The following is a 113,331-nucleotide window of genomic DNA, read 5'->3' as shown; positions in this document are numbered from 1 at the left end:
GGACCTGTTCCGCGAGCCCCTCGGGCGCCTCGCCGAACATCCAGGTGGCGGTGCCGGCGGTACTGATGCTGATGGGGCCGTGCCGGTACTCCATCGCCGGGTAGGCCTCGGTCCAGGACAGGGAGGCCTCGCGCATCTTGAGCCCGGCCTCGTTGGCCAGTCCGACGGTCCAGCCCCGGCCGAGGAAGGTGAACTGGGTGCGCTCGACGAGCCCTTCGGGCAGCGTGTCCGCGAGTGCGGTGCGGGCGTCCTCGACGACCGCGTCGGTGTGCAGGCCGAGGTGGGCGCGGAGCAGGGTGAGCGCGGTGGTGGCGAACCGCGTCTGCACGACCGAGCGTTCGTCGGCGAAGTCGAGGACGACCACGTCGTCGGCGGCGCCCATGACGGGTGTGCGCGGGTCGGCGGTGAGCGCGACGGTGCGCGTGCGGCCCTTCAACTCCGTGAGCAGGTTCAGTACTTCGGTGGTGGTGCCGGAACGGGTGAGGGCCACGACCCGGTCGTACGCCCGCCCGTGCGGGAACTCGGACGCGGCGAACGCGTCCGTCTCGCCGAGGCCCGCGTCCTCGCGCAGGGCCGCCGCCGACTGCGCCATGAAGTACGAGGTGCCGCATCCCACGACCGCCACCCGCTCCCCCGCCGCCGGCAGCGCCGCCGTGTGCCGTGCCGCCTCCTCGGCGGCGCGCGTCCAGCACTCGGGCTGGCTGTTGAGCTCGTCCTCGACGTACGTCATGTCGCACACTCCCGGAACACAGGCTGATTGTTCCTGCAAGATATAGCGAACTTTCGAGCACAATCAAGCAAGTCGAGGGAACAGTGCGGTGCGCTAGGGTCGGCGGGGATCGACGAACGGAGGCGCGGATGTCGCGCGACGCCCGCTGGAAGGCGCTGCTGGAGCTGCTCGTGGAGCGCGGCCGGCTGGACGTCGAGGAGGCGGCGGCCGAGCTGGAGGTCTCGGCGGCGACGATCCGCCGCGACTTCGACCGGCTCGCCGAGCAGCAGATGCTCGTGCGCACACGCGGCGGCGCGGTGGTCCACGGGGTGTCCTACGAGCTGCCGCTGCGCTACAAGACCGCCCGCCGCGCCTCGCAGAAGCAGCGCGTCGCGCAGGCGGTCGCCGCCCTGGTGGCCCCCGGCGAGGCGGTGGGGCTGACCGGCGGTACGACCACCACGGAGGTGGCGCGCGCCCTGGCCGTGCGCGCCGACCTGGCCTCGGGCACTCCCGCGCTGACCGTGGTCACCAACGCGCTCAACATCGCCAACGAGCTGGCCGTCCGGCCGCAGTTCAAGATCGTGGTGACCGGCGGGGTGGCCCGGGCCCAGTCGTACGAGCTGATCGGGCCGCTCGCGGACGGGGTGCTCGGCCAGGTGACGCTCGACGTGGCGGTGCTGGGCGTCGTCGCCTTCGACGTCGCGCACGGCGCCGCGGCCCACGACGAGGCGGAGGCGGCGATCAACCGGCTGCTGTGCGAGCGCGCCGAGCGGGTGGTCGTGGCCGCCGACTCCAGCAAGCTGGGCCGGCGGGCGTTCGCCCGGATCTGCGCCACCGAGTCGGTGGACACACTGGTCACGGACGGGGCGGCCGACCCGGAGCTGGTGCGGGCGTTCGAGGAGGCGGGGGTCCGGGTCGTCACGGCCTGAGCGGACTCGTGGGCCAAGCGGGCCGAGCGCCGAGCGGACCGGGCAGGCGGGCAGGCGGACAGGCGGGCAGGCGGGCAGGCGGGCAGGCGGGCAGGCGGGCGGTAACTCCGTCGGTCAGTGTCCGTGCCCCTCGGTGTGCTCTGCGCCCGGCGCCGATCCGGCGCGCACGGTGAACGCGGCGGTGTGGACCTCCCCGCGGTGCCGGAAGTCGAGGAAGAGGCGGTAGGTGCCGTCGCTGGGCGCGGTCGCCGTGAAGGAGATCTCCGGGCCGGGCCGGGTGGTTCCGTCGCCGGGTTCGCCGTTGGGGTGGACGTGGAGGTAGGCGAGGTCGCCGGAGCGCAGGGCGACGAGGTGGCCGTAGGCGCCCAGGTAGGGCTGGAGGTCGTTGACGGGTTCGCCCGCGCGGGAGACCTTCAGCTTCAGCTCGCTCGCCCTGCCGGTGCGCAGAGTGCCGGCGAGTTCGACCTCGTAGCCGTCGGTCCGGACGGTGCCGCCCGGAGCCGGCAGCGGGGCCGGCGCGTAGTGGCCGGAGACGGCGAGGTCGGCACCGAGGGTGAGGTTCTCCGCGCCCTTGCCCGCCGGGGTGAAGTCGGCGAAGACACGGTAGCCGCCCGCCGCCGGGAGGTCGACGGGGGTGCTCCAGGTGCCGTCGGCGCCACGGGCGGGGTGCAGGTGGCGGTAGGTGACGAGGTCGCGCGAGGCGAGGACGAGGTGGAGTTCCTTGTCGTGCTCGCGCTGGTACGCGGTGACGGCCTCGCCGTTCGAGTCCCGGACCGTGAAGCGCAGTTCGGCGCGCCGACCGGCCTGGACGCGCGGGGTGGCGAGGTCGAGGGTGTAGCCGTTCGCGGAGACCTCCAGGCCGCCGGCCGGTGAGCCGTCGTGGCCCGCGTGCCCCTCGCCCTCCTCCTGCCGCGCCGACGGCCCGCCGTGCTCGTCGTGCGGCGCGGGTCCGCTCTCCGCGACGATCGGGTCCACGCCCCTGCCCACGCCGTAGGCGGTGCCGAAGGTCGCGGCCAGTGCGGCGGCGAACGCGGTGATCCTCAGTCCCGTATGCATGGCGGTCGTCTCCTCGGGTTCTCGGGCCTCCGGCTCGTGCGGCGGCCTCTCCATGCACGTCACAATACCCCCAGGGGGTACTGAGTCAAGCGACGGAAGGGCTTGCATTGGGTACCCCCTAGGGGTATACATGGACTCATCGGGGCCGGATACCCCCGCCCCGTATCCGACACTCATCTCCCGGAGGAAGCCGTGTCCTCGAACGTCACCGCCCCCGTGTCCACCACGTACGCCGTCGCCGGCATGTCCTGCGGCCACTGCAGCGCGACGCTCACCCGGGTCGTCGGCGGGCTGGAGGGTGTCACCGCCGTCGAGGTCGCCCTCGACACCGGCCGCGTCACCGTCACCTCCGCCGGCGAGCCGGACGACGCCGCGATCGCCGAGGTGGTCGACGAGGCCGGCTACGAGCTGACCGGCCGCGTCTGACCGACCCGCCGCCCCCGTCGAACCGCAGCGCCGGGGCCCGTACCCGCCGGGCCCCGGCCGACCTCCCCGCATCAGGAGCAGCCATGACCACCAGTACGACCAGCGCACCAGCCGAGGTGGAACTCGCCATCGGCGGCATGACCTGTGCCTCGTGCGCCGCCCGGATCGAGAAGAAGCTCAACCGGATGGAAGGGGTCACCGCCACCGTCAACTACGCGACGGAGAAGGCCAGGGTCAGCTACGCGGGCGACGTCTCGGTCCCGGAGCTGATCGCCACCGTCGAGGCCACCGGGTACACGGCCCGGGAACCCGAGCCGGTGCGCACCGAGCCCGCGCCCGGCGCGCAGGGCGGTGAGCCCGCCGACGCGTTGCGGCCCCTGCGGCAGCGGCTGGTCACGGCCGTGGTGCTGGCGGTGCCCGTGATCGCGATGGCGATGGTGCCGGCGCTGCAGTTCGAGTACTGGCAGTGGCTGTCCCTCACCCTGGCGGCGCCCGTGGTCACCTACGCCGCCTGGCCGTTCCACAGGGCCGCCCTCACCAACGCCCGGCACGGTGCGGCCACGATGGACACGCTGATCTCGGTCGGCACGTCGGCGGCGTTCCTGTGGTCGCTGTGGGCGCTGTTCCTCGGCAGCGCGGGCACTCCGGGCATGACGCACCCCTTCGAGCTGACCATCGCCCGCAGCGACGGCTCCGGGAACATCTACCTGGAGGCCGCGGCGGGGGTGACCGCCTTCATCCTCGCCGGGCGCTACTTCGAGGCCCGCTCCAAGCGCAAGGCCGGTGCCGCGCTGAAGGCCCTGCTGGAGCTGGGAGCCAAGGACGTGACCGTACTGCGGGAGGGCCGTGAGGAGCGGATCCCGGTCGACGGGCTCAGGGCCGGGGACCGCTTCCTGGTCCGCCCCGGCGAGAAGATCGCCACCGACGGCACGGTCGTCGAGGGCACCTCGGCCGTCGACGCGTCGATGCTCACCGGCGAGTCCGTGCCGGTCGAGGTCGGCGTGGGCGACGCGGTCACCGGAGCGACCCTGAACGCGGGCGGCCGGCTGGTCGTCGAGGCGACGCGGGTCGGCGCGGACACCCAGTTGGCCCGGATGGCGAAGCTGGTCGAGGACGCGCAGAACGGCAAGGCCGCCGCCCAGCGGCTCGCCGACCGCATCTCCGCCGTCTTCGTCCCCGTCGTCATCGGCCTGGCCCTGGCCACCCTCGGCTTCTGGCTGGGCAACGGCTCCGGACCGGCCGCCGCGTTCACCGCCGCCGTCGCCGTGCTGATCATCGCCTGCCCCTGCGCCCTGGGCCTGGCCACTCCGACCGCGCTGCTGGTCGGCACCGGGCGGGGCGCACAGCTCGGCATCCTCATCAAGGGCCCCGAGGTCCTGGAGTCCACCCGAAAGGTCGACACCGTCGTCCTCGACAAGACCGGCACCGTCACCACCGGCCGCATGACGCTGCTCGCCGTGCACACCGCGGAGGGCACCGGGGAGGCCGAAGTGCTGCGCCTGGCCGGGGCGTTGGAGCACGCCTCGGAGCACCCGATCGCCCGGGCGGTGGCCGCGGGCGCCGTCGAACGGGTCGGTTCCCTGCCCGCCCCGGAGGACTTCGCCAACGTGCCGGGACTCGGCGTCCAGGGCGTGGTCGAGGGTCACGCGGTCCTCGTCGGCCGCGAGCAACTGCTCGCCGAGTGGGCCATGGAGCTGCCCGCTGACCTGGCCCGCGCCAAGGCCGGGGCACAGGCGGCCGGCCGCACCGCGATCACCGTCGCCTGGGACGGCGAGGCCCGGGCGGTCCTGGAGGTCGCCGACGCGGTGAAGGAGACCAGCCCCGAGGCGATCGCCCGGCTGCGCGCCCTGGGCCTCACGCCGGTCCTGCTGACCGGCGACAACGCGGCGGTGGCCGCCTCCGTCGCCCGCGAGGTCGGCATCGACGCCGAGCACGTCGTCGCGGAGGTGATGCCCGAGGACAAGGTCGACGTCGTCAAGCGGCTGCAGGGCGAGGGGCGTTCGGTGGCGATGGTCGGCGACGGGGTCAACGACGCCGCCGCGCTCACCCAGGCCGACCTGGGGCTCGCCATGGGGACCGGCACCGACGCGGCCATCGAGGCGGGCGACCTCACGCTGGTCCGCGGCGACCTGCGCGCCGCCGCCGACGCCATCCGGCTCGCCCGCAGGACGCTCGGCACCATCAGGACCAACCTGTTCTGGGCCTTCGCCTACAACGTCGCCGCCCTGCCGCTCGCCGCGGCCGGGCTCCTCAACCCGATGATCGCCGGGGCGGCCATGGCCTTCTCCTCCGTCTTCGTCGTCGGCAACAGCCTGCGGCTGCGGGGCTTCAGGGCCGCGGGCTGACCCGCCGCCAGGGCTCGTACGGCGCGCGGACCGCGGGCCGGCTCCGGAAGGGCCGGCCCGCGGTCCCCGCGTTGTTCCGCGCCGGGCCGGTCCGGGGTGGCGTCCCGTGCCGCGGTCCCCCGGACGGGTCCCGCCCACGCGCCGCGCGGTCCGCGTGCGACCAGGATGGTCAGGGTCCCCTCCTCCCGCGGAGCAGGAGCCCATGACCCGACCGACCGACGCCGACGGCCGCACCCCGGGCCCGCTCGGGCCGGCTCCCGCCCCGGGGTGCGCGTGCAGGCGGGCCGTCGCGGCCGTACTCGCCGAGCTGCGTGCCGTGGACGGCGCGCTGTACGCGGCGGTGGCCGCCACGTCCACCCCCGCGCTCGACCGGGCGCTGCGGCGCCTGTCCCACGCGGCGGACCATTCGAAGATCTCGCTCGGGATCGCCGCCGTGCTCACCCTGGGCGGACCCCGGCCGCGGCGGGCGGCCCTGGCCGGGGTCGGGGCCGTCGCCGTGGCGTCGGCCTCGGCGAACCTGCTGGGCAAACGGCTGGTGCACCGGGCGCGGCCGGACCGGGAGGCGGCCCGGGTGAGCGTGGACCGGTACGTGCCCATGCCCGAGTCGGCGTCGTTCCCGTCGGGGCACACGGCCGCGGCGGTCGCGTTCGCCACGGCCGTCGGCGTCGTCCTGCCCGAGGCCGCCCTGCCGCTCGGCGTACTGGCGGGCGCCGTCGGCTACTCCCGGGTCCACACCGGCGTGCACTACCCCGGCGACGTCGCCGCGGGTGCGGTTCTCGGCGTGGCGGGCGGGGCCGTCGCGCTGGCCGCGGTGTCCCGTCAGCCGAACACCTTCACGGCCTGGTAGTACGTCCACGCCGTGCTGTCGCAGGCGGTCCTGGTGGCGCCGCCGTAACCGGCGCAGACCCGTTTGAGGTCCTCGTAGAAGGCGCTGTCGAGACGGGACTTGTTGGCGCTGAAGGTGCCGAGGGCCTTGTAGTTGCGGTAGCCGAAGTCGTGCCGTGCGCAGGAGGTGCTGAAGGGGAAGCCGAACGGGTTGTCCGGCGAGGAGGAGCAGTAGTCGGTGGTCCAGTCGAACCCGTAGGCGGACCAGGCGGACTTGTCGGCCCGCGCGGCGTTCCAGGCGTTGTGACTGGACGCGCTGGTCTGCGTCCAGCTCGCGAGGACCTGGGCCTTGTCGGAGGGAGCGGCGTCGGCGGTCGCGGCGCCGGCGACGACGGTGGTCAGGGCCAGGGCGGCGGCCGAGAGTCCGGTGGCGAGTCTGCGGTGCATCCCACACCTCCACGAGGCTGCGACCCGCCCCTCGGGCCGCAGGTTCATGTCAAGATGATGCGCTCCGGGGCCACCGGTTCACACCTCCGGTGGCCCAACTCGCCGTGAACGCTCAGCTTTTCGCGTGCCGGGCGCGCTCCCCGGGCGCCCAGTCGGGGTGGTCGCCGTGCATGGCGACGTAGAAGGGGTCGCCGGAAGCGATCTCCCCCGCGCCCACCGGCCGTCCGGTGAAGGCCGCCTTGTACAGGGCCGCGGCGAACTCCAGCGTGGCGCGGGCCTCGACGCCGCTGCCGGGCGGCCGGACCCCGGCGTCCCAGGCGTCCAGGACGGCACCGAGCTGCGCCGCGTGGGAGCTGGGCACGTCGGCGCCGGGGGTGTGCCAGGCGGCGGCGCGTTCCGGGGCGACGTGCCGGGCCGGGGTGTAGGTCCAGTCGGCGTTGCGATGCCCGTACAGGTGCGTCAACTCCACCGTCGCGTCGGCGCAGTCGACGCGTATCCGGCTCATCTCGTCCGGGGAGAGCACGCTGTTGACGACGGTGGCGAGGGCACCGCTCTCGAAGCGCACCAGGGCGGTGGAGACGTCCTCGCTCTCGGTGTCGTGCACCAGACGGGAGGCCATGGCCCGTATCTCCGCCCAGGGACCGAGCAGATGGAGCAGCAGGTCGTACTGGTGGATGCCGTGCCCCATGGTCGGGCCGCCGCCCTCGGTGGACCAACGGCCGCGCCAGGGCACGGCGTAGTAGGCGGCATCGCGGTGCCAGGTCGTCTGGCAGTGGGCGACCAGCGGCGCGCCCAGCTCACCGCTCGCGATCAGCTCGCGGGCGTGCGCGGCACCGGAGCCGTACCGGTGCTGGAAGACCACGGACGCGTACGCCCCGGACGCCTCCTCGGCCGCCGCGATGTCGTCGTACTCGGCGAGGGACAGGCACAGCGGCTTCTCGCACAGCACCCAGGCACCCGCCTTCAGCGCGGCCACCGTCTGCTCCCGGTGCACCGACGGCGGCGTCCCGACCAGGACCAGGTCGGGCCGTACGGCGTCCAGCATGGCGCCCGTCGACGTGTACCCGGCGACCTCGCCGGGCGCCTGTGCGCGGAAGGCGTCGAGACGCGCCGGGTCCACGTCGACGGCGGCCACCAGTTCGGTGCGGTCGGCGTGGGCGGCGAGAGCGGGCAGGTGGCCGCCGGTGACGATGGCACCGGTGCCGATCACCGCGACCCGGCGACGGGCGGGGCGTGGGGACATGCGGTCCTCCTCGGACGGCGGGCGCACGCGCACACCGTGTCGTGCGGCGCCACGCCCTTTAGAAAGCGCTTTCAAACAGGGTCGACCATAGGCGGACGGCGATGGCCCGGACAACCCCCACCGCTTGCGGGCCGGGCGCACGGCTGGTCGACTGTCGCGGGGGGAACCGGGGCCGGCGGCACCGCGCCGGTCCGTCCTCCAGTCCCCTCCGGAAGGAGCCCAGGCGTGAGTTCCCCGAAGCCGAATCCCCCGTCGTCCACGGAGCAGCGGTCGGACGGCAGCCAGCCCTGGCTGCACCAGAAGGGCCGGACCATTCAGGAGTTCGGCACCGTCAAGCAGTTCCCCGTGGCCCTCACCATGGACACCCGCCTCTACTCCTGCCAGCGGCTCAACAAGGTCCTGGCGGACACCCGGATCCTGCACGACCTGTACAAGAAGTACCACTGGCTGATGCGCGGGGCGACGTTCTACCAGCTTCACCTGCTGCTGGACAAGCACGCGGGCGAACAGCTCGAACTGATCGACACCGTCGCCGAACGCGTCCAGACCCTCGGCGGTGTCGCGGTGGGCGACCCCCGGCACGTCGCCGAGATCACCACCGTGCCGCGTCCGCCGGACGGGGTGGAGGAGGTGCCGTCGATGCTCTCGCGGCTGCTGGAGGCGCACGAGCTGATCCTCACCGAGTGCCACGACGCGGCGGCCCGCACGCAGGAGTACGGCGACGACGGCACCAACGACCTTCTGGTCTCCGAGGTCGTGCGCACCAACGAACTCCAGGCGTGGTTCGTGGCGGAACACCTCGTGGACACGCCGCTGGTCCACGCCTGACGCCGTCGGACATGGCGCACACGTCCCCGGAGACCGACGTCCCGGCGCACGGGCGGTGGTCCGCGTTCCGGCAGTCGCCGTTCTGGCCGGCCACCGTCCTGGTGCTGATCCTCGCGGCCGCCGCGGGCCTCTTCGCGGGCTCGTACACCTACTCGATGGCGAACCCGACGCCGCGCCTGATCCCCACGGCCATGGTCGGATCGTACGAGTCGGCGGGTGCCCAGGCCTATCTCCGCGGTCTGGAGGAGGCGCTGGACACCTCGGTGAGGGTGCATCCGTACCGGACCCGGGCGGCGGCGCGCGAGGCGATCGAGCAGCAGGAGGTCTTCGCGGTCTTCGAGCTGCGCGACGGCGGGCGGAGCGCCCTGCTCGACGTGTCCGGTGCCTCCGGTGCCTCGGTCGCCGAACTGCTCTCCCAGACGGCGCCGGCCGTGGGGAAGAAGCTCGGCGTCCAGGTCACCGTGCGGGACGTCAATCCGCTGCAGCGGGGCGACCCGCGCGGGCTGGCGATCTTCTACATCTCGCTGGCCGCCGTGATCATCGGCTTCGTGGGGGCGATCCAGCTCAGCGTGCACGCGCGCTCGCTCACCCCGTTCGAGCGCATCCTGTTCACGGCGGCCTACGCGCTGCTCGGCGGATTCGTCATCGCCGCCACGGTGGACTGGCTGCTGGGCGCGCTGGACCTGCCGTTCGCCGAGTCGTGGCTGATCCTGGCGCTCACGATGTTCGTGTCCGGCATGGTCTTCACCATGTTCAACACCCTGTTCGGGCGCTGGGCGATGCTGCCCACGTGGGGCCTGATGGTGATCATCGGCAACCCCTCCTCCGGCGGGGCGGTGTCCTGGCCGCTGCTGCCGTCGCCGCTCGGGGTGATCGGCCGGTGGCTGCCGCCGGGAGCATCGGTCAACGCCCAGCACACCGCGGTGTACTTCCAGGGCTACCAGCACGCCTTCCCGTTCCTGGTGCTGGCCGGATGGGCGCTGCTGTCCTGCGCGGTCTTCTGGGTCTGGCGGCACCGGCACCCCGGCGGGCGGGAGAAGGAGCCGCCGGAGGCCGAGCCCGAGACCACCGAGTCCTGACGGTCCGCCGGTCTCAGGGGGAGGCCAGGGCACGGCAGGCCATCTGGAGGGCGAGCCGGTTGCTGGGGTCGTCCAGAGGGACGCCGAGCCGTTCGCGGACCTGACGCAGCCGGGCGGCGACGGTGTTGCGGTGCAGGCCGAGGGCGCGGGCGGTGGCGGCGGCGGAGCCGCCGTGCTCGAGGAAGACCCGCAAGGTCGTGAGCAGGTGGGCCTGCTCGGGGCCGCCCAGCGGGGCGAGCGCGGTCTCGGCGAAGGCGCGGGTGATGTCGGACTGCTGCCAGGCGGCCAGCAGTCTGCCCACGCCGAGTTCGTCGGTGTGTTCCACGGACGGCCGGACGTCCCTGGCGGCCGCGAGCCGGGCCGCGTTGCGGGCCTCGGTCAGGGTGTCGGCCAGGCCGCCGGGGCCCTGGCGGGGCCTGCCGATGCCGGCCACCAGCCGCCAGCCGGTGGGAAGTTCGGCGAGCGCCCGGCGCACCCGGCGCAGGAGCTGGCGGGGTTCGTCGTCGGCGGGCCGGGGACCGCTGCTGGACCACAGCGCCCAGTCGCCGTCGCCCTCCGCCACCGCCTGGGCGGTGACGCCGTGTCGGGACAGGGCGGCGAGCAGCGGTGCGGGGACGGTGTCGGGACGGTCCGCCGCGGGCGGTTTCTCGGCGCGTACGGCCAGGCCCACGTGCCAGTCCTCCAGCCGCCAGCCCAGCGCGACCGCCTGCTCGACGACCTCCCGGCTGACGGTCCCCCGGCCGGTGACGACCTCCGCCAGCAGGCGGCGGCGGACGGCGCTGTCGTGGTCGGCCCGGGTGCGGGCTCCGGCGAGCCAGGACCGGACGAAGGGTTCGAGCAGGGCGAGGCCCAGCGCGACGGTGTCGGCGCGGTCCTCGTCAGCCCGTTCGAAGGGCCACACCAGCCAGGCGGTGACCGGCGCCGTACCGCCCGGCAGGTGCCCGGCGAACGGGACGGCGTGCACGGGGTGGGCCAGCAGCCCGGGGGTGCGCTGGGGCACGGCCAGCTCCGGGCGCAGGGCGTCCGGCACCACCGGGCCGCCGACGATGGCTCCGCCGTCGGAGGTGACGAGGCTGACGTCGGCGGCGAGCACGGCACGGGCGGCGGCGATCAGCTCCGGTCCCTCCGTGCGGGTGGCGAGGCGGCGGAGCAGGTTCTCGACGGTGCGGGCCCGCGTCACCTCGGGGGCACGGACCCGCAGGGTGAGGTCGAGGGCGAGGCGGAACGGGTCGTCGGTGGCGACCCACAGCACGGGGATCCGCAGCCGGTCTGCCAGTCGTACGGCGGACAGCGGGGGTCTGGCCGCGGCGTCGGCGGTGACGCACAGCGCCGCGGCTCCGGCCTCCTGGGCGCGGCGGACGAGGGCGTCGAGCCGGTAGGCGGGGGTGGCGTCCCCCAGGGCGCAGAGCACCAGGTGGCCGTCGACCGGGGCGAGGGCACCGCGGTGGACGGTGACATCGCGCACGGCCCGCTCCAGCCCGGCGTGTCCGGCCAGCGTGCGGGCTCCCGCGAGCAGGGGGTCGGCCAGCAGGTCGGCAACACTCGCTACGGCGGTCACGACGGCCCCCACGCCGAGACGGCACCGGGGCCCGGACGGCCCGCGCCCGGACCGGCGGGCGGCCTCGGGCCGGGACCGAAAGCACACCCGTCGACCAGGGGCTCCGCCCCGGCAGGCCACCCGTGCGACGACGGAAGGCGCGGCACGATCGGGCGGCCGCCGGTACGGAGCCGGGAGGCGATGTTCAACGCCGCGGTCAAGACGGACCCCACGCCGAACCGACACCAAGACCCGCGACCGGGCCGGTGGACGGTCCCCGAGCCGAGACGGAAGGCCGCGTCACCCACCAGGGGCCCCACCCCCGCACGCCACACGGGCACGGACCCGAGCAGCAACGACACCACACGGCCGCTACCACGCCACCGGGCGACCACACCCAATGCCGGGGCCACAACCATCCCCCCGGCGAGCCGGCGACCGGACCCGCGACCGGAACGGTGGACGGCCCCCGAGCCGAGACGGAAGACAGCGTCACCCACCAGGGGCCCCACCCCCGCACGCCACACGGGCACGGACCCGAGCAGCCACGACACCACACGGCCGCTACCACGCCACCGGGCGACGACACCCACAGCCGGGATCACAACCATCCCCCCGGCGAGCCGGCGACCGGGCCGGTGGACGGCGCCAGGTCCAGACCGAAAGCGGCGGGGCCGACCAGGGGTTCCGCCTCGGCGGGCCATGCGTGCAGGGACGGGAGCCGGAGCAGGATCAGGTGGCCGCCGGTGCGGAGCTGGTCGGCGCGCAGGGGGCGGCGGCCGCTGGGGTCGACGGCGGCGATGATCTGCGGGGTGGCGGCCCGGGTGACGCCGTCGACCGTGACGGCCAGGTACTCGTCCAGGAGGTCCACCCGGACCACGGCGCCGGTACGCCCGTCGGTGAGGGTCGCCCACCCGGGGGTGAGGTCCTGGCGGGGGGCCAGCTCCTCGACACGGCCGACCGCGAGCAGTTCGGCTCCGAGGGCGTCGGCCAGGCCCTCGGGCGTGCCCCCCGTGTCCCGCGCGGTGAGGAGGCGGTCGCCGAGTCCGAGGCAGGCGGAGACGGAGCCGCGCACCCCCATCGCCGCGAGCCGGGCGGCGGGCAGGGGGTGGACGGCGAGGGCGGCGGCCCCGCCGAGGGCGAGGACGTTGGCGCGCAGCAGCCGTTCGGCCAGGCGGCGTGAGCACTGCCGGACGACGACGGAGTTCCCGCCGGGGCCGACCAGGACGAGCGGCGCCGGGTCCACCCCGGCCACGGCGGCCACGGTCTGGTCGATGCGGGGGAAGGCCCGTCCCATGAGGTCGCCGTCGACGAGCGGCAGGCCGAGCCGGGCGGCCGCCACCGCGGCGACGACGGCGTTGAGGCCGCCGATCTCGATGACCCCGACCGCACCCGCCGACCCGCCCGCCACCTCGGCGGCGGTGCGTACGGCGTCGGCGAAGTCGTCGGGGTCGGCGAGCCGTTCGGCCAGTACGTCGGGGGCGCCGACGAGCCCGGCGTGCACCACGAGGGTGTCCGGCGCCAACGCCGCGGCGGCGATCAGCGGCACCGGTGCCCCGGCCAGCTCACGGCTCAGCAGCAGCGCGCCGGTCGCCACCTCTCCCCCGCCGCCGGAGCCGAGCAGGGTCGCTCCGGCGGCCAGCGCCGGCACCCGCGCGGCGGACAGCGGCGCGGGCGACACGGGCGAGGGGGCCTCGGCGGACGTGCGGGTCACCCTTCGATCATCACACTTCCGCGCCGGGGAACGGGACGTACTCGTGCGCGTAGCCGAAGTAGCCGGGCCCGGCCAGGTCGAGCCCCTCGGGGGTGCGCCAGCGCGGGTCGCAGGGCACACCGAGGACGCTGACCCGCAGGCCGTAGCGGAGCGTCTCGGTGGTGACCGGTTCGCCGGAGTCGGTGTCGAGGACGCAGATCAGGTCGGGGACGCTGACAACGACCTCGCCGTCGCGGGTGGCGACGAGGTTCTCGTTCTGGAAGGACAGCTCCAGCGCGGACCCGGTGTCGGCGTCGAGGCCGGTGAGCCGGGCCGTGCCGCGGGCGAAGCCACCCGTCGTGGTGCGCTGCACGTCCCCGATCTTTCCGGTGAAGACCGTCCGGCCGCCGAGGACACCGGACGCCGCCGCCACCGGATCCTCGTGGCCCTCGCGGGCCTCGCGGATGGCCCGGCCGACCCGCTCGCACAGGGTCAGGGTGCCGGGCACCAGGTGGTCCTTGGCCTGGCGGCCGGTGAGGGCGTACAGGCTGACCGCCGCGCTGCAGCCCATCTCGACGGTGGCGGCGCGGGCGAGGCGTTCCGCCCACGCGTTGCCGTCGGTGCGCAGGGTGACGGAGTTGCCGCGCTCGTCGGCGAGCGCCATCGGGGACGCCTGCACACCGCCCAGGGTGGGCAGCAGCATCTGCAGCTCGGGGAAGGCACGGCCCATGCCGTCGGCGTCGATCAGCGGGACGCCCGCCTCGGCGGCGGCGACGAACGGCGACATGGAGTTCAGGCCGCCCGCCTCGATGGAGACGGTGTGGGTGGCCCTGCGGCCGAGGAGTTCCTCCAGGGCCCGCATGGCGCCGATGATCTCGTCGCCCGAGGGGAGCTTCTCCAGCATCACCGTGGGCGCCCCCATGAAGGCGGTCGGGACGATGAACGCCCCGTCGTCGATCTCGTCGAGGCCGAGGAGGGTGACGGGACCGTTCCGTTTCAGCGCCTGCTCGGCGAGGAGGCGGCCGACGAACGGGTCGCCGCCTCCCCCGGTGCCGAGCACGGCGGCCCCGCGGGCGAGGTCGGGCAGGTGGTCGGCGGTGATCTCACGCACGGGGGCCTCCCAGGCTCAGCTCTCCGACGGCCTTGACCCGGATCCGGGTGGCGTTGCCCGGCAGGTAGGCCAGCGGTACTTCCTCGATGTCGACGATCTCGACGGAGCCCGGCCGGGCTCCGGCGGCCACCGCCCAGTCGACGGCTTCCTGACGGGCCTCGTCGAGCACGGTGTCGCGCTGCTGCGGGACGACCGAGTAGACCCGGTCGACCTCGCCGCCGACCTGGGCGATCGCCGCGCCGATGGCGTTGGCCACGGCGAAGTGGTCGGGGCGCACCACGCGGGACGCGCCCGCGAGGTCCTCGGGCACCAGGATGCTGCCGCCGCCGACGGCGACGACGGGCACCGGTTCGGCGGAGGCCCGCATCCGGTCGACGACCTCGGCGAGCCGGTCGTCGACGACGCGCAGGGCGGCGTCCACCACGCTCTTGTCGAGGTGGGCGACGAGCGAGGCGTCCCCCACCTCGGCGCGCCCACCGGCCACCGCGACGTCGGTGGCGGTGAGGCGGGTGCCGCCGAAGACGAGGGCCTCCTGGGCGAGCCGGTAGCCGACGCTGGCGGGGCCGACGGCGGTGCCGGACGCCTGGTGCAGGACGTGGCTGCCGCCGCCGATGCCGATCGAGAGCACGTCGGGCATGCGGAAGTTGGTCTGCACGCCGGCCACGTTGACGTCCGTGGACGCCTCGCGCGGGAAGCCCTGCTGGAGGATGCCGACGTCGCTGGTGGTGCCGCCGATGTCGACGACGGCGCAGGACGGCAGCCGGGACAGGAACGCGGCGCCGCGCATGGAGTTGGTCGGCCCCGACGCGAAGGTCGCCACCGGGTAGCGGCGGGCGTAGTCGACGTCCATCAGGGTGCCGTCGTTCTGGCTGAGGAAGACCGGCGCGTTGATGCCGGCCTCCGCGACCGTGCGGAGCAGTCCGGTGGCGACCTGGTCGGCGAGGCCGCGCAGGGCGGCGTTGACGACGGTGGCGTTCTCCCGGCCGAGCAGGCCCATGCGGCCGATCTCGTGGGAGAGGCTCACCGGGGCGCCGGGCAGTTGCTCGGCGATGATCTCGGCGGCACGGGTCTCGAACTCCGCGTTGACCGGGGAGAAGACGGAGGACAGCGCGAAGGAGGTGGCGCCGGCGGCGACGGCCCGGTCCAGGACCGCGCGGAACTCGGCCTCGTCGAAGTCCGCGATAGGGCTGCCGTCGTACTCGTGTCCGCCGTGGCACAGATGGCTGTGGCCGCCGATCGCGGTGACCAGGCGGTCGGGCCAGTCGACCAGCGGGGGCAGGGCGCGGGTGGCGGGCAGCCCGAACCGGATGGCGGCGGTCTGCGCCAGGCGCTCGCCCTCCACCAGCGCGTTGATGAAGTGCGTGGTGCCGATCATCACCGCGTGCACGGCGGCCGGGTCGAAGCCGGTGGCTTGCCGGAGGTCGCCGAGGGCGGTGACGATGCCGCCGGTGACGTCGGCCGTGGTGGACGCCTTCACGGCGCCCAGCACCCGGTCGCCGTCGATGAGGACGGCGTCGGTGTTGGTGCCGCCCACGTCGATGCCCAGTCGGAGCATGTGGGTTGTCCTGCCTTTCTCTTTCGGTGGCCGCGTACGCCGGTGGCCTGCGCGGTCAGGCGGCGGGGACGCCGGGGGTGCCGGTCGCCGTCCCGGGGACGGCGCGGCGGGTCGGTGCGGTGCCCACCCCGCGGACCAGGCCGAGGCGGGCGGCGGCGAGGTAGAGCACGAGGGCGACGGCGATCGAGTTGATCGACGGCAGGCCCCAGTCGACGTACTTCCCCACGACGGCCGCGACGGCCCAGGTGATCAGTCCGGCGGGCACCCACATGGGCGAGGCGGCGGGGAGTTCGCCGCTGTCACGGGTCTCGTCCAGGCCGGAGCGCCAGGTGCGGGCGACGAAGTACTCGGCGACCATGATCCCGGCGATCGGCGGGAAGAGGACGCCCAGCAGGTCGAGGAAGTCGGTGAAGTTGTCGAGGACCCCGGCCGCGCCCAGCACGGAGCCGAGCACCCCGACGACGACGGTGACGGCGCCCCGGTGGAGGCGGCGGCCGAAGGCCTGGTCGACGAAGGTGACGACGCCGAGGGAGGCGGCGTACAGGTTCCAGTCGTTCACCTTGATGGTGGCGGCCACGATGATCAGTGTGCCGAGGAAGCCCGAGGTGGACGTGACGATGGCGATGACGTCGTTGGTGCGCAGGGCGAGTGCGAGGAGTACCCCGATCAGGCCGATGACGTACTCGCCGACCGTGATGCCGACGACCGTCTGCTTGACGACGTCCTTGCCGCTGCGGTTGAAGCGGCTCATGTCGGGGGTGATGACCGCGCCGACGATGAAGCCGCCCGCGACGATGGTGGTGCCCTGGAGCAGGGACAGCGAGGGTCCTGCCGGCTGGGCGGAGGTCAGCGCGCCCAGGTCGTGCCGGGACAGTTCGACGGTGATGGACCAGCCCGCCATCAGCAGGAAGGCGGGGACGGTGACGTAGGCGGCCCACGCCATGGAGCCGACGCCGTGGACCACGATCGCGGTGATGAGCAGTCCCACCACCAGGGCCCAGCCCCAGGAGGGCAGGACACCGACGAGGTTCGCCAGGCCGTCCGCGGAGACCGCGTTCTGGATGCCGAACCAGCCGACGGCGCTGAGGCCGATGGCGAGTCCGATGAGGGAGGCGCCGGCCGCGCCGAACCCGGTCCAGCGTGCCAGCAGCGACGTGGAGAGCCCCTCGCGCTGACCGGCGATGCCGGTGAAGACCGTCATGACCTCGAGGATCACCGCGCCGAGGGTGATGGCGAGCACGGCGTTCCAGAAGGTCATGCCGAAGCCGAGGGTCGCGCCGATGAGGAAGCTGGCCAGGGTGGAGAGCTGGCCGAAGCGCTGGGTCGCCACCGAGAACCAGTGGAACCGGGCGGTCTGCGGCACGCGGGCCAGCGCGTGGTCGTCGTGTCCTGTAGAGGACGCCATGGGGACTCCAGAGGGGCGGGGGCGCCGGGTGCGGTGCGCCGAGACTAGGCCGCCGCCTGCGGGCGGTCACCGTGCATCAGGCACCGGTTCACGGCATCGGCTGTGCACTCCGCACAGCCGGGCGGTGGCCACGGACCGGGACGGACGCGTCGGCGGTGCGGTCGGCACGGTCGCCGCCGCCCGGCTGTGCGCCTCGCACCTTGTGCCCCTCGGCGGGCCCGCACAGGGTGGGGCGACCGCCCCACCCGCCCCCTGGAGGTGCTGTGAAGCTCACGGTCGTGCTCCCCGTCATCACCGACGCGTTCACCGAGGAGGTCCGCCGCGAGGTGGGTGCCTGGGTGTCGCCCGGCACGGAGGTCGAGGTCCGCCGCATCGCGCGGGGCACCGCCTCCATCGAGTCCGAGTACGACGAGGCCCTCGCCGGCCCCGGCATCCTCGACGCGGTGGGTGAAGCCGCCGCGGACGGCGCGGACGCGGTGTTCGTCAGCTGCTTCGGCGACCCGGGCGTGCAGGCGGCCCGGGAGATCGTGGACATCCCGGTGGTCGGCGGCTTCGAGCCCGCCGTGCTCACCTCCCTCGCTCTCGGCGAGCGCACGGGGGTGATCACCGTCCTGCCGAACGTGCTGCCGATGCTGCACGGCCTGGTCCGGCGCTACGCGCTGACCGGACGGGTCGGACCGATCCGGGTCGTCGACATCCCCGTCCTCGACCTGGACGCCGGCGACCGGCTGGTCGACGCACTCGCCGAGCAGGCCCGGGCCGCGGTGGCGGCGCGGGAGGCGGACGTGATCGTGCTGGGCTGCACCGGGATGCTGGGCGTCGCCGCGGCCCTCCAGGAGCGCCTGGCCGCCGAGGGCCCGTTCGTCCCTGTCGTCGACCCGACGGGTGCTGCGATCATGTGGCTGGAGTCGCAGGTGCGGCTCGGGGTGCGGCCCAGCCGCACCACCTACCTGCCGCCCCGGCCGAAGGACCGCATCGCCTGACGACCATCCCCCCGTCCGCCTGGCCCCACGACCCTGGAGTTGCCCCATGGCCCTCGACGTCGCCGCGATCCGCGCGCACGTGCCCGCCCTGAAGTCCGGTACCGCGCGGTTCGACGCGCCGGGCGGTACGCAGACCCCGCAGCCGGTGATCGACGCCATCGCGGCGGCACTGACCGCACCACTCGCCAACCGTGGGCGCAACACCGAGGGCGAGCGCAACGCGGACCGGATCGTCGGCGAGGCGCGGTCCGCGCTCGCCGACCTCCTCGGGACCACGCCGGAGACGGTCGTCTTCGGGCGCAGCGCCACCCAGCTCGCCTACGACCTGTCGCGGACCCTGGCCAAGGGCTGGGGGCCGGGCGACGAGGTGGTGGTCACCCGGCTCGACCACGACTCGAACATCCGGCCCTGGGTGCAGGCGGCCGAGGCGGCCGGGGCAGACGTGCGGTGGGCGGACTTCGACCCGGCCACGGGCGAGCTGCGTCCCGAACACCTCGCGGCGGTGCTGGGGCCGCGCACCAGGCTGGTCGCGGTGACCGCCGCGTCGAACCTGATCGGGACCATGCCGGACCTGCCGGCGCTGGCGTCCCTCGTGCACTCGAACGGGGCGCACTTCCACGTCGACGCGGTGCACTACGCCTCGCACGCCGTGGTGGACCTGGCGGCGACGGGCGCGGACACGCTGGTGTGCTCGCCGTACAAGTTCCTCGGCCCGCACCTGGGCGTGCTGACCGGCCGGGCCGAGCTGCTGGAGTCGCTGCGCCCGGACAAGCTGCTGCCGTCCGCCGACACCGTGCCCGAGCGCTTCGAACTGGGCACCCTGCCCTACGAGTTGCTGGCCGGGGCGAGCGCGGCGGTGGACTTCCTGGCGGGGCTCGACCCCGAGGCCCGGGGCTCGCGCCGGGAGCGGCTGGTCGCCTCCTTCGCGGCACTGGAGGCGCACGAGGACGCGCTGCGCGAGCGGCTCGAACGAGGGCTCGCGGAGCTCGACGGGATCACCGTGTACTCACGGGCCGCGCGGCGCACTCCGACACTGCTGTTCACCGTGGCGGGCCTGCGCCCGGCCGACGTCTACCGGCAGCTCGCCGAGCGGGCGGTCGACGCGCCGGCCGGTTCCTTCTACGCGGTGGAGGCGGCGCGCCGGCTGGGCCTGGGCGACGAGGGCGGCGTACGCGTGGGCCTCGCGCCGTACTCCAGCGCGGAGGACGTGGACCGGCTGCTGACGGCGCTGGGCACCCTGGAGCGCTGAGACACTCCCACCCACCACCCCGCGGAACGCCCGGGCGGAACGCCCGGCGGAGCGAAGCGGCACGCGCCCCCGCGTGCCGCTTCGCCGTGTGGTCCGCCCCCTTCGCCGGAGTCAGCTCAGCGGTACGGTCACCTCCCCCGCGCCCTCGGCGCTCGCGCCGCCCGCGACCCGGACGGTGAAGGGGCGGTCCGTACCGCTCGCGGTGACCCGCAGGGCGTCCCCGTCGCGCCGCACGTGGAAGCTCGCGGCCGGTGTGCCCAGCAGGTCGGGCACGGTGACCTCGGCCGCGTAGTCGGCGTCGGCGCCCGGGTGGACCAGCAGGGTCGGCGCGTCCAGCCAGTCGCCGTCGGGCCGTTGGTCGTCGGAGGCCAGCGGCAGGACGGCGCCCTCGCGGACGTACAGCGGCAGGCTGTCGTAGCCGTGCCGTTCGGTGCGCCAGGCCGGGCCGGTGACGCGCTCGCCGGACAGGAGGTGGGTCCAGGTGCCCGCGGGGAGGTAGACCTCGACCTCGCCCTCCTCGGTGAAGACCGGGGCGACCAGGACGTCGGGGCCGAGCATGTACTGGCGGTCCAGCGGACGGCACGCCGGGTCGTGCGGGAACTCCAGGACCATCGGCCGCATCATCGGCACGCCGGTGCGGTGGGCCTCGGCGGCGACGCCGTACAGGTACGGCATCAGGCGGTGCTTGAGGAGGGTGAAGCTGCGGGCGACGTCGACGGCCTCCTCGCCGAACTCCCACGGCACCCGGTACGACGAGGAGCCGTGCAGCCTGCTGTGCGAGGAGAGCAGGCCGAAGGCCAGCCAGCGCTTGAAGACCGCGGGGTCGGGCGTGCCCTCGAAGCCGCCGATGTCGTGGCTCCAGAAGCCGAAGCCGCTCAGGGACAGGGACAGACCGCCCCGCAGTGACTCGGCCATCGCCTCGAAGGACGACCAGCAGTCGCCGCCCCAGTGGACCGGGTACTGCTGGCCGCCCGCGGTCGCCGAACGGGCGAAGAGGACGGCCTCGCCCTGACCGCGCTCCTTCTCCAGGAGTTCGAAGACGGTGCGGTTGAACAGGTGCGTGTAGTAGTTGTGCATGCGCTCCGGGTCGGAGCCGTCGTGCCAGACCACGTCGGTGGGAACGCGCTCGCCGAAGTCGGTCTTGAAGCAGTCCACGCCCTGGTCGAGCAGCGGCTTGAGCTTCCCGGCGTACCAGTCGCGGGCGGCCGGGCTGGTGAAGTCGACCAGCCCCATGCCGGCCTGCCACAGGTCCCACTGCCAGATGTCGCCGTCCGGCCTGCGCACCAGGTGCCCGAGGGCGGCGGCCTCGTCGAACAGCGGGGACTTCTGGGCGATGTAGGGATTGATCCAGGCGCTGACCCGCAGCCCCTTGGCCTTGAGCCGGGCGAGCATGCCGTCGGGGTCCGGGAAGACGTCCGGGTCCCACTGGAAGTCGCACCACTGGTACTCGCGCATCCAGAAGCAGTCGAAGTGGAAGACCGAGAGCGGGATGCCGCGCTCGGCCATGCCGTCCACGAAGGACGTCACGGTCCGCTCGTCGTACGACGTGGTGAAGGACGTGGTGAGCCACAGGCCGAAGGACCAGGCGGGCGGCAGGGCGGGGCGGCCGGTGAGGGCGGTGTAGCGGGTGAGGACGTCCTTGGGGGTGGGCCCGGCGACGACGTAGTACTCCAGCGTCTGGTCCTCGACGCTGAACTGCACCTGGCCGACGGACTCGGAGCCGACCTCGAAGGAGACGGCGCCGGGGTGGTTGACGAAGACGCCGTAGCCGCGCGAGGAGAGGTAGAACGGGATGTTCTTGTACGCCTGCTCGCTGCTGGTGCCGCCGTCGGCCTGCCACATGTCGACGACCTGGCCGTTCTTGACGAACGGGGTGAAGCGCTCGCCGAGGCCGTAGATCTGCTCGCCCACGCCGAGGGCGAGGCGGCCGAGCATGTGGTGGGCGCCGTCGCCGGTGGTGGCGAAGGCGGTGCCCTTGGCGTCGGCGCGGGTCAGCTCGCGTCCGTCCGCGCCGTGGAAGGTGAGGCCCCAGGGGCCCTCGCGGTCCAGGCGGAGGGTGAGCGGACCGCTGGTCAGCTCGGTGACGGTGCCGTCCTGGCGGACCTCGCCGGCCCCGTCGGCCGCGCCGGCGAGGGCGAAGTCGGGGCCGGGCCGGCGCTTGCCGGCGTGGTGGGTGACGCGGACGCCGATGACGCCCTCGGCGGGAGAGAAGCACTCGACCGTGAGGAGCGGCGCGTTGAGCGTGTCCCCCCTCCGCGTCACCTTCTTCACGGCGGCATGGGCGGTGAAGCGCTTCGATTGGGGACGTACATCGCGTACCTCGGTGGCGTACGAGAGATGCACACCCTCGCGGATGAGCCAGAAGCCGTCGGTGAACTTCATGATCTTCCTCGGGTGGGGCGGGAGCTGTCGGATGGGGAGCACGGAGGCCGTCTCACAGCGTTTTGATCGTACACAAAGCAAATCCCCGCGCCGAGGCGTTCATCACGGTGAAACGCATCTGACCAGCGGTTATCACCACGGAGAACAACTTCGTCACCCAACGGAGCCGAGAGAGGGGGGCCACTTTCCTCTAGCGCCGAAGCAGGTTCGTGACGTATTAGTCATGTCATCAAACAAATCGGTCCGGCAAGGAAGCCGGACGGTACGACAGCAAGGGCCGCACCATGTCGAAGCGCTTCACCTCGCTCGCCTTGACAGCACACCCTCCGGCTGCCACGCGCCGCGGGCGTGGACGCTCACGCCGCGTTCTCGCGCCGTTCACGGCCGTGTCCGTGCTGGTCGCCGGAGCGGCGCTGGCCGGCTGCGGACAGCAGCGCGACGCCGACACGTACACCGTGATGAACTCCTCGACCGACGAGTCGTACCACCGCTGGGACGCGGAGGCGATGGCCCGCTGCGGCAAGGAGCTGGGCGTCACCATCGAGCAGCAGAGCGTCCCCGCCGCGCAGGTGATGACGAAGGCGCTGCGCATGGCCTCCTCCAAGTCGCTGCCCGACATCGTGCAGTTCGACGCGTCCGAGATGCCGACCTTCGCCGACGCGGGCGGCCTGGTGGACCTGAGGACGCTCGGCCTGAGCACCGAGGACATCCCCGACGGGATCGTCGACTTCGGCTCCTACAAGGGCACGTACTACGGCGCGGCCCGCTCCGTGAACACCCTCGCCCTCTTCTACAACAAGGACGTCCTCGACAAGGCGGGCGTGAAGGTGCCGAGCACCTGGGCCGAGCTGCGCGAGACCGCGAAGAAGCTCACGCGGGGCAAGCAGTACGGCCTGGCGCTCAGCGCGGGCGGTGCCGAGGACGGCGTCTTCCAGTTCACGCCCTTCATGTGGTCCAACGGCGGCGACGAGACCGACCTGGACAGCCCGAAGGTCGTGGAGGCCCTGGACTACTGGAAGAGTCTGCTGAAGGACGGCTCGCTCTCGAAGTCCACGGTCAACTGGACGCAGGCGGACGTCAACGACCAGTTCATGGCCGGCAACGCGGCGATGATGGTCAACGGACCGTGGCAGGTGGAGACCCTCAACAGCGACAAGTCGCTGCACTGGGGCATCGCGCCGATCCCGGTGCCCGAGGAGGGCGAGGACTCGGTGGGTCCGCTCGGCGGCGCGGTCCTGACCGTGCCGAACACCGGTGACGAGGCCCGGGAGAAGACCGCCGGGAAGATCGTCGCCTGTCTGGCGAGCGAGAAGGAGCAGCTCACCTACGCGCTCAACAGCTGGATGGTCCCGGCCAACGCCAAGGCCGCCGCCGTCTGGCGCGAGAAGGTGCCCGAGCTGGACTCCCTCGCCGACCAGGTGGCCGTCGCCCGGTCCCGGACGGCCAAGCTCGGCGCCGGCTGGTCGAGTGTGTCGCTCGCCCTGCAGAGCGCCTTCCAGTCCGCCCTGACCGGCCAGTCCAGTGAGACCGCCCTGAAGCGCGCCCAGCAGCGGGCCACGAGCGGGAACTGAGGTACGTCCCCATGACCACGCCCACCTCCACCGTCTCCGCGCAGGCGCCCGCGAAGGCGTCCACGTCGCCCGCCGCGCCGGACCCCGGCCGGATCGCGCGCCGCCGCAGGCTCGCCCAGTGGGGGTTCGTCGCCCCCGCCGTCGTCTTCATGCTGCTGTTCTTCGGCTACCCGCTCGTGCGCAACGTCGTGATGAGCTTCCAGGACTACACGCCGAAGACCTTCTTCACCGGTGAGGCGCCCTTCAACGGCGCCGACAACTGGTCCAACGTGTTCCAGGACGCCCTGTTCGGCAAGGCCCTGTGGCACACGCTCGTCTTCACGGCCGGCTCGCTGCTCGGGCAGTTCTGCATCGGCCTGGCGCTCGCGGTCTTCTTCAGCCGCCGCTTCCCGCTCAACGGGGTGCTGCGCTCGCTGATCCTGCTGCCCTGGCTGGTGCCCATGGTGGTGTCCTGCATCGTCTGGCGGCGCATCCTCGACCAGGACACGGGCGTGCTCAACTCGTTCCTGGACACGCTGGGCATCGGCGGCCACACCCCGTGGCTGACCAGTCCGGAAATGGCCCTGCTGTCGGTCGTCCTGGTCAACATCTGGATCGGCATCCCGTTCAACATGGTCATCCTGTACGGCGGTCTCCAGGAGATCCCGAAGGAGCTGCACGAGGCGGCCGCCCTCGACGGCGCCTCGGCCTGGCGGACCTTCCGCTCGGTCACCCTGCCGATGCTCAAGCCCGTCGTCACGGTCGTCCTCGTGCTCGGCTTCATGTCGACGGTGAAGATCCTCGACCTGATCCTCGCCCTGACCGACGGCGGTCCGGCCGACGCCACCCAGACGCTCGGCACCCTGACCTACCAGAACTCGTTCGTCCAGCTCGACTTCGGCGCGGGCGCCGTCGTCGGCAACGTACTCATCCTGATCTCCGCCGTGTTCGCGGTGTTCTACCTGCGGGCCAACCGCACCGAGGGGAAGTGACGTCCATGGCCTCCCACACGCCCACCGCCTCCCGGCGCCGCTGGGGTTCCACCGTCGCCGGCGTACTCATCCTGTGCGTGATGCTGTTCCCGCTGTACTGGATGCTCAACACCGCGCTCCAGCCCGACTCGGGGCTGCTCCAGGTCGACCCGGTGCCGGGCAGCCTGGACCTGTCCGGCTTCTCCAAGGCGGTCAGCGACCAGGGCGGGCACCTGCTGACCTCGCTGGCGGTCTCGCTCGGCGCGGTCGCCATCTGCCTGGTGATCTCCGCGCCGGCCGCCTACGGTCTCGCGCGGTTCGGGCTGCGCGGTTCGCGCACCATCGTGTTCGGCACGCTGATCACCCAGATGGTGCCGGGCATCGTCATCGCCAACGCGCTCTACAACTCCTACGTCGACCTGGGCCTGGTCAACTCCTACTTCGGCCTGATGCTGGCCGACGCCTCGCTGGGCATCCCGTTCTCGATCGTGCTGATGCGCTCCTTCATGGTGTCGATCCCGGGCGAGGTGATCGAGGCCGCGCAGATCGACGGGGCGGGACCGGTGCGCACCTTCGTCCGGGTGGTGCTGCCGATGAGCCGCAACTCGCTGATCACGTCGGGGCTGTTCGCGTTCCTGTTCTCGTGGAGCGACTTCATGTTCGCGCTCACCCTGAACACGACCGACGACGTCAAGCCCATCACCCTGGGCATCTACCAGTACATCGGCGCGCACGTCGGCGACTGGGGCTCGGTGATGGCCGCCTCCGTGCTGTCGGCGGTGCCCGCCGCGATCCTCCTCGTCCTCGCCCAGAAGTACATCGCCGCCGGCATCACCGGCGGCTCCGTCAAGTGAACCCCCGCACACCCCGCACGTACGGAGATGAGCACCACAGCATGAGTGACTACCCCGGTTTCCCGCCCGGCTTCGTCTTCGGCGCCGCGACGGCCTCGTACCAGATCGAGGGCGCGGCGGCCGAGGACGGCCGCGGTCCGTCGATCTGGGACACCTACAGCCACACCCCCGGGCTGGTGGTGAAGGGCGACACCGGCGACGTGGCCTGCGACCACTACCACCGCTACCCCGAGGACGTGGCCCTGCTGCGCGACCTCGGCGTGGACTCGTACCGCTTCTCGATCGCCTGGCCGCGGATCGTGCCGGACGGCTCGGGCGCCGTGAACCCCAAGGGCCTGGACTTCTACTCCCGTCTTGTCGACGAACTGCTCGCGGCGGGCATCGAACCGGCCGCCACCCTCTACCACTGGGACCTGCCGCAGGCCCTGGAGGACCGGGGCGGCTGGCGGGTGCGGGAGACGGCGGAGCGGTTCGCCGAGTACACGGCGGTGGTCGCGGAGCACCTGGGCGACCGGGTGCCGCGCTGGATCACGCTCAACGAGCCGTGGTGCAGCTCCTTCCTCGGCTACTCCATCGGCCGGCACGCGCCGGGCGCCAAGGAGGGCCGGGGCGCGCTGGCCGCCGCCCACCACCTGCTGGTGGGCCACGGTCTGGCCGTGCGGGCGCTGCGCGCGGCCGGGGTGCGCGAGGTCGGCATCACGCTCAACCTGGACCGCAACCTGCCCGCGACCGACTCCCCCGCCGACGCCGCGGCGGTGGTCCGCGCGGACACCCAGCACAACCTGGTGTGGACGGAGCCGATCCTCGCGGGCCGCTACCCGGCCACCGAGGAGGAGACCTGGGGCGAGCTGATCACCGGGGCGGACTTCCGCCGCGACGGCGACCTGGAGCTGATCTCCCAGCCGCTCGACTTCCTCGGCGTCAACTACTACCGCCCGATCGTGGTCGCCGACGCCCCGCACCGCGAGGCCGACCCGGCGCTGCGCGTGGCGACGGACAACCGCTACGAGGAGGTGCGGCTCCCCGGGGTGCGGCACACGGCGATGGACTGGCCGGTCGTCCCGGACAGCTTCACCGACCTGCTCGTCGCCCTGAAGGAGCGGTACGGCGACGCGCTGCCGCCCGTCCACATCACCGAGAACGGCTCGGCGGAGGACGACGCGCCCGCCGCCGACGGCACGGTGCACGACACCGACCGCGTCGCCTACCTGCGCGACCACCTCACCGCCCTGCGTGCGGCGATCGACGCGGGCGTGGACGTGCGCGGCTACTACGTGTGGTCCCTGCTGGACAACTTCGAGTGGGCGTACGGCTACGACAAGCGCTTCGGCATCGTGCGGGTCGACTACGACACGCAGAAGCGCACGCCGAAGGACAGCTACCACTGGTACCGGGACATGATCGCCGCGCACCGCGGGTGACCCGGGCAGGGTACGGAGGGCGGCCGGACGGCCGCCCTCCGCGTCAGCCCGCGTCCCGTTCCGCGTACGCCGCCGGCACGGCCGGCACCTCGCGGACGATCGCACCGGCCGCGCCCCGGGCCGCGTCGCCGAGCGAGGAGGGGGCCCGAAGCCGTTGACCGCCCTCGGGCCTAGGCCGGCAGGTTCCACTTCTGGGTGCCGAGGCCGTTGCAGTCGTAGATCTGCAGCCTGGTGCCGTTGGCGGTGCCGCCGGACGGGATGTCCAGGCAGCGGCCGGACTGGGGGTTGAACAGCGAGCCGTCGGCCCGGTGGCGCCACTGCTGGCCGCCGACGCCCGGGGCGCAGTCCCACACCTGGACCTTGGTGAAGTTGGCCGTGCCGTTGCCGTCGATGTCCAGGCACTTGCCGAAGGCGCGCACCGTGCCGTCGGGGGCCACGGACCAGCGCTGTCCGGTGGCGGTGCTGCAGTCCCACAACTGGGCGGCGTTGCCGTTGCCACTGGTGTTGGTGTCGACGTCGAGGCACTTGCCCGCGACCCACGGCGTGGTGACCTGGCCGACCGGTCCGCCGAGGCCGCCGGTGCCGAAGCGGACCTGGCACTGGTTGCCGGTGCCGAGCCACGTGGCGGTCAGGTAGAGGAAGGAGGCGCCGTCGGCGCGCGGCACGATCGGTGAGCTGTAGCCGGGGCAGGAGGGCTCGCCGGGGTTGTAGCCGCCGGTGGGGTCGGTCAGGACCGGGGCCTCGATCTCGGTCCACTCCCCCGCGCCGAGGTCGGTGTTGGCGAAGACCACGGTGCCGGACTCCGACAGGACCGTCTTGTTCCCGGTGGGTCCGCTCACCACGCGCTGGCCGGACATCAGCAGGGTGCCGTCGGGGCCGCCGCCCGGTACCCAGGCGAGGTAGGGGGTGTGCAGCAGTTCCCTGCCGTCGGCGGTGCGCACGAGGGTGCCCCGGTCGTCGGCGGGCGCCCAGTTCAGACCGTCGGGGCTGGTCTTGGTGTACACCTCGCAGGCGTGGTCGGCGTCGGTGGCGTCCCGGCACATCTCGTACGCCATCATGAACCGCCCGTCGGGCAGCGGGACGACGATCGACATGCCGGGGCGGGCGAGGTTGTCGGCGGGGAAGGCGACGTCCTGGGTGAGCGTGCCGCTCCAGGTGCGGCCGCCGTCGGTGGAGGTGTAGTGGCCGATGACCTGGTTGTTGGTGGGGCTGTTGGCGGGCCGCTCGTCGGAGATGAAACAGGCCAGTGTGTTGTCGGGGGCCAGCAGGAACCACGGTTCCCAGATGCCGTGCCCGATGGTGTCGGGCAGGCCGCTGGTGCGGGTGCAGTCGGAGAGGTACTGCCAGCTCCGGCCGTGGTCGGTGCTCTTGAACACCTCGACGCGCTGGGTGGTGTAGTCACCGGCCTGCCATGCGGTGCCGGCGGCCAGGAGGTCACCCTGGTTCAGGCCGTTCGCGGTGCGCGGCACCTCGTAGAGGACGGGTGCCTCGATGTCCCAGCCCGCCGTGTGCGAGGTGATGGTGGAGAGGGGGGCGGCGCTCCAGGTGCGGCCGCCGTCGGTGCTGCGGTGGACGGGCAGCGTGTTGGTGGTGCCCTGTTCGCGCTTGGCGTAGGTGGCCAGCATGGTCTGGCCGGCCGAGCCGTCGTGGTCGAGGCGGACGGCGCGGGGGTAGCTGTTGTCGCCCTGCGGGTGGGCCGCGAGGTCGGGTGACGCCAGGACCTGCCCGGCGGGCGCCGCCGACGCGGGCTGCGACCACAGGGACAGCAGGGCCGTGAGCAGGGCGAGGACGCCGAGCAGGGCCGGTGATCTTCCGTGGGTGAGTGAGGGGTTGCGCACGGGTCGACTCCTTGGTGGTGGGGATGTCGGATGGTGCGGGGTCGGCGGGGTGGGTGGGACGGAGGTCAGGCGGTGGGGCGGGCCAGTGGGTCGTCGCCGATGTGCGGGTCGGTGCGCGTGTCCACGTCCAGCGCGGTCCGGGCGGCGACGCTGCCGTCCACGACCAGCGCCAGGTGCAGCCGGCCGCTGACCCAGCCGTCGGGCAGCGTGGCGGGCACGGTGACGGCGGCGCCGAGGACGTAGGGCTTGGCCTCCGCACGGCAGCCGGGGACGGCGTCGCCGGGCGCGTCGGGTGTCCTGGCGTACACCGGGGTCCAGGTGGTGTGCAGCGTGCCCGCGACGGGGTCGGTGCCGTGGTGGGAGACGTGCACGTCGACCGTGAAGTCGGGGCCGGCGGTGAGCAGGTCGCGGCCCGGCGCCACCGGCGTCACGTCCAGGACGAGGGTGGTCGGCGCGTTGACGTGGGCCGGGTCGACACCTGCCAGGTCCTTCGCCCCGCGCCCGAAGTCCAGCAGCCCGGCGCTCTCGTGCTCGATGTCGTACAGCTCCGTGTACACGTACCCGGCGAGCCGGTCGTGACGGCGCAGCTCCTGGGTCTGCCAGCGCAGGTGCCAGGCGCGGTCCAGGCCGGTGAAGCCGCCGCCGTACTCGCTGTTGAGGTTGGGCAGGCCGCGCAGCGGCTGGCCGGGGACGGCGAGCTTCTTGTGGACGACGAAGTCGGGGCCGAGCTTGACGGGGAAGTCGTCGCGTTCGCCGGAGAGCAGGTCGGCGACGGTGGTGGCCCAGGAGGCGGCGCTCTCGTCGTAGTAGTGCCAGTCGAGCAGGTCGGTCTTGACGTGGGTCCAGCCGGAGTTGTCGACGACCGGGCGGGTGGGGTCGAGGGCCTTGAGGCGGTCGTAGGCGTCGGCGGTGGCGCGCTGCTTGGCCGGGTCGCCGGGGATGTCCCAGTCCAGGCCCCATTCCTCGTTGTACAGGCCCCAGATGACGATGGCGGGGCTGTTGCCGTCGCGTTCGACCATCGGCTCGATCTGCTCCGTGAAGGCGGTGACGGAGGTGGGCGAGAAGCGGCCGGGCGAGGCGGGTTCGGCCCACAGGAGCATGCCGAGGGTGTCGGCGTGGTGGGTGAAGCGGGGGTCCTCCAGCTTGAGGTGCTTGCGGACGAGGTTGTAGCCGGCCCCGGCCGCGAGTTCGAGGTCACGGCGCAGGGCGTCGTCGTCGGGGGCCGTGATGCCGGTCTCGGGCCAGTAGCCCTGGTCGAGCACGCCCCGCACAAACAGCCGCCGCCCGTTGAGGTACAGGGATTCGCCGTCGACGGTGAGGGTGCGCAGTCCGGTGTAGGCGGCGACCCGGTCGGTGCCGTCGGCGGAGGTCAGTTCGGCGTCGACGTGGTAGAGGTGCGGGTCCTCAGGCGACCACAGCCTCGGCGCGGGGAGCGGGAGTTCGGTGCGCAGCCGTCCGCCCGGGTCCGGGGTCGCCGTGACGGCGGTGTCCTCGTCGCGTACCCGCAGCCGCAGTTCGGCGCGGTCCGCCGCGGGACCGTGCACGACGGCTTCGACGGTGATGCCGGTCAGGTCGTCGTTCGGGCGCAGCCGGAGCGCGGCGAGGTGGGTGGCGGGGCGGGCCTCCAGCCAGACGCTCTGCCAGATGCCGGAGGAGGGGGTGAAGCAGACGCCGTCGTAGTCGTCGCGGGGCATGCTGCGCTGCTTGCCGTGGGCGATGTCCCGCTTGTCCGCCGGGGCGTGGACCCGCACCGTGAGCAGGTGCTCTCCGTCGCCGAGCGCGTCGGTGACGTCGGCGGCGAAGGGGGTGTAGCCGCCCTCGTGGTGGGCGACCTCGGTGCCGTTGACCCAGACCGTGGCGGCGTGGTGCACGGCGCCGAAGTGCAGCACGACGCGCTGTCCGGCCCAGTCGGCGGGCACGGTGAACGTGCGCCGGTACCAGGCGGTCCGGAGCCAGTGCTCGGCGATGCCGGAGGCGGGCGTCTCCCAGGCGAAGGGCACGGTGATGGCGCGGTCGTAGCCGTCGGACGCGTCGGCGGAGTAGGCCTCGGCGGGGTCGGCACGGAAGTCCCAGGTGCCGTTGAGGGTGAGCCAGGAGTGGGACCGGTCGAAGTGCGGGCGGGGGTATTCGGGACGGGGGGTGGTCATGGGCGTGTGTGCTCCGATTCGGTGCGGCTGGGGGCGGTGGGCGGTGTACGGGGCGAGGTCAGCCCTTGACGCTGCCCGCGAGGATCCCGTTGATGAAGTGGCGTTGCAGCAGGACGAACAGGGCGAGCACGGGCAGCATGGCGATGCTTCCGGCGGCGAGCAGTTCGCCCCAGACGGTGGCGAAGTCGGCCCCGACGCGGTTGCCGGTGACGTTCTGCGCGAGGGTGGAGAGGACGACCTGGAGGGTCTGGTGGCTCTCGTCGTTGACGGCGACGACCGGCCAGACGAAGTCGTTGTAGATGTTCATGGCGGTCAGCACGCCGAGCGCGGCGATGCCCGGCCGGATGACCGGCACCACGATCCGGGCGAAGATGCCGAACTCGCTCGCCCCGTCCACCCGCCCGGCGTCGAGGAGTTCGTCGGGCACGGCGGCGATGGTCTGCCGCATCCAGAAGATGCTGAAGGCGTCGATGCTGCCGGGCAGGATCAGCGCCTGGTACGTGTTGACCCACCCCAGTTCGCTCATCTCCAGGAGCAGCGGGATGACCAGCACGAGGGTCGGCAGCATCAGGGTGAGCATCAGCACGCCGAAGAGCAGGTTCTTGCCGGGGAAGCGGTACTTGGCGAAGGCGTAGCCGGCCAGCGGGCAGAAGAACATGGTCATCGCGCCCTTGACGGCCACGACGAGCACGGTGTTGACGAAGCCGGTGCCGATCGGCACGTCGTCGAACATGGCCCGGTAGTTGTCGAGCGTGGCCGAGCCGAGCGAGAAGGACAGCGGGTCGCGGACGATGTCGGCCGGCGGCTTCAGCGAGGAGCTGACGGCCCACCAGATGGGGTAGACGAAGACGAGGGCGAGGAGGCCCAGTACGAGGTACTGGAGCGGCCCCGGCCGGGGCTGGGACAGGCTCCGGCCCGTCTTCTTGGTCTGGCTGGTCATGGTCACTCGTCCTTGGAGCGGAGCAGGCGCACGGACAGCAGGGACAGGGCGAACACCAGCAGCACGAGCAGGAAGGAGTTCGCGGCGCCGGTCCCGAGGTCGGACGCCAGGATGTGGTTGTAGAGGTAGAGCCCGCCGGTGGTGGTCGAGCCGTACGGGCCGCCCTGGGTGACGACGAACGGCTCGGCGAACATCTGGAACACCGCGAGGGTCTGCACCACGACGAGGAAGGCGATGCTGCGCCGCACCAGTGGCAGGGTCAGCGACCAGAACTGCCGCTTGCGCGAGGCGCCGTCGAGGGCGGCGGCCTCGTACACGTCGGCGGGCACGGCCTGGAGTCCGGCGAGCAGGATGATGATCGCGAACCCGGTGGTCTTCCACAGGAACAGCAGCGCGAGCGTCGGTTTGGCCCAGGCGGTCGACTGGAGCCAGTCGACGTCCGGCAGGCCGACCAGGTTGAACAGGTGGTTGACCAGCCCGTAGTCGGTGTCGAAGGCGACGATCCACACCTGGGCCATCGCCACCAGCGGGGTGACGAAGGGGGCGATGAAGGCGACCCGGAACATGCCGCGCAGCCGCAGCCGCGCGTTGGCCAGCAGCACCGCCGCGGCCAGGCCGCCGACGATCTGGAGGGGCACGATCAGCAGCCACATCACCGCGCTGTTGCCCAGCGAGGACCAGAACTCCTCGCTGGTGAGCAGGTAGGTGTAGTTCTCCAGGCCGATGAAGTTCGCCTCGCCGGCGCCCTTCCAGTCGGTGAAGCTCAACTGGAGTGCGAAGACGAGGGGGTAGACGCCGAAGGCCGCGAAGACCACGTAGAACGGCGCGACGAAGAGGTAGGGCGCGAGGAAGGGCCTGCGCCGGGAGCGGCGGGCGGGTCGCGGCGCGCCGGGCGCCGCCTTCTCCGCGCTCGACGGGGTGAGGGTGGTGGGTGTCATGCGCGGTCCACCAGGTTGCGCTGGATCTTCTTGGTGGAGTCGTCGATGACGTCGTCGGGTGCCATCTTCCCCTCGATGAGCCGCTGGAGGTTGTTGCCGAGGTAGTCGACGGACTTGGCCCACCAGGCCGGGATCGGCGCGGCGGACGGGATGGTGCCGGCGGCGTCCACGGCGACCTTCCACAGGTCCTGTCCGCCGAGCGCGGCCACCGGTTCGAACAGCGGCTTGTCGGGGCGGCGCGCGGGTCCGTAGCTCGGCACGGAGGTGGTCAGACCGCCCGGGTAGACCTCGCTCGGCCCGTACACCGCGCTGTAGCCGGGCTCCTTGAAGCACAGGAACTCGTACAGCAGCCAGGCGAGTTCGGGGTTCTTCGCCTTCGCCGGGATGATGAAGCTGCTGCCGCCCATGGCGCCGCTGCGGGCCCCGCCCGGGGTCCAGGCGGGCAGGGGTGCGGCCCGCCACTTGCCCTTGCCCTTCTTCAGCAGTTGCTGGGGTGCGAAGGACCACCACACCGCCCACGGGACCAGGGCCTGCTGCCCGTTCTCCAGGGCGGCCAGGTCGGCCTGCTTGAGGTATTCGGTGTGGGTGACCAGGTCGTCGTCGACGGCGTCCCGGACCCAGTTGAGGATGGTGCGGTACTCCTTGGAGTCCAGCCGTACCCGTCCGTCGGCGTCGGCGAGGCTGGTGCCCTGCTGACCGGCGAGCATCTCCAGCCAGAGCTGGCCGAGGAAGGGGTCCTTCTCCATGTGCAGGGGGCGGGCCTTCGGGTTCCTCTCCCGCAGCGCCCGGGCCGCCGCCAGCAGGTCGTCGTAGGTCTTCAGCCCGCCGGGGTCGACCCCGGCGTCCTCCAGCAGGTCCTCGCGGTACCAGAGCAGCCCGGGGTCCAGGTCCCAGGGCACGCCGTAGATCCGGCCGTCGACGGTGTTGACCGAGAGCTTGTACGCCGAGGTCTTGTCGCGGTAGGGCGCAATCAGGTCGGTCAGGTCGTACAGGTGCTCCGCCTGGCCGCCGATCTTGGCGTCGTCCCAGAAGCTGCCGTCCGGCAGGTCGGTGCCGCTGATCAGGGTGTTGGCGAGCTTGGCGTCGATGTCGACGGCCTGGTGGTTGACCTTGATGTCCGGGTGGGCCTTGCGGAAGGCGTCGATCGCCGCGTCGAAGACCTTGAACAGGTCGCCCGAGCGGTTCCAGATGGTGATCTCGCCCTTGGCCGACGCACCCGGCGTCCCGGTGAGCTTGCGCGGCTCGGACCCGGAGGATCCGGGGGCGCACGCCGCGAGGGGACCGGCGGCCGCGGCGAGCGCGCCGGCGCCGAGCGCACCGCGCAGGACGCTGCGCCGGGGGACGAATGATCTGGACATGCACGGCTCCTCGATCGGGATGCGGGCTGGGAGTACGTGAGACGGGGTCGCTGAGCAGGGGGTGGACGTGGACGCGCGCAGGCGTCGTCGGCGGCGTGACGGCACGGTCGTGACCCGGCCGCCGCCCGCCCTTTGCAACGATGCAGAGATGATGCTGCGCATTTTGCAACGATGCAATACCTGAGTAACATCAACCTGCGTCAGCGCTGGTCCGCACGGGCAGGAACACGAGATGCTGCCGACCGATGCCCCGCGGGGGCGGTGAGGGGTAACTGGATGGCCGGCTCCACACTCCGCGACGTCGCCCGACGCGCGGGAGTCTCGATTCGTACCGTGTCCAACGTGGTCAACGGTTCGGTGCCCGTCTCCGACGAGTTGCGGGTCCGGGTGCAGGCCGCGCTCGACGAACTCGACTACCGGCCGAACCTCGTGGCCCGCAATCTCCGCCGGGGCCGCAGCGGCATGATCGCCCTGGTCGTCCCCGAGCTGGACGTGCCGTACTTCGCCGAACTGGCCCGCGAGGTGATCACCGCGGCCCGCACCCACGGGTACGTCGTCATGCTCGACCAGACGGACGGCGACGGCGACCGCGAACGGGAGCTGCTGGGCCGCGAGTCCCGCGCCACGATGTTCGACGGGCTGCTGCTGAGCCCGCTGTCCATCTCCGCGGACGAGCTGCGCCGGCGCACCAACAGGGTGCCCGTCGTCCTGCTCGGCGAGCACATCTTCAACGGCAGCTTCCACCACGTGGCGATCGACAACGTCGTCGCGGCCCGGGAGGCGACGGAGCATCTGATCGGCCTCGGCCGCCGGCGGATCGCGGCCATCGGCGACCAGCCCTACAGCACCGGCGAGACCGCGCAGTTGCGCACGACCGGATACCGGCAGGCACTGGAACGGGCCGGTCTCACCGTCGACCGGGAGCTGATCGTCCCCACCCCGCGTTTCCACCGCCACCTCGGCGCCGAGGCCATGGAGCGCCTGCTCGCCCTGCCCGAGCCGCCCGACGCGGTCTTCTGCTACAACGACCTCCTGGCCATCGGCGCCATGCACACGCTGGCGCGGGCGGGCGTCCGGGTGCCCGAGGACATCGCCGTCGTGGGGGTCGACGGCATCCAGGAGGGCCGGTACAGCTCGCCGTCGCTGACCACCGTCGCCCCGGACAAGGCCGCGATCGCGCGCACGGCGGTGAGCACCCTGCTCGGTGTGATCGACGGTTCGGCGCCCGCGCCGACGGACGCCAAGGCCCCGCACCGGCTGCTGGTGCGGCAGAGCACGAGGGGGGCACCGGTCGACTGACGGCCGCCCGGCAGCCCTGCGCCCCGGCCCCCCGCCCACCCGGGCCCCCGCCGGACGGCCCCTTGCCGCGTCCCCGCCCGACACCTAGCCTGCGTTTGTGCCGCTAATAAACAAAGCCCGTTCGCACAGCGCCGTGCCGGGCTCCCGCGACGATCTCACCCGTCTCCGCATCGCCCTGACCGCCTTCTTCGCCCTCGACGGCTTCGTCTTCGCCGGCTGGGTGGTCCGCATCCCCGCCATCAAGGAGCAGACCGGCGCCTCCGCCAGCGCCCTGGGCCTCGCCCTGCTCGGCGTCTCGGCCGGCGCCGTCGTCACCATGACGCTCACCGGACGGCTGGTCCGGCGCTACGGCAGCCATCCCGTCACCGTGGCCTGCGCGGTCCTGCTCTGCCTCAGCATCGCCCTGCCCCCGCTCACCCACTCGGCGCTCGCCCTCGGCGCCGTCCTGCTGGTCTTCGGCAGCGCCTACGGCGGGATCAACGTCGCCTTCAACAGCGCCGCCGTCGATCTCGTCGCCGTGCTGCGGCGCCCGATCATGCCCGGTTTCCACGCGGCGTTCAGCCTCGGCGGCATGGTCGGCGCTGGGCTCGGCGGACTGGTCGCCGGGGTGTTGTCGCCGACGCGTCACCTGCTGGGCCTCGCCGTGACCGGTCTCCTGGTCACGCTGTTCGCCGGCCGCGCCCTGCTGCGCTGCGAGCCCGCCGCGCCGCCGGAGCGCGCGACCGAGCAGGACGGCACCCCGGCCCGGCGGGACCGTCGTACCCGTCGCCTCGTCGTCACCTTCGGGCTGATCGCCCTGTGCACGGCGTACGGCGAGGGCGCGATGGCCGACTGGGGCGCCCTGCACCTGGAACAGGACCTCGACGCCTCCCCGGGTCTGGCGGCGGCCGGCTACTCGTGCTTCGCGCTCGCCATGACCGTCGGCCGGCTGACCGGGACGACGCTGCTGGAACGCCTGGGCCGCACGGCCACGGTGGTGGCCGGCGGCACCACCGCGGTGGCCGGGACGCTGCTCGGCTCCCTCGCCCCGTCCGTGTGGGCGGCGCTGTTCGGCTTCGCGATCACCGGTCTGGGGCTCGCCAACATCTTCCCGGTGGCGATCGAGCGGGCCGGCGCGCTCGGCGGTCCGAGCGGTGTCGCGACCGCGTCCACCCTGGGCTACGGCGGGTTGCTGCTCGGCCCGCCCGCGATCGGATTCATGGCCGACTGGTTCTCCCTGCCGGCCGCCCTCACCAGCGTGGCGGTGCTCGCGGCGGTGGCGGTACTGGTCGCGGCCGTGACGCGGCGCGCGGCGGTTGCGGGCCGAGGCGGCCGGGAGCGCGCCGGGGGCTGCCGCGGAGCCCGCCCCGTACGGCACACTCCCTGCCATGAAGACCGCCGCGTACGTCGAGATCCTGGACCGTGAAGGCGCGTTGCTGGCCGGGGCGGCCGAGGCCGCGGGGAGCGGTGCCAAGGTGCCGGCCTGCCCCGGCTGGCGGGTGCGGGACCTGCTGCGTCACACAGGGACGGTGCACCGCTGGGCTACGGCGTTCGTCGCCGAGGGGCACACCGGTCCCCGGCCTGCCGAGGACCCGCCCGCCCTCGACGGCGCCCCGCTGCTGGCCTGGTTCCGCGAGGGGCACGCACGGCTCGTCGACATCCTCGCGGGCGCCGCACCCGACGTACGGTGCTGGGCCTTCCTGCCCGCACCCTCGCCGCTCGACTTCTGGGCCAGGCGCCAGGCCCACGAGACGGCCGTGCACCGCGTCGACGCCGAGTCGGCCCGCGGAGGTGAACCCACCGCCGTCGGCGCGGAGTTCGCGGTGGACGGCATCGACAAACTGCTGTGCGCCTTCCACGCCCGTCCCAGGAGCGCCGTACGCACCGCAGAACCCCGCACGCTGCGGGTACGGGCGACGGACGTGCCGGACGCGGTGTGGACCGTACGGCTGTCCGCGGGGCCGCCGGTGACCGTGCGGGACGGCGCCGGAGACGCCGACTGCGAGCTGTCCGGCCCCGCCGCGCGGCTCTACCCGGCGCTGTGGAACCGCCTGCCGTTCCCGGAGGTGTCCGGCGACGGCTCACTCGCCTCGTTGTGGCGCGAGCGCTCGGGCATCACCTGGAAGTGACGCGCGCCTCCGGTGGCGTCGGCGGGCCGGCCAGCATCCGGTGCAGCACCGCCCGCTGCACCGGCAGCGCCTCGCCGTGCCTGGCGCGGCCCTCGGGGGTGAGCACCACGCGCACGCCGCGCCGGTCCTCGGGGCACATCGAGCGCTCGACGAGGCCGTCCTTCTCCAGCCGGGCCACCAGCCGCGACAACGCGCTCTGGGTGAGGTGGACCCGTTCGGAGATCTCCTGGACGCGGTATCCGCAGGAGCCGGGACCGTCCTCGTCCCGGGCCCCGGCCAGGACGTCCAGCACCTCGAAGTCGCTTCCGCACAGGCCGTGTCCGTGCAGCGCGCGGTCGAGTTCGCACTGGACGCGGGCGTGGAGGACCAGGATCGAGCGCCACCGGGTCACGAGCGCCTGTTCGGCCTGCTTCGCCGCCATCCGCGCACCGTAGCAGAGCGCGCCGCCGCGGTCACCGCGCTGCCGAACCCCGTCCCGTTCTGGGAGACTTGACGCCATGGAGACCTACGGGGGACGACGCACGCAGGGCGAGCGGGACGCCATCACGGTGGAGATCGGCTACGCCCTGTGCAGCGCGGCGTTCGCGGCCGCCGTGGTGTTCGGCGCGGTGGCGGGGCCGGCGTACGTCTTCGGCCTGACGGGCGTGGTGCGCTCCGCGCTCGTCGGGGCCGGTGCGGTCCTCGCCGTGGCGGTGTTCGCCGTACGGGTGGTGAGCGTACTGGTCCGGTTCACGCGCGCGGGTCAGCCCAGCCAGCCGGGCCGTACCAACCCCGACTCGTAGGCGAGGACGACCAGTTGGGCGCGGTCGCGGGCGCCCAGCTTCACCATGGTGCGGCTGACGTGGGTCTTGGCGGTCAGCGGGCTGACGACCAGCCGGCGGGCGATCTCCTCGTTGGACAGTCCGATGCCGACCAACGCCATCACCTCGCGCTCCCGCTCGGTCAGCCGGGCCAGCTCACCGGCCGCCGCCGGCTCCTTGGAACGCGCCGCGAACTCGGCGATGAGCCGGCGCGTCACCCCGGGTGACAGGAGCGCGTCGCCGTTCACCACCGCCCGTACGGCGCGCAGGAGTTCCTCGGGTTCGGTGTCCTTGACCAGGAAGCCGGAGGCGCCGGAGCGGATCGCCTCGAAGACGTACTCGTCGAGCTCGAAGGTGGTGAGCATGACCACCTTGACGTCGGCCAGCCCCCGGTCGGCGGTGATCCGGCGGGTCGCGGCGAGGCCGTCGAGGTGGGGCATGCGGATGTCCATGAGGACGACGTCGGGGCGCAGGGCGCGGATCGAGCCCACCGCCTCCTCGCCGTCGGCGGCCTCCGCGACCACCTCGATGTCCGGCTGCGCGTCCAGCAGCGCCCGGAACCCGGCCCGGACCAGCGACTGGTCGTCGGCGAGCAGTACCCGGATCACCGGTCGTCCTCCTTCGCGTGCGCCGTCGGCCCGGCACCGATCGGCAGGGCCGCCAGCACCCGGAAGCCGCCGTCGGGGCGCGGGCCCGCCTCGATGGTGCCACCGAGGGCCGCGGCGCGCTCCCGCATGCCGGCCAGCCCGTTGCCGCTGCCGCCCGCCTCGGCGCCGGTCGCCGGTCCGTCGTCGTCGACGCACAGCCGCAGCGTGTTCCGGTCCGCGTCGATGCGGACCCGGGCGTGCCGGGACCCCGAGTGCCGTACGACGTTGGTGAGCGCCTCCTGCACGATGCGGAACGCGGCCAGACCGGTGCCGGGCGGCAGGCGCGGCGGGTCGCCCGCCACCGCGACGGTCAGACCCGCGCTCGCCGCCTGCTCGACCAGTTCGGGGAGCCGGTCGAGGCCGGGGGCGGGAGCGCGCGGCGCGTCCCCGGGGGTGCGCAGGGTGCCGAGCACCTGCCGGACCTCGCCGAGCGCCTCCTTGCTCTGGTCCTTGATGGTGGTGAGCGCGGTGCGGGCCTGTTCCGGGTCGGTGTCCAGGAGCGCCAGTCCGACACCGGCCTGGACGTTGATGACGGAGATGCTGTGCGCGAGGACGTCGTGCAGTTCGCGGGCGATCCGCAGCCGCTCCTCGTCCGCGCGCCGGCGTGCCGCCTGGGCCCGCTCGGCCCGCTCCCGCGCCCACTGCTCGCGGCGGGCCCGGGCCAGCTCCGACAGGGCGGCGATCGCCACGACCCAGGCGGCGATCGCGAGTTCCTGCCCCCAGGACGCGGCCGAGTCCCCGGACGGCGGCAGCCACCGGTAGAGCCAGTGCGCCACCAGCGCGTGCCCGGCCCACAGGCACCCCATCGCCGTCCACGCGGCGCTGCGGTGCCCCGAGACGACGGCGCCGAAGCAGGCCACCGCCACGGCCGCGAACACGGGGCCGTACGGGTAGCCGGCGGCCAGGTAGACCAGGGTGGCACCCGCGGTGCCGAACACGACCGGCACCGGGTACCGCTGCCTCCACAGCAGGGCGGCACCCGTCACCAGCAGCAGCGCGTGCCCGAAGGGCCCGAGGCCGGCCCGCTCGCCCGCCTGGGCGTGGGCGGCGAAGTTCGAACCGACCAGCATGACCGCCGTGACGAGCACGGTGGAGCGCCAGGGCCACCCGGGGCGGCGTTCTCCGTCGCCCGGCCGGTCCCACCACGCGGGCCCGTGCCGCCGCCACCGCGGTGCCCGGCCCCCGGGCTCGTGCTGTCCGTCCATGCCCGCCACGCTAGACGCCGGGCACGTCGGGCGGCGTCACCCGCGCGTCGTGGTCACACGTACTCCCGGCGAAGTACGCCCTGCGCGGACCGGCGCCGCGGGTGCGGGCGGGGGCGGGGAAGCGCCGCCGAGGCGCGGGCCCGACGGTCAGGTGCCGGTCGCGTCCCCGCCGGACGGCTCGGACGACTCGGACGCCTTCGCCGGTGCGGACGAGTCCGGCGCGTCGGACGGCGCGGCCGGCTCGGGCCGCCGGTCCATCGCCGACAGCGCCCGCTGGGCCAGCGGATGGTTGCGCACCAGCTCGCCCAGCGAGGTCGAGCCCTGGGTGATGTCCTTGAACGCCTTCCACGCCGGGCGGAAACCGGTCAGGGCCGCGTGGAAGAGGCCGGGGCGGCGCTCGAACACCGCCAGCATGCGCTTGCCGACGCTCATCTCCACGCCGAGACCGGCCTTGACCGCGAACGCGTAGTTCAGGGCCTGCTTGCGGGCGTCCACGGCGTCGTGCGCCTCGGAGATGCGCACCGCCCACTCCCCCGCGAGCCGGCCCGAGCGCAGGGCGAAGGAGATGCCCTCACGGGTCCACGGCTCCAGGAGTCCGGCCGCGTCCCCGCACACCAGGACCCGGCCGCGGGAGAGCGGCGAGTCGTCCGCGCGGCAGCGCGTCAGGTGGCCGGAGGAGACGCTCGGTTCGAATCCGGCCAGCCCGAGCCGGGCAATGAAGTCCTCCAGGTACCGCTTGGTCGCGGCGCCCTCGCCGCGCGCCGAGATCACGCCGACCGTCAGCGTCTCCCCCTTGGGGAAGACCCAGCCGTAACTGCCGGGGATCGGGCCCCAGTCGATGAGCACCCGGCCCTTCCAGTCCTCGGCGACCGTCTCGGGCACCGGGATCTCCGCCTCCAGACCGAGGTCGACCTGGTCCAGCTTCACGCCGACGTGCGCGCCTATCCGGCTGGCGCTGCCGTCCGCGCCGACGACGGCCCGGGCCAGAACCGTCTCCCCGCCCTGGAGGACGACGGCGACCGTGCGCCGGTCCGGCACCGCCGACCCGTGCTGCTCCACCCGGGTCACCGTCGCCCCGGTGCGCAGCTCGGCGCCCGCCTTCTGGGCGTGCTCGACGAGCTGGAGGTCGAACTCGGGCCGGTTGATCAGCCCGAACAGCATCTGCCGCGAGCGCCGGGTCCGGGTGAAGCGGCCGTTGTTCGAGAAGGTCACCGCGTGCACACGGTCCTGGAAGGGCAGCTCGAAGCCGGGCGGGAGGCTGTCGCGCGAGGGGCCGATGATGCCGCCGCCGCACGTTTTGTAGCGGGGCAGCTCGGCCTTCTCCAGCAACAGGACGCGCCGCCCCGCGACCGCCGCCGCGTAGGCGGCCGAGGCCCCCGCCGGTCCCGCGCCCACCACGACCACGTCCCAGACCTGACGCGCGTCGTCCGCCGAAGAGTTCTCGCTGCTCACGATGGTCTACTGCTCCGATCAAACCGCATGCCGCACCTGACCCCCGCATCCTACGGCGGGCATCGCCGCAGGCCACTGTGGGAGGATCGGCCCGTCATTCCAAGTACTCCTTGGTACAACGTCGCACCCACAAGGAGCGTGCCCATGTCGTCGAATCCGGTCGCCGAGACCGTCGCGTCGCTGATGCCCCGCGCGAAGGAGGAACTCGCCGCGCTGGTGGCCTTCAAGTCGGTGGCCGACTTCGACCAGTTCCCGCGCAGCGAGAGCGAGGGCGCCGCCGAGTGGATAGCGACGGCCCTGCGCACCGAGGGCTTCCAGGACGTCGCCCTGCTCGACACCCCGGACGGCACCCAGTCGGTGTACGGGTACCTGCCCGGCCCCGAGGGCGCGAAGACGGTGCTGCTCTACGCCCACTACGACGTGCAGCCGCCGCTGGACGAGGCCGGCTGGGTCACTCCCCCGTTCGAGCTGACCGAGCGCGACGGCCGCTGGTACGGACGCGGCGCCGCGGACTGCAAGGGCGGCGTGCTGATGCACCTGCTGGCCCTGCGCGCGCTCAAGGCGAACGGCGGCGTGCCGGTGCACGTCAAGGTGATCGCCGAGGGTTCGGAGGAGCAGGGCACGGGCGGTCTGGAGCGGTACGCCGAGGCGCACCCGGAGCTGCTGGCCGCCGACACGATCGTCATCGGCGACGCGGGCAACTTCCGCGTCGGCCTGCCGACGGTCACCTCCACGCTGCGCGGCATGACGCTGCTGCGCGTGAAGGTCGACACGCTCGAAGGCAACCTGCACTCCGGCCAGTTCGGCGGTGCGGCGCCCGACGCGCTCGCCGCCCTGATCCGCGTCCTGGACTCGCTGCGCGCCGAGGACGGCTCGACGACCGTCGACGGCCTGGCGGCGGACAGCACGTGGGAGGGCCTCGCCTACGACGAGGAGCAGTTCCGCCGGGACGCGCGCGTGCTGGACGGCGTGGAGCTGATCGGCTCCGGTTCGGTCGCCGACCGCATCTGGGCGCGGCCGGCCGTCACCGTGCTCGGCATCGACTGCCCGCCGGTCGTCGGCGCCACCCCGTCGGTGCAGGCGGGGGCACGGGCGCTGGTGAGCCTGCGGGTGCCGCCGGGCGTGGACGCGGCCGAGGCCGCCAAGCTGCTCCGGGCCCACCTGGAGACGCGGACGCCCTGGGGCGCCCGGGTCGCCGTGGAGCAGATCGGCCAGGGCCAGCCGTTCCGCGCCGACACCACCAGTCCGGCCTACCAGGCCATGGCGGACGCGATGGCGGTGGCGTACCCCGGCGAGGAGATGCAGTACGCCGGGCAGGGCGGCTCCATCCCGCTGTGCAACACCCTGGCGGCCCTGTACCCGGAGGCGGAGATCCTGCTGATCGGCCTGAGCGAGCCCGAGGCGCACATCCACGCCGTGAACGAGAGTGTCTCCCCCGAGGAGCTGGAGCGGCTGTCGGTGGCCGAGGCGCACTTCCTGCTCAACTACGCGGCGAGCTGAGCCGGTCCTCTCCACCCCTTGCCGTCACCGGCGGGGCCCTGTCACGGACGGGGTCCCGCCACGGGCGGAGATCCCGTCACGGGGGTCCCGCCACCGGGCGGAGCCGCTCAGCCGACCGGTGTGCCCGCCTCCAGGTAGTGGGCGGCGCCGCGCTCGCGGGCCCGCAGCGCCCAGCGCAGCCGTTCGTAGCGGACCGGGGGCAGCAGGGCGGCGGCCTCGTCCTCGGTGGCGAAGCGCCAGGCGCGCAGTTCGGCGTCGGGCAGCAGGACCCGGCCGGCGTCCGCGGAGTCGAGCCGGCCGCCGTCGAAGAGCAGCCGCAGCCCGCCGTGGGCGGGGGGCACAGGTGGTTCCCAGTCGACGACCAGCAGGGCCGGCACGTCCCGCAGGCGAAGGCCCGTCTCTTCGGCGACCTCGCGCATGCCGGCGCGGGCGGGGGCCTCGCCGGGTTCGACGACGCCGCCGGGGAACTCCCAGCCGGGTTTGTAGGTGGGGTCGACGAGCAGGACGCGGTCCCGGTCGTCGAAGAGCAGGACGCCGGCGGCGACGGTCTCGCCGGCGGGCTCCGGTGTCTGCACGATCTCGCAGGCAGGCACGGCACCCGTGCCGACGGCCTCGGCGATCCGGACGGCGGCCTCGTACGGGGTGAGGGCGCCGGTGTCGACGGGGTGGGCGTCGGCGGTGAGCCAGGAGGCGAGGGCCGCTCGGTAGGGCTCGATGTGGTCGTAGGGCCACTGCCGCACCCGTATCGCGCCGTCGGGCGGGTCCTCGGGTGTCCCACGGTTCGCGGCCCGCTCCCGCAGGATCGTTTCGGCCGGGGCCAGCAGGACGTGGTGGACCTCGATCCGGCGGGCGGCGAGGCCGCCGAAGATCTCGTCCCGGTACTCCTGGCGCAGCAGGGTCATCGGGATCACGAGCGTCCCGCCGAGGTCGGCGAGGAGTGCGGCGGCCGTGTCGACGACCAGCCGCCGCCAGATCGGCAGGTCCTGGAAGTCGCCCACCTCGGCCAGGCGTTTGGGCGGCAGCAGGTGTGCGAGCGTCCCCCCGACGACGTCGGGGTCGAAGAGCGTGCTGTTCGGGATCAGTTCGATCAGCTCCCGTGCGGTGGTGGTCTTCCCCGCACCGAACGCGCCGTTGATCCAGACGACGGTCACAGGTCCCCCTCTTCCGTTGGCCCCCTGTGGCTTGCCCGCTTCACCCTGCCACGGAAACCAGACCACGTTGAGGGAGCGTGAAAGGGCATATGACAGCGGCGCCGACGCCCCCGTGGGGCACCGGCGCCGTGCGGTGCGGCCCGGGCGCTCCGGCCCGGCCCGGCCGAGGGTCAGCCCAGCGGCCCCAGGGTGTCGCCGTCGAGGGCCAGGCTGTCGGTGGCGACGGTGTCCTGCACGGTGCTGACGGTGTCGTCCACGTCGAGATGGAGCGGGAGGTCGGCCGGGGCGGCGTGGGACGGGCTGACGGCCGCGACGACGAAGCCGGTGGCCAGGGACGCGAGGGCGAGCATGCTGCGCTTCTTCATGCCCCGTTCAACTGCGTCCGGCGCGCCGGGGTCACGGGCCGGACACCGGAAGCCTCCACATGCGCCGGCCGGCCGACGCTCACCTGCCGGCGGCTGTCCGGCATCGCCGTTGCGCCGGGGCTGGTGATGTCCCTCGCGGACGTGCACGGCTGCCGCACCGCCCGTACTCCTCCCACGCAGCGACTCCGGCCGCCGCACCCGGACTGCCCGGCAACCCCTCCCACCACACCCGGCCCCACGCAGCATCCCCCGCCCCCGCCGCACTCGCCGGGGCGGGGGATGCTGCTGCCGCGCTGCGGCCGGTCGAGGGCGGCGCGCTCACCGCCCGGTACCCACACGGCACCTCCCTCCACGCCACCCTCCAGGCGACGGTGACGTGCCGGATCCCTGTGCGTCGCCCGGTCCTGCACCGGGCGACGATGCCGGGTCCCGGGCGACGCCACCGTCCGACGCGTCCCGCGGCACCGCCGCCCACCCGGCCCGCTACGGGTCCGGTTCACCCGGCCCGGCTCGCGCCCGGTCGGCGAGACCTGCCCGCCAAGCCACGCTCCCAGCAGCCTGCCCAGCCCCGGACAGCACGCCTCCCACCGCATCCGCACCCGCACCCGCACCCGCACCCGCACCCGCACAGCAACCCCTCACCGCACTCCAACCCGAACAGCAACCCAGCCCCGCCGCACCCAAGCACCCGCAGCACCGCCACCCGGCCCCACGCAGACCCACCCGGCAAGTCCCACCCGACCCACTCGGGCCCGGGCAGCACCCTCCCCTCGCGCCCAAACACGGACCGCATCCCTCCCCCACCGCGCCCAAACCCGCGCGGCGGTCCTCCCGCGCCCCGGGCCGCGTTCAGACCCGCGCCGCCGCCGCGCCCGCCGTTCGGGACAGGGCCGCCGCGGCCGCGCCGACCAGTCCGGCGTCCGTTCCCATCTGTGCGGGGACGACCACCAGCCGCTGGACGAAGGACAGCGTCGCGTAGTCGGTGAGCGCCTTGCGCAGCGGTGCGAAGAGGACGTCCCCCGCCTTGCCCACGCCTCCGCCGACCACGGCGATGTCGATCTCGACCAGGGTCGCGGTGGCGGCGATCCCGGCGGCCAGCGCCTGCGCGGCCCGTTCGAAGGAGGCGACGGCGACCGGGTCGCCCCGACGGGCGGCTGCGGCGACCGCGGCGGCCGAGACGTCGCCGTCCGGGCCGGGCAGCCAGCCGGCGTCGAGGGCACGGCGGGCGATGTTGGGGCCGCTCGCTATGCGCTCCACGCAGCCGCGCGCGCCGCACGGGCAGGGGTCGCCGTCCAGGTCGACGCTGATGTGCCCGATGTGGCCGGCGTTGCCGGTCGGGCCGGGATGCAGCCGGCCGCCCAGGACCAGACCGCCTCCGACGCCGGTCGACACCACCATGCACAGCGCGTTGTCGTGCCCGCGGGCGGCGCCCTGCCAGTGTTCGGCGGCCGTGATGGCCACCCCGTCCCCGATCAGTTCCACGGGCAGGCCGCCGACGGCGTCCCGGACCCTGCGGACCAGCGGATAGTCGCGCCAGCCGGGCACGTTCACCGGGCTGACCGTGCCGGCGGAGGCGTCCACCGGGCCCGCGCTGCCGATGCCGACGGCCGTGACACCGCCCCACAGGGGCGACGCCGTCAGTTCGGCGAGGACGGCCCCGACGGCCCCCATCACGGTGTCACCGTCCTCGCGGGCGGGTGTCGCACGCTGTGCGCGGGCCTGGATGCGGCCGTGGCCGTCCACCAGTGCCCCGGCGATCTTGGTGCCGCCGATGTCCAGCGCTGCCACGAGGTCGGTGTGCATCAGAGTCGGATCTCCCCGTCGGACCGAAAGCGAAAAACCTGCGCATGGCCAGCCATAGCCATACATGCCGTACATGCCGTACACGCGAGCACACGGCGACCGGCCCCTTGGTGGGGACGGGGGCCGGAGAGTGCGGTGGACAGTGTCTCCCGCATCTGACAACGTTGTCCAGGCTCTATGCTCGACGCCACATCCTCATACAAGCCCATCACCGACACATCCCCCTGGACAGCAGGAGCCGACGCTTTCCCGTGGACGACAGGACAGGACACCGCACCGTGCCCGACACGACCCGCCGCGCAGACCGCCTCCCCGGGAACCGTTACGGCAACCGCCCGACCATGAAGGACGTCGCCGCCCGGGCCGGTGTCGGACTCAAGACCGTCTCCCGGGTGGTCAACGGGGAGCCCGGCGTCACCCCGGAGACCGAGCGCCGCGTCCAGGAGGCCATCGACGCGCTGGGCTTCCGCCGCAACGACAGCGCGCGGGTGCTGCGCAAGGGCCGCACCGCGAGCATCGGCCTGGTCCTGGAGGATCTGGCCGACCCGTTCTACGGGCCGCTCAGCCGTGCCGTGGAGGAGGTGGCCCGCGCCCACGGCGCCCTGCTGATCAACGGGTCCAGCGCGGAGGACCCCGAGCGCGAGCAGGAGCTGGTCCTCGCCCTGTGCGCGCGGCGCGTGGACGGGCTGGTGGTGATCCCCGCAGGGGACGACCACCGTTATCTGGAACCGGAGCTGAAGGCGGGCGTGGCCACGGTCTTCGTGGACCGTCCGGCGGGGCAGATCGACGCGGACGTGGTGGTCTGCGACAACTTCGGCGGCGCCCGCGACGGGGTCGCCCACCTGATCGCGCACGGGCACCGCAGGATCGGCTTCATCGGCGACATGCCCCGCATCCACACCGCCGCCGAGCGGCTGCGCGGCTACCGGGCCGCCATGGAGGACGCGGGCATACCGGTCGAGGACTCCTGGATGTCCCTGGGCGTCACCGACCCCGAGCGGGTGCGCCGGGCGGCCGAGGAGATGCTCGCCGACCCGCACCCGGTCACCGCGATCTTCACGGGCAACAACCGGGTGACGGTCACCGTGATCCGGGTCCTGGCCGAGCACACCCGGGGGGTGGCCCTGGTCGGCTTCGACGACATCGAGCTGGCCGACCTGCTCCAGCCGGGTGTCACCGTGGTCGCGCAGGACGCCGCCGCCCTCGGCCGCACCGCTGCCGAACGGCTCTTCCGGCAGCTAGACGGCACCCTCCTCGCCCCCGACCGCATCGAACTGCCGACCAGGCTGATCACCCGGGGTTCGGGCGAGCTGCCGCCCGCCGACTGACCACCCGCGCGACCCCGCCGGAGGGAACCAAACCGTGCCACGACCACCGAGCGAGCGGGCCGCCCCCGCGGAACAGCCCGGCGAGGACCGGACGCTGCGCGCCCTCGGGCTGGACGGGGTGCCGCGCGAGGAGCCGCTGCTGTATCCGGGCGCATGGCCCCGCGAGTCCGGGCTGCTGGTCGGGGACCGGCTGCTGCCGCTGGACCGGCCGGCGCGCGAGGCGTGGGAGCAGGAGGACGGCCGGGTCCCGGTGCTGGCGATCGGCTCCAACGCGAGCCCGGCCCAACTGCGGCACAAGATGGCCGAGTTCGGGATCGACTCGCCGGTCCCGATGGTCAGGTCGCGGGTCACGGGACTGGACGTCGGCGTCTCCGCGCACGTGAGCCGCATGGGCTACGTGTCCGCCTCGCCGGTGGGCGCCCCCGGCACCGTGCGGGAGCTGTTCGTGCTGTGGCTCGACCCCGGGCAGCTCGCGGTGGTCGACGCGAGCGAGGGCGTGCCGATGGCGGGCGGCAACTTCGACCGCGCCTGGCTGCCCGCGCCCGACGTGCGCGTCGAGCCCGGGGACGGTTCGGTGCTGTGCGGCACGTACGCGTACGTCAACCGCCACGGCGTCCTGCACGACGGCACCGGTGCGCCCCGGCGGCACCCGGGCGAGCAGCGGCCCCTCATCACCGGGCTGCTGCACGGTTCGCCCCGGCTGCGGGCGCTGTTCGGGGCGACGCCGGAGGAGTTCTGCGCGCGGGCGCGGGCGGACCGGCGGCTGTGCGACCGGGGGACGCGGCTGTTCGCCGAGGAGGGGCGGGTGACGGCGTCCGGCCTGGAGCGGTACGTGGGCGCGGAGCCCGAGGAGCCCTGTGTCCGGGGCCGGACGCCGTCTTCGGGGCCTACTGCGCCGACGCAGTGAGGTCGCCGCGCCGCGGGCCCGAGAAGCCCTCCAGGTCGGCGCGGGTCAGGCCGGTCAGCCGGGCGACCTCGCCGATGTCGAGGGCACCGCAGTCCAGGCCGCGCAGCAGGTAGCCGCTGAGGGCCTTGGCGGTGGCGGGCTCGTCCATGACGTCGCCGCCGGCGCGGTTGGCGTAGCGGGCGAGACGGGCGGCGGCCTGCTCGAACCCCTCGCGGTAGAAGGCGAAGACGGCCGCGTACCGGGTGGGGATGTGGCCGGGGTGCATGTCCCAGCCCTGGTAGTAGGCGCGGGCCAGGGCGCGGCGGGTGAGGCCGTAGTGCAGGCGCCAGGCGTCGTGGACCTGGGCGGTGGGACCGACCGGCAGGACGTTGGTGGAGCCGTCCGAGACGCGTACGCCGGTGCCGGCGGCGGCGACCTGCATGACCGCCTTGGCGTGGTCGGCGGCCGGGTGGTCGCTGGCCTGGTGGGCGGCGGAGACGCCGAGGCAGGCGCTGTAGTCGAAGGTCCCGTAGTGCAGGCCGGTGGCGCGGCCCTCGGCGGCCTGGATCATCCGGGCGACGGTGGCGGTGCCGTCGGCGGCGAGGATGGACTGGCTGGTCTCGATCTGGATCTCGAAGCCGATCCGGCCGGGCGTGAGGCCGCGTGCCTTCTCGAAGGCCTCCAGGAGCCGCACCATGGCGGTGACCTGCTCGGGGTAGGTCACCTTGGGCAGCGTGAGCACCAGCCCGTCGGGCAGTCCGCCGGCCTCCATGAGACCGCTGAGGAAGACGTCGAGGGTCCGGATGCCCCGGGCCCGCACCGGAGCCTCCATGCACTTCATGCGGATGCCCATGTACGGGGCCGCGGTGCCCTGTTCGTACGCCTCGGCGACCAGCCGGGCCGCGCGGGCCGCCGCCTCGTCCTCCTCGGCGTCCGTGCGGTTGCCGTAACCGTCCTCGAAGTCGATGCGCAGGTCCTCGACCGGCTCGCGCTCCAGCTTGGCGCGGACGCGGCTGTACACGGGCTCGGCGAGGTCGTCGGCGAGGCCGAGGACGGCGGCGAAGGAGGCGGCGTCCGGGGCGTGTTCGTCGAGGGCGGCCAGCGCCCGGTCGCCCCAGGAGCGGATCGTGTCGGCCGCGAAGACGTCGCCGGGCACGTAGACGGTGTGGACGGGCTGGCGGGTGCCCGGGTCCCCGGGGTAGCGGCGCTCCAGCTCCGCGTCCACCGGTGCGAGGGAGGCACTGATCTCCTCGCCGACGGCGCCCGCGAGGCTCGTTGCCACCTTCTCCTGCTGACCCATTCGACACCCTCCTGATGTTCATTTTTCCGCTGAACGGAATCACTTATCCGTAGAGTGAAGTTATCTGTCGGCCTCCCGCCGGTCAACACCATCCTGCGCAGACACCGAGGCCCCCGCGACCACGTGCGGTCGCGGGGGCCTCGGCACGACGTTGCCGCCGGGAGGGTCAGCCCTTGCGGGACTTCACTTCCTCGGTGAGCTGGGGGACGACGTCGAAGAGGTCGCCGACGACGCCGTAGTCGACCAGCTCGAAGATCGGGGCCTCGGCGTCCTTGTTGATCGCCACGATCGTCTTCGAGGTCTGCATGCCCGCGCGGTGCTGGATCGCGCCGGAGATGCCGGAGGCGATGTAGAGCTGCGGCGAGACGGACTTGCCGGTCTGGCCGACCTGGTTGGTGTGCGGGTACCAGCCCGCGTCCACCGCGGCGCGCGAGGCGCCGACGGCCGCGCCGAGGGAGTCGGCGAGCGCCTCGATGATCGCGAAGTTCTCCGCGCCGTTGACCCCGCGGCCGCCGGAGACGACGATCGCGGCCTCGGTCAGCTCCGGGCGCCCGGTCGACTCGCGCGGCGTGCGCGAGGTGACCTTGGTCCCGGTGGCGGCGGCGGAGAAGGTGACCGACAGGGGCTCGACGGCACCGGCGGCCGGGGCGGGCTCCACGGCCGCCGAGTTCGGCTTGACCGTGATGACCGGGGTGCCCTTGGAGACGCGGGACTTGGTGGTGAAGGCGGCGGCGAACACCGACTGGGTGGCCACCGGGCCCTCGTCGCCGGCCTCCAGGTCGACGGCGTCGGTGATGACGCCCGATCCCAGGCGCAGCGCCAGGCGGGCGGCGATCTCCTTGCCCTCGGCGGAGGAGGGGACCAGCACGGCGGCCGGGGAGACGGCGGCGACGGCGGCCTGGAGGGCGTCGACCTTCGGTACGACGAGGTAGTCGGCGTACTCGGCGGCCTCGTGGGTGAGGACCTTCACCGCGCCGTGCTCGGCGAGGGCGGCGGCGGTGTCACCGGCGCCGCCTCCCAGCGCGACGGCGACGGGCTCGCCGATGCGGCGGGCCAGCGTCAGCAGCTCCAGGGTCGGCTTGCGGACGGCACCGTCCACGTGGTCGACGTAGACGAGAACTTCAGCCATGGGACTTCTTCTCTCCTGCTTGCGAAAGATGAGGGGCGGTCAGCGGGGCGGGGCTCAGATGAACTTCTGGCCCGCCAGGAACTCGGCGAGCTGCTTGCCGCCCTCGCCCTCGTCCTTGACGATCGTGCCCGCGGTGCGCGCCGGGCGCTCGGCGGCCGACTCCACGACCGTGTAGGCGTTCTCCAGGCCGACCTCGTCCTCGTCGATGTCGAGGTCGGACAGGTCCCAGGACTCCACCGGCTTCTTCTTGGCCGCCATGATGCCCTTGAAGGACGGGTACCGCGCCTCGCCCGACTGGTCGGTGACCGACACGACCGCCGGCAGCGACGCCTCGAGCTGCTCCGTGGCCGAGTCGCCGTCGCGGCGGCCCTTGACGACGCCGCCCTCGACCGAGACCTCGGACAGCAGCGTCACCTGCGGCACGCCCAGGCGCTCCGCGAGCAGCGCGGGGACGACGCCCATGGTGCCGTCGGTGGAGGCCATGCCGGAGACGACCAGGTCGTAGCCGGCCTTCTCGACGGCCTTGGCCAGCACCAGGGACGTGCCGATGGCGTCGGTGCCGTGCAGGTCGTCGTCCTCGACGTGGATCGCCTTGTCGGCACCCATGGACAGCGCCTTGCGCAGGGCGTCCTTGGCGTCCTCGGGGCCCACCGTCAGGACGGTCACCTCGACGTCGTCGTCGGAGTTCTCGGAGATCTGCAGCGCCTGCTCGACCGCGTACTCGTCCAGCTCGGAGAGCAGACCGTCCACGTCGTCCCGGTCGACGGTCAGGTCATCGGCGAAGTGCCGGTCGCCAGTGGCGTCGGGCACGTACTTCACAGTGACAACGATCCTCAAGCTCACGCCGGCTCTCCTACTGCGTCGACATTTCCAGTGCTGCCTCTTGCAGGCAGCATAGGCGCCCCAAGCGGCCGATCCCGGTCGGGGCGACCTGCGCTCCGCCCGGAATATTACTCGTCAGTACACCCAGTTCCTGCCCGCTAAGCAAGCGCTTTGAACTGTGACCTTCGCAACGCAGCGTAACCGGAACCCGACGCCTTCGCAGAAGGTGTCCCGCCGACCGGTCAGTCGCGCAGACCCCGGTATCGCCCCTGGTGGTACAGGAGTGGCCGGCCGGCCCCCGCGGCGTCCCCGAGCAGGACCTCCGCCAGCACGATCCGGTGGTCCCCCGCGGGCACCCGGCCCACCACGCGGCACACGAGCCAGGCCGGCACCCCGTCCAGCACGGGCACGCCCTCGGGCCCCTCGCGCCAGGCGGTGGGAGCGGCGAAGCGGTCGGCGCCGCTGCGGGCGAAGGTGGCCGCCAGTTCCTCCTGGTGCTCGCCGAGCAGGTGGACGCCGACGTGCTCGGCCTCGGACACCGCGGGCCAGCACGAGGAACCGGTGCCGATACCGAAGGAGAGCAGCGGAGGCCGGGCGGAGACGGAGGTGAGGGACGTGGCCGTGAAGCCGGCCGGGCCGCCGGGTCCCCGCGCGGTGATCACGGCGACGCCCGCAGCGTGCCGCCGGAAGACCGACCGCAGCAGGTCGTCGGCGGCGGGCCGCGGTGCGGCGAGGTCCGGGGTGGCCGTCATGCGGGAGGGTCCTTCTGCGTTGCGCCTCGGCCCCGGAACCCCGGAGCGGGGCACGGGGGCGGGCTGACGACGGGTGGCACACACAGTCAATTACGTCCCGGGATCTCGAAGCTGTGGAGAAGACCTCAGCACCGGCGTGGCGCTTGTCACACCGCCTCCCCCAGTGCGGCGATCACGTCCGCCGTGCGCGGCTGCCCGACGGCGCGCCGTACGACACGGCCGTCGGCGTCCAGCACCAGGACGGTGGGGGTCTTGAGCACGTCGAGGGCGCGGACCAGTTCCAGGTGGCCCTCGGCGTCGATCTCGACGTGGGCGACACCGGGGACCATGCCGGCCACCTCGCCGAGCACGCGCCGGGTGGCCCGGCAGGGCGCGCAGAAGGCGCTGGAGAACTGCACGAGCGTGGCGCGGGCGCCGAGTTCGGCTCCCAGGTCGGCCGCGTCGAGCCGTGGGGACCCGGCCGGGGGCCGCCTGCCGTCGTCGTCCTGCTCGCGCACCGACGCGCTCCCGTTCCGCCGCCGCAGCGGCTGTTTCCCGGCACGCGTCCCCGCGTGCCGCCGATCGGTCCTCGGCAGGTGCAGCGTTCCCGACGCGGCCGGGATTCCCGCCCACCGTCGCATTTCGGCCACGAAACGGCCGGGTGAGTGATGAGGATCTCGCCGCACACGGGCACCAAGGCTGGTACACGGGCCGTTCTTGGGGCACGATCGGCGACAAGCCGCAAACCTACGGCTGCGTAACTTTCGACTGGGAGTCCCCTTCCCAGGCTGACAAGGAAGGGTCCGACCCGCCCATGGCAGAACTCGTCTACCGTCCGGTCATCGGTCTCGCCCGCACCATGTTCAAGGTGTGGGACCTCAAGATCGACTGCCGTGGATCGGAGAACATCCCGCGCTCGGGCGGCGCCGTACTGGTGAGCAATCACATCAGCTACCTGGACTTCATCTTCGACGGTCTGGCCGCGCTGCCGCAGAAGCGGCTGGTGCGCTTCATGGCGAAGGAGTCGGTCTTCCGGCACCGGATCTCCGGACCGCTGATGCGCGGGATGAAGCACATCCCGGTGGACCGCAAGCAGGGCGAGGCGGCCTACGCGCACGCCCTCGACTCGCTGAAGTCCGGGGAGATCGTCGGCGTCTTCCCGGAGGCGACGATCTCCGAGTCGTTCACGCTGAAGAGCTTCAAGTCCGGCGCCGCGCGGCTCGCGCAGGAGGCGGGCGTCCCGCTGGTGCCCATGGCCCTGTGGGGCACCCAGCGCCTGTGGACCAAGGGCCACCCGCGCAACTTCAAGCGCAGTCACACCCCCATCACCATCCGGGTCGGCGAGGCGATGGAGGCCTCGCGCGAGCAGTACGCGGGCGCCATCACCCGGCGGCTGCGCGAGCGGGTGCAGGAGTTGCTGGAGGCCGCCCAGCGCGCCTACCCGGTGCGCCCCAAGGGTCCCGACGACACCTGGTGGATGCCGGCCCACCTCGGCGGCACGGCTCCGACGCCCGAGCAACTGCGCACGGCCCAGGCGCACTGAGCCGGGATCTCACAGGTCGGCGGGGAGGGTCTCCCACAGGTGCGGGCGGTCCGTGGCCGCCTTCAGGACGTCCAGCACCGCCGGATGCGGCGCCGCGTACAGCTCCGGGTAGTCCCTCTCCCCCGCCGCACGGTCCGGCGTGAAGGCCAGCCGCTCCCTCCCCAGGGAGAACTGCGCGTTCACGCCGGGCTTGTTCCCGCGCGGGTCCTGCCGGTGCCAGGCACCGTCCAGGCGTACGGCGACCAGCCCGTGCACCACGTCGAGCCGCTGGTAGCACAGCGCGGTGGGGATGTCCTCGGCCCGCAGCAGCGCGGCCAGCGCGTGGGCCTTGGCGTAGCAGATGCCGGTGCGCCGCTCCAGAACGTCGGAGGCCCGCCAGGTGACGCGCGGGTCCCCGGAGTCCTGCGAGTGGGGGATGGTGTCGCGCACGAACTCGAACGCCAGCCGCGCATAGCCATACGAGTCCTCGGCCTGCCTGGCGAGGCGTCCGGCCGCCTCCCGCACGGTGGGATGTTCGTGGTCGACGGCCTCGTCGGCGGCGAGGTAGGCGGACAGATCAGGCGTCTTCTGGATCAGCTCCATGCCCGCAGAGCATAGGAAAGCGATCACCCGTCAGTCAATGACTTTTCAGGTGACCGCATACCTATGCATAACGCGAAGAGCCTCGCGTCAGCGTGCCGTCTCCTCCTTGAGGGCGGCCACGAACGCGTCGACGTCGTCCTCGGTGGTGTCGAAGGCGCACATCCAGCGCACGTCCCCGGCGGCCTCGTCCCAGAAGTAGAAGCGGAACCGCTTCTGCAGGCGCTCGCTCACCTCGTGCGGCAGGCGGGCGAAGACCGCGTTGGCCTGCACCGGATAGAGGATCTCCACGCCGTGCACGGAGCGCACACCCTCGGCCAGGCGCCGGGCCATCTCGTTGGAGTGCCGGGCGTTGCGCAGCCACAGGTCCTTGGCCAGCAGCGCCTCCAACTGGACGGACACGAAGCGCATCTTGGAGGCGAGCTGCATGGACAGCTTGCGCAGGTGCTTCATGTGCCGCACCGCGTCCTGGTTCAGCACCACGACCGCCTCGCCGAACAGGGCGCCGTTCTTGGTGCCGCCGAGGGAGAGGAGGTCGACGCCGACCGCGTTGGTGAACGTGCGCATGGGCACGTCCAGGGAGGCGGCGGCATTGGCTATCCGGGAGCCGTCCAGGTGCACCTTCATGCCGTGCGCGTGGGCGTGCTCGCAGACGGCGCGGATCTCGTCGGGCGTGTAGAGGGTGCCCAGTTCGGTGCTCTGGGTGATCGAGACGACCTGCGGCATCGCCCGGTGCTCGTCGTCCCAGCCGTACGCCTGCCGGTCGATCAGGTCGGGCGTGAGCTTGCCGTCCGGAGTGGGGACCGTGAGCAGCTTGAGGCCGCCCATGCGCTCGGGGGCGCCGCCCTCGTCGACGTTGATGTGCGCGCTCTCGGCGCAGATCACCGCGCCCCAGCGGTCGGTGACCGCCTGGAGGGCCACGACGTTGGCGCCGGTGCCGTTGAAGACCGGGAACGCCTCGGCGGAGGAGCCGAAGTGGCTGCGGATCACGCGCTGGAGGTTCTCGGTGTACTCGTCCTCGCCGTACGCGACCTGGTGCCCGCCGTTGGCCAGGGCCAGGGCGGCGAGCACCTCCGGGTGGGCCCCGGCGTAGTTGTCACTGGCGAAACCGCGGACCTCGGGGTCGTGATGGCGACGCGCGTCGGTCTTCGGGGGGTTCACGGCTTCTCGGTCAGCCACAGACGGTTTCCGTTCACTTCCGCGGCGGGCTTGTCCCAGACACCGGCGACCGCCTCGGCCAGGTCGCGCACGTCCGTGAAGCCCGCGAACTTCGCGTTGGGGCGCTCGGCGCGCATCGCGTCGTGCACCAACGCCTTGACCACCAGGATCGCAGCCGCCGACGTCGGCCCCTGCTCGCCCCCCGCCTTGCGGAAGTAGTCCGCCATGGCCAGCGTCCACGCCTCGGCGGCGGCCTTGGCCGCCGAGTAGGCGGCGTTGCCCGCGGTGGGGCTGGACGCGCCGGCGGCGCTGATCAGGACGTAGCGGCCGCGGTCGCTGCGCTGGAGCGCCTCGTGGAAGGCGAGGGAGGTGTGCTGCACGGTGCGGATCAGCAGCTTCTCCAGCAGGTCCCAGTCGCCGAGTTCGGTCTTGGTGAAGGTCTTGCTGCCGCGCCAGCCGCCGACGAGGTGGACCATGCCGTCGACGTGGCCGAACTCCTGCTCGGTGCGGTCGGCCCAGGCCCGGGTGGAGTCCAGGTCCAGCAGGTCGACGGTCTCGCCGGTGACGGTGGCGCCGCCGTGCGCGTAGCGGGCCGCGTCCACCGCCTCGGCCAGCCGCTCGGGGTCGTTGTCCGCGCCGACGACGGTCGCACCCGCCTCGGCGAGCCGCAGCAGCGCGGCCCGTCCGGCGGGTCCGCCCGCCCCGGCCACCGCGATCACCGCGCCGTCGAGCGCCCCGTTCCCCATGGTCCTCGCCTCCCGAGCCTGCCGAGCCTGTGTCTGCCGTACGTGTCCGTGCGTGCCGCCGCCCTCGCTCACGCGGCGGCCCGCTCGGCGCCGTCCGCGGCCCCGGTGATGCCCCGGGTCGAGGCGATCACCTTCTTGAGCTTCTTGGACAGGGCCTCGTAGAACATGCTCAGCGGAAACTCGTCGGGAAGCACGTCGTCGACGAGTTTGCGCGGCGGCAGGGTCAGGTCCAGGGCGTCGGGGCCCTTGGCCCACTTGGAGCCCGGGTGCGGGGCGAGGTAGGCGGAGACCAGCTCGTAGCCGGCGAACCAGTGGACGATCTTCGGGCGGTCGATGCCGTCGCGGTAGAGCTTCTCGATCTCGCCGCACAGTTGGTTGGTGACCTGCGGGGCGCGCTGCCAGTCGATGAAGAGCTTGTTGTCGGTCCAGCGCACGACGTCGTGCTGGTGCAGGTAGGCGAAGAGGAGCTGGCCGCCGAGGCCGTCGTAGTTGCGCACCCGCTCGCCGGTGACCGGGAAGCGGAACATGCGGTCGAAGAGCACCGCGTACTGCACGTCGCGGGCCTGCGGGACGCCCTCGTCGGCCAGCTTCACGGCCTCCTTGAAGGCGGTGAGGTCGCAGCGCAGCTCCTCCAGGCCGTACATCCAGAACGGCTGGCGCTGCTTGATCATGAACGGGTCGAAGGGCAGGTCGCCGTGGCTGTGGGTGCGGTCGTGGACCATGTCCCACAGCACGAACGCCTCTTCGCAGCGCTTCTGGTCGTGGACCATCGCGGCCACGTCCTCGGGCAGCTCCAGGCCCAGCAGGTCCACGGCGGCCTCGGTGACGCGGCGGAAGCGGGCGGCCTCGCGGTCGCAGAAGATGCCGCCCCAGGAGAAGCGCTCGGGCGCCTCGCGCACGGCGATGGTCTCCGGGAAGAGGACGGCCGAGTTGGTGTCGTAGCCGGCCGTGAAGTCCTCGAAGGTGATGCCGCAGAACAGCGGGTTGTCGTAGCGAGTGCGCTCCAGCTCCGCCAGCCAGTCGGGCCAGACCATGCGCAGCACGACGGCCTCGAGGTTGCGGTCCGGGTTGCCGTTCTGCGTGTACATCGGGAAGACGACCAGGTGCTGGAGACCGTCCGCACGGTTCGCGGCGGGCTGGAAGGCCAGCAGCGAGTCGAGGAAGTCGGGGACCTCGAAGCCGCCGTCGGCCCAGCGGCCCAGGTCGCTCACCAGGGCCTCGTGGTAGGCGCGGTCGTGCGGCAGCAGCGGGGACAGCTCGCGCACGGCCCCGGCGACACGGCGTACGGCGTCCTCGGCGGCGGCCCGCTCCGGGGCGCCCTCGGCGTCGAAGTCGATCGACCCGTCCTTGGACTGCCATGGCCGGATCTGCTCCACGGCATCCTTGAGCACGGGCCAGGCCGGGTGCTCAACCACCCCGCTCGCCGGAGGAACGTTTCCCTCCGCACCCACCTGCACAAGAATTTCCGTCATGTCCCATCCTCCACGGGAGAAGCTAGCGTGACGCCACCGTAGACATACGACGTTTCTCCAATCAAGGGGAGACTCCGTAAATTATCCTGCCCCACCCGGGGCTGTGCCGCATTTTTTCCTGTCGGACGTCGGATTCGTATACCCGGCGGGGCACAGGGGAAACGGTCCGGCAGGGCCGTTAGGCTGCGGCCCTGCCCGCCGACGTCGACGGAAGCGAGTCGAGCCTTGAACTTCCTCACCATCGGTCACCGCGGGGCGATGGGTGTCGAGCCCGAGAACACCCTGCGCTCCTTCGTCGCCGCCGAGCAGGCCGGCCTCGACGTCGTCGAACTGGACCTGCACCTGAGCAAGGACGGCGCGCTCGTCGTCATGCACGACGCCGACGTGGACCGCACCACCGACGGCACCGGCGCGATCGCCGACAAGACCATCGAGGAGCTGCGCACCCTGGACGCCGGCCGCGGGGAACGGATCCCGGTGTTCGAGGAGGCGCTGGACGCGGTGTCGGTGCCCCTGCAGGCCGAGATCAAGGACGCGGCGGCCGCGCGCGTCCTCGCCGAGGTGATGCTCCGCCGGGACCTGGTGGACCGGGTGGAGGTGATCTCGTTCCACGACGAGGCCCTCGTCGAGATCGCCCGGCTGGTGCCCGGGGTGCGGACCGCCCTGGTCGCGCAGTACTACGGCCCCGAGGTCGTGGACCGCGCCGTGGCGGCGGGCGCCCGGACGCTGTGCCTGGACATCAACAGGATCACGCTGGAGACCGTGCAGAAGGCCCGAAAGGCGGGCCTGCGGGTGTTCTGCTGGACCGTGAACACCCAGGACCACCTGCGGCTGGTGCGCGCCCTGGGCCTGGACGGCGCGACGACCGACTACCCGGAGATCAAGCGAACCGGCCGCTTCACCGCCTGAGCGGCCCCGGCAGCCCCAGCGGCCCAGCAGCCCCAGCGGCCCCCGGGGGCGTCACGCCAGCGGCTTGACCAGCAGCTCGAACCGGAGGTCGTCGCGCTGCGGGATGCCGAAGCGCTCGTCGCCGTACGGGAAGGGGGTCGTCTCTCCCGTACGGCGGTAGCCGCGGCGCTCGTACCAGGCGATGAGGTCCTCGCGCACGGAGATCACGGTCATGTGCATCTCGGTGACGCCCCACGTCTCGCGGGCCTGCCGCTCGGCCTCCGCGATGATCGCCTTGCCCAGTCCGCCGCCCTGGAGCGCCGGGCTGACCGCGAACATCCCGAAGTAGGCGTGCGTGCCGCGGTGCTCGAGCTGGCAGCAGGCCACGATCCCGCCGTCCCGCTCCACCGTCAGCAGACGGCTGTCCGGCGCCTCGACGACCTCCAGCACGCCCCGCGGGTCGGTGCGCTGCCCCTCGAGGATGTCCGCCTCGGTGGTCCACCCGGCCCGGCTGGAATCGCCGCGGTACGCGGACTCTATGAGCGCCACGAGCGCGTCCACGTCGGCCTCGGTGGCGTCGCGGTAGATCAGCGGGCCGGTTGCGGTGTCCATGGGGGCGTCTCCGGTTCGTTCTCGGGAGCGTCGCGGGCACCGATGAGCGTAACGCCGCCGCCGGCCGCCACTACGCTCGGGACGCATGGTGCACGTACTCAGCAGCCGGACCCTGCTCCGCCCCACCGATCCCGACCGCACGCGCGCCTTCTACGGCGAGCAGCTCGGGCTCGCCGTCCACCGGGAGTTCGGCACGGGCCCGGAGCGGGGCACCGTCTACTTCCTCGGCGGTGGCTTCCTGGAGGTCTCGGGACGCTCCGAGCATCCCGTCGCCCCCGCGCTCGCCCTGTGGCTCCAGGTCGAGGACGCGGCGGCGGCCCACGACGAACTGCGCGCCAAGGGGGTCGGGATCGTGCGGCCGCCGGTCAAGGAGCCGTGGGGGCTGGTGGAGATGTGGATCGAGGATCCGGACGGCACCCGGATCGTGCTGGTGGAGGTGCCCGCGGAGCATCCGCTGCGCCACCGCCCGGGGATCTGACCCGCCCGCCAGGCACCGAGGCCCGGGACGCACGTGCCGGATGGCCCCGTCCCCGGCCCGGCCTTAGCGTGCTGGAGGGGGGCGGACGCGGCCCCGGCGGAAGGACGCCAGCACGATGAAGCTCCACGAACCGGTGACCGGCGGGCCCTGCTGGGCGGAGCTGGGGACCACCGACCTGACGGCGGCCCGGAGGTTCTACACCAAGCTGTTCGGCTGGTACCCCGAGACGGTCTCCCACCAGCAGGCGGGCGGCTACACGATCGCCCGGATCGACGACGCGGCGGTCGCCGCCCTGACGCCGCTCTACCAGCCGGGACAGCCCGTCGCCTGGAACGTGTCCTTCGCCGTGCGCGACGCGGACGCGGCCGCACGGCAGGTGACGGCGGCCGGGGGCGCGGTCCTGGAGGGGCCCACGGACGTCTTCGACTCGGGCCGCTTCGCGGTGGCCGCCGATCCGACCGGGGCGGTCTTCCAGCTCTGGCAGGGCGGCTCCTTCCCCGGGGCCGGGCTGTTCAACGCGCCCGGCTCGCTGGGCTGGGTGGAGCTGCTGACCCGGGAGCCGGACCGGGCCGCGGACTTCTACACCACGGTCTTCGGCTGGAGCATCACCGGCCCGAGGCGCTACCAGCAGTGGGGGATCGAGGGGGCGGACTTCGGCGGCATGGTGGCGATGGACGACAAGTTCCCGCACGAGGTGCCGGCGCACTGGCTGCCCTACTTCGCCGTGGTGGACGTGAACACGGCCGCGGTCGACACGACGGACGGCGGCGGCACCGTGCTGATGGAGCCGACCTCCGTGCCCGACGGCCCCCGCCTGGCCGTGCTGCGGGACCCGCAGGGCGCGATGTTCGGGGTGTACGGGGCGGGTGGCGCCCGCTGATCCGGGGCGGCGGGTACCGGCGGGCCGCGCACGCGGAGCCGGGCGGCGTGTACCGGCCCGGCGGCGCACGCTGATCCCGGCGGCACAGGAGGCCGCCGGGATCAGCGGGGCGTTGGGAGCAGGCGCGCCTCAGGCCCGCAGCGCGTCCAGGCGGCCCTCAAGCTGCCCCAGCAGCCCGCCCAGCAACGCCGCCAGTTCGCCCTGCCGCGCTCCGTCGACGCCGGACAGGACGGCGGACTCGTAGGCGAGCTGTTCCGGCAGGATGCCGTCGACGAGGTCGCGTCCGGCGTCCGTGAGGCGCAGGTGGGCGACCCTGCGGTCCCGGGTGTCGCCGCGCCGCTCGACGAGACCGCGCTCGCTGAGCTGCTTGAGGCGCTTGGTGACGGCGGCGCCGGAGGAGAAGGTCTCCCGGGCCAGTTCGCCGGGGGTCAGCTCGTGCCCGGTGCGGCGCAGGGCGCCCAGCAGGTCGAACTCGGCCCGGCTGAGGCCCGCCCGGCGCAGCGGCGCGTCCTCGGCCTGCTGGAGGAGGGCGGCGCAGCGGTTGATGCGGCCGATGATCTCCATCGGCCCGGTGTCGAGGTCCGGGCGGACGGTCCGCCACTGGCGTACGACGGCGGCCACGGTGTCCCCGCCCGGCCCCGTCCCGCCGTTCCCGGCTCCGCCCCGGGCTCCCCCGTCGGTTGCGGTCATGGACGTACGTCCTCCGTTCTCGTGCCCGTCTCCCGGTCCGTACGCGCTGCCTGGCGTCGCACCGCCTCGGCGAGCGTACGGTGTCCGGACTGCTCGGCGAGAACGACCCTCTCCTGGGGCAGTGCCCGTCCCCACCATTCACCGGCGGCCGCGTCGGCGGTGGCCCGCAGGTCGGTGAGGGCGGCGGCCAGGCCCCGGCGGGCGGCCTCCAGGGCGCCGGGGGCGGGGACGGACTCCGCGAGGAGGCGCGCGGTGCGTTCGCGGGCGCGGTCGGCCGCGGTCACCGCCTGCTCGACGCGGTTTCCGGCGCGCCGGTTGGTGACGACGACGGCTGCGAGGAAGCCGACCAGCGCCCCGACCAGGGTGTCCACGGCCCGCTCGGTCATCAGGTCGCCGGGGGCCTGGTAGCCGGCGAACTCGGTGACGAGCAGGGCCATCGGGGTCACGCAGACGCTGCCGAGCCAGTAGTTGCGGGTGATCAGGGCCTCGGCGCCGAAGTTGAGGGCGAGGCAGCACAGGACGAGCAGCACCTGCCCGAGGTGGGCCAGCGGGGCGATGGCGGCGAAGAGCAGCACGCCCGCGAGGTTGCCGACGACGCGCTGCACGGCCCGGCTCCAGGTCAGGGTGATGTTGGCCTGGTAGAGCGCGGCGGCGGTGACCAGGGCCCAGTAGGGGCGGCCGATGCCGAGGGCCAGGGAGGCGTAGCCGGCCAGCGCGCAGCCCAGGGCGGTGCGGACGGCGATCGGGGTGAGCGGGCCGAGCCGCTGCCACAGGGGCGCGGGCCGGGCGGCGAGTTCGGCGTCCGCGCCGAGGAGTTCGTCGGTGTCGGCCGGGGTCTCGCCGGTGCGGGGGATCCGGCCGCCGCCCCGCAGTGCGTGGGCCCAGGCTTGCAGCCGCTCGGGGTCGCTGTCGGCCGGTGCGGCCAGTGCGACCTCGGCACGGACGACGAGGCGTTCCAGCGCGTGCCGGGTGGCGGCGCGGGCGCCCGTGGCGGGCAGGGACAGCAGCGTCTGCCAGGCGGCCTGCACGGCGGCGTACCCGGCGGCGCGCAGGGAGGCGTGGCCGTCGCCGGCGCCCCGGGTGGCGGCGTACGCGGCGGCGGCGTTCAGGGCCTGGGCGGTGGCCCGGCGTTCCGGGCCGTGCGGGCGGACCAGGGCGGGTGCCATGCCGACGAGCCAGGCCCAGACGCCCGCGGCGGCGGCCAGGCCCAGGTGGCCGGGGACCTGGGCGAGGGTCTGCGGGACGAAGAGGGCGGCGGAGCTGATGAAGGTGAGGATCACGTTGCCCGGCGGGCCGATGCGGGTGGCGTCGCACAGGGCCTTCTGCACGGCGGCCAGCAGGGCGCCCACGGCGACGAGGACGACGGCGTCGCGGGTGAGCGAGGCGGTGACCAGGGCGACGGCGACACCGCCGAGCATGCCGAGCACCACCCAGGCCAGGGTGCGGGCGCGGGCGGCGTAGGGGCGGTTGTGGGCGTACAGCGCGCACAGCGACCCGGCCATCGTGTACATCGCCAGGTCGAGCCGGCCGAACGCCAGCAGGAGCAGGTTGGGAGGGGCTACGGCGGCGACCGAGCTCAGGGCGGGTTTGAACCAGATCTCGGAGGGACGGCGCAGCCGCAGCACGCCCGCCAGGGACAGACGTCGGACCGGTGAGGTGGCGGGGGTGGGGGTCGCACTGCTCATGTGTATGAGATTAACAAGTGTTTTACTCGTAAATCAAATGCGGGTGCGGTCCGGCCCGCGTCACCGACCAGCGGCTTTCCGCCGGAGGAAGGGCGCGCGCTCCCCCGTCTGCCCCCGTGTACTCCCTTGCGCTCGCGTGCGCGCCGCACGGCTGGGGCAGTTCTCCACGGACCGTGACCGCGGAACGGGGAGGTGCGTGTGCACGGACCGGCGTCGTACGGATGGCTGCTGGTCGCGCTGAGTGCAGCGACCGGCGCCTACTGCCTGCTGCGGATGCGCAGCGGGGTCGAGGAGCAGCGCAGCGCGGCGGGCGGCGAGGCGCTGATGGGGTTCGGCATGGCGGCCATGGCCGTGCCCGCGGCGGTGTTCACCCCGCCGACCTGGGTCTGGTCCGGCTACGCGGTGGTGTTCGGTGCCGCGGGACTGCGGGCGCTGTGGGCAGCCCGGTCGGGGCGCCACCACCTGCACCACCTGGTGGGCGCGGCGGCGATGGTCTACATGGCGGTGGTGATGGCGGGCTCGCCCGCCCACGCGCACGCCCACGGCACCTCCGGCACTCCGGTACTGACCGGGGCGCTGCTGCTGTACTTCACGGGATACGTCCTGCTGACCGGCGTACGCCTGATACCCGTGGCGGTGGTGGCCGCAGGGGGGACGGGGACACCGCCCGTGCCCGCGGGCGGAGTCGGCCGGGGTGCCGGCGGTCCCGCTCCGGGCGGGTGGGGCGACCGGCCGGAGCTGGCGCGGGCCTGCCGGCTCTCCATGGCGATGGGAATGCTGGCCATGCTGCTGCCACTGTGACGTCGGGAGCCGGTTCCGGCACCGGGTGTCCGGACCCAGGGACCCGGGTTGCCCGCGGAACGCCGCCCGCAATCGTTGTCTGCGTCACTTTGCGCCTCGGGCCGTACTGCCGAGGGCGCCGCCCTCATAGGCTGCCCCCATGATTCTCCCCGCGGCACTGCTGCTGCTCGGCGCGCTGACCGCCGTGCTCGCCCCCAGGCTGCTCGCCCGGGCCGACTGGCCGGACCGCGAACCGGTGGTCGCGCTGTGGGTCTGGCAGTGCGTGGTGGCGGCGGTGATCGTGTGCTGCGCGCTGTCGATGACGTTCAGCGCGGCGGCGGCCTGGCACGCGGTGGGCGGCCCGGTCTTCTCGACGGCGCCCGGTCCGGTGGTCGAGGCCTACGCGCTGGGCACCTCCGGGCTCTGGGCGGACACGACGGCGGTCACGCTGGCCTGCGGTGGGCTGTGGAGCGTCGCGATGCTGGCCCGGGAGGTCGTGCGGGCGCGCTCCCGGCGCAAGCTGCGCCGGGCGGAACTGAGGCACCGCGCTCCGCTGCTGCCCGGCGAGGAGCCCGGCCCGGGCCGGCTCGTCGTCCTGGAGGGCGAGCGGCCGGACGCCTGGTGGCTGCCCGGCACTCCCCCGCAACTGGTGGTCACCACCGCCGCACTGCGCCGCCTCAAGGGCCGGCAGCTCGACGCGGTGCTCGCCCACGAGAACGGACACGCCCGGGCGCGGCACGACTGGCTGCTGAACTGCGCCACCGCGCTGGCGGACGGCTTCCCGCAGGTTCCGGTCTTCGCGGCGTTCCGCGACGAGATGCACCGCCTGGTCGAACTCGCCGCCGACGACGTGGCCTCGCGCCGCTTCGGCCGGCTCACGACCGCCCTGGCACTGGTCGAACTCAACGAGGACCGCGGCGTCTTCGGCCCGTGTCCGACCGCGCAGGCCCACGTCCCGCAGCGGGTCCACCGCCTGCTCACCCCGCCGGACCGGCTGACCGCGGGCCGCAGACTGCGGCTGACGGCCGCCGCCGCGCTGGTGCCGGTGATCCCGGTCCTGGTGGCCTTCGCCCCCGGGCTGCGGGCACTGGGTTAGCGGGGAACTGGCCCCGGAACCACCGGTTCGGCGAGTATCGCAGCATGCAGACGCCGTCGGTCGACTCCCCCTCCGCCCCGCCGCAGCCGCGCACCGCGCTCCGCGTGACGTGGGTGCTGGCCCTGTGCTCGGGTCTCCTGACCGCCCTGGTGGCCGTCGGATGGCGGCCGTTGGTGCGGCTGGACGAGCGAATCGCCGACACCGCCCACCGCTGGGCCGTCGAGCAAGGCGGCGTCACCCACGCCATGCGGATCCTCACCGACTGGGTGTGGGACCCCTGGACGATGCGTCTGCTGTGCGCGGTGGTGGTGGTGTGGCTGTGGTGGCGCCGGGCGGACCGGTGGACGGCCGTGTGGCTGGCGGCGACCTGCCTGCTGGGCAGCGTCCTGCAACAGGTCCTCAAGGCGGCGGTGGACCGCCCCCGCCCGGTCTGGCCCGACCCCGTGGACTCGGCGCACTACTCGGCCTTCCCCTCCGGGCACGCCATGACCGCGACCTTCGTGTGCGGCCTGCTGGTGTGGCTGCTCCACCACTACGGCGCCGGCCGCGACCCGCGGCGCGCCGGTCTCGCCGTGGCCGTGGTCTCCGTGGCCGGGGTCGGCGTGACCCGGGTGTGGCTCGGGGTCCACTGGCCCACGGACGTCCTCGGCGGCTGGCTCCTGGGCGCCCTGGTCGTGGCCCTGGCGGTGCTGGTGCACCGTCGACGGCATCCGTGACCGGGGCGGCCGGTCCGCCGGGCCGGACACCCGCCCGCGTCTCCGCCCCGCCCCCGCCCGCGCGTCCGGGCCCCTAGGATCCGGTCCATGACCGCCGTTCTGTTCGACTTCTCGGGCACGCTGTTCCGTGTCGAATCCACCGAGTCCTGGCTGCGCGCTGCACTCGACGCCACCGGACTGCGGCTCCCCGCGCCGGAGTTGGCCGAGACGGCCGAGGCGCTCCAGCGGGCGGGGGCGCTGCCCGGCGGCGCACCGCCGCAACGGGTGCCGGAGGAACTCGCCGAGGTGTGGGAGACACGCGACGACAGCGCGGAGCTGCACCGGGCCGCGTACACCGGACTGTCCCGGCGGGTGCCGCTGCCGGACCCCGGCCTGCACGACGCGCTGTACGAGCGGCACATGACGCCGGAGGCGTGGCGCCCCTATCCCGACGCCGCCGAGGTGCTGGACGCGCTGCGCGGGCGCGGGATCGCCGTGGGGGTGGTCAGCAACATCGGCTGGGACCTGCGGCCGGTCTTCCGCGCCCACGGACTCGACCGCTACGTGGACACGTACGTGCTGTCCTACGAGCACGGCATCCGCAAACCCGACCCCCGGCTGTTCGGCGTCGCCTGCGCGGCGCTGGACGTCGAGCCGGGGCGCACGCTGATGGTCGGTGACGACCGCAGGGCGGACGGTGGTGCGGCGGCGCTCGGGTGCGGGGTGCACTTCGTGGACCACCTGCCGGTGGCCGAACGCCCGGCGGGACTGCGGCCTGTGCTGGACCTGGTCGCCTGAGGCCGGACGGGCACTGAACCGGCCGCGTCGGACGCTCCCCCGTGTCGCCCGACGCGGCCGGTGGCCGGAGCGGCCCCGAAGGCCCCTCCGCCTGCGCCGAGTATAGTTGGCTGGCAGCCAGTCAACGCAGGAGTACAGGATGTCCCCGCGCAGCGCCTCGGTCAATGAAGAATTGCGGCGGCGCTCGAAGGAGCGTCTGCTGCAGGCCGCCGTGGAGCTGGTGGACGAGCGCGGGTACGACGCGACCACACTGGGCGCCATCGCAGACCGGGCGGGCTCGGCACGCGGTCTGATCTCGTACTACTTCCCGGGCAAGCGCCAGTTGGTGCAGTCCGCCGTGCACCGGCTGATGAACCGCACCCTGGAGGAGGCCCTGGAGCGTGATCCGCGCACCGGCGAGGGACGCGAGCGGCTGGCGCGGGCCATCGACGCGATCCTGGGGCTCGCCCGGGACCGGCCGGTGCTCATGCGCCAGCACATGGCGGGGCTGCTCCAGGCCGAGGTGGGTTTCGTCCCCTGTCCCGAGCAGCGGCGGCTGGCCGAGCTGCTGCGGGACACCGTGGCCCGGCACGGCTCGCGCGACGTCGACCGCGACTACCCGATGCTGCGCGCGCAACTCATGGGCGCCGTCTTCGCCGCCCTCGTGCCCGGCGTGCCGATGCCGGTGCCGGAGCTGCGCGCCGAGTTGTTCGAGCGCTACCGGCTGGACTGGGGACTGGGTGTCCCGCCGGACGCCGAGGCGCCCGGCGGGACGACGTGCGACCCGGACCTGTCGCGCTTCTTCGCGACCGGCGTACCGGATCGGCGGGCCCGGACGGACCGGGCCGGACGGTCCCCTCAGCCGAAGTAGTCCGGCTGCGTCTGCGTGTTGAGCTCGGGCAGGCGGACCCGCGCGGCCGGGTCGGTGCGCCGGTCGCTGAGCTTGAGCACGTCGAAGCCCTTGGCGATGTCGTTCGAGTAGATGTAGCCGTTGTAGTAGTACGCCGACCAGGAACCGCCGGTGGTCATCGTGTCGGTGGTCAGCGGACCCCGCTCGAAGTAGGCGATCTCCTTGGGCCGCGACGAGTCGGTGAACTCCCAGACGGAGACACCGCCCTGGTACCAGGCCTGGACCATGATGTCCTTGCCCTTGACCGGGATCAGCGAGCCGTTGTGGGCCACGCAGTTCTCGGTGTCCGCCTGGTGGCGCGGAATCTTGAAGTAGCTGCGGAAGACCAGCTTGCGGTGGTCGCCCCGGCCGACGATGTCGTAGATGCCGTCGGCGCCGCGGTTCGGGCCGATCTCCGCGTTGCAGGTGGCCGCGCCGCCACCGCCCAGCTCGTCGGTGAACACCACCTTGTCCGCACGCTGGTTGAAGGTCGCCGAGTGCCAGAACGCGAAGTTCACGTTGTCCTGGACGCGGTCGATGACCTTGGGGTGCTCGGGGTCCTTGATGGAGAACAGGATGCCGTCGCCCATGCAGGCACCGGCGGCCAGGTCCTCGGAGGGCAGCACGGTGATGTCGTGGCAGCCGGTGGTCTTGGAGACGCCCGGGTTGGTGGGCGCACCCGGGTTGCCGCCGCCGTCGGGCCCCTCACCGGGGAAGAGCACCGGGAAGTTCACGACGGCCGCCCGCTCCGGCGCCTTGCGCGGCACCTTGATGACGGAGATCCCGTCGTGCGGCGGCTGGCAGTCCGGGTACGCGGCGTTCGGCGAGTACGAGGAGACGTAGATGTAGACGTCCTTGCGCTCGGGCACCAGCGTGTGGGTGTGCGACCCGCAGGCCGTCTCGACGGCGGCGACGTACTTGGGGTTGCGAATGTCGCTGATGTCGAAGACCTTCATGCCCTCCCAGGAGGACTTCTCGGTCGCGGGCTGCGTGGTGCTGTTGCAACTGCTGTCGCTGCGCGAGGAGTCGGTCGACAGGAACAGCAGGTCCCCGGAGACCGAGATGTCGTTCTGCGAGCCGGGACACAGCACCTGGGCGACGGTCTTCGGCTTCTTCGGGTTCTTGATGTCGAAGATGCGGAAGCCGTCGTAGTTGCCGGCGAAGGCGTACCGGCCCTGGAAGGCCAGGTCCGAGTTGGTGCCGGGCAGCGCGTCCTTGGGGATGTTGGTCAGGTGCTCGATGTTGGCGGAGTGGACCACCTCGTCCTGACCGGGTATGTCGCCGCTCTCGATGGCGTCGCGCACCTCGGCGCGCGCGCTCTTGGACACCTCCTTCGAGGTGGCGGGAGAGTCCCCGGGGTCGGGGGTCGCCATGGCCGGGCCGGCGGTCAGCAGCGCGGACAGGAGCCCCGCGGCGGCGGCCGCGACTCCCAGACGTCTGCGCCGCGTTCGCGGGTCGTTCAACAGGGTCACTGTTTCCTCCCAACGTCCGTTCCCGTCGGAACGGTTCACGCTTCCGGCAGTATCGTCTTCGCCATGCCCATATCAACAGGGGGCAACAAACATGCAATGAAGTTTTTTGATCACTGGCACGCGGAAGCGTGCTAGGACGGTCATCACACGCTCAAGGTGCTCCGCGCTCCTCCCGAAAGGGGCGCGCCCCCAGTCACAGGAGGTCGTCGTGTCCCTTCGCCGCGGGTCGTCCAGCGCTACGCTCGTCACGGCCTCGCTGATCACGTCGGCCGTGCTCGTGCTCGCGGCCTGCGACGCCGACCCGGGCGCCGGCTCGGCGAAGGCCGCCGGACCCTCGGTGATCGCGCCGGGCAGGCCGGGCGAGGACAACCGGACCCTGTCCGCCGAGGAGGCCGAGAAGCAGCGCGCCGACGACGACTCCCCCAACTCCGCGGACGTCTCCTACGCGCGGATGATGATCCAGCACCACGCCCAGGCCCTGGAGATGACCGAACTGGCGCCGAAGCAGGCCGAATCCGGCCAGGTGAAGAAGCTGGCCGGGCGCATCTCGGCCGCACAGGGCCCGGAGATCCGGGCGATGGAGGGCTGGCTCGAGACCAACGGCGAGAAGACGGCGGACGGCGGACACGATCACGCCGCCATGCCGGGCATGGCGACCGAGGCGCAGATGAAGCAACTGCGCGCGGCCCGGGGCAAGGCGTTCGACCAGCTCTTCCTCACCCTGATGATCACTCACCACGAGGGCGCGATCAGCATGGCCACGGACGTGAAGTCCGAGGGCAACAACGTGCTGATCGAGGAGATGGCCGACGACGTGGTCGCCCAGCAGACGAGCGAGATCTCACGGATGCGCGCGATGCTGTGACGACGCGCCGGTCCGGTGACGGACAGGTACCGGTCCGGTGTCGGACAGGTACCGGACCGGCCCGTGGGGTGCGCTTCAGCGGCGCGCGCGACGCGGCGTCAGGAATCCGTCGTCGCGCGCCTGACCGATCAGCCTGAGCGACCTGCGCCTGCCGTGCCCGGTCGCCCGCATCACCGCGAGGACCGGGTCGCCGCCCTCCTCCCGGGCTGCCCGGTACTCCTCGGCGACGAGCCTGCGCTCCTCCCGCCCGCGCGGCCACGCGGGCCGGGCCCGCCGCGACGCGGCCGGCACACCGCCGGCGGGGGCGGGCACGCACGCCTCGAACAGCGGGTCCTCCAGCCACTCGGCGAGCACGGCCAGGTCGTCGAGGGAGAGCGGCGGCTGGGCCCGCACGTCCTCGACCCGCAGGTCCTGGCCGGACAGCACGGCGAGCGCGTCCACCCGGGCGCCGTCGGCGAAGGCCAGCCGGACGTCGAACCACGAGGTCGTGGCGCCCCCCTCGTTCACCACCCAGGAGTGGCGCACGGACATCTCACTGTCACCCGGACAACGATCGGAAAGGTGAAGAGAACGATCAACGAAGGATGCTTCGAGCACATACGCAACGTAACCGAATGATCACATTCCATACGAACGGAACACGCCTCGCTCACCCGGGGACGGCACCCTGTCGGCCGAGCAGCCCCGCGGTCCCGCCGGAGTCAGTCGCCCGCCACGGCGGCGGCCTGCCGGGCCGCCGCGGCCAGCAGGGCGTCGAGCAGCCCGGGGAAGAGGGCGTCCAGGTCGTCCCTGCGCAGGCCGTTCATCTTGGCCGTGCCCCGGTACTCCTGCCGGACCACCCCGCTCTCGCGCAGCACCCGGAAGTGGTGCGTGGTCGTGGACTTGGTGACCGGCAGGTCGAAGTGCGAGCACGAGAAGAGGGCGTCGCTGTCGGCGGCGAGGTCCCGCACGATCCGCAGCCGCACCGGATCGGACAGCGCGTGCAGCACCCCTTCGAGCCGGATCTCCGCACGCGTCGGGTGAGGCAGCTCGCGGATGCCGGCGGCAGTGGCGGCGGGGGTCACGGCGACTCCAGTTCGTCGGGGGTTCCACCGGATGGGCCTCCCATTGTACGAAGACTGCCGTAGTTTGACACTCGACGTATTACGAGGGTTATCGTACGAGCGTCCCGTCGTCCGCATCCCAGGAGCAGCCCGCCATGAGCGCCCTCTTCGAACCCCTCCGGCTCCGCGACACCACGATCCCCAACCGGGTCTGGATGCCTCCGATGTGCCAGTACTCGGCCGCACCGGAAGGCCCGTCGGCCGGCGTGCCCGGCGACTGGCACTTCGCGCACTACGGCGCCCGCGCGGTGGGCGGCACCGGTCTCATCGTCGTGGAGGCCACCGGCGTGTCGCCCGAGGGCCGCATCTCCCCGCAGGACCTCGGACTCTGGAACGACACGCAGACCAAGGCGTTCCGCCGGATCACGGACTTCCTCCGCTCCCAGGGGACCGTGCCCGCGGTGCAACTGGCCCACGCCGGCCGCAAGGCCTCGACCGCGCAGCCCTGGAAGGGCGGGGCACCGGTGGGACCGGAGGCGCACGGCTGGCAGCCCCTGGCCCCCAGCCCGCTGGCGTTCGACGAGCGGCACCCGGAACCGGCCGAACTGACCGTCCCGCGGATCCAGGAGCTGGTCGGCCGGTTCGCCGACGCCGCGCGCCGGGCGCTGGCCGCCGGTTTCGAGATCGTGGAGATCCACGGAGCCCACGGCTACCTGATCCACGAGTTCCTGTCCCCGCACTCCAACCGCCGCACCGACGCCTACGGCGGCTCGTACGAGAACCGCACCCGGTTCGCACTGGAGGTGGTCGACGCGGTGCGGGAGGTCTGGCCCGACGGCAAGCCGCTGTTCTTCCGCGTCTCGGCGACCGACTGGCTGGAGGAGGACGGCTGGACGCCGGACGACACCGTCCGCTTCGCCCGCGACCTCCAGGCCCACGGCGTCGACCTGCTCGACGTGTCCACCGGGGGCAACGTCCCGCGCGTGCGGATCCCGACCGGGCCCGGCTACCAGGTCCCCTTCGCCGCACGGGTCAGGGCGGAGACCACCCTGCCGGTCGCCGCGGTGGGCCTGATCACCGACGCCGGGCAGGCCGAGAAGATCCTGGCCAACGGCGAGGCCGACGCGGTGCTGCTGGGGCGCGAGCTGCTGCGCAACCCGTCCTGGGCCCAGCACGCGGCGCGGGAGCTCGGAGCGGACGTCCGGATGCCGGAGCAGTACGGCTGGGGCATGTAGGGCCGGGGCGGACGGGGCCGGGTCTCCACGGCAGGACGCGAGGAACGGGATTCGCGCGAGGCGTTGACCAGAAAGCGCTTACCCTCTACGGTCCCGTTCATCAGCATGACCGTCGCGAGCGCCGCGGCTCCGCTCTTGCCGCAAAGTGCGGGCAGGCGTTCGCGTTTCGGGACATGGTGACGAACAGCGTTCATGCACATGTTCGGATTCCACCCCCACTCCCTTCGGAAGGGACCGGAACATGACCCCTGCGACACACCCGCGCACACGGCGCGCGGCGACCGGCGCACTGGGCGCCTTCGCCCTCTCGGTTGGCATGCTCATGACCTCCGGGGCCTCCTCGGCGCAGGCCGCCACCTGGCCGACCCCCAACGGCAGCGAGGGCGTCTCCTCCACCATCTCGGTCTCCGGCACCAAGGACTACGGGATGAAGCGCCTGTACGGCACCGGCGACCTGGGTTCCGGCGGCCAGGACGAGGACCAGGGCCCGATCCTGGAACTCGCCCCCGGCGCCGTCCTCAAGAACGTGATCATCGGCGCCCCCGCCGCGGACGGCGTCCACTGCAAGGGCAGTTGCACGCTCCAGAACGTCTGGTGGGAGGACGTCGGCGAGGACGCGGCGACCTTCCGGGGCTCCTCGTCGTCGAACGTCTACACGGTCTCCGGCGGCGGCGCCAAGGAGGCCAGCGACAAGGTGTTCCAGTTCAACGGCGCCGGCACGCTGAACGTCTCCGGCTTCACCGTCAAGAACTTCGGCACCTTCGTCCGCTCCTGCGGCAACTGCTCGACGCAGTACAAGCGGACCGTCAACCTCAGCGGCATCGAGGTGAACTGGAAGGGCGGCCGGATCGCCGGCATCAACACCAACTACGGCGACAGCGCGACCCTGCGCGACATCACGATCGTCGGGGACAGCAGCAAGAAGATCGTCCCGTGCCAGAAGTACATCGGCAACGACGACGGCGACGAGCCCGACTCGAACGGCTCGGGCGCCGACGGCACCTACTGCAAGTACTCCTCGTCCGACATCACCTACAAGTGACGCCTCAGGTCCGGGTGCCGGGCACCCGGACCTGTCCGGACTGCTCCCGCTGGTAGCGCGCGTAGGCATCCCGCAGGGCCGCCCCCGGCCAGTGCGGCGGGAGCAGCTCCGCGGGCAGCACCGGGTCGGCGAGCAGGTGCCGTACGACGGCCGCGAAGGCGGCGAGGCGGTCGGCCGGCCGACGGGCCGGGCCGACGTGGGCGAGCAGGGCACGCGCCGCTTCGGCCCACTCCTCCAGCGGCCACAGGCGGGCTGCCAGTTCGGCGGCCGGGGTCGCCGGGCGCGAGACGAGCCGCTCGGCCACCTCGTCGAGAGCCCCGGGCAGCGGGCGGTCGAGGTTGGCGGGGCGCAGCCAGACGCCCTCGCGCAGCTCGGCCAGGCGCAACGCGGTCAGCCGGGTGCGCAGCTCGGCACGGGCGGCCGGTCCCCGTCCCGTCGCGGTGACCACCACCGTCTCCCAGTCGCCGCTCCACGGGCGCGTGTGCGGGCGCAGCGCCTCGTCCTGGCGCCGCTGGCGCTCCAGCAGCCGCCCGCTGAGCCGGTAGCCGGCCTCCGTGCGCCGCAGGTCTCCGGCGGCGGCCATCCGGCTGAGCGCCGCGCGCGCGGTGGACGCCCCGACGCCGAACCCCTCCACCAGCCGCACCAGTTCCCGGGCGGGCAGCTCCGGCGGGTGGGTGCCGAGCAGCAGGCTCAGGATCACCGACCGCGCGGACAGCGGACGCGGCGCCGGTCCGCCGAAGACCCCCGGACCGTTCATCCGCGCGGGCACATGTCGTTCGTCCGCCCGTCGGTGCGCATGTCGTTGGTCCGCATGAGCACGTACTGTACGTGCGCCCACCGTGTTGCACTATTGCTGCGTCCGCAGCAATAGTGCAACACTCGAATCATGACGACACTCGCGCACGAGCCGCCGTACGAGTCCCACGAGCCCGCCGAGGAGCTTCCGGACGGGCCGGAGGGGTACGCGACGCACGACGTCACCAACCAGCCCCCGCCCCTCGCCCCCTACGACGCCTCGGACGACGCCGCTCTGCTGGAGGGCGTGCGGCGGGAGGGCGCCGGGTGGGCCGAGGACGGGCTGCGGCGGCTGGGCCGCCGGGCGGGCAGCACGGAGGCCCAGGAGTGGGGCGACCTCGCCAACCGCCACGAGCCCGTGCTGCGCACGCACGACCGGTACGGCAACCGGGTCGACGAGGTCGAGTACCACCCGAGCTGGCACCACCTGATGCGGGTCGCGGTCGGCGAGGGCCTGGCGGGGGCGCCGTGGGCCGACCACCGGCCGGGCGCCCACGTCGCGCGGACCGCGGGCGGGCTGGTGTGGGGGCACACCGAGGCGGGGCACGGGTGCCCGACGTCGATGACCTACGCGGCCGTCCCGGCCCTGCGCGCCCAGCCCGAGCTGGCGAAGGTCTACGAGCCGTTGCTGACCTCCCGCGCCTACGAGCCGGGCCTGCGGACACCCGCGGACAAGCGGGGGCTGCTGGCCGGCATGGGGATGACCGAGAAGCAGGGCGGCTCCGACGTCCGGACGAACACCACGACGGCCACGGCGTCCGCCGAGCCCCTCGTCTACACGCTGCGCGGGCACAAGTGGTTCACGTCGGCGCCGATGTGCGACGTGTTCCTGGTGCTGGCCCAGGCTCCCGGCGGGCTGTCCTGCTTCCTGGTGCCGCGCGTGCTGCCCGACGGCACCCGCAACACCTTCCGCATCCAGCGCCTCAAGGACAAGCTCGGCAACCGTTCCAACGCCTCGTCCGAGCCCGAGTTCGACGGGACCGTGGCCTGGCTGGTCGGGCCCGAGGGCCAGGGCGTCAAGACGATCATCGAGATGGTCAACTGCACCCGGCTGGACTGCGTGATGTCCTCGGCGACGCTCATGCGCAAGACCCTGGTCGAGGCCGGTCATCACGCCCGGCACCGCAGCGCGTTCGGCGCACGGCTGGTGGACCAGCCGCTGATGCGCAACGTCCTGGCCGACCTGGCGCTGGAGTCCGAGGCCGCGACGTCGCTCACCCTGCGGCTGGCCGGCGCCGCCGACCGCGCCGTGCGCGGGGACGCCGGGGAGGCGGCGTTCCGGCGGATCGCCACCGCCGTCGGCAAGTACTGGGTGACCAAGCGGGGACCGGCGTTCACCGCGGAGGCCCTGGAGTGCCTGGGCGGCAACGGCTACGTGGAGGAGTCGGGCATGCCCCGCCACTACCGCGAGGCTCCGCTGCTGTCGATCTGGGAGGGCTCGGGGAACGTCAACGCCCTCGACGTGCTGCGGGCACTGCGCCGCTCCCCCGCCACCGCGCACGCCCTCTTCGGCGAACTCGCCCTGGCGCGCGGGGCGGACGCCCGGCTGGACGCGGCGGTGGCCCGGCTGGAGACGGGGCTCGGCGAGGCGTCGGAGACCGGCGCCCGCCGCCTGGTGGAGCTGATGGCCCTCACCCTCCAGGGCTCCCTGCTGGTCCGGCACGCCCCGTCCGCCGTCGCCGACGCCTTCTGCGCGACCCGGCTCGGCGGCGACTGGGGGCACGCGTTCGGCACCCTGCCGGACTCGGCCGACCTCGGCGGGATCCTGGCGCGGGCCCTGCCGGGCGAGGGCTGAGCGAGCGGCCCGGCCGAACACCTCAGCGGCCCCGACGTCACCGGCCTGACCTGCGGCGACACCCTCTCCAGGGGTGACTGTCAGTGGGTGGGTGCAGACTGGCCCGTGTCCGAGACGAAGGCGTCGACGAGGACGCCGCGGAGGTGATCGGCATGACCGAGGTACTGCTCGCCGTGGGCACCCGCAAGGGCCTGTTCATCGGGCGCCGGCGGGGTGGCACCTGGGAGTTCGACGAGAGTCCCTACTTCAACGCACAGGCGGTCTACTCGGTCGCCCTCGACACCCGCGGCGACACCCCGCGGCTGCTGGCCGGCGGCGACAGCGCCCACTGGGGGCCGTCGGTCTTCCACTCCGACGACCTGGGCCGGACCTGGACCGAACCGGCCGCCCCCGCCGTCAAGTTCCCCAAGGACACCGGAGCCTCGCTGGAGCGGGTGTGGCAACTGCACCCGGCGGCCGCCGAGCCGGACGTGGTGTACGCGGGGACCGAACCGGCGGCGCTGTACCGCTCGGAGGACCGCGGGGAGAGCTTCGAGCTGGTCCGCCCGCTGTGGGAACACCCGACGCGCTCGAAGTGGGTGCCCGGCGGTGGCGGCGAGGGGCTGCACACGGTCCTGACCGACGCGCGTGACCCCAGGTCGGTGACGGTCGCCGTGTCGACCGCGGGCGTGTTCCGCACGTCGGACGGCGGCGCGAGCTGGGCACCGTCGAACTCCGGTGTCTCCGCCGTCTTCCTGCCGGATCCCGACCCGGAGTTCGGCCAGTGCGTGCACAAGGTCGCGCGGGACGCGGCCAACCCGGACCGCCTGTACCTGCAGAACCACTGGGGGGTGTACCGCAGCGACGACGCCGGGGCGCACTGGACCGACATCGGCGAGGGCCTGCCCTCCACCTTCGGGTTCGCGGTGGCCGCCCACCCGCACCGCGGCGACACGGCCTACGTCTTTCCGATCAACGCCGACGCCGACCGGGTGCCCGCGGACCACCGGTGCCGGGTCTTCCGCACCTCGGACGCGGGCAGGAGCTGGGAGCCGCTCTCGGCGGGCCTGCCCCAGGAGGACCACTACGGCACGGTGCTGCGCGACGCGCTGTCCACGGACGACGCGGAACGGGCGGGCGTGTACTTCGGCAACCGCAACGGCGAGGTGTTCGCGTCGGCCGACGACGGCGACTCCTGGCGGCAGTTGGCCTCCCACCTGCCGGACGTGCTGTGCGTGCGGGCCGCGGTCGTGGCGTGAACCGGACCAGGGGGACCGGCCCGGGCCACCGGTTGATCGGCGTCACCCGTACGGCAGTAGGGTGACGCCCGTGGCACCACGACCCTTGAATGAAATCGTCGAAGCGGGCTGGGCGAAGGCGCTGGAGCCCGTCGCCGGACGGATCACCTCGATGGGTGAGTTCCTGCGCGCGGAGATCGCCGCCGGACGCACCTACCTCCCGGCCGGGGCGAACGTCCTGCGGGCCTTCCAGCAGCCCTTCGACGACGTCCGGGTCCTGATCGTCGGACAGGACCCCTACCCCACCCCGGGACACGCGGTGGGACTGTCGTTCTCCGTCGCACCCGAGGTGCGCCCGCTGCCCGCCAGCCTGGTCAACATCTTCCGGGAGCTGAACACCGACCTGAATCTCCCGCAGCCCTCCAACGGCGATCTCACGCCCTGGACCCAGCAGGGTGTGCTGCTGCTCAACAGGGCGCTCACGACGGCCCCGCGCAAACCCGCGGCCCACCGCGGCAAGGGCTGGGAGGAGGTCACCGAGCAGGCGATAAGGGCGCTGGTGGCGCGCGGCAAGCCGATGGTGTCCATCCTCTGGGGCCGTGACGCGCGCAATCTGCGCCCGCTGCTCGGTGACCTGCCGGCCGTGGAGTCGGCGCACCCCTCCCCGATGTCGGCGGACCGGGGCTTCTTCGGTTCCCGTCCGTTCAGCCGGGCCAACGACCTGCTGGTGCGGCTGGGAGGTCAGCCGGTCGACTGGCGTCTGCCGTGAGCGGCACCGGCTTCCTGGCCGTCGACTCCGGGGGTTCGGGACTGCGCGTCGTCGTCGGCACCGTCGGCGGCGACCGGGCCGGCCCCCGCGGTCGGCGGGACTCGGCAGAACCCGTGCGCACCGGTCCGCGCGGCATCGACCCCGGCCACCTCATGGATCAACTGCTGCCCATGGTCCGGTCGTTGACCGAGGAGAGCGCGGTGACCCGGTTCGACACCGTCGTCGTCGGGGCCGCCGGGCTGGCCACGCTGGGCGACGCGCTGCGCGCCGAACTGCCGGGCGCACTGGCCCGGGAGCTGGGCGCGCGGAGGGTCGCGCTGGCCGCCGACGCCGTGACCGCCTACGTGGGCGCCCTCGGTCCGCGGACCGGTGCGGTGGTGGCCGCCGGGACCGGCCTGATCGCCGTCGGCACCGACCTGTCGCGCTGGCGGCGGGCGGACGGCTGGGGCCATCTGCTGGGCGACTGCGGCGGCGGTGCCTGGATCGGGCGGGCCGGTCTGGAGGCGGCGCTGCGCGCCCACGACGGGCGGGAGGACGGCTCGGCGCCCCTGCTGGCCCGGGCCGAGGAACGCTTCGGTCCGGCGGCCGGGCTGCCCGGACAGGTGTACCCGCGTGCGGACCGGCCCGCCGTCCTCGCCTCCTTCGCGCCCGAGGTGGCCGCCTGCGCGGCGGCCGACCCGGTCGCCGCGGGGATCCTGCGGGCCGCCGCCCGGCACATGGCCGACTCGGCCGCCGCGGTCTGCCCGTCCGTCGGCGAGCCCCGGGTGGCGGTGACCGGCGGACTGCTGAGGATGGGCGATCCGCTCCTCGTGCCGCTGGAGGAGGAGTTGGCGAAACGGCTGCCTCAGGCGCGGCGGACGGACGCGCAGGGCGATCCGCTGGACGGCTCGGTCCGGATCGCGACCGACCTGGCGAACGGCTCCCTCGCGCTTCCGGGGGACGACAGGATGCTGTGGGTGGCGAACGTCCCGGCCGGCTGAGAAGTGGTCGGCCGACGAGGTGAATCGTGCCGATGTCGGCCCATCCGTACATCACTCATCAGACAAAACCGGACGGATACCGCTCACCTGCACCCTCCCCGAAGAGGGAAGCCCCGGAAACCAGTAACATGCGGCGCCATGAGCTCCCCCACTGGGCCCGCGTCCGGCCTGCCAGTACGAATGCCGCGCCCCCGCCAGCCCGGACGGCACCGCCGTCCCGAACCATTGGTGGCTCCCGAGGGCGCGCCGGCGCTCGTCCTCGCGGTGCCGGGGGCGCCCAGCAGTGCCACCCGCGGCCTCGCCGACGAGGTCATCAGCATCGCCCGCTCCGAGCTGCCCGGGCTCGACGCCCGCATCGGCCACCTCGACGGGGACGACGACGCCGAGTTCCCCTCCCTGTCCGCCGTGCTCGTCCAGACCGCCGAGGAGCGCACCGCCCGCTTCGAGCAGGCCCGCGCCGCCGGCCTGGACGTCAAGGAGCCCGAGGGCCCCGTCGCGGTCGTCGTGCCGCTGCTCGCCGGGCCGGACAACGCGCTGCTGCGCCGGATCCGGCAGGCCGTGATGGACAGCAGCATCGCGGCCGAGCTGACCGACGTGCTCGGACCGCACCCCCTGCTCGCCGAGGCGCTGCACGTGCGGCTCTCCGAGGCCGGTCTCGCCCGCGCCGACCGTGCCCGCCTGTTCACCGTGGCCACCGCCGCGGACGGCATCATCCTGGCGTCCGTCGGCGGTGACGAGGCCGTCCAGGCGGCCGGCATCACCGGCATGCTGCTCGCCGCGCGCCTCGCCGTGCCGGTGATCGCGGCGGCGCTGGACGAGGAGGGCTCCATCGCGTCCGTGGCCGAGCAGCTCCGCTCCTCGGGTTCCCGGCAACTGGCGCTCGCGCCGTACCTGATCGGCCCGGAGATCGAGGCGTCCGTGCTGGAGGAGGCGGCCAAGGAAGCGGGCTGCTCCACCGCCGAGCCGCTCGGCCCGTATCCGGCGATCGGCAAGCTGGCGCTGGCCAAGTACACGACGGCGCTCGGGATCTCGCCGCAGCAGGCACAGGGGGCGCCGGTTCGGTGAGGCGCGCGTGCGTGCGCGTGTTCGTTCAGGCCCGTACGAAGGGGCCCGCTGATCCGGAGACGGGCGGCGGGCCCCTTCGCGCGGGCCTGCCGGCGAACACACCATGACCGCCGGCCCCTTGTGTCCGGCCCCGCTCGGTGGCCGGGCCCACGGGCCGGTGCCCGACCGGCGTGGGGCGGCGCGAGCACCCGCGGCTACGGAGCGAAGATCACGCAGGAGGCCGCCGGGACCGCCAGGGAGCCCGTGCGGCGCGGAACGCCGGTGGCCGGGTCCAGGGCGAACCAGGTGACGTCTCCGGAGCGTTCGTTGGCCGCGTACAGGAAGCCCCGCGACACGGTGATGTCGCGGGGCCAGTGCCCGCCGCAGGGCACGGTGGCGGCCAGCCGCAGTCCGTCCGGCTCCACGGCAAGGACGGACAGGACGTCCTCGCCCCGGGTCGCGGTCCACACGAAACGGCCGTCGGCCGAGACGGCGATGCCGGAGGGATAGGCGTCGCCCGTCGGGGCGCCGGGCAGCACCGGTACCTCGGTGAGGGGTTTGAGGGTGCCGTCGGCGGCGTCCCAGTGGCAGACGGTCACGGTGGGCGCCAGTTCGTTGACGACGTAGGCGTGGGAGCCGTCCGGGTGGAAGGCCAGGTGCCGCGGCCCCGAACCCGGCCGCAGCGCGACCTCGCGGTGCACGGCGGGGACACCGTCCGCGAGAGTGCAGACCCGCACCGAGTCGGTGCCCAGGTCCACGCTGACGGCCCACCGTCCGCTGGGGTCGGGCCGCACCTGGTGGGCGTGCGGCCCCTGCTGCCGCTGGGCGTGCGGGCCGGAGCCGGTGTGGCGCAGGACGCCGGAGGCGGACCGGGCGAGGGTGCCGTCGGCGCGGACCGGTACGGCGCTGACGGTGCCGGAGCCGTAGTTGGCGGTCAGCACGTGCCCGGCGAACAGGCTCAGGTGGGTCGGTCCGTCCCCCTCGACGGGCACCGGACGCCCGGCGGGCTCGGGCCTGCCCCCGCGCACGCGGTAGGCGGCCACCGCGCCCTCGGCGGTCTCGCTGACGGCGTAGAGCGTCTCCCCGTCGGGAGCGAGGGCCAGGTAGGAGGGGTCGGCCAGACCGTCCGTGCCGCTGACGACCGTGAGGGCCCCGCCGTCCGGGGCGACGGTCGCCGTCAGGATCCCGGGGCCGCCGGCCGCCGTGAACGACCCGATGTATGCCCGCCGCTGCCGCCTGCCGCCGTCCGCCACCGCTGCCCCTTCCGTCCCGCTTCATCCGGCTCCGGGTCGAGTGCCGACCCGGCCGGCCGCCTGATGCCCCGGCCTGCCTGATCGTCCGTCCGGAAGCGACGGTAGCAGTCGGGCGCCTGCGGTCTAGACCAAGCGGGTGCCGTGGGCCGCACAGTACGCGGATCAGGCTCCGGCCAGCCGCGACCCGGAAGGTCCGCGCAGGGGGGCGGCGAGTTCGGCGAGGGCGTGCTCCAGGTCGTGGAGGTGGGCCAGCGCGGGCTCCGTGGCGCGCGGCACGCCCGCGCGGACGTGGGAGGTGCCGCCCTGGTCCACACCGGGGGACGGGGTGGTGCCCCGGCCGGTGAGTGCCTCGACCGCGGCCTCGACACGCCAGCAGGCGGCGGCCAGCCGGGCGTCGTGCGAGGCCTCGGGGTCCGCGGCCACGGCGACGAGGCCGCGGATCTCCCGGGCACAGTCGTCGAGCAGGTCCAGGACCCGCCGGGCCCGCCGCCGGCGGCCGTGCAGGGGGCTCAGCGGGTGGACGAGCGGCGCGACCGCCATCCTGACCCGGCCGAGCAACTGCTCCAGTTCCGCCACCCGCGGCGCCGGGTCGGCGCCCTCGGTCCCGGCGAGTCGGGCGGCGGCCTCCGCGGTGCAGGCGTGGACGCAGCGCAGGGCGCGCTGGATCCAGGCGTCGGTGACGGCGTGCGTGGTGACCGGCAGGACGAACAGGACGGCGAGCGCGGCGCCGAGCGCGCCCACCCCCGTCTCGGCGGCCCGCAGGGCGAGCAGGCCCGGACCGAGGAAGCCGAGGAGGCCGTAGAGCAACTCGGCGAGCAGGGTCACGCAGAGCATCATCCAGGTGTAGGAGACCGCGGCCGTGTAGAAGATGCCGAAGACGCAGGCGGCGGCGAGCACCGCGGTGGGCACCGGGGCACCGGCCACCGGCACGGCGACCAGGAAGCCGAGGCCGATACCGGCGACCGTGCCGAGGACCCGGCGGAAGCCGCGCACCAGCGTCTCGCCGCGCGAGGTGGTGTTGACGAACACCCACCAGGTGGCACCCACGGCCCAGTACCAGCGGTCGCCGGACACCATCTGGCCCACGACCAGGGCGAAACCGGCACCCGCGGTGGCCTGCACGGCCTGTCGGGTGGTGATGCGGGAGAGTCCGGTCCCGGCGGGCGGCGCGGGGACGGCGGGCGCGGGCCGGCGGCGCTCGTAGCACCACAGGCCGAAGCGCACCGCCGCGGCGGTGGCCACGGACAGCAGGACGGCGGCGTACATCTCGGGCAGCCGGTCGGTGGTCGCGTGCAGGAACTGGGCGATGAAGAAGGTCATGAACGCGAACACGCCGAGGCTGTGCCCGCGCGGCCCCCAGCGGCGCGCGTACACGCCCGCGCCGACGACCGCGAGGAAGGTGAGGTCCCGGACCACGGGGAGGTCGTGCAGCGCCGCGGCGGCGGTGAGCACGGGCACCCCGGCCACCGGCAGCAGCGCGGTGGTGACGGCCTGGCCGCGCACGGTGGCGTCGGTGACGGTGAACAGCGCGAGCAGGGCGGCGAGCCCGCCCACGATCGCGCCGACCAGGGAGGTGCCGGCCAGCCCGCACAGTACGACGGCCGACCCGATGCCGAGGACGGCCCGGGCGGCGAACCGCAGCCGGGTCCGTCCCGGGTCCGGGCTCACGAACACCTTCTTCAGCACTGATTACCGCCCCCTCGTTCACTCGTGCCCACCGGCCCGGACGTCACCGCATGCAAAAGGCGCCGCGGAGGTCCGCAGCGCCATCGACACCTCTATAGGAGCATCTCTCCCGCCAGTGGCTCAACAGGCCGTCGGCCGAGTGGGCCATTGGTACAGTGATCACGGCTTTCCGGTAGCCATGGAAGAGCCATTGGCCGACGAGAGGGGGCCGGACGCGCGATGGCCGTCGACGAGCTCGACACCCGCATCCTGCGGCTGCTGCTGGAGCAGCCGCGCACCAGCGTGCGCGAGTACGCCCGTCTCCTCGGGGTCGCCCGCGGCACCCTCCAGGCCCGGCTGGACCGGCTGGAGCGCGACGGCGTGATCACCGGCACCGCTCCGTCCCTCTCCCCCGCCGCTCTGGGCCACCCGGTGCTCGCGTTCGTGCACATCGAGGTCACCCAGGGACACCTGGACGAGGTGGGCGAGGCCCTGGCGGCGGTGCCGGAGATCGTCGAGGCCTTCTCCATCACGGGCGGCGGTGACCTCCTGACCCGCGTCGTGGCCCGCGACAACGCGCACCTGGAGGACGTGGTGCAGAAGCTGATCAGCCTGCCCGGCGTGGTCCGCACCCGCAGCGAGGTGGCGCTGCGCGAGCGGGTGCCGCACCGGCTGCTGCCGCTCGTGGAGTCGATCGGACGCTCGGCCCGCAGGTGATCCTTGGCATGCTGGACGCCATGGGCACCATGAGCACACTCGACGGCATCTCGGTCATCTTCGATCTCGACGGAACGCTCGTGGACAGCGAACCGAATTACTACGAAGCGGGCCGGCGCACCCTCGCCGAGTACGGCGTCCCGGACTTCACCTGGGCCGACCACGCGGCGTACGTGGGCATCAGCACCCAGGAGACGGTCGCCGACTGGAGGCGGCGCTACGGGCTGGGTGCTCCGGTCGAGGAACTGCTCGCCGTCAAGAACCGCCACTATCTGGAGCTCGCGCGCGTCTCGGCCCGCGCGTATCCCGAGATGCGCAAGTTCGTCGAGCTGCTGGCGGGCGAGGGCGTGCCGATGGCGGTGGCGTCGGGTTCGTCGCCCGAGGCGATCGGGACGGTCCTGGCCCGTACCGGCCTGGACGCCCGTCTGCGCACGGTCGTCTCGGCCGACGAGGTGGAGCGGGGCAAGCCGGCCCCCGACGTGTTCCTGGAGGCGGCCCGGCGGCTCGGTGCGGAACCGGCCCGCTGCGTGGTCCTGGAGGACGCCGCTCCCGGCGCCGCCGCCGCGCACGCGGCCGGGATGCGCTGCATCGCGATCCCGTACGTCGCGCACCAGGCCGACGCCCCGGAGTTCGCCACGGCGGACCTGCTGCTGCGCGGGGGCCAGGAGGAGTTCACGGCGCGGGCGGCCTACGACTGGCTGGCGCGCCGGGACACGAAGTGAGCACGTTCCCCGGAGGGTGATCAGAACACCGCCCGCATCCGTACCTCCTGGTGTCCGAGCCCTGTCTTCGTCCCGGGAGGCACGATGCGTGTCACGCGCGCCACGGCAGGGACCGCCTTCGTGGCCGGTGCCCTGGTCCTCACACTCACCGCACTCGCCTACCCGGCCGTGCTCGGGGTGCGCAACGCGGGCAGCGACCAGACCCGGGTCGTCACCGAGACGCGGTACGGGCCGCTCACCGAGCAGGACCGGGACTTCGTGGTGAAGGTGCGGGCCGCGGGACTGTGGGAGCACCCGCTGGGACTGCTGGCCATGGAGCGGGGGACGACACCGGAGATGCGGGAGGCCGGTGAGCACCTGGTCGTCGGCCACTCCCGGCTGGACGCGACCTGCCGCAGGATCGCGCCGGAGCTGGGCATCACCCTGCCCAACCTGGCCTCCCCGCAACAGCAGCAGTTCGTGTCGACCGTGGACGGGACCACGGGCAAGCAGTTCGACACCACCGCGGTCAACATCATGCGGATCACGCACGGCCAGATCTTCCCGGCCATCGCCAGGATCCGCGCCAACACCAAGAACTCCCTGGTGCGGCAGCTCGCCGACCAGGCCAACGACACCGTGCTCGACCACATCACCGTGCTGGAGAAGACCGGGCTGGTCAACTTCGACCAGGTCAACTTCCAGCAGACCGCCCCGCCGAACCTGCCCAAGGTGCAACTCACGCCCCCGGCTCCGCAGCCGGGTGAGCCGGTGCTCTCGCTCACCGCGCCGCCCGGGCTGGAGGTCAACACCTCCGCGCCGACACCGGCGCCGAGCCCGACGGTCCGCTGACCGGGGGCCGCCTGCCGTCGCGGTCAGCGGTGGCGCGGCCTGCTGCCGCGTCCCCCGGGCCTGCCCCTGCCCTTGCCCGCACCTCCGCCCCGGCCGTTGCCGCCGGTGCGGGTGCCGGTCCGGCCGTTGCCGCCACTGCCGCCGGTGCCGCGCCGGGGTGCGTCGCCGCTCTGCCGTCCGGCGGCCTTCCCGCCCTTGGCCCGCGCCGGTTCGGGCTGCCGGCCGCGGGTGCTGTTGACGGTCCGGCCCCGGACGATTCCGATGAAGTCCTCGACGCGGTCGGTGTGCGCGTCCTCCGGCCAGGACAGGGCCACGCTCGATTCGGGCGCGTCCGTGACCGTGCGGTACGTGAGGTCCTTGCGGTGGTGCAGCCGGGCCAGCGACAGGGGGACGAGCAGCACGCCGATCCCGGCAGCCACCAGCTCGACGGCGTCCGCGGTGGTGGCCGGACGCTCCAGGGCGGGCCTGCCCGGCGGCCGCTCCCAGCCGAGGACGTCGTCCAGGGGGTGCAGCACGATCTCGTCGGCGAGGTCCTCGACGGTCACCTCGTCGGCAGCGGTGACGAGGTGGTCCCGGGGGATCAGCACGACCGTGGTCTCGGTGTAGAGGGGGATGGCGCTGAGCAGGGTCCGGTCGACGGGCAGCCGCACCAGCCCGGCGTCGGCGTCGCGACCCAGCAGCACGCCGCCCGCTTCCGCGGCCGGGACCTGGGTCAGGGAAAGGGGCACGTCGGGCAGCCGCTCGTTCCAGATGCGCCCCCATTTGTCGGGCGTCACCCCCGGGACGTACGCGAGCCGGAACGAGGGGGGAGCTTCCGAGCCTGTCACCCCGCCAGGTTACCGGGCGTGGTCGGGAGCCACTCACACGATCGATACCCTTGACGGCATGACGTCGCACCAGAACACCCAGACCATGAAGCCCGCGACCGCGGCGAAGAAGCTGGGTGTGTACCTCGAGGCCACTCCCGCCGAGTTCCGGGAGGGCGTCGTCACGCGCGCCGAACTGAACGCGCTCCAGGCCGACCCGCCCGCCTGGCTGCGCGAGCTGCGGCGCGACGGTCCGCACCCGCGGCCGGTGGTGGCGGCCAAGCTGGGCGTCTCCATCGCGGGCCTGCACCGCGGCGGCGTCGCCGAACCGCTCACCACGGAGCAGATCGACGTGTTGAAGCAGGAGCGTCCGGAGTGGCTGGAGCGGGAGCAGGCCGTCCAGGCCGACGTGCGCAAGGAGGCGGCGCGCGTGAAGAAGCTGCACGCCGAGCGTGCCGAACGTGCCGAGCGCGACTGACCGGTCCACCCGCCCCGCCGTATGAACCGTGAACCGCCCGACCCGCCCGGCCGGGCGGGTCGGGCGGTTCACTCCTCGGCCTTCTGTGCCGTCAGGCTCCACGCGTACTGCAGCACGTCGGAGACCACGACCGCGCTCAGGCCCGCGCACACCAGCCGCCCCGCCCGGGGTGCGACGGCGTAGGTGCCGACGAGTGCGCCGGCCACCCAGGCCGAGGTGCAGAACGGGCAGGAGACCAGGTCGCCGACGGCACGGCGCAGACCGGTGCCGCGCCCGGCGTCCATCACCTCGTTGGCGTTGCCGTGGCCCTCCCGGCTGGTGAAGGGAGCCCGCAGGAAGCTGGTGACCTTGTCCTTGGTCAGCAGCCGGGACGCCTTGAACGTCGCCGTTCCCAGCAGGGCCACGTCCCACGGGGGAACGGTGTCCGGCAGCCGGACCCCGCGGCGCCACACCGTGGCCGCGAACACGCCCACGCTCGTCGCGAAGGTCGCCGCGAGCGTCGCGTAGCCGGCGAGGGGGGTCTCCTCCCCGTCGGCGTAGCGCTGCTCAACGTCCGTCATGGGTGTCTCCGTTCTCGGTGGGGTACCGGGCCGCCGAAGAGGTCGGCGCAGTCCGCCGGCAGGTGGGCCAGGAGCTGGTCGACCCGTGCGCGGGGCACCGCCTCGGCGAGGGTGGCCAGCACGGCGCCGGCGTCCCACTCGGCGGTGCGCGGACGGGCGCCGGTCTGCTGGGCCACCCGGCGCAGGAACTCGTCGCGGCCGAAGGTCTCGGGGCGCCCGCGCTCCAGGCGGAGCGCGTCGTCCAGCGGCGCGGGCAGGTCGGCGGCCAGAGCGGCGGCAGCCTCGGGCGGAACGCGGGACGCGATCACCCACAGGACGGCCGTGGTGACCTGTTCGGCCTCGTCGTCGCTGTGGAACTCGCCGCGGTCGCGGACCCGGGTCAGGAAATCGTCGAGCCGCACGGCGTCGCCTCCTAGTGCCGGTTCGCGCTCCGGGGCGGGTGCCCCCGGGCCGGGCGGGGAAACGGGCGCGTGCTCAGTGCCGTACCCGCGCACGGGCGGCGTCGGCGACGTCGGTCACCCGGGCCAGGGCGTCCGCGTTCCCGGCGAACAGCGCGTGGCCGGCGGCGATCCGCCGCTCGCGGGCCGGGCCCGGTGCGGTGAGCCGCCGCAGCGCCTCCAGCAGCGCGGTCTCGTCCTCGGCGACCTCGGACACGCCCAGCGCGGCCATCCGCCGGACGCCGTCGGCACCGTGGCCGGGTATCGGCCGGTGGCCCACGACCGGCAGCCCGGCCGCGAGCGCCTGTACGGCGGTCTGCCCCGCCGCGTTGTCGATCAGCGCGCGGGCGGCGTGGAGGAGGCCGGGCATGTCCGTCACCCAGCCCAGGGCGAGGACGCCCGGTGTGCCGGACAGCGCGCGGCGCAGCCGCCGGTTGCCGCCGCACAGGACGACCGGCAGGAAGCCGTGGTCCGTCAGGAGCCGGACCGTGGCGTCCAGGTGCGAACCGACGCCCCAGGCACCGGCGGACAGCACCACGGGTGGCCGCCCGGGGCCCAGCCGCTCGAACAGGTCCCGCCACTCGGCCGTCCCCCGCACCCCGGCGGGCCCGGCGGAGAACTCCGGCGCCACCACGGGAACGCACGTTCCGGCCGGGCCGCCGGTGCTCCCCCGCACCTCGCGCGCCGCGTCCTCGGTGAGGCACAGGCAGTGGTCGTTGCCGGGGTGGAGCCACTGCCGGTGCACCTCGAAGTCGATCACGAGAACGACGGCGGGCGCGGTCAGCAGCCCGCGCTCCCTGAGGTGGCCGGTGAGCTGGGCCCCCAGGTGGAAGACGGGCACGACGACGTCCGCGCCCGTGCGCTCGGCCAGCTCGCGCAGTCTGCCCCCGGCGAGCCGGGCCAGCGGTGTCCCACTGGGACGGCGTCCGCCCCCGGGCCGCAGGAAGAGGCGGTACAGGGCCGCGTACGCCCAGGGGAAGTGCCGTACCGACCCGCGGTAGAAGCACCTCAGGAGCGTGCCCAGGCCGTACGGCAGGAGCGCGAGGACGTCGACGACCTCGGCGGCGTCGCCGCGCTCGCGCGCCCGGCGGGCCAGTTCGGCCGCGACCGTGTCGTGGCCGGCGCCCATGCTCGCGCTGATCACCAGCAGGCGTCTGCCGTCCCGGGAACCGTGCCGGGTGCCGCGGTGGCGGGGCTCCGAGGAGCTGCGTGGGTGCACAGCGGACCAGGTTGCCGGGGCGGCGGGTTCCAAACCACTGCGCGCGCAGTAACGAACCGCCGTATACAGGGGTGTTTCGGATGTCCTGCCGGGGATACTCCGTGACCGCCCGTCCGGCCGGACGGCGAAGCCCGACCCCCTGGTCGGCCGCTTCGCGGTGCCGCCCCGAGCCAAGGTGGTCCTCATGGTCCATGTGTTCTCCCGTCCCCGTCCCGTCTCCGCTCCTCAGGTCGTCGCACCCGACGCGGACGACGCGAGGCCCAGGCGGCGGCCCGTCGGGATGCGGGACCCGCGGACCCGTACGGCGCTCGTGACCGGGGCGTCCTCCGGGATCGGCGCGGCGGTGGCCCGCAGGCTGGGCGACGAGGAGGGCTGGCGGCTGGTGCTCACCGGACGTGACCCGGTACGGCTGCGTCAGGTGGCGGACGACACCTCGGCCACCGCCTTCGCGGCGGACCTCACCCTTCCCGGGGCCGACCGGCAGCTCACCGACTTCGCGACGGCCACCTCGGGCCCGGTGGACCTGCTGGTGGCCGGGGCCGGGGTGGGCTGGGCCGGAGAGTTCCTGGACATGCCCCCGCACACGATCGACGAGGTGTTCGACATCAACGTGCTGGCCACGCTGCGCCTGGTGCGGCTGCTGCTGCCGGGGATGGTGGCGGCGGGCTCGGGGCGGGTGGTGCTCATCGGGTCGCTGGCGGGCAGTGTCGCGGTGCGCGACGAGGCCGTGTACTCGGCCGCCAAGGCCGCGATCGGCGCCTTCGCCGACTCGCTGCGCTACGAGCTGCGGGGCACCGGCGTGGGCGTCACCCACGTGGTGCCGGGTGTCGTCGACACCCCGTTCTTCGAGCGCCGCGGCGCCCCCTACCAGCGGTCCAGGCCGCGTCCGGTGCCTCCCGAGCGCGTGGCGGAGGCGGTGCGCAGCGCGGTGGTACGGGGCCGCGACGAGGTGTACGTGCCTTCGTGGCTTCGGCTGCCGTGCCGGGTGCGGGGCACGGCGCCGGGACTGTACCGGCGGCTGGCCGCTCGGTTCGGATGACCGGGAGCCGGCCGCGGTGAGCGTCCTCACCGTCGTCCTCGCCCTGTTCGCGGCGCTGTCCAACGCGGCGGCGTCCGTGCTGCAGCGCCGGGCGGCGGCGCAGGACGAGGACCGGGCGGGGGCCCGGCACACGGCGCTGCGCTCGCTGCTGCGGATGGTGCGCGACCGGTACTGGGTCGGCGGCGCGGCGCTGCTCGCGCTGACGACGGTGCTGCAGGCGTCCGCTCTGGCGGTGGGCAGTCTGGCCGTCGTCCAGCCGTTGATGGCCACCGAACTGCTCTTCACGCTGGTGGTGGGCAGCGCGGTCTTCCACCGGCGGCCGGACTCGCGGACCTGGCTGGCGTTCGTGGCGCTGGCCGTGGGGCTCGCCCTCTTCCTGGGCGCCGCCGCTCCGTCGCCCGGGCACGACACCGCCACCGCCGGCCGCTGGATCTGGACGGGACTGGCGCTGTTCGTCCTGATCACGGTCCTCGCGTCGGTCGGCAGCATGGTGCGGGGCTCGCCCCGCGCGGCGCTGTTCGGATCGGCGTCCGCGGTGGGGTTCGGCGGGACGGCGGCACTGCTCAAGGAACTGACCGGACGGCTCCCGCAGGGAGTGGGCGCGGTGCTGACCCAGTGGCCGCCGTACGCGACGGCGGTGGTGGGCGGGGCCAGCTTCCTGCTGCTGCAGAGCGCCCTGCGGGCGGGCACCCTGGCGGCCTCGCAACCGGCGCTGACCCTCGGCGACGCGCTGACCAGCGTCGCCCTGGGCTGGGGCCTGTTCGGCGAGGAGATCCTGCTCGGCGTGCGGGTGCTGCCCGAGCTGATCGGTGTGGCCCTGATCGGCCTCGGCAGCATCGGACTGGCCCGGGCCCCGTCCGTCCACGGCGCCTGGGACACGGCACCGGCGGCACGGGACGGACCAGGGCCCGGGCCCTGACCCGGACGTAAGGTGCGGCACTGAACAGCCCGGCACCCGGACACACGGCACGGCACCGCACGGCCCGGCAGGAGCGGACCGGGAGCAGCGGACCGACGAGCACACCACGATCAGCGACCTCGAGGGGCCGGAGGCACCACGGATGCGTCAGAGGTTTCCCACCGGACGGGTGGTGTACGCCGCCGCACCGGTCGCCGCCGCACTCGCCCACATCGGACCGGCCGCAACCTGGCTCCCCGGACTGCGCCGGCGACGGTTCCCCGGACTGGCCGGGCAGGGAGCCCCGGGGCACGTCGCCCTCACCTTCGACGACGGCCCGGACCCGGTGTCCACACCGCTCTTCCTCGACGCGCTGGACGTGCTCGGAGTACGGGCGACCTTCTTCGTCCTGGGCGAGAGCGTCCTGCGGCATTCCGCTCCCGCCCGCGAGCTGGTCCGGCGCGGCCACGAACTCGCCGTCCACGGCTGGACCCACGACCGCCCCTGGTGGCCGTCGCCGGCGCGGGACGCGCGCGGTCTGCTGCGTGCCGTCCAGGTGATCGGCGAGGCCGGCGGGCGGGCCCCCCGCTGGTACCGGCCGCCCTACGGCATCCTCACCTCCGGACGCTGGGCCGCCGCCCGCCGGGCCGGGCTGCGGCCGGTGCTGTGGACGGCCTGGGGCAAGGACTGGCGGCACGACGCCACGCCCGCCTCGGTGCGCGCGACCGTCGCGGCGGACCTGCGCGGCGGCGGCACCGTCCTCCTTCACGACACCGACCACGCCTCCGCGCCCGGGAGCTGGCGGGCCACGCTCGGTGCGCTGCCGGACATCGTGCGCGACTGCCGCGAGGCGGGCCTGTCGGTGGGTCCGCTGGGTGAGCACGGGACGGGAGACTCCCCCTCGACAGCGGGGACTGGGCGGAGTGGGTGGACCGGGCGGACCGCGCCGTTTCGGTCACCGGCGCCGGGATAGCCGTAGCGTCATGAAGGTCAGCGACGATCAGCGCCCGGCCGCCCCGGACACCTCGTGTCCGCCCTGGGCGCTGCGCGAGTACGCCGTGCTCGCCGACGGAGAGCGGGGGGCCGTCCTGGACCCCCGGGGCCGGATCGTGTGGATGTGCGCCCCGCGGTGGCACGACGACGCGGTGTTCGCCGCGCTGATCGGTGGAGCCGGTCACTTCACCGTAGAGCCCGCGGACCCCTGGCACGTCTGGGGCGGCTCCTACGAGGAGGGCACGCTGATCCGGGTGAGCCGGTGGGTGACCGCCGACTGCGTGATCGAGTGCCGCGAGGCCCTGGCCCTGCCGTCCCGTACGGACCGGCTCCTACTGCTGCGCCGCATGCGGGTGGAACGGGGCGAGGCCCGGCTGAACCTCGACCTGGACCCGCGGCCCGGCTTCGGCGAGGGCCGGATGCGGGAGCCCCGGCGGGAAGGGGGCCTGTGGACGGCGGAGGCGGAGGGCCTGCGGATGCGGCTCGCCGGGGCGGCGGACGCGCAGTGGCGGGACGGGGCCGGGCTGTGCGGCGCGTTCCGGCTGCGCGAGGGCGAGGCACACGACCTCGTCCTGGAACTGTCCACGGGACGGGAGACCGAGCCGCTCGACGCCGACGCGCTGTGGCGGGCCACGGAGCGGGAGTGGCGGCAGGCCCTCCCGGACTGCTCACGGCTGGTCGCGCCCCGCGACGCCCGGCACGCGTACGCCGTGCTGCGCGGGCTGACCAGCGTCTCCGGGGGGATGGTGGCGGCGGCCACCACGTCCCTGCCGGAGCGGGCCAACAGCGGGCGCAACTACGACTACCGCTACGCGTGGCTGCGCGACCAGTGCTACGCCGGTCTCGCGGTCGCCGCGCACGGCCCGCACCCGCTGGTCGACGACGCCGTGCGCTTCGTCGCCGAGCGCATCCTCGAGGACGGCGACGAGGTGCGACCCGCGTACACGGTCGACGGGCGGCCGGTGGGGCGCGAGCGCTCCCTGCGGCTGCCCGGCTACCCCGGCGGCAACGACCACGTCGGCAACGACGCGGGCACCCAGTTCCAGTTGGACACCTTCGGTGAGGCACTGCAGTTGTTCGCCGCGGCGGCCGCGCACGACCGGCTGACCGAGGAGGCGGAGCGGGCCGCGGTCCTCGCCGTGGACGTGGTCGAACGGCAGTGGCTGAAGCCGGAGGCCGGCCTGTGGGAGCTGGAGGACCGGTGGTGGACCCACTCCCGGCTGAGCGTGGTGTGCGGCCTGCGGCGGATGGCCGAGGTGCTGCCCGGGAACGCGGGGCGCCGGTGCGCCGGCCTCGCCGAGACGGTGCTGCGGGAGACCCGGCGCCGGTGCCTGCTCCCCGACGGCCGCTGGCGGCGGGCCGAGGACGACGACGGTCCCGAGGCGGCGCTGCTGGTGCCGATGGCCCGCGGCTGCACGTTCGGTGACGCCGACGCCGCCACCCGCGCCTACGTCGAGTCCCGCCTGACCGAGGACGGGTACCTGTTCCGCTTCGAGCACCCCGGCGAGTCGCTCGGGGAGGCCGAGGGGGCCTTCCTGCTCTGCGGCTTCACGATGGCCCTCGCCACGCACCGGGTCGACGACCGGGTCGGCGCCTTCCGCTGGTTCGAGCGCACCCGGGCGGCCTGCGGACCGCCCGGGCTGTTCGCCGAGGAGTACGACGTGCGCCAGCGCCAGCTCCGCGGCAACCTCCCGCAGGCCTTCGTGCACGCCATGATGCTGGAGTGCGCGGTACGCCTGGCCGGCGAGTCGACACTGCCGTGATGCTTCGGGGCTCCCCCTTACCACCCGCCGGGCGGCAGCCTCCGTCTCAGGCGGCGGCCCCCGTCACTTCCCGGTGGATCGGCGCCGCCCCGCCCGTCAGCGGGGCTCCCGTGCCACCGCGGCGGAGGGCGACGATCTCCGCCGCTATGGACAGGGCCGTCTCCTCGGGAGTGCGGGCGCCGAGGTCGAGGCCGATGGGTGAGCGGAGCCGGGAGAGCTCGGCCTCGGTCAGGCCCGCCTCGCGCAGCCGCCGGTCGCGGTCCTCGTGGGTGCGGCGCGAGCCCATGGCGCCGACGAACGCGACCGGCATCCGCAGCGCCTCCGTCAGCAGCGGCACGTCGAACTTCGCGTCGTGGGTGAGCACGCACAGCACCGTGCGCCCGTCGGTCGGGGTGCGGCGCAGATAGCGGTGCGGCCAGTCGACGACGATCTCGTCGGCCTCCGGGAAGCGGGCCCGCGTGGCGAAGACCGGCCGGGCGTCGCACACGGTGACGTGGTGGCCGAGGAATTTCCCCGCCCGTACGAGTGCCGCGGCGAAGTCGACCGCACCGAAGACGATCATGCGGGGCGGCGGCACGCTGGACTCGACGAGCAGGGTGAGCCCGCCGGGGCAGTGCGACCCGTCCTCCGAGATCCCGACCGTGCCGGTGCGTCCGGCGTCCAGCAGGGCACCGGCCTCGGCGGCAGCCGTGCGGTCGAGGCCGGGGTGGCCCCCGAGACCGCCCTCGTGGGTGCCGTCGGGACGGACCATCAGGGCCCGGCCGAGCAGGTCGGAGGGGCCCCGGACGACCCGGGCGAGGGCCGCGGTCCCGCCCCGGGCGGCGGTGGCCAGTGCCGCCCGGAACACCTCCCTCGACGGCGTGTCCGCACCGACCGGCGTGATCAGGACGTCGACGGTCCCGCCGCAGGTCAGCCCGACCGCGAAGGCGTCCTCGTCGCTGTACCCGAAGCGTTCGCGCACCGTCTCGCCGCTGTGCAGGGCGTCGGTGCACAGCTCGTACACCGCGCCCTCCACACAGCCGCCGGAGACCGAACCGACCACCGTTCCGTCGCTGTCGACGGCGAGGGCGGCACCGGGCCCGCGCGGCGCGCTGCCGCCGACGGAGACGACGGTGGCGACGGCGAACTCCCGGCCTTCGGCGAGCCAGCGGTTCAGCTCGTCCGCGATGTCAAGCATCCGCGTCGCCTCCGGCCGGGCGCACCCCCGCCGCCAGCACGCGGTCGGGCCGGATCGGCAGGTCGCGGTGGCGGACGCCGGTCGCGTGGCGCACCGCGTTGGCGACGGCCGCCGCGGCGCCGACAACGCCGATCTCGCCGACGCCCTTGATGCCCACAGGGTCGTCCGGGTCGGGGTCGTCGACCCAGTCCGCCTCGATGTCGCCCACGTCGGCATGGGTGGCGACGTGGTAGCCGGCGAGGTCGGGGGCGTAGAGGGCGCCGCTGCTCCGGTCCCGCACCGCCTCTTCGTGCAGGGCCATGGAGATGCCCCAGATCATGCCGCCGACGAGCTGGTTGCGGGCGGTGAGCGGGTTGACGATGCGGCCGGCCGCGAAGATGCCGAGCATGCGGCGCACCCGTACCTCGCCGGTGGCGGTGTCCACGGCGACCTCGGCGAACTGCGCGCCGAAGGAGTGCCGTTCCTTCTGGGCGAGACGGCCGAGTGCCTCGGTGGTGTCGGACCGTACGGTGATGCCGTCGGCCGGGATGTCGGCGCCGAGGGCGAGGCGCTCGCGCAGTTCGGCCGCGGCGGCCGTGATCGCCCACGCCCAGGAGCGGGTGCCCATCGAACCGCCCGCGATCGTGGCCGGGCCGAAGTCGCTGTCGCCGATGCGGACCCGGACCCGCTCGGGCGTGACCTCCAGCGCGTCGGACGCGACCAGGGTGAGCGCGGTACGGGCGCCGGTGCCGAGGTCCGCGGCGGCGATCCGCACGGTGAAGGTGCCGTCCGCCTCGGCGGTCACCAGGGCCGTGGACGGACCGGCGCCCGCGTGGAAGGAGGCGGCGGCGGTGCCGGTGCCCAGCAGCCAGCGTCTGTCGCGGCGCACCCCGGGGCGCGGGTCGCGCTCGGCCCAGCCGAACCGCCGGGCACCCTCACGGAAGCAGGCGTCCAGATGGCGGCTGCTGAACGGCAGGCCGGACACGGGACCGGTCTCAGGCTCGTTGCGCAGGCGCAGTTCGATCGGGTCGACGCCGCAGCGCTCGGCGAGTTCGTCGATGGCCGACTCGACGGCGAAGGAGCCCGGTGCCTCGCCCGGCGCGCGCATGAACGTCGGCGACGGCACGTCGAGCGGCACGACCTCGTTGACCGTGCGGTGGGCGGGGGCGTCGTACATCACGCGGGCCACGCCCGCGCTGGGCTCGACGAACTCGTGGACGGTGGACGTCTGGCTCAGCGAGCGGTGCTCCAGGGCGCGCAGCCGGCCGTCGGCGTCGGCGCCGAGCCGCACACGCTGGAGGGTGGGGCTGCGGTAGCCGGCCAGCGAGAACATCTGGCGTCGCGTCATCACCACGCGGACCGGACGCTGCAACTGGGTCGCGGCCATCACGGCTGCCACCTGGTGGGCGCGCAGGCCCTTGCTGCCGAAGCCGCCGCCGATGTGCTCGGAGCGCACCCGGACCGCGGAGGCGTCCAGCGAGAACATGCTCGCCAGTTCGGTCTGGACCCAGGTGGTGCCCTGGTTGGAGTCGACGACCTCCAGCCGGCCGCCGTCCCACCGGGCCGTGGCGGCGTGCGGCTCCATCATGCTGTGGTGCTCTTCGGGTGTGGTGTACTCCTCGTCCACCACGACGGCGGACGCGGCGAGGCCCGCCGCCAGGTCGCCCTTGGCGGTCTCGCCGGGCATGATGCCGCCGGCCTGGTGGGCACCGGGGTGTCCGGTGGTCAGTTCGGTGTCGTGCGGTTCCTGTTCGTAGCCGACGACGAGGGCCTCGGCGGCCTCCCGGGCCTGCTCGGACGTCTCGGCCACGACGAGGGCGACCGGCCAGCCCGCGTGCGGCACCCGGTCGTTCTGGAAGAGGGCCGCGGTCGGGTCCGGCGGCATGCCCAGCAGACCGATGTAGTCGGTCTCGACGCGCGGGGCGTTGCCGTGGTGCAGGACGGCGAGGACGCCGGGCATCGCGAGGACGGGCTCGGTGTCGATGGTGCGGATGCGGCCCCGGGCCACGGTGGACAGCACCAGCCAGCCGTGCGCGAGGTCGGCGAACGGGATCTCACCGGCGTAGCGGGCGGCTCCGGTGACCTTGTCGCGGCCCTCGACGCGGGTGTGGGCGGTGCCGACGGCGCCCCGGACCCCGGCGGAGCCGGTCGTGGCGGTGGTCATCGGGCGGCCTCCCCGGCGAGTTCGGTCAGGACGGCGACGGCGAGGTTGCGCATGAGGGTCACCTTGTATCCGTTGTCGGGCAGCGGCCTGGCGGCCGCGAGTTCGGCGTCCGCGGCGGCGGCGAAGGTGTCGCCCTCGGCCGGTGCCCCGGTGAGCACGGCCTCGGCCGCGCGGGCCCGCCAGGGACGTGAGGCGACCGCGCCGAACGCCAGCCTGGCCTCGCGCACGACGCCGTCCTCGATGTCGAGTGCGGCGGCGACGGAGCCGATCGCGAAGGCGTAGGAGGCGCGTTCGCGCACCTTGCGGTAGCGGGACCGGCGGGCGACCGGCGCGGACGGCAGGGTGACGCCGGTGATGAGCGCGCCGGGCGGCAGGGCCGTCTCACGGTGCGGGGTGTCCCCGACGGGGAGATAGAAGTCGGCCAGCGGCAACTCGCCCGGTCCGTCGGGGGTTTCGAAGCCGACGACGGCGTCGAAGGCGGCGAGGGCCACACCCATGTCGGAAGGGTGGACCGCCACGCAGTGGTCCGAGGCGCCCAGGACGGCGTGGTTGTGGTGCTCTCCGGTGAGCGCTGGGCAACCGCTGCCGGGGGCCCGCTTGTTGCAGGGCTTGCCGAGGTCGGTGAAGTAGCCGCAGCGGGTGCGCTGGAGCAGGTTGCCGCCGACCGTGGCCATGTTGCGCAGTTGCCCGGAGGCGCCGGCCAGCACCGCCTGGGCCAGCGCCGGGTAGCGGCGGCGTACGTCCGGGTGGGCGGCGAGGTCGCTGTTGGTGACGGTGGCACCGATGCGCAGGCCGCCGTCCGCGGTCTCCTCGATGCCGTCCAGCGGGAGTCCGCGGACGTCGACGAGCCGGGCGGGACGCTCGACGCCGGTCTTCATCAGGTCGACCAGGTTGGTGCCGCCGCCGAGGAAGCGCGCGTCCGGGTCGGCGGCGAGCAGGGCCACGGCACCGGAGACGTCGTCGGCGCGCTGGTATCCGAACTCCCTCATGCCGCCGTCTCCTTCGCCGTCCCGGCCGGGGCCTCGTCGTCGTGGGCGGCTGCCCGGTGGGCCTCGGCCGCTCGGGTGACCGCCTGGAGGATGGAGACGTAGGCGCCGCAGCGGCACAGGTTGCCGCTCATCCGTTCACGGATCTCGTCCGGCGTCAGGGGTGGCGGTCCGGCCTCGGGACGCAGGTCCTCGGTGGCGGCGCTGGGCCAGCCGGCGGCGTGCTCCTCTATGACGGCGATCGCCGAGCAGATCTGCCCGGGGGTGCAGTAGCCGCACTGGTAGCCGTCGAGGTCGAGGAAGGCCTGTTGGACGGGGTGCAGTTGGTCGCCGTCGGCCATGCCCTCGATGGTGGTGATCTCCCGCCCCTCGGCGGCTACGGCGAGGGTCAGGCAGGAGACGGTGCGGCGCCCGTCGACCAGGAGGGTGCAGGCGCCGCACTGGCCCTGGTCACAACCCTTCTTCGTGCCGGTGAGATCCAGGCGCTCGCGCAGGGCGTCGAGCAGGGTGGTGCGGTGGTCGACGGTCAGGTGGTGCTTCTCGCCGTTGATGTCGAGGGTGAGGGCACTGGACGTCGACGAGGGTGCTGGGGCCATGATCAGCCTTCTTTGGTGTCCGTTGACAGGGGGTGTCTGTTGACAGGGAGAAACGGGCTGTAGGCGGTGGGGGTTCATTCGCGTCCGGGCGAGCACCGGACGGTTCACGCGGCCGTGTCCGCCGCTAGACTGGGCGGACAACCGGACATCTGTCCGCTCACCGAAAAAGTAACGGACAGTTGTCCGCTTAGCAAGGTCGCGATTCGGCCACTACCCGAAAGGGGGACGGGTGCCGCAGCCGAAGAAGGACAAGCCGGGCACTCCCCTGCGCTCGGACGCCCAGCGCAACCGCGAGCGCATCCTGGCAGTGGCCACGGAGGAGCTGACGCACTGCGCGAACGCGCCGTTGAGCGTCATCGCCAAGAAGGCGGGAGTCGGGCAGGGCACGTTCTACCGCAACTTCCCGAACCGTGAGGCACTCGTCCTGGAGATCTACCGCCACGGGATGCAGCAGGTGGCCCGGGCCGCGCCCGAGATGCTGGCCACCCGCGAACCCGACGCGGCCCTGCGCGAGTGGATGGACCGCCTCGCCGAGTTCGCCATGACCAAGGCGGGTCTGGCGGACGCGATCCGGCTGGTCACCAGCGCACCCGGGGCACCGGAGAAGCCGCGCCCCACCCCGCTGGAGGAGGCGGCCGAGCTGCTGCTCCGTGCCAACGACGAGGCCGGCACGATCCGGCCCGGAGTGACCGGGGACGACTTCTTCCTCGTCCTCGGCGGTCTGTGGCTGATCAGCCCCGGCGAGGACTGGCAGCCGAGGGTGACCCGGTTCCTGGACTTCGTCATGGACGGCCTGCGGGCGGGAGCGCCAGGCCGGTGACCGCGCCCCGGAAGCGGTAGCGGCGCTCCGGGCGGCCCGCCACGCCGTAGCGCAGGGAGACCTCCGCGCTGCCCACGGTGTGGAAGTACTCCAGGTACCGGCGGGCGCTGACCCGGGAGACGCCGGTCAGCGCCGCGCACTCGCTGGCCGACAGGGTGCCGTCCGCCTCCCGCAGGGTGCGCTCGACGAGGTCGGCGGTCTCCACGCTCATGCCCTTGGGCAGCGCGGCGGCCGGGGCCGTCGGCTGCGCCGCGGCCCCGGCCAGGACCCGGTCGACGTCGGCCTGGCTGCGCACGACCGTGCCGAGCATCCGGCCCCGCTGGGCGGCGTAGCGCTCGAGCCGGAGCCGCAGGTCCTCGAACTCGAAGGGCTTGAGCAGGTAGTCGACCACGCCGTGCCGCACGGCGCCGCGCACCGCGTCCGCCTCGCGGGCCGCGCTGATGACCATGACGTCGCATTCGTGGCCCGCGGCGCGCAGCCGCGGGATGACGTCGAGACCGAAGACGTCCGGCAGGTACAGGTCGAGCAGGACCAGGTCGGGGCGCAGCTCCCCGGCGGCCGTGAGCGCCTGCTCCCCGCTGCCGGCGACCCCGACGACCCGGAAGGGCTCGACCCGGTCGACGAACGCGCGGTGGACGCGGGCCACCATGAAGTCGTCGTCGACCACGAGCACGCCGATCGGGGCGGTGGCACGGGGCGCCTCCGGGGCAGCGGCGCCCGGAGCGGTCGTACCGGACGTGCCGCTCGTTGCCGTCATGGTGCTGCTCCTTCCGCCACCGCGTCGGTGAGGTGGCTGACGGTCATGCGTGCGGTGAACATGGCCCCCTCGGGGGTGTTGGTCACCGAGATCTCACCGCCGTGGCGTTCGCAGACCAGCCGGGTCAGGGCCAGGCCGATGCCGCGCTCGCCCTGCCGGGCGGCCTTGGTGGTGAAGCCGTGGGAGAAGACCTCCCGGGCAAGTTCGGGCGCCACGCCGGGACCGGAGTCGCGGACCACGATCTCGACGCTGGCGGCGTCCTGCCGCAGCTCGACCTCGACCCAGGCCTCGTGGCCGTCACCTGGCGCCGCGGCGGCGTCCACGGCGTTGTCGACCAGGTTGCCGAGCACGGTCGCCACGTCGGCTGCGTCCGCCGGCTCCAGCCGGTCCAGTGCCGTGCGGTCGGAGACGCGCAGCGCGACCCGGCGCTCGGCGGCGAGGGAGGACTTCGCGGTGATCAGCGCGGCCACGGCGGTGTCCCGGACCCGGCGGCTGAGGGTGACGTCGAGGGACTGGCGGCGCTGGTTGAGCCCGCGGACGTAGCGCACGACCTCCTCCTGCTCGCCGATCTGGATGAGTCCGGAGATGGTGTGGAGCTGGTTGGCGAACTCGTGCGCCTGGGCGCGCAGCAGCTCGGAGGTACTGCGGAAGGAGCCGATCTCCCGCTCCAGGCGGGCCAGTTCGGTGCGGTCGCGCAGGGTGGTGACCGAGCCGAGTGGGCGGCCGTCCTTGGTGACGGTCATGCGGTTCATGACCAGGACCCGGCCGTGGCGGACGACGACCTCGTCGCGCGGCTCGGCCGTTTCGGGCGTGGCACCGGCGAGGACGTCGCGCAGCCGGCCGTCGATGCCGAGGCCGTCCAGGCTCTGGCCCACGCAGTCGGCGGGCAGGTCGAGCAGGCGCCGTCCCATCTCGTTGACGAGGGTGAGCCGGTGCTGCGGGTCCAGGGCGACGACGCCCTCGGCGATGCCGTACAGCATCGCCTCCCGGTGTTCGGCGAGGCCCGCGATCTCGCGCGGTTCCAGGCCTAGGGTCTGCCGTTTGACACGCCGGGCCAGCAGCCAGGAGCCGGCCACGCCGAGGCCGCTGGCGACGCCGAGGTAGGCGAGGAGGTAGGAGGAGGCGCCGCTCAGGCGCTGCCAGACCGTGGGGTCGGCCTCGCCGACCATCACCGTGCCCAGGTGCCGGCCGAGGGTCTGCCGGGTGGCGCCGAGCACCGGGACCTGGGCGACCAGTTCCCGGCTGCCCTGCACGGACAGCGACCCCGACCAGCCGCTCCTGGCGTCGGCGCCCTCCCCGCGCGGCAGCCGGCCGCCGATCAGCGTCGGGTCGGTCGAGCTGACCACCCGGCCGTCGGCGTCGGCCACCGTGACGGAGGTGACCCCGGACTGGGTCTGCGTGGAGTTGACCAGCGGGGCCAGGGCCTCCTGCGGCACGGGGCGCAGCAGTTGGCTGCGGACCAGCGGCGTGGCGGCGAGCTGTTCGGCGAGCGCCGTGACCCGGCGGCCCTCCACGCGGTTGAAGGTGGCCTTGGACTGGGCGAGCGAGACGGCGGCGACCGCGAGCAGCACGACCACGACGATGGCGAGCTGGAGGACCAGCATCTCGCCCGCGAGGGTCTGACGGCGGAAGGTGGGTGCCACGGCGGACTCGTTCTCGGCTCATGGAGGGGCGGGGGTGCGGGGCGGGGGTGCCGGGTCGCCATCATGGCGCCCACCTGCGGCGAAGGAAAGGGCAGCGGCTTCGATGTGCCCGCTTCGCAACGCACCGGCGATCCGACGGCGATGTCGGGGGCCGGTGGCGGCGACCGCAATGAACACAACCTCCCTTGGTTCCGCAAGGAAGACAGGGGGCGGACGCGCGGGCACCATGTGGCCCACGTCACCCTCCCCCACAGGGCCCCCTTGCCGCTCTACCCAATTGACAGGTGGTGTCATACGTGCGCCTGCGCACCCCCCTTGCCCTGCTCTGGGCCGCCGTGCTCGTGCTGGCCGGACCGCCGTTGCTCTCCTCGGGCGACGACTCCGACTCCGGCACCCAGATCCCGGGCCTGCGCTTCATGGTCCCCAACACGCCCGGCGGCGGCTACGACATCACCGCCCGCACGGCCGCGAAGAACGCCGAGGACGCCGGGCTCACGCACAACATCGAGGTGTTCAACCTGCCGGGCGCGGGCGGCACCGTCGGCCTGAGCCGGCTCGTGAGCGAGCACGGCAACGGCAAGCTCGCCATGTCCATGGGCCTCGGCGTCGTGGGCGCCGCCCGCTCCAACCACGCCCCCAAGACCCTCGCCGACGCCACGCCGATCGCACGGCTCACCGAGGAGCAGGACGTCGTCGTGGTCGCCAAGGACTCTCCGTACAAGACGATCGACGAACTGATCGGCGCCTGGAAGAAGAACCCCGGCAAGATTCCCGTGGGCGGCGGTTCGTCACCGGGCGGGCCCGACCACCTCGCGCCGATGCTGATGGCCAAGGCCGCCGGGATCCAGCCGAAGTCGGTCAACTACATCCCCTTCGACGGCGGCGGCGAGCTGCTCGCCTCGATCCTCGGGAACAAGGTCGGCTTCGGGGTCTCCGGCGTCGGCGAGTACCTGGACCAGATCAAGGCCGGTGAACTGCGGGTACTCGCGGTGACCGGTCCCGAGCGGGTGGACGATCTCCAGGACGCGCCCACGCTCAAGGAGTCCGGCTACGACGTGAACTTCACCAACTGGCGCGGCATCGTGGCCCCGCCGGGCCTCTCCGAGGCCCAGCGCACCAAGCTGACCCGCCTCTTCGAGGAACTCCACGACTCCCCCGAGTGGAAGAAGTCCATGGACCAGAACGGCTGGGACGACGCCTTCCTGACCGGCGAGGAGTTCGGCGACTTCCTGAAGGCGCAGGACGAGCGCGTGGTGTCGGTGCTGAAGGAGCTGGGGCTGTGACGACGCGGACCGAACTGCCCGAGGACCGCGAGCGAACGGCCGGCGGTCGCCGCTCGTGGCTGCGCGAGCACTCCGAACTGGGCGTGTGCGCCCTGCTGCTGGCGCTCGGCGTGCTCGTCCTGACCGACGCGCTCACCATGAACGTCGACATCACCCAGCGCGGGCCGGTCGGCCCGAAGACCGTCCCGATCGTGGTCGGCGCCGGTCTGCTGGTGATCGCCGCGCTGCTCGCCGTCGACGTGCTGCGCGGAGGCCGGGGCGAGGCCGAGGGCGGCGAGGACGTCGACCTGTCCGAACCGGCCGACTGGCGCACGGTGCTGCTGCTGTCCGGGATCTTCCTGGGCGCCGCGGCCCTGATCGAGCCGGCCGGCTTCCCCGTGGCGGGCGCGCTGCTCTTCTGGGGTGCCGCCTTCGCCCTCGGCAGCCGCCGCGTGGACCGCGATCCGCTGATCGCCGCGGTGCTGTCCCTGCTCACCTACGTCGTCTTCGACAAGCTGCTCGGCGTGCCGCTGCCCGGCGGCCCGCTGATGGGAGTGCTCTGACATGAACGCCCTCAACTCCCTCATGGACGGGTTCGGTACGGCGCTCACTCCGGTCAACCTGCTGTGGGCCGCCCTCGGCGTGCTGCTCGGCACGGCGATCGGCGTGCTGCCCGGCATCGGCCCGGCGATGGCGGTGGCGCTGCTGCTGCCAGTGACGTACGGGCTGGACCCGGTCGCCGCGTTCATCATGTTCGCGGGCATCTACTACGGCGCGATGTTCGGCGGTTCCACCACCTCCATCCTGCTCAACACCCCCGGTGAGAGTGCCGCGGTGGTCGCGGCCATGGAGGGCAACCCCATGGCCAAGGCGGGTCGGGGCGCGCAGGCACTCGCCGCTGCCGCCATCGGCCACTTCGCCGGCGGCATGATCGGCACGATCCTGCTGGTGGCCCTCGCCCCGACGGTCGCCGACCTGGCGGTGGACATCGGCGCCCCGGACTACTTCGCCATCATGGTGCTGGCGTTCATCGCCGTGACGTCGGTGCTGGGGTCCTCGCGGATCAGGGGCCTGGCCTCGCTGTTGATCGGTCTGACGATCGGCCTGGTGGGTCTGGACCAGATGACGGGCCAGCAGCGGCTGACCTTCGGTTCGCTGCAACTCGCCGACGGTGTGGACGTGGTGATCGTGGCGGTCGGTCTCTTCGCGATCGGCGAGGCGCTGTGGGTGGCCGCCCACCTGCGGCGCGGCGGGGGCGAGCCGATCCCGGTGGGCCGTCCCTGGCTCGGCCGCGGTGACGTGAAGCGCACCTGGAAGTCCTGGCTGCGCGGCCCGTTCATCGGCTTCCCGTTCGGCGCGATCCCGGCGGGCGGCGCCGAGATACCGACGTTCCTGTCGTACGTCACGGAGAAACGGCTGTCCAAGCACAAGGACGAATGGGGCAAGGGCGCCATCGAGGGCGTGGCCGGTCCCGAGTCGGCGGCGTCGGCCTCGGCGGCGGGCACGCTGGTGTCCATGCTGACCCTGGGCCTGCCGACCACCGCGGTCGCCGCGGTCATGCTGGCCGCCTTCCAGCAGTACGGCATCCAGCCGGGCCCGCTGCTCTTCGAACGCGAGCCCGAACTGGTGTGGGGCCTGATCGCCTCGCTCTTCGTCGGCATGGTGCTGCTGCTCGCCCTGAACCTGCCGCTGGCTCCGGTGTGGGCCAAGCTGCTGCGGATCCCGCGGCCGTACCTGTACGCGGGGATCATGTTCTTCGCGGCGGTCGGCGCGTACGCGGTCGGCGGTGAGGTGATCGACCTGGTGATCCTGCTGGTCATCGGTCTGATCGGGTTCGGCATGCGGCGCTACGGGCTGCCCGTCCTGCCCGCGGTCATCGGCGTCATCCTCGGCCCGAACGCCGAGCAGCAACTGCGCCGCGCCCTGCAGATCAGCGACGGCAGCGTGTCGGGCCTGGTCAACACGCCGTTCTCGGTGACGGTGTACGCGGTGATCGTGCTGCTGCTGGCGTGGCCGCTGGTGAAGCGGCTGGTGGGGCGGGGGCGGACGCGGGCGAACGCCTGACCACCGACCGGGCCGGCTGCCCCGCCTGGCCGAGCCGGATGGTGCCGGCGGCCCGGAGCCGGGTACGGATGCGAACGGCGACACGCTCGCTCCGTGCCCGGCCCGCACCCACTCACAGAAGGCGAACCCATGATCTTCATCACGGCGAAGTTCCAGGTCCTCCCCGAACATGCGGACCAGTGGCCGCAGATCGCCGGCGAGTTCACCCGGGCCACCCGGGCGGAACCCGGCTGCCTGTGGTTCGACTGGTCGCGCAGCCTCGACGACCCCACGGAGTACGTGCTGGTCGAGGCCTTCCGCGACGACGAGGCGGGCGCCGCCCACGTCCAGTCCGCACACTTCCGCGCCGCGCAGGAGACACTGCCGCGCCACCTCGTCCGCACGCCGCGCATCGTGAGCACGACGGTCGACCAGGAGGACTGGTCGGAGCTGGGCGAGATGGCGGTGGATTAGCACACCGGCCATCCGGATCCCCTGCCTCCCGAGGTGGCCGTCCCACCGCCGCGGGAAGGAACCGGCGAACCCACCGCGACGGCTGCTCGCCCACTCACCGCACCGAGCGCTCCAGCGCATCCCGGTAATCGGAAACCCACTGGTGGGCCTCTCGAACGTGCCGCACCACCCCTGCGTCACGGAAGCCGGGCCATGGCGGCGTCACCGGCATCGGCCCGGGGCTCGATGCGCCGCCGGCATCGATCCTGTCACCACGAGATCATGCCCCAGTCGATGAACGCCGCCGGCCGAAGCTCGCCCCCGCGCAGCCGATGGACCGTGTTCTCGGGTGACAGGCCGTCGTGGCACACGACCTCCTGACCACCGGCCGGCGGGCTGTCGGCAGTCGGGGCGTGGAACGCGCGCACGAGCCGGGCGGCCGTCGCCAGACTGCCGTCGGACGAGGCAGCAGACGAACCTCCAGGCAAGGGCGGCTCAGGCATACGGCCACCTGCCCGATCGTCACCTCGTGCGCAGGAGGCTGCGCGGCGTCGGGCTCCTCATCGCCTGTCCACAGGACGGACAGAGCCGTTGTCCGACCACGCCGACTCTTTGCCCAGCAAGCGGAAATCACCTTAATGAAAGCTAAAAGAAAAGCCGTGTGAGGAGCCTTGACCGCGACCGGCGAGGCGGGCAAGGTGCCGGAGAGCGCTCTCCCATTCCTTCCTGCCAAGGAGTCTCTCCATGCCCGCTGTCGGCATATCCCCGGCGGCACCGGTGTCGCGCAGACCCGGTCGCCGCGGGCTCGTCGGCGTCCTGGTCACCGCCCTGGCCGCCGCGCTGCTCGCCGTAGTCCCCGCCGCACGGGCCCAGGCGGCGCCCGTGCTGCTGTCCCAGGGCAAACCGGTCACCGCCTCCAGCCAGGAGCACTACGGCACCCCCGCGACCGCTGCCGTCGACGGCGACAACGGCACCCGCTGGTCCAGTGCCGCGGCCGATCCGCAGTGGATCCGCGTCGACCTCGGTGTGTCCGCCTCCCTCAGCCAGGTCGAGCTGCGCTGGGAGGCCGCCCATGCCAAGTCCTACCGCATCGAGACCTCCCAGAACGGCACGGACTGGTCGCCGGTCTACTCCACCACCACCGGTGCCGGGGGCACGGAGACGGTGAACGTCTCCGGAACCGCCCGGTACGTCCGCATGCTCGGCACCGCCCGCGCCACCGCATACGGATACTCCCTGTGGGAGTTCAAGGTGTACGGCACCACCGGCGACGACCCCGGCCCGGTCATCCCGGGCGGCGGCGACCTCGGCCCCAACGTGCACGTCTTCGACCCCTCCACGCCCGGCATCCAGGCCAAGCTGGACCAGGTCTTCAAGGAGCAGGAATCGGCGCAGTTCGGCTCCGGCCGGCACGCCTTCCTCTTCAAGCCCGGCACCTACAACAACCTCAACGCCCAGATCGGCTTCTACACCCAGATCGCCGGCCTCGGCCTGCGCCCCGACGACACGACGATCAACGGTGACATCACCGTCGACGCCGGATGGTTCAACGGCAACGCCACCCAGAACTTCTGGCGCGGCGCCGAGAACCTCGCCGTGAACCCGGTCAGCGGCACCAATCGGTGGGCGGTCTCGCAGGCCGCCTCGTTCCGCCGGATGCACGTCAAGGGCGGCCTCAACCTCGCCCCCAACGGCTACGGCTGGGCCAGCGGCGGCTACATCGCGGACAGCAGGATCGACGGGCAGGTCGGCAACTACTCGCAGCAGCAGTGGTACACCCGCGACAGCTCGGTCGGCGGCTGGTCCAACAGCGTCTGGAACCAGGTCTTCTCAGGTGTCGAGGGCGCTCCCGCCACCGCCTTCCCCGAGCCCCGCTACACCACGCTCGACACGACGCCGATCTCCCGCGAGAAGCCCTTCCTCTACCTGGACGGCGACGAGTACAAGGTCTTCGCCCCCGCCAGGCGGACCAACGCCCGCGGCACCACCTGGTCGAACGGCACCCCGCAGGGCGAGTCGATTCCGCTGAGCAAGTTCTACGTCGTCAAGCCCGGCGCCGGCGCCGCCACCATCAACGCCGCCCTCGCCCAGGGCCTGCACCTCCTGTTCACCCCCGGCGTCTACCACGTCGACCAGACGATCAACGTCAGCCGGCCCGGCACCGTCGTCCTGGGACTCGGCCTCGCCACGATCGTCCCGGACAACGGGGTGACCGCCATGAAGGTCGCCGACGTCGACGGCGTGCGGCTCGCCGGTTTCCTGATCGACGCCGGACCGGTCAACTCCCCCACCCTGCTGGAGATCGGCCCCCAGGGCGCGTCCACCGACCACGCCGCCAACCCCACCACCGTGCAGGACGTGTACATCCGCATCGGCGGCGCGGGCGCGGGCAAGGCCACCACCAGCATGGTCGTCAACAGCCACGACACGATCATCGACCACACCTGGGTGTGGCGAGCCGACCACGGCGACGGCGTCGGCTGGGAGACCAACCGGGCCGACTACGGCGTCCGCGTCAACGGCGACGACGTTCTGGCCACCGGACTGTTCGTCGAGCACTTCAACAAGTACGACGTCGAGTGGTACGGCGAACGCGGCCGGACGATCTTCTACCAGAACGAGAAGGCGTACGACGCACCGAACCAGGCCGCCGTCCAGAACGGCTCGACCAAGGGGTACGCCGCCTACCGCGTCGACGACTCGGTGGACACCCACGAGGCGTGGGGCCTGGGCAGTTACTGCAACTACAACGTCGACCCGAGCATTCGCCAGGACCACGGCTTCAGGACCCCCGTCAAACCGGGAGTGAAGTTCCACAGCCTCCTCGTGGTTTCCCTGGGCGGCATGGGCCACTACAACCACGTCGTCAACGACACCGGCGCCTCGACCGAGCCCGGCGGTACCTCGACCGTGCCGTCCACCGTCGTGTCCTTCCCCTGACCGGCCGGCCCGTCGGTCACGACTCCCCTCCGGTCCGACGACGTCCACGCCCTCGGCCCGGAGGGGTGTGCCCCCACCGGTGCTCCCCCGTTCCCCCGACCCGCCAGGAGAAGATGTGTCCACAGCCCCCGTGCACCACAGACCGGTCGGCCGCCGCGCAGGCGTCCCGCTGCTCGCCCTCGGCGCCCTGGTGGCGTCGTCGCTCGCCCTCACCGCTCCGCCCGCCCACGCCGCGGAAACGCTGCTCTCCCAGGGCAGGCCCGCCACCGCCTCGTCCCAGGAAGGCGACGGATACGCCGCCTCGGCGGCCGTCGACGGCAACCTGACCGGCACCCGCTGGGCCAGCCTGTGGAGCGACCCGCAGTGGCTCCAGGTCGACCTCGGACAGCGGTCCGACCTCAGCCGTGTCGTGCTGACCTGGGAGGGCGCGTACGGCAGGAGCTACCGGATCGAGGCGTCCGACAACGGAACGGACTGGCGGACCCTGAAGACCGTGACCGGCGGTGACGGCGGCACGGACGAGGTCGCCGTCTCCGGCTCCGGCCGCTACGTCCGGATGCTGGGCACCGAGCGTTCCGGCGGCTACGGCTACTCCTTGTGGGAGTTCCAGGTGTACGGGACCACGGACGGCACACCGCCGGCCACAGGAGGAGCGGTCGCGGTCACCGGCTCCCAGGGGAACTGGCAACTGACCGTCGGCGGCGAGCCCTACACGGTCAAGGGCCTGACCTGGGGCCCCGCCGTCGCGGACGCCCCGAAGTACATGCCCGAGGTCAAGTCCATGGGCGTCAACACGATCCGCACCTGGGGCACCGACGCGGGCACCAAGCCGCTTCTCGACACCGCCGCCGCGAACGGCATCCGAGTCGTCAACGGTTTCTGGCTGCAGCCAGGCGGCGGGCCCGGCTCCGGCGGCTGCGTCGACTACGTCACCGACACCACGTACAAGGACAACATGCTCACCGAGTTCGCCAAGTGGGTGGAGGCGTACAAGAGCCACCCGGCGACCCTCATGTGGAACGTCGGCAACGAGTCGGTCCTCGGCCTGCAGAACTGCTACAGCGGGACGGAGCTGGAGGCGCAGCGCAACGCCTACACCGGTTTCGTCAACGACGTTGCCGAGAAGATCCACGCCATCGACCCGGACCACCCCGTCACCTCGACCGACGCGTGGACGGGCGCCTGGCCGTACTACAAGCGCAACGCGCCCGACCTCGACCTGTACTCGGTGAACTCCTACGGCGACATCTGCGGCGTCCGGAAGGACTGGGAGGACGGCGGCTACACCAAGCCGTACATCATCACCGAGGGCGGCCCGGCCGGTGAGTGGGAGGTGCCCGACGACGCCAACGGCGTCCCCGACGAGCCGACCGACGTGCAGAAGGCCGAGGGATACACCAAGGCCTGGGACTGCGTCACCGGCCACCAGGGCGTCGCGCTGGGCGCCACCCTCTTCCACTACGGCGTCGAACACGACTTCGGCGGCGTCTGGTTCAACCTCGTGCCGGACGGGCTGAAGCGGCTGTCCTACTACGCCGTCAAGAAGGCGTACGGCGGATCGGCCACCGGCGACAACACCCCGCCGGTCATCACGAACATGACCGTCGGTCCCGCTTCGTCCGCCCCGGCGGGCGGCGAGTTCACCGTCCGCGCCGACGTGCGCGACCCCGACGGCGACCCCGTCACCCACAAGGTCTTCCTCAGCGGCAACTACGCGAGCGGCGACAAGCGCCTGGTGGAGGCCGAGTGGCGGTCCACCGGCGACGGCACCTTCGCCGTGAAGGCCCCGGAGAAGCTGGGCGTGTGGAAGGTGTACGTCCAGGCCGAGGACGGTCACGGCAACGCCGGCATCGAGACGAAGTCGGTCAAGGTCGTCGCCCCGCCGGTCACCGGCACGAACGTGGCGCTGAACAAGCCCACCACCGCGTCCTCCTTCCAGCCGTCCTACGGCGACTGCCCGTGCGAGCCCGCCAAGGCGACGGACGGTAGGACCGACACGCGCTGGGCCAGCGACTGGAGCGATCCGCAGTGGATCCAGGTCGACCTCGGCGCTCCCACCCCCGTCCGCAAGCTCCAGCTCGTCTGGGACCCCGCCTACGCCAAGTCCTACGAGGTACAGGTGTCGGACGACGGCACCACCTGGCGCACGGTCCACACCACGAGTGCCGGCGACGGTGACGTCGACACCGTCGACGTCACGGAGACCGCACGGCACGTGCGACTGCATCTGACGGCGCGTGGCACGGCTTGGGGCTACTCGCTGCACGAGTTCGGCATCTACGGCTGACGACGGCGCAGGGCGTCCGGCGGCGCCCTGCGCACCACCCCACTCTCACCCGGCATCTCAGCAGGCAAGGAGGCCTCATGAGACCACGTTCGAAACTCCCCGCGCTGTTACTCGGCACCGCACTCGTCGCAAGTGTGCTGGGCATCGGCACCGTCGCCACGGCGGCCGGTCCCGGTGACGCCCCGGCCGCCGGTCACACCGGGCACACCATGGCGGTGTCGACCCAGGCGTCCGCCGACGACCCCGACGGCGACGGGTACATCCCGACCGTTCCCCCGGTCACCGGTGTGACCCCCTCGGACGCCACCCCGCCGCCGCGCTACCACAAGGAGTTCCAGGCCAACTGCGCCGTCACGCACACCGCGCCCGACGATCCGATCGTGTACCCGGGACAGCCGGGCAAGTCCCACGACCACACCTTCATGGGCAACACCTCGACGAACGCGGGCAGCACGACGGCAAGCCTGTACGGCGGCGACACCACCTGTCTCGCACCGGCCGACGCCTCCGCGTACTGGATGCCGTCCCTGTACAAGGGCGACAAGAAGGTCCTCCCCGTCGGACCGCAGGTCATCTACTACAAGTCAGGCGTCACCGACTACACCAGCGTGCGGCCCTTCCCCAAGGGACTGCGGTACGTCGTCGGCAATCCCCTGCAGAGCGCCCAGGAGTTCCGCGGCCACAAGGGCTTCGTCGAGGGCTGGGAATGCGGTGACAGCTTCTTCAACACCGACATTCCGGCGAGCTGCCCGAGCCGGCCCGACGTCCAGCTCAACCTCCGCATGCAGGCGCCCAGTTGCTGGGACGGCAAGTACCTCGACACTCCCGACCACAAGAGCCACATGGCCTACCCGGTCGTCAAACCCGGCACCAACGACAACATGTGCCCGGCCTCCCACCCGGTCGCCCTGCCGATGATCGAGTTCAAGATGGCCTGGCCGGTCAACGGCGACATGAGCGACGTCCGCCTGGCCAGCGGGCGCGGTTACTCCTTCCACTACGACTTCTTCAACGCCTGGGAGGAGCGGACCCTGAACGCCCTGGTCGACCACTGCATCGTGGGCGGGCTCCAGTGCGACACGCGCGGCTACGACCAGAACCACCCGGAACGCGGCGCCGTGCTGAACGCCGACCACCGACTGCCCTGACCCGGCCGGCGGTCCGAGGCCCGACGGCGCCCGCTCGGCGCGGGTGCCGTCGGGCACCTTTCGCTGCCCGCGCGCCGGATGCCCACTGCCGGCCGCTCGGCCGCCGGCCGGCAGGACTTGACGGAATGGAGCGTCTCGCCGAATGGTTGGGAGAGCGCTCTCCCACCGCAGCGGAGGGCCGGAAGGCGGGGTGGGACGTGGACGACGAATCCCTCGATCGGCTCATCGGCAGGCTGAGTCTCGAGCAGAAGGTGCGCCTGCTGACCGGCGCGACGACCTGGCGCACCGCCGGTGAGCCCGGGATCGGGCTGCGGGAGATGGTCACCTCGGACGGACCCGCCGGGGTACGCGGCGAGGCATGGGACGAGCGGCGCACCTCGGCCCTGCTGCCCTCCGCTTCGGCCCTGGGGGCGATGTGGGACGAGGAGCTGGTGGAGCGGCTCGGGGGCCTGCTGGCGGCCGAGGCCGCCCGCAAGGGCGTCGACGTGGTACTGGCGCCCACACTCAACCTCCACCGGAGTCCGCTGGGCGGCCGGCACTTCGAGTGCTTCTCCGAGGACCCGGAACTGACCGGCCGTACCGGAGCCGCGCTCGTCCGGGGCATCCAGGCCCTCGGGGTGGCGGCCACCGCCAAGCACTACGTCGCCAACGACTCCGAGACCGACCGGCTGACCGTGGACGTCCGGGCCGGCGAACGCGTTCTGCGCGAGGTGTACCTCGCGCCCTTCGAGGCGGCTGTCGAGGCCGGGGTGTGGCTCGTCATGGCGGGCTACAACGCCGTGGGCGGCACGACCATGACGGCCAGCCCGCTGCTGGCGGAGCCCCTCAAGGGTGAATGGGGGTTCGACGGAGTCGCCGTCTCCGACTGGGCGGCCGTGCGGACCACCGAGGAGACCGGACGCGCCGCCCTCGACCTGGCGATGCCGGGCCCGGACAGTCCCTGGGGCGCGTCACTGGTGCGGGCGGTGAAGGACGGCCGGGTCGCCGAGGAATCGGTCGACGCGAAGGTGCACCGGCTCCTCCGGCTCGCCGACCGGGTGGGCGCGCTGGAGCCGTACCGCCCGCGCCGGGTGCCGACGGCGGCGTTCGGCGGGACGCGGGCGCTGCTGCGGCGCGCCGTCAGTGCCGGTTCGGTCCTGCTGCGCAACGACAACGTCCTGCCGCTCGACCCCGAAGGGCTGTCCACCGTCGCGGTCGTCGGCGTGCACGCCGCGTCCCCGCGCGTCCAGGGTGGCGGCAGCGCGGGTGTCTTCTGCTCCGGCGTGGTCACCCCGCTGGCGGGCGTCCGTGCCCGGCTGCGAGGGCGCGCACGCGTGACGTACGAGCCCGGTCCGACTCCGCCGGCGCCGCCCGCACCCCTCGGCGCGGACCTGTGCACCGACCCCGGGTCGGGTGCGCCCGGCGTGCTCCTGCGGGTGCTGGACGCGAGGGGGCGGGAGCTGTACGCGGAGCACCGGCTCTCGGGACGGCAACTGGAGCCGGACCTGCCGCCAGGCGCGCATACGGTGGAGATCGGCGCGGTACTGCGCCCCCGCCGGTCGGGCGAGTGGACGTTCGGTGTCGGAGGCTTCGGACGCATGACGCTCACCGTCGACGACCGCACGCTCCTGGACGGGGAGTTCCCCGGTGACACGGACGACCCGGCCGTCGTCCACGTCAACCCGCCCGTGCACACGGCGCGGACGGCACTGACCGCCGGACGGCCCGTGCACGTGGTGGCCCGGCGTGAACTGGTGCCCGGCCGCGGACGCGCCACCGTCGTCGTCGCCGCGCCGCCCGAACCGGACCCGGCGGCCGCGCTGCGGAACGCGGTGCGGGCGGCCCGGGACGCCGACGCCGCGATCGTGGTCGTCGGCACCACCGAGCACGACGAGACCGAGGGGTACGACCGCGCCGGGCTGTCCCTCGGAGGGCACCAGGACGAGTTGGTCCGTGCCGTGACCGCCGCGAATCCGCGCACGGTCGTCGTCGTCAACAGCGGCGGTCCGGTCGAGCTGCCCTGGCACCGGGAAGCCGGCGCCGTGCTGCTCACGTGGTTTCCGGGACAGGAGGCCGGCACGGGGCTGGCCGACGTCCTGTTCGGCCTCGCCGAACCGGGCGGGCGGCTCCCCACCACCTGGGCCGC

General features: G+C 73.3%; 104 protein-coding genes (2 of these 104 only partly in view). 53 read left to right on the top strand and 51 right to left on the bottom strand.

The genetic code is table 11. The annotated features are described in order from the left end of the window. A protein-coding gene (locus IG88_RS0101840; protein ID WP_031034117.1) for an SIS domain-containing protein crosses the window boundary here: on the bottom strand, positions 1-730 show its 5' portion. Its footprint begins 152 nt before the window's first position; only the first 730 of its 882 coding nucleotides appear in the window; its start codon is at positions 728-730; its stop codon lies beyond the left edge, outside the window. 128 nt (positions 731-858) lie between these two features. On the opposite strand from IG88_RS0101840, the gene IG88_RS0101835 reads away from it, so the two are divergent. Next, positions 859-1,638 carry a DeoR/GlpR family DNA-binding transcription regulator gene (locus IG88_RS0101835; RefSeq protein WP_031034114.1) on the top strand — a complete coding sequence of 260 codons (780 nt, stop codon included), beginning with the start codon at positions 859-861 and terminating at the stop codon, positions 1,636-1,638. Positions 1,639-1,752: 114 nt separating this feature from the next. On the opposite strand, the gene IG88_RS0101830 is transcribed toward IG88_RS0101835, so the two are convergent. Then, on the bottom strand, positions 1,753-2,694 hold the full coding sequence (locus tag IG88_RS0101830) for a hypothetical protein (protein ID WP_031034112.1): 942 nt from the start codon (positions 2,692-2,694) through the stop codon (positions 1,753-1,755). Positions 2,695-2,886: 192 nt separating this feature from the next. On the opposite strand from IG88_RS0101830, the gene IG88_RS0101825 reads away from it, so the two are divergent. The 3 genes from IG88_RS0101825 to IG88_RS0101815 all read left to right on the top strand — a co-directional run bounded on the left by IG88_RS0101825 (position 2,887) and on the right by IG88_RS0101815 (position 6,312). Further along, positions 2,887-3,120 carry a heavy-metal-associated domain-containing protein gene (locus tag IG88_RS0101825; protein ID WP_031034110.1) on the top strand — a complete coding sequence of 78 codons (234 nt, stop codon included), beginning with the start codon at positions 2,887-2,889 and terminating at the stop codon, positions 3,118-3,120. Positions 3,121-3,203: 83 nt separating this feature from the next. Beyond that, entirely contained in the window at positions 3,204-5,465 is a 2,262-nt protein-coding gene (locus IG88_RS0101820) for a heavy metal translocating P-type ATPase (protein ID WP_031034108.1), read from the top strand. Between the two features lie 202 nt (positions 5,466-5,667). Then, entirely contained in the window at positions 5,668-6,312 is a 645-nt protein-coding gene (locus IG88_RS0101815) for a phosphatase PAP2 family protein (protein ID WP_051851722.1), read from the top strand. Here the strand turns inward: IG88_RS0101815 and IG88_RS0101810 are convergent. Further along, a complete protein-coding gene (locus IG88_RS0101810; RefSeq protein WP_031034104.1) occupies positions 6,285-6,737 on the bottom strand; it encodes a phospholipase in 453 nt (150 codons plus the stop codon). The two genes, IG88_RS0101815 and IG88_RS0101810, sit on opposite strands and share 28 nt — an antisense overlap. Positions 6,738-6,849: 112 nt before the next feature. Further along, entirely contained in the window at positions 6,850-7,980 is a 1,131-nt protein-coding gene (locus IG88_RS0101805; protein ID WP_031034101.1) for a Gfo/Idh/MocA family protein, read from the bottom strand. Between the two features lie 225 nt (positions 7,981-8,205). Here IG88_RS0101805 and IG88_RS0101800 point away from each other — a divergent pair, with 225 nt between their 5' ends. After that, positions 8,206-8,808 carry a Dps family protein gene (locus tag IG88_RS0101800; RefSeq protein WP_031034099.1) on the top strand — a complete coding sequence of 201 codons (603 nt, stop codon included), beginning with the start codon at positions 8,206-8,208 and terminating at the stop codon, positions 8,806-8,808. Positions 8,809-8,819: 11 nt separating this feature from the next. After that, positions 8,820-9,887, top strand: coding sequence for a membrane protein (locus tag IG88_RS0101795; protein WP_031034098.1), 1,068 nt, complete (start codon positions 8,820-8,822; stop codon positions 9,885-9,887). 13 nt (positions 9,888-9,900) lie between these two features. Here IG88_RS0101795 and IG88_RS43690 read toward each other — a convergent pair whose 3' ends face one another. The 5 genes from IG88_RS43690 to IG88_RS0101770 all read right to left on the bottom strand — a co-directional run bounded on the left by IG88_RS43690 (position 9,901) and on the right by IG88_RS0101770 (position 17,188). Beyond that, positions 9,901-11,445, bottom strand: coding sequence for a helix-turn-helix domain-containing protein (locus IG88_RS43690; RefSeq protein WP_199807405.1), 1,545 nt, complete (start codon positions 11,443-11,445; stop codon positions 9,901-9,903). A gap of 580 nt (positions 11,446-12,025) precedes the next feature. After that, on the bottom strand, positions 12,026-13,138 hold the full coding sequence (locus tag IG88_RS0101785; protein ID WP_051851721.1) for a DUF917 domain-containing protein: 1,113 nt from the start codon (positions 13,136-13,138) through the stop codon (positions 12,026-12,028). Positions 13,139-13,148: 10 nt separating this feature from the next. Further along, on the bottom strand, positions 13,149-14,228 hold the full coding sequence (locus IG88_RS0101780) for a DUF917 domain-containing protein (RefSeq protein ID WP_031034091.1): 1,080 nt from the start codon (positions 14,226-14,228) through the stop codon (positions 13,149-13,151). Continuing rightward, positions 14,221-15,783 (bottom strand): hydantoinase/oxoprolinase N-terminal domain-containing protein, encoded by a 1,563-nt coding sequence (locus tag IG88_RS0101775; protein WP_031034089.1) that lies wholly within the window; start codon positions 15,781-15,783, stop codon positions 14,221-14,223. Before IG88_RS0101775 ends, IG88_RS0101780 begins: the two co-directional genes overlap by 8 nt. A gap of 55 nt (positions 15,784-15,838) precedes the next feature. Further along, a complete protein-coding gene (locus tag IG88_RS0101770) occupies positions 15,839-17,188 on the bottom strand; it encodes a purine-cytosine permease family protein (RefSeq protein WP_037835164.1) in 1,350 nt (449 codons plus the stop codon). Positions 17,189-17,451: 263 nt separating this feature from the next. On the opposite strand from IG88_RS0101770, the gene IG88_RS0101765 reads away from it, so the two are divergent. Both IG88_RS0101765 and IG88_RS0101760 read left to right on the top strand, forming a co-directional pair. Next, positions 17,452-18,171 (top strand): aspartate/glutamate racemase family protein, encoded by a 720-nt coding sequence (locus IG88_RS0101765; RefSeq protein WP_031034086.1) that lies wholly within the window; start codon positions 17,452-17,454, stop codon positions 18,169-18,171. Between the two features lie 46 nt (positions 18,172-18,217). Next, entirely contained in the window at positions 18,218-19,420 is a 1,203-nt protein-coding gene (locus IG88_RS0101760) for a cysteine desulfurase-like protein (protein ID WP_031034085.1), read from the top strand. A 111-nt stretch (positions 19,421-19,531) separates the two neighbouring features. Here the strand turns inward: IG88_RS0101760 and yicI are convergent, their stop codons facing one another. Continuing rightward, positions 19,532-21,802, bottom strand: a complete 2,271-nt coding sequence (gene yicI, locus IG88_RS0101755) for an alpha-xylosidase (protein ID WP_031034084.1) — start codon at positions 21,800-21,802, stop codon at positions 19,532-19,534. A 284-nt stretch (positions 21,803-22,086) separates the two neighbouring features. Here yicI and IG88_RS0101750 point away from each other — a divergent pair, with 284 nt between their 5' ends. Genes IG88_RS0101750 through IG88_RS0101735 form a run of 4 tightly spaced genes read left to right on the top strand, consistent with a single transcriptional unit; the run spans position 22,087 to position 26,598 of the window. After that, complete coding sequence (locus IG88_RS0101750) at positions 22,087-23,373, top strand: ABC transporter substrate-binding protein (RefSeq protein ID WP_031034083.1); 1,287 nt, start codon at positions 22,087-22,089, stop codon at positions 23,371-23,373. Positions 23,374-23,384: 11 nt separating this feature from the next. Then, on the top strand, positions 23,385-24,344 hold the full coding sequence (locus IG88_RS0101745; RefSeq protein WP_031034080.1) for a carbohydrate ABC transporter permease: 960 nt from the start codon (positions 23,385-23,387) through the stop codon (positions 24,342-24,344). A 5-nt stretch (positions 24,345-24,349) separates the two neighbouring features. Further along, positions 24,350-25,177, top strand: a complete 828-nt coding sequence (locus IG88_RS0101740) for a carbohydrate ABC transporter permease (RefSeq protein WP_031034078.1) — start codon at positions 24,350-24,352, stop codon at positions 25,175-25,177. A gap of 41 nt (positions 25,178-25,218) precedes the next feature. After that, positions 25,219-26,598, top strand: coding sequence for a GH1 family beta-glucosidase (locus IG88_RS0101735; protein ID WP_031034077.1), 1,380 nt, complete (start codon positions 25,219-25,221; stop codon positions 26,596-26,598). 170 nt (positions 26,599-26,768) lie between these two features. On the opposite strand, the gene IG88_RS0101730 is transcribed toward IG88_RS0101735, so the two are convergent. The 5 genes from IG88_RS0101730 to IG88_RS0101710 form a co-directional block, all read right to left on the bottom strand. Further along, positions 26,769-28,436 (bottom strand): sialidase family protein, encoded by a 1,668-nt coding sequence (locus IG88_RS0101730; protein ID WP_031034074.1) that lies wholly within the window; start codon positions 28,434-28,436, stop codon positions 26,769-26,771. Between the two features lie 65 nt (positions 28,437-28,501). Further along, positions 28,502-30,583: a glycoside hydrolase family 2 protein gene (locus IG88_RS0101725; protein WP_031034072.1), complete on the bottom strand. Its 2,082-nt coding sequence runs from the start codon at positions 30,581-30,583 to the stop codon at positions 28,502-28,504. Between the two features lie 58 nt (positions 30,584-30,641). Continuing rightward, entirely contained in the window at positions 30,642-31,523 is an 882-nt protein-coding gene (locus IG88_RS0101720; RefSeq protein WP_030398820.1) for a carbohydrate ABC transporter permease, read from the bottom strand. Positions 31,524-31,525: 2 nt separating this feature from the next. Next, complete coding sequence (locus tag IG88_RS0101715; RefSeq protein ID WP_031034070.1) at positions 31,526-32,461, bottom strand: carbohydrate ABC transporter permease; 936 nt, start codon at positions 32,459-32,461, stop codon at positions 31,526-31,528. Continuing rightward, entirely contained in the window at positions 32,458-33,819 is a 1,362-nt protein-coding gene (locus IG88_RS0101710) for an ABC transporter substrate-binding protein (RefSeq protein WP_031034068.1), read from the bottom strand. Before IG88_RS0101710 ends, IG88_RS0101715 begins: the two co-directional genes overlap by 4 nt. Positions 33,820-34,095: 276 nt before the next feature. On the opposite strand from IG88_RS0101710, the gene IG88_RS0101705 reads away from it, so the two are divergent. The 3 genes from IG88_RS0101705 (at position 34,096) to IG88_RS0101695 (ending at position 37,226) form a co-directional block, all read left to right on the top strand. After that, the gene (locus IG88_RS0101705) at positions 34,096-35,118 is read left to right on the top strand and encodes a LacI family DNA-binding transcriptional regulator (protein ID WP_031034066.1); all 1,023 of its coding nucleotides are present in this window, start codon (positions 34,096-34,098) and stop codon (positions 35,116-35,118) included. Between the two features lie 133 nt (positions 35,119-35,251). Further along, a complete protein-coding gene (locus tag IG88_RS0101700) occupies positions 35,252-36,523 on the top strand; it encodes an MFS transporter (protein ID WP_234331967.1) in 1,272 nt (423 codons plus the stop codon). Beyond that, a complete protein-coding gene (locus IG88_RS0101695) occupies positions 36,486-37,226 on the top strand; it encodes a maleylpyruvate isomerase family mycothiol-dependent enzyme (RefSeq protein ID WP_031034061.1) in 741 nt (246 codons plus the stop codon). The genes IG88_RS0101700 and IG88_RS0101695 overlap by 38 nt, the downstream gene beginning before the upstream one ends. Here IG88_RS0101695 and IG88_RS0101690 read toward each other — a convergent pair. Continuing rightward, the gene (locus tag IG88_RS0101690) at positions 37,213-37,647 is read right to left on the bottom strand and encodes a MarR family winged helix-turn-helix transcriptional regulator (protein WP_037835162.1); all 435 of its coding nucleotides are present in this window, start codon (positions 37,645-37,647) and stop codon (positions 37,213-37,215) included. The genes IG88_RS0101695 and IG88_RS0101690 overlap by 14 nt on opposite strands. A 76-nt stretch (positions 37,648-37,723) precedes the next feature. On the opposite strand from IG88_RS0101690, the gene IG88_RS0101685 reads away from it, so the two are divergent. Further along, a complete protein-coding gene (locus tag IG88_RS0101685; RefSeq protein WP_031034059.1) occupies positions 37,724-38,008 on the top strand; it encodes a DUF6332 family protein in 285 nt (94 codons plus the stop codon). Here IG88_RS0101685 and IG88_RS0101680 read toward each other — a convergent pair. The 3 genes from IG88_RS0101680 to IG88_RS0101670 form a co-directional block, all read right to left on the bottom strand. Continuing rightward, a complete protein-coding gene (locus tag IG88_RS0101680; protein WP_031034056.1) occupies positions 37,969-38,634 on the bottom strand; it encodes a response regulator transcription factor in 666 nt (221 codons plus the stop codon). The two genes, IG88_RS0101685 and IG88_RS0101680, sit on opposite strands and share 40 nt — an antisense overlap. Next, complete coding sequence (locus tag IG88_RS0101675; protein ID WP_107451998.1) at positions 38,631-39,878, bottom strand: sensor histidine kinase; 1,248 nt, start codon at positions 39,876-39,878, stop codon at positions 38,631-38,633. Before IG88_RS0101675 ends, IG88_RS0101680 begins: the two co-directional genes overlap by 4 nt. Before the next feature lie 147 nt (positions 39,879-40,025). Continuing rightward, the gene (locus IG88_RS0101670; protein ID WP_031034053.1) at positions 40,026-41,330 is read right to left on the bottom strand and encodes a geranylgeranyl reductase family protein; all 1,305 of its coding nucleotides are present in this window, start codon (positions 41,328-41,330) and stop codon (positions 40,026-40,028) included. Between the two features lie 144 nt (positions 41,331-41,474). Between IG88_RS0101670 and IG88_RS0101665 the strand changes: the two genes are divergently transcribed. Then, entirely contained in the window at positions 41,475-42,830 is a 1,356-nt protein-coding gene (locus IG88_RS0101665; protein WP_031034050.1) for a dipeptidase, read from the top strand. Between the two features lie 107 nt (positions 42,831-42,937). Here the strand turns inward: IG88_RS0101665 and IG88_RS0101660 are convergent, their stop codons facing one another. The 3 genes from IG88_RS0101660 to IG88_RS0101650 all read right to left on the bottom strand — a co-directional run bounded on the left by IG88_RS0101660 (position 42,938) and on the right by IG88_RS0101650 (position 46,149). Beyond that, positions 42,938-43,981 carry an NUDIX hydrolase gene (locus tag IG88_RS0101660; RefSeq protein WP_031034048.1) on the bottom strand — a complete coding sequence of 348 codons (1,044 nt, stop codon included), beginning with the start codon at positions 43,979-43,981 and terminating at the stop codon, positions 42,938-42,940. 170 nt (positions 43,982-44,151) lie between these two features. Next, the gene (locus tag IG88_RS0101655) at positions 44,152-44,346 is read right to left on the bottom strand and encodes a hypothetical protein (protein WP_030398807.1); all 195 of its coding nucleotides are present in this window, start codon (positions 44,344-44,346) and stop codon (positions 44,152-44,154) included. An 849-nt stretch (positions 44,347-45,195) separates the two neighbouring features. Next, positions 45,196-46,149, bottom strand: a complete 954-nt coding sequence (locus IG88_RS0101650) for an ROK family protein (protein ID WP_031034046.1) — start codon at positions 46,147-46,149, stop codon at positions 45,196-45,198. 251 nt (positions 46,150-46,400) lie between these two features. On the opposite strand from IG88_RS0101650, the gene IG88_RS0101645 reads away from it, so the two are divergent. Continuing rightward, positions 46,401-47,477 (top strand): LacI family DNA-binding transcriptional regulator, encoded by a 1,077-nt coding sequence (locus tag IG88_RS0101645; RefSeq protein ID WP_063760570.1) that lies wholly within the window; start codon positions 46,401-46,403, stop codon positions 47,475-47,477. Positions 47,478-47,511: 34 nt separating this feature from the next. After that, positions 47,512-48,384: a hypothetical protein gene (locus IG88_RS0101640; RefSeq protein ID WP_051851720.1), complete on the top strand. Its 873-nt coding sequence runs from the start codon at positions 47,512-47,514 to the stop codon at positions 48,382-48,384. Here the strand turns inward: IG88_RS0101640 and IG88_RS0101635 are convergent. The 5 genes from IG88_RS0101635 to IG88_RS0101615 all read right to left on the bottom strand — a co-directional run bounded on the left by IG88_RS0101635 (position 48,365) and on the right by IG88_RS0101615 (position 52,890). Then, positions 48,365-49,663, bottom strand: coding sequence for a DUF6986 family protein (locus IG88_RS0101635; protein WP_031034039.1), 1,299 nt, complete (start codon positions 49,661-49,663; stop codon positions 48,365-48,367). The genes IG88_RS0101640 and IG88_RS0101635 overlap by 20 nt on opposite strands. A gap of 166 nt (positions 49,664-49,829) precedes the next feature. After that, the gene (locus IG88_RS0101630; RefSeq protein ID WP_031034037.1) at positions 49,830-50,792 is read right to left on the bottom strand and encodes an electron transfer flavoprotein subunit alpha/FixB family protein; all 963 of its coding nucleotides are present in this window, start codon (positions 50,790-50,792) and stop codon (positions 49,830-49,832) included. Between the two features lie 54 nt (positions 50,793-50,846). After that, positions 50,847-51,635: an electron transfer flavoprotein subunit beta/FixA family protein gene (locus tag IG88_RS0101625; RefSeq protein WP_030398801.1), complete on the bottom strand. Its 789-nt coding sequence runs from the start codon at positions 51,633-51,635 to the stop codon at positions 50,847-50,849. 221 nt (positions 51,636-51,856) lie between these two features. After that, positions 51,857-52,366 carry a flavin reductase family protein gene (locus tag IG88_RS0101620; RefSeq protein WP_031034033.1) on the bottom strand — a complete coding sequence of 170 codons (510 nt, stop codon included), beginning with the start codon at positions 52,364-52,366 and terminating at the stop codon, positions 51,857-51,859. 146 nt (positions 52,367-52,512) lie between these two features. Next, positions 52,513-52,890: a thioredoxin family protein gene (locus IG88_RS0101615; RefSeq protein WP_031034031.1), complete on the bottom strand. Its 378-nt coding sequence runs from the start codon at positions 52,888-52,890 to the stop codon at positions 52,513-52,515. Positions 52,891-53,159: 269 nt separating this feature from the next. Between IG88_RS0101615 and IG88_RS0101610 the strand changes: the two genes are divergently transcribed. Beyond that, positions 53,160-53,888 (top strand): lysophospholipid acyltransferase family protein, encoded by a 729-nt coding sequence (locus IG88_RS0101610; RefSeq protein WP_030398798.1) that lies wholly within the window; start codon positions 53,160-53,162, stop codon positions 53,886-53,888. 9 nt (positions 53,889-53,897) lie between these two features. On the opposite strand, the gene IG88_RS0101605 is transcribed toward IG88_RS0101610, so the two are convergent. From IG88_RS0101605 to IG88_RS0101590, 4 genes are all read right to left on the bottom strand, one after another. Beyond that, positions 53,898-54,470, bottom strand: a complete 573-nt coding sequence (locus IG88_RS0101605) for a transglutaminase domain-containing protein (RefSeq protein ID WP_031034029.1) — start codon at positions 54,468-54,470, stop codon at positions 53,898-53,900. An 87-nt stretch (positions 54,471-54,557) separates the two neighbouring features. Then, positions 54,558-55,628 carry a threonine aldolase family protein gene (locus IG88_RS0101600; RefSeq protein WP_031034028.1) on the bottom strand — a complete coding sequence of 357 codons (1,071 nt, stop codon included), beginning with the start codon at positions 55,626-55,628 and terminating at the stop codon, positions 54,558-54,560. Next, positions 55,625-56,371, bottom strand: coding sequence for an SDR family NAD(P)-dependent oxidoreductase (locus tag IG88_RS0101595; RefSeq protein WP_031034027.1), 747 nt, complete (start codon positions 56,369-56,371; stop codon positions 55,625-55,627). The genes IG88_RS0101600 and IG88_RS0101595 overlap by 4 nt, the downstream gene beginning before the upstream one ends. Positions 56,372-56,439: 68 nt before the next feature. Further along, on the bottom strand, positions 56,440-57,843 hold the full coding sequence (locus IG88_RS0101590; RefSeq protein WP_031034026.1) for a DUF6421 family protein: 1,404 nt from the start codon (positions 57,841-57,843) through the stop codon (positions 56,440-56,442). A 225-nt stretch (positions 57,844-58,068) separates the two neighbouring features. Here IG88_RS0101590 and IG88_RS0101585 point away from each other — a divergent pair, with 225 nt between their 5' ends. Beyond that, positions 58,069-58,752: a glycerophosphodiester phosphodiesterase gene (locus tag IG88_RS0101585; RefSeq protein ID WP_031034025.1), complete on the top strand. Its 684-nt coding sequence runs from the start codon at positions 58,069-58,071 to the stop codon at positions 58,750-58,752. 51 nt (positions 58,753-58,803) lie between these two features. Here the strand turns inward: IG88_RS0101585 and IG88_RS0101580 are convergent, their stop codons facing one another. Further along, positions 58,804-59,343, bottom strand: coding sequence for a GNAT family N-acetyltransferase (locus IG88_RS0101580; RefSeq protein WP_031034024.1), 540 nt, complete (start codon positions 59,341-59,343; stop codon positions 58,804-58,806). Between the two features lie 85 nt (positions 59,344-59,428). Between IG88_RS0101580 and IG88_RS0101575 the strand changes: the two genes are divergently transcribed. Next, the gene (locus IG88_RS0101575) at positions 59,429-59,821 is read left to right on the top strand and encodes a VOC family protein (RefSeq protein ID WP_031034023.1); all 393 of its coding nucleotides are present in this window, start codon (positions 59,429-59,431) and stop codon (positions 59,819-59,821) included. A gap of 115 nt (positions 59,822-59,936) precedes the next feature. Beyond that, a complete protein-coding gene (locus IG88_RS0101570; RefSeq protein ID WP_031034021.1) occupies positions 59,937-60,701 on the top strand; it encodes a VOC family protein in 765 nt (254 codons plus the stop codon). Between the two features lie 129 nt (positions 60,702-60,830). On the opposite strand, the gene IG88_RS0101565 is transcribed toward IG88_RS0101570, so the two are convergent. Next, positions 60,831-61,391: a MarR family winged helix-turn-helix transcriptional regulator gene (locus IG88_RS0101565; protein WP_031034019.1), complete on the bottom strand. Its 561-nt coding sequence runs from the start codon at positions 61,389-61,391 to the stop codon at positions 60,831-60,833. Continuing rightward, a complete protein-coding gene (locus IG88_RS0101560) occupies positions 61,388-63,076 on the bottom strand; it encodes an FUSC family protein (RefSeq protein ID WP_031034016.1) in 1,689 nt (562 codons plus the stop codon). Before IG88_RS0101560 ends, IG88_RS0101565 begins: the two co-directional genes overlap by 4 nt. A gap of 198 nt (positions 63,077-63,274) precedes the next feature. Between IG88_RS0101560 and IG88_RS0101555 the strand changes: the two genes are divergently transcribed. From IG88_RS0101555 to IG88_RS0101535, 5 genes are all read left to right on the top strand, one after another. After that, a complete protein-coding gene (locus IG88_RS0101555) occupies positions 63,275-63,877 on the top strand; it encodes a DUF5134 domain-containing protein (RefSeq protein ID WP_031034014.1) in 603 nt (200 codons plus the stop codon). Positions 63,878-64,016: 139 nt separating this feature from the next. After that, positions 64,017-64,952: a M56 family metallopeptidase gene (locus IG88_RS0101550; protein WP_031034013.1), complete on the top strand. Its 936-nt coding sequence runs from the start codon at positions 64,017-64,019 to the stop codon at positions 64,950-64,952. Positions 64,953-64,996: 44 nt separating this feature from the next. Next, positions 64,997-65,668: a phosphatase PAP2 family protein gene (locus tag IG88_RS0101545; RefSeq protein ID WP_031034012.1), complete on the top strand. Its 672-nt coding sequence runs from the start codon at positions 64,997-64,999 to the stop codon at positions 65,666-65,668. Between the two features lie 87 nt (positions 65,669-65,755). Further along, the gene (locus IG88_RS0101540; protein WP_031034011.1) at positions 65,756-66,445 is read left to right on the top strand and encodes an HAD family hydrolase; all 690 of its coding nucleotides are present in this window, start codon (positions 65,756-65,758) and stop codon (positions 66,443-66,445) included. Between the two features lie 139 nt (positions 66,446-66,584). Continuing rightward, positions 66,585-67,295 carry a TetR/AcrR family transcriptional regulator gene (locus IG88_RS0101535; RefSeq protein WP_031034010.1) on the top strand — a complete coding sequence of 237 codons (711 nt, stop codon included), beginning with the start codon at positions 66,585-66,587 and terminating at the stop codon, positions 67,293-67,295. Here IG88_RS0101535 and IG88_RS0101530 read toward each other — a convergent pair. Continuing rightward, positions 67,283-68,785 carry an LVIVD repeat-containing protein gene (locus IG88_RS0101530; protein ID WP_031034009.1) on the bottom strand — a complete coding sequence of 501 codons (1,503 nt, stop codon included), beginning with the start codon at positions 68,783-68,785 and terminating at the stop codon, positions 67,283-67,285. The two genes, IG88_RS0101535 and IG88_RS0101530, sit on opposite strands and share 13 nt — an antisense overlap. A gap of 208 nt (positions 68,786-68,993) precedes the next feature. Here IG88_RS0101530 and IG88_RS0101525 point away from each other — a divergent pair, with 208 nt between their 5' ends. Beyond that, on the top strand, positions 68,994-69,650 hold the full coding sequence (locus tag IG88_RS0101525) for a DUF305 domain-containing protein (protein ID WP_031034008.1): 657 nt from the start codon (positions 68,994-68,996) through the stop codon (positions 69,648-69,650). Between the two features lie 75 nt (positions 69,651-69,725). Here IG88_RS0101525 and IG88_RS0101520 read toward each other — a convergent pair whose 3' ends face one another. Both IG88_RS0101520 and IG88_RS0101515 read right to left on the bottom strand, forming a co-directional pair. Beyond that, a complete protein-coding gene (locus IG88_RS0101520) occupies positions 69,726-70,181 on the bottom strand; it encodes a DUF6214 family protein (protein WP_031034007.1) in 456 nt (151 codons plus the stop codon). 170 nt (positions 70,182-70,351) lie between these two features. After that, complete coding sequence (locus IG88_RS0101515) at positions 70,352-70,714, bottom strand: ArsR/SmtB family transcription factor (RefSeq protein ID WP_031034006.1); 363 nt, start codon at positions 70,712-70,714, stop codon at positions 70,352-70,354. A gap of 134 nt (positions 70,715-70,848) precedes the next feature. Here IG88_RS0101515 and IG88_RS0101510 point away from each other — a divergent pair, with 134 nt between their 5' ends. After that, entirely contained in the window at positions 70,849-71,928 is a 1,080-nt protein-coding gene (locus IG88_RS0101510; RefSeq protein ID WP_031034004.1) for an NADH:flavin oxidoreductase/NADH oxidase, read from the top strand. Between the two features lie 241 nt (positions 71,929-72,169). Then, on the top strand, positions 72,170-72,970 hold the full coding sequence (locus tag IG88_RS0101505) for a pectate lyase (protein ID WP_031034001.1): 801 nt from the start codon (positions 72,170-72,172) through the stop codon (positions 72,968-72,970). A 4-nt stretch (positions 72,971-72,974) separates the two neighbouring features. Here IG88_RS0101505 and IG88_RS0101500 read toward each other — a convergent pair whose 3' ends face one another. Further along, positions 72,975-73,727 (bottom strand): PaaX family transcriptional regulator C-terminal domain-containing protein, encoded by a 753-nt coding sequence (locus tag IG88_RS0101500; protein ID WP_107451994.1) that lies wholly within the window; start codon positions 73,725-73,727, stop codon positions 72,975-72,977. Positions 73,728-73,856: 129 nt separating this feature from the next. On the opposite strand from IG88_RS0101500, the gene IG88_RS0101495 reads away from it, so the two are divergent. The 5 genes from IG88_RS0101495 (at position 73,857) to IG88_RS0101475 (ending at position 79,591) form a co-directional block, all read left to right on the top strand. Continuing rightward, positions 73,857-75,560 carry a DNA alkylation response protein gene (locus IG88_RS0101495; RefSeq protein WP_031033997.1) on the top strand — a complete coding sequence of 568 codons (1,704 nt, stop codon included), beginning with the start codon at positions 73,857-73,859 and terminating at the stop codon, positions 75,558-75,560. Between the two features lie 83 nt (positions 75,561-75,643). Then, positions 75,644-76,798, top strand: a complete 1,155-nt coding sequence (locus IG88_RS0101490; protein WP_031033994.1) for a WD40/YVTN/BNR-like repeat-containing protein — start codon at positions 75,644-75,646, stop codon at positions 76,796-76,798. 70 nt (positions 76,799-76,868) lie between these two features. Then, positions 76,869-77,546 carry a uracil-DNA glycosylase gene (locus tag IG88_RS0101485; RefSeq protein ID WP_031033992.1) on the top strand — a complete coding sequence of 226 codons (678 nt, stop codon included), beginning with the start codon at positions 76,869-76,871 and terminating at the stop codon, positions 77,544-77,546. Then, complete coding sequence (locus IG88_RS0101480; protein ID WP_031033990.1) at positions 77,543-78,526, top strand: N-acetylglucosamine kinase; 984 nt, start codon at positions 77,543-77,545, stop codon at positions 78,524-78,526. The genes IG88_RS0101485 and IG88_RS0101480 overlap by 4 nt, the downstream gene beginning before the upstream one ends. A 138-nt stretch (positions 78,527-78,664) precedes the next feature. Then, entirely contained in the window at positions 78,665-79,591 is a 927-nt protein-coding gene (locus IG88_RS0101475) for a sirohydrochlorin chelatase (protein ID WP_037835159.1), read from the top strand. Between the two features lie 194 nt (positions 79,592-79,785). Here the strand turns inward: IG88_RS0101475 and IG88_RS0101470 are convergent, their stop codons facing one another. Continuing rightward, entirely contained in the window at positions 79,786-80,823 is a 1,038-nt protein-coding gene (locus IG88_RS0101470) for a lactonase family protein (protein WP_031033985.1), read from the bottom strand. Positions 80,824-80,985: 162 nt separating this feature from the next. Further along, positions 80,986-82,509, bottom strand: coding sequence for an FUSC family protein (locus IG88_RS0101465; RefSeq protein WP_031033983.1), 1,524 nt, complete (start codon positions 82,507-82,509; stop codon positions 80,986-80,988). Between the two features lie 219 nt (positions 82,510-82,728). Here IG88_RS0101465 and IG88_RS0101460 point away from each other — a divergent pair, with 219 nt between their 5' ends. The 3 genes from IG88_RS0101460 to IG88_RS0101450 all read left to right on the top strand — a co-directional run bounded on the left by IG88_RS0101460 (position 82,729) and on the right by IG88_RS0101450 (position 84,758). Then, a complete protein-coding gene (locus IG88_RS0101460) occupies positions 82,729-83,205 on the top strand; it encodes an Lrp/AsnC family transcriptional regulator (protein WP_031033981.1) in 477 nt (158 codons plus the stop codon). A 29-nt stretch (positions 83,206-83,234) separates the two neighbouring features. Beyond that, on the top strand, positions 83,235-83,927 hold the full coding sequence (locus IG88_RS0101455; protein ID WP_031033979.1) for an HAD family hydrolase: 693 nt from the start codon (positions 83,235-83,237) through the stop codon (positions 83,925-83,927). Between the two features lie 84 nt (positions 83,928-84,011). Next, entirely contained in the window at positions 84,012-84,758 is a 747-nt protein-coding gene (locus IG88_RS0101450; protein WP_031033976.1) for a DUF4142 domain-containing protein, read from the top strand. 23 nt (positions 84,759-84,781) lie between these two features. Here the strand turns inward: IG88_RS0101450 and IG88_RS0101445 are convergent, their stop codons facing one another. After that, positions 84,782-85,585, bottom strand: coding sequence for a LysR substrate-binding domain-containing protein (locus IG88_RS0101445; protein ID WP_031033975.1), 804 nt, complete (start codon positions 85,583-85,585; stop codon positions 84,782-84,784). Positions 85,586-85,643: 58 nt separating this feature from the next. Between IG88_RS0101445 and IG88_RS0101440 the strand changes: the two genes are divergently transcribed. Continuing rightward, positions 85,644-86,042, top strand: a complete 399-nt coding sequence (locus IG88_RS0101440; RefSeq protein ID WP_031033973.1) for a DUF5997 family protein — start codon at positions 85,644-85,646, stop codon at positions 86,040-86,042. A 68-nt stretch (positions 86,043-86,110) separates the two neighbouring features. Here the strand turns inward: IG88_RS0101440 and IG88_RS0101435 are convergent, their stop codons facing one another. The 3 genes from IG88_RS0101435 to IG88_RS0101425 form a co-directional block, all read right to left on the bottom strand. Beyond that, positions 86,111-86,602 carry a DUF1360 domain-containing protein gene (locus IG88_RS0101435; RefSeq protein ID WP_031033969.1) on the bottom strand — a complete coding sequence of 164 codons (492 nt, stop codon included), beginning with the start codon at positions 86,600-86,602 and terminating at the stop codon, positions 86,111-86,113. Next, a complete protein-coding gene (locus tag IG88_RS0101430; RefSeq protein ID WP_031033967.1) occupies positions 86,599-87,003 on the bottom strand; it encodes a DUF2267 domain-containing protein in 405 nt (134 codons plus the stop codon). Before IG88_RS0101430 ends, IG88_RS0101435 begins: the two co-directional genes overlap by 4 nt. Positions 87,004-87,076: 73 nt before the next feature. Continuing rightward, positions 87,077-88,168, bottom strand: coding sequence for an MGDG synthase family glycosyltransferase (locus tag IG88_RS0101425; RefSeq protein ID WP_037835202.1), 1,092 nt, complete (start codon positions 88,166-88,168; stop codon positions 87,077-87,079). A 274-nt stretch (positions 88,169-88,442) separates the two neighbouring features. Here IG88_RS0101425 and IG88_RS0101420 point away from each other — a divergent pair, with 274 nt between their 5' ends. The 4 genes from IG88_RS0101420 (at position 88,443) to IG88_RS0101405 (ending at position 92,951) form a co-directional block, all read left to right on the top strand. Next, a complete protein-coding gene (locus IG88_RS0101420; protein WP_031033962.1) occupies positions 88,443-89,297 on the top strand; it encodes an SDR family NAD(P)-dependent oxidoreductase in 855 nt (284 codons plus the stop codon). A gap of 16 nt (positions 89,298-89,313) precedes the next feature. Then, positions 89,314-90,216: a DMT family transporter gene (locus tag IG88_RS0101415; protein ID WP_031033960.1), complete on the top strand. Its 903-nt coding sequence runs from the start codon at positions 89,314-89,316 to the stop codon at positions 90,214-90,216. A 142-nt stretch (positions 90,217-90,358) separates the two neighbouring features. After that, complete coding sequence (locus tag IG88_RS0101410) at positions 90,359-91,168, top strand: polysaccharide deacetylase family protein (protein ID WP_031033957.1); 810 nt, start codon at positions 90,359-90,361, stop codon at positions 91,166-91,168. A 10-nt stretch (positions 91,169-91,178) separates the two neighbouring features. Then, positions 91,179-92,951 carry a glycoside hydrolase family 15 protein gene (locus IG88_RS0101405; protein WP_031033955.1) on the top strand — a complete coding sequence of 591 codons (1,773 nt, stop codon included), beginning with the start codon at positions 91,179-91,181 and terminating at the stop codon, positions 92,949-92,951. Between the two features lie 46 nt (positions 92,952-92,997). On the opposite strand, the gene IG88_RS0101400 is transcribed toward IG88_RS0101405, so the two are convergent. The 4 genes from IG88_RS0101400 to IG88_RS0101385 are packed head-to-tail and all read right to left on the bottom strand — an operon-like array spanning position 92,998 to position 97,853. Beyond that, on the bottom strand, positions 92,998-94,128 hold the full coding sequence (locus tag IG88_RS0101400) for an XdhC family protein (protein ID WP_031033953.1): 1,131 nt from the start codon (positions 94,126-94,128) through the stop codon (positions 92,998-93,000). Beyond that, positions 94,121-96,271, bottom strand: coding sequence for a xanthine dehydrogenase family protein molybdopterin-binding subunit (locus IG88_RS0101395; protein WP_031033951.1), 2,151 nt, complete (start codon positions 96,269-96,271; stop codon positions 94,121-94,123). Before IG88_RS0101395 ends, IG88_RS0101400 begins: the two co-directional genes overlap by 8 nt. Then, complete coding sequence (locus IG88_RS0101390; RefSeq protein WP_031033948.1) at positions 96,268-97,260, bottom strand: FAD binding domain-containing protein; 993 nt, start codon at positions 97,258-97,260, stop codon at positions 96,268-96,270. Before IG88_RS0101390 ends, IG88_RS0101395 begins: the two co-directional genes overlap by 4 nt. After that, complete coding sequence (locus IG88_RS0101385) at positions 97,257-97,853, bottom strand: 2Fe-2S iron-sulfur cluster-binding protein (protein ID WP_031033946.1); 597 nt, start codon at positions 97,851-97,853, stop codon at positions 97,257-97,259. The genes IG88_RS0101390 and IG88_RS0101385 overlap by 4 nt, the downstream gene beginning before the upstream one ends. 229 nt (positions 97,854-98,082) lie before the next feature. Here IG88_RS0101385 and IG88_RS0101380 point away from each other — a divergent pair, with 229 nt between their 5' ends. Beyond that, positions 98,083-98,673, top strand: coding sequence for a TetR/AcrR family transcriptional regulator (locus IG88_RS0101380; RefSeq protein ID WP_031033944.1), 591 nt, complete (start codon positions 98,083-98,085; stop codon positions 98,671-98,673). On the opposite strand, the gene IG88_RS0101375 is transcribed toward IG88_RS0101380, so the two are convergent. Both IG88_RS0101375 and IG88_RS0101370 read right to left on the bottom strand, forming a co-directional pair. Beyond that, positions 98,636-99,430, bottom strand: coding sequence for a response regulator (locus IG88_RS0101375; protein WP_031033942.1), 795 nt, complete (start codon positions 99,428-99,430; stop codon positions 98,636-98,638). The two genes, IG88_RS0101380 and IG88_RS0101375, sit on opposite strands and share 38 nt — an antisense overlap. Further along, positions 99,427-101,073, bottom strand: a complete 1,647-nt coding sequence (locus tag IG88_RS0101370) for a sensor histidine kinase (RefSeq protein ID WP_031033940.1) — start codon at positions 101,071-101,073, stop codon at positions 99,427-99,429. The genes IG88_RS0101375 and IG88_RS0101370 overlap by 4 nt, the downstream gene beginning before the upstream one ends. Before the next feature lie 296 nt (positions 101,074-101,369). Between IG88_RS0101370 and IG88_RS0101365 the strand changes: the two genes are divergently transcribed. The 4 genes from IG88_RS0101365 to IG88_RS0101350 all read left to right on the top strand — a co-directional run bounded on the left by IG88_RS0101365 (position 101,370) and on the right by IG88_RS0101350 (position 104,852). Further along, a complete protein-coding gene (locus IG88_RS0101365) occupies positions 101,370-102,356 on the top strand; it encodes a Bug family tripartite tricarboxylate transporter substrate binding protein (protein ID WP_031033938.1) in 987 nt (328 codons plus the stop codon). Continuing rightward, complete coding sequence (locus IG88_RS0101360; protein ID WP_031033935.1) at positions 102,353-102,898, top strand: tripartite tricarboxylate transporter TctB family protein; 546 nt, start codon at positions 102,353-102,355, stop codon at positions 102,896-102,898. Before IG88_RS0101365 ends, IG88_RS0101360 begins: the two co-directional genes overlap by 4 nt. A gap of 1 nt (position 102,899) precedes the next feature. Further along, positions 102,900-104,399 (top strand): tripartite tricarboxylate transporter permease, encoded by a 1,500-nt coding sequence (locus IG88_RS0101355; RefSeq protein ID WP_031033932.1) that lies wholly within the window; start codon positions 102,900-102,902, stop codon positions 104,397-104,399. Positions 104,400-104,528: 129 nt separating this feature from the next. Then, positions 104,529-104,852, top strand: coding sequence for a putative quinol monooxygenase (locus IG88_RS0101350; protein ID WP_031033929.1), 324 nt, complete (start codon positions 104,529-104,531; stop codon positions 104,850-104,852). A 248-nt stretch (positions 104,853-105,100) separates the two neighbouring features. On the opposite strand, the gene IG88_RS0101345 is transcribed toward IG88_RS0101350, so the two are convergent. Beyond that, the gene (locus tag IG88_RS0101345; RefSeq protein ID WP_031033926.1) at positions 105,101-105,334 is read right to left on the bottom strand and encodes a hypothetical protein; all 234 of its coding nucleotides are present in this window, start codon (positions 105,332-105,334) and stop codon (positions 105,101-105,103) included. Between the two features lie 241 nt (positions 105,335-105,575). Between IG88_RS0101345 and IG88_RS0101340 the strand changes: the two genes are divergently transcribed. From IG88_RS0101340 to IG88_RS0101325, 4 genes are all read left to right on the top strand, one after another. Further along, positions 105,576-107,771 carry a discoidin domain-containing protein gene (locus IG88_RS0101340; RefSeq protein WP_031033925.1) on the top strand — a complete coding sequence of 732 codons (2,196 nt, stop codon included), beginning with the start codon at positions 105,576-105,578 and terminating at the stop codon, positions 107,769-107,771. Between the two features lie 115 nt (positions 107,772-107,886). Next, the gene (locus IG88_RS0101335) at positions 107,887-110,058 is read left to right on the top strand and encodes a discoidin domain-containing protein (RefSeq protein WP_031033923.1); all 2,172 of its coding nucleotides are present in this window, start codon (positions 107,887-107,889) and stop codon (positions 110,056-110,058) included. Between the two features lie 77 nt (positions 110,059-110,135). Further along, entirely contained in the window at positions 110,136-111,206 is a 1,071-nt protein-coding gene (locus IG88_RS0101330) for a DUF1996 domain-containing protein (protein WP_031033921.1), read from the top strand. Between the two features lie 197 nt (positions 111,207-111,403). Continuing rightward, positions 111,404-113,331, top strand: the 5' portion of a protein-coding gene (locus IG88_RS0101325; RefSeq protein WP_031033919.1) for a glycoside hydrolase family 3 protein. Its footprint extends 505 nt past the window's final position; the window shows 1,928 of its 2,433 coding nt (coding positions 1-1,928); the start codon lies at positions 111,404-111,406; its stop codon lies off the right edge, out of view.

The organism is Streptomyces sp. NRRL F-5650 (assembly GCF_000721365.1).
Taxonomy (GTDB): domain Bacteria; phylum Actinomycetota; class Actinomycetes; order Streptomycetales; family Streptomycetaceae; genus Streptomyces; species Streptomyces ardesiacus.
Note: the sequence above shows the minus strand (reverse complement) of the source record. Positions and strands in the feature narration are given on the sequence as shown.

Coding starts and splice junctions, on each gene's coding strand:
- IG88_RS0101505 (WP_031034001.1), top strand. CDS start 72,170: ATGACCCCTGCGACACACCCGCGCACACGGCGCGCGGCGACCGGCGCA.
- IG88_RS0101835 (WP_031034114.1), top strand. CDS start 859: ATGTCGCGCGACGCCCGCTGGAAGGCGCTGCTGGAGCTGCTCGTGGAG.
- IG88_RS0101740 (WP_031034078.1), top strand. CDS start 24,350: ATGGCCTCCCACACGCCCACCGCCTCCCGGCGCCGCTGGGGTTCCACC.
- IG88_RS0101760 (WP_031034085.1), top strand. CDS start 18,218: ATGGCCCTCGACGTCGCCGCGATCCGCGCGCACGTGCCCGCCCTGAAG.
- IG88_RS0101710 (WP_031034068.1), bottom strand. CDS start 33,819: ATGTCCAGATCATTCGTCCCCCGGCGCAGCGTCCTGCGCGGTGCGCTC.
- IG88_RS0101510 (WP_031034004.1), top strand. CDS start 70,849: ATGAGCGCCCTCTTCGAACCCCTCCGGCTCCGCGACACCACGATCCCC.
- IG88_RS0101460 (WP_031033981.1), top strand. CDS start 82,729: ATGGCCGTCGACGAGCTCGACACCCGCATCCTGCGGCTGCTGCTGGAG.
- IG88_RS0101635 (WP_031034039.1), bottom strand. CDS start 49,663: ATGGGTCAGCAGGAGAAGGTGGCAACGAGCCTCGCGGGCGCCGTCGGC.
- IG88_RS0101385 (WP_031033946.1), bottom strand. CDS start 97,853: ATGGCCCCAGCACCCTCGTCGACGTCCAGTGCCCTCACCCTCGACATC.
- IG88_RS0101350 (WP_031033929.1), top strand. CDS start 104,529: ATGATCTTCATCACGGCGAAGTTCCAGGTCCTCCCCGAACATGCGGAC.
- IG88_RS0101495 (WP_031033997.1), top strand. CDS start 73,857: ATGACGACACTCGCGCACGAGCCGCCGTACGAGTCCCACGAGCCCGCC.
- IG88_RS0101405 (WP_031033955.1), top strand. CDS start 91,179: ATGAAGGTCAGCGACGATCAGCGCCCGGCCGCCCCGGACACCTCGTGT.
- IG88_RS0101565 (WP_031034019.1), bottom strand. CDS start 61,391: ATGACCGCAACCGACGGGGGAGCCCGGGGCGGAGCCGGGAACGGCGGG.
- IG88_RS0101665 (WP_031034050.1), top strand. CDS start 41,475: ATGTCGTCGAATCCGGTCGCCGAGACCGTCGCGTCGCTGATGCCCCGC.
- IG88_RS0101705 (WP_031034066.1), top strand. CDS start 34,096: ATGGCCGGCTCCACACTCCGCGACGTCGCCCGACGCGCGGGAGTCTCG.
- IG88_RS0101650 (WP_031034046.1), bottom strand. CDS start 46,149: ATGCACACCGACCTCGTGGCAGCGCTGGACATCGGCGGCACCAAGATC.
- IG88_RS0101375 (WP_031033942.1), bottom strand. CDS start 99,430: ATGACGGCAACGAGCGGCACGTCCGGTACGACCGCTCCGGGCGCCGCT.
- IG88_RS0101410 (WP_031033957.1), top strand. CDS start 90,359: ATGCGTCAGAGGTTTCCCACCGGACGGGTGGTGTACGCCGCCGCACCG.
- IG88_RS0101720 (WP_030398820.1), bottom strand. CDS start 31,523: ATGACCAGCCAGACCAAGAAGACGGGCCGGAGCCTGTCCCAGCCCCGG.
- IG88_RS0101520 (WP_031034007.1), bottom strand. CDS start 70,181: ATGTCCGTGCGCCACTCCTGGGTGGTGAACGAGGGGGGCGCCACGACC.
- IG88_RS0101770 (WP_037835164.1), bottom strand. CDS start 17,188: ATGGCGTCCTCTACAGGACACGACGACCACGCGCTGGCCCGCGTGCCG.
- IG88_RS0101805 (WP_031034101.1), bottom strand. CDS start 7,980: ATGTCCCCACGCCCCGCCCGTCGCCGGGTCGCGGTGATCGGCACCGGT.
- IG88_RS0101330 (WP_031033921.1), top strand. CDS start 110,136: ATGAGACCACGTTCGAAACTCCCCGCGCTGTTACTCGGCACCGCACTC.
- IG88_RS0101725 (WP_031034072.1), bottom strand. CDS start 30,583: ATGACCACCCCCCGTCCCGAATACCCCCGCCCGCACTTCGACCGGTCC.
- yicI (WP_031034084.1), bottom strand. CDS start 21,802: ATGAAGTTCACCGACGGCTTCTGGCTCATCCGCGAGGGTGTGCATCTC.
- IG88_RS0101575 (WP_031034023.1), top strand. CDS start 59,429: ATGGTGCACGTACTCAGCAGCCGGACCCTGCTCCGCCCCACCGATCCC.
- IG88_RS0101475 (WP_037835159.1), top strand. CDS start 78,665: ATGAGCTCCCCCACTGGGCCCGCGTCCGGCCTGCCAGTACGAATGCCG.
- IG88_RS0101420 (WP_031033962.1), top strand. CDS start 88,443: ATGGTCCATGTGTTCTCCCGTCCCCGTCCCGTCTCCGCTCCTCAGGTC.
- IG88_RS0101690 (WP_037835162.1), bottom strand. CDS start 37,647: ATGGCGGCGAAGCAGGCCGAACAGGCGCTCGTGACCCGGTGGCGCTCG.
- IG88_RS0101450 (WP_031033976.1), top strand. CDS start 84,012: ATGCGTGTCACGCGCGCCACGGCAGGGACCGCCTTCGTGGCCGGTGCC.
- IG88_RS0101610 (WP_030398798.1), top strand. CDS start 53,160: ATGGCAGAACTCGTCTACCGTCCGGTCATCGGTCTCGCCCGCACCATG.
- IG88_RS0101545 (WP_031034012.1), top strand. CDS start 64,997: ATGCAGACGCCGTCGGTCGACTCCCCCTCCGCCCCGCCGCAGCCGCGC.
- IG88_RS0101675 (WP_107451998.1), bottom strand. CDS start 39,878: ATGGACGGACAGCACGAGCCCGGGGGCCGGGCACCGCGGTGGCGGCGG.
- IG88_RS0101425 (WP_037835202.1), bottom strand. CDS start 88,168: ATGGGCGCCGGCCACGACACGGTCGCGGCCGAACTGGCCCGCCGGGCG.
- IG88_RS0101595 (WP_031034027.1), bottom strand. CDS start 56,371: ATGGGGAACGGGGCGCTCGACGGCGCGGTGATCGCGGTGGCCGGGGCG.
- IG88_RS0101345 (WP_031033926.1), bottom strand. CDS start 105,334: ATGCCTGAGCCGCCCTTGCCTGGAGGTTCGTCTGCTGCCTCGTCCGAC.
- IG88_RS0101560 (WP_031034016.1), bottom strand. CDS start 63,076: ATGAGCAGTGCGACCCCCACCCCCGCCACCTCACCGGTCCGACGTCTG.
- IG88_RS0101395 (WP_031033951.1), bottom strand. CDS start 96,271: ATGACCACCGCCACGACCGGCTCCGCCGGGGTCCGGGGCGCCGTCGGC.
- IG88_RS0101695 (WP_031034061.1), top strand. CDS start 36,486: ATGAAGACCGCCGCGTACGTCGAGATCCTGGACCGTGAAGGCGCGTTG.
- IG88_RS0101750 (WP_031034083.1), top strand. CDS start 22,087: ATGTCGAAGCGCTTCACCTCGCTCGCCTTGACAGCACACCCTCCGGCT.
- IG88_RS0101580 (WP_031034024.1), bottom strand. CDS start 59,343: ATGGACACCGCAACCGGCCCGCTGATCTACCGCGACGCCACCGAGGCC.
- IG88_RS0101630 (WP_031034037.1), bottom strand. CDS start 50,792: ATGGCTGAAGTTCTCGTCTACGTCGACCACGTGGACGGTGCCGTCCGC.
- IG88_RS0101745 (WP_031034080.1), top strand. CDS start 23,385: ATGACCACGCCCACCTCCACCGTCTCCGCGCAGGCGCCCGCGAAGGCG.
- IG88_RS0101715 (WP_031034070.1), bottom strand. CDS start 32,461: ATGACACCCACCACCCTCACCCCGTCGAGCGCGGAGAAGGCGGCGCCC.
- IG88_RS0101435 (WP_031033969.1), bottom strand. CDS start 86,602: ATGACGGACGTTGAGCAGCGCTACGCCGACGGGGAGGAGACCCCCCTC.
- IG88_RS0101655 (WP_030398807.1), bottom strand. CDS start 44,346: ATGAAGAAGCGCAGCATGCTCGCCCTCGCGTCCCTGGCCACCGGCTTC.
- IG88_RS0101815 (WP_051851722.1), top strand. CDS start 5,668: ATGACCCGACCGACCGACGCCGACGGCCGCACCCCGGGCCCGCTCGGG.
- IG88_RS0101400 (WP_031033953.1), bottom strand. CDS start 94,128: ATGCTTGACATCGCGGACGAGCTGAACCGCTGGCTCGCCGAAGGCCGG.
- IG88_RS0101550 (WP_031034013.1), top strand. CDS start 64,017: ATGATTCTCCCCGCGGCACTGCTGCTGCTCGGCGCGCTGACCGCCGTG.
- IG88_RS0101620 (WP_031034033.1), bottom strand. CDS start 52,366: ATGACGGCCACCCCGGACCTCGCCGCACCGCGGCCCGCCGCCGACGAC.
- IG88_RS0101570 (WP_031034021.1), top strand. CDS start 59,937: ATGAAGCTCCACGAACCGGTGACCGGCGGGCCCTGCTGGGCGGAGCTG.
- IG88_RS0101340 (WP_031033925.1), top strand. CDS start 105,576: ATGCCCGCTGTCGGCATATCCCCGGCGGCACCGGTGTCGCGCAGACCC.
- IG88_RS0101540 (WP_031034011.1), top strand. CDS start 65,756: ATGACCGCCGTTCTGTTCGACTTCTCGGGCACGCTGTTCCGTGTCGAA.
- IG88_RS0101590 (WP_031034026.1), bottom strand. CDS start 57,843: ATGACGGAAATTCTTGTGCAGGTGGGTGCGGAGGGAAACGTTCCTCCG.
- IG88_RS0101390 (WP_031033948.1), bottom strand. CDS start 97,260: ATGAGGGAGTTCGGATACCAGCGCGCCGACGACGTCTCCGGTGCCGTG.
- IG88_RS0101685 (WP_031034059.1), top strand. CDS start 37,724: ATGGAGACCTACGGGGGACGACGCACGCAGGGCGAGCGGGACGCCATC.
- IG88_RS0101440 (WP_031033973.1), top strand. CDS start 85,644: ATGACGTCGCACCAGAACACCCAGACCATGAAGCCCGCGACCGCGGCG.
- IG88_RS0101535 (WP_031034010.1), top strand. CDS start 66,585: ATGTCCCCGCGCAGCGCCTCGGTCAATGAAGAATTGCGGCGGCGCTCG.
- IG88_RS0101500 (WP_107451994.1), bottom strand. CDS start 73,727: ATGAACGGTCCGGGGGTCTTCGGCGGACCGGCGCCGCGTCCGCTGTCC.
- IG88_RS0101810 (WP_031034104.1), bottom strand. CDS start 6,737: ATGCACCGCAGACTCGCCACCGGACTCTCGGCCGCCGCCCTGGCCCTG.
- IG88_RS0101605 (WP_031034029.1), bottom strand. CDS start 54,470: ATGGAGCTGATCCAGAAGACGCCTGATCTGTCCGCCTACCTCGCCGCC.
- IG88_RS0101830 (WP_031034112.1), bottom strand. CDS start 2,694: ATGCATACGGGACTGAGGATCACCGCGTTCGCCGCCGCACTGGCCGCG.
- IG88_RS0101455 (WP_031033979.1), top strand. CDS start 83,235: ATGAGCACACTCGACGGCATCTCGGTCATCTTCGATCTCGACGGAACG.
- IG88_RS0101735 (WP_031034077.1), top strand. CDS start 25,219: ATGAGTGACTACCCCGGTTTCCCGCCCGGCTTCGTCTTCGGCGCCGCG.
- IG88_RS0101775 (WP_031034089.1), bottom strand. CDS start 15,783: ATGCTCCGACTGGGCATCGACGTGGGCGGCACCAACACCGACGCCGTC.
- IG88_RS0101795 (WP_031034098.1), top strand. CDS start 8,820: ATGGCGCACACGTCCCCGGAGACCGACGTCCCGGCGCACGGGCGGTGG.
- IG88_RS0101820 (WP_031034108.1), top strand. CDS start 3,204: ATGACCACCAGTACGACCAGCGCACCAGCCGAGGTGGAACTCGCCATC.
- IG88_RS0101355 (WP_031033932.1), top strand. CDS start 102,900: ATGAACGCCCTCAACTCCCTCATGGACGGGTTCGGTACGGCGCTCACT.